Origin of the sequence: Bacillus sp. HMSC036E02, assembly GCF_001836235.1 — a bacterium.
Taxonomy (GTDB): Bacteria; Bacillota; Bacilli; order Bacillales; family Bacillaceae_G; genus Bacillus_A; species Bacillus_A cereus.
In genome coordinates this window covers 148,387-263,729 of sequence record NZ_KV827857.1, presented here as the reverse complement: position 1 = coordinate 263,729, position 115,343 = coordinate 148,387, and the positions used below count along the sequence as shown (strand labels likewise).

Sequence of the window (115,343 nt, the reverse complement as noted above, 5' to 3'; positions counted from 1 at the left end):
CATGTGCTTTTTCAATTAACCCTTTTTGATCACTTGCTCCTGTATAAGCTCCTTTTTTAATCCCAAATAATTGCCCGAGTAGTAACTGTGGATTATTTGCATAATCAGCACAGTTAAATACGATAAATGGTGCATCTTTTGGAAGCTGTTCAACTTCAATTGCATATTCGTGCATTAAAGAAGCAAACATAGACTTTCCGACCCCTGTTTCTCCCAGTAGTAAAGTATGCATACCGTTTGGAGGATAGAGAATAGAAGCTTTCGCTTTTTCAATTGCAATTTTAAGGCTCGTATTTTCAATTGCAAATGTATCTAATGAAGTTATGTCTTTTGAATGCGTTTCCAACGAAGTGTTCGTTTCTGTGTAAAAACGAACAGGTCGCGTATTTGTTTTTAATAAACGTTTATCTTTTACAAGTTTGTTTAAATCGCTACTTACATTGGCGCGATCTAGTTGCAGAAATGTAGCGAGTTCTGATGCGGTTACACCTTCTGTATAATTGCCTTTTTGTATTGCGTTAAAAATGAGATCTATTCGTTTCATTTCTATTCACCTCGAAACTTCATCACTATTTAAAATTTTACACAAAAATGGGAAGGGTGGGAAGAGAAAAATAAAACAGCTTTAGCACATAGGCACTAAAGCTGTTACAATCTTGTGTCTTTCCAAAAATTCACCTTGAGATGAGAAGAAGGATTATAGGGAAGAAGTTTGTATCCTTGTGACTGTAAATAATCAATTACTTTTGGCAGTATTTGTACGGTTACACTCGAATCATGCATTAAAATGACTTCGACTTGTTCATCACTTTGGTTACGTACTCTTTCGAGTATGGCAGAAGGATTGTCATAGCTTTTCCAGTCGTATGTATCGATCGTCCAATCCCACATTTTATACTGGGCCGATACAAGTGCGTCACGGTAATTCTTTTTTAAGTAAGGCATACTACCATATGGAACGCGAACGAGATGTGTATTTAATTTCGTAACTTGCTGGACAATGCTTTGTGTTTGCTCCATTTCTGCAATTAAAGTGGAAGGGTCACCAGTGTAAAGGCGTTTTACATCATGTGACATGCTGTGGAGCCCGATATAATGTCCTTCTTTAATTAAGCGTTGCATCGTTTTTGTGTAATGTGGCACTTTTCCGCCAATAACAAAGAAAGTTGCTTTTCCGTTCTTTTCTTTTAAGATGTTTAAAATTTGTGTAGTATATTTGTTTGGCCCGTCATCAAATGTTAAGTACGCAATTTTTTGTGTAGGAGAAGTTGTTTCAGTATTTGGATGATATTCAGCAGGAATAACAGTTGTTGCTTCAGTATTAGATGATACGTACATAGTAATCGTTAAAAATAAAATAATACATTGAAATACTCGCTTGATCATAACATTCACCCTCAGTTTGACAATCAAGATGTAAAAAAGAAAACTTGATACTTTTCTTATTATGTATATCTTTCTCCAATAGAGGAACTCTCAAACAATCTATATTTTGGAAATATAAAATGAGAATAAAAAATAGCATCCTCTTATAAGAAAGAGGATGCTATTTGAATATTTCATAATTGAAAAGGCTATACTACAATTAGTCTTCGCGTTTTTTCACTTTTTTATAAAAGGAAATGATTGGTTTGTAGCGTTCATGTACAAGCCCGATTATTTCAGCGATGATTTCTGTGAAGAAAATCAAAGCGAAAAGAAGAATAATGGATAACCATAACGTTGCACTAGTGAAAATAATGGCATTTACACTAAAGAAAATACCGAATGCGTATATAATTAGTACCGTTTTGCGATGAGAGAATCCCATTGCAAGTAAGCGGTGATGTAAATGCGATTTATCTGGTGCTGAAATAGGTTTTTTATTTACGATACGACGGATGATTGCAAATATCGTATCAAATATAGGTACACCTAAAATGATAATTGGAACGATAAAACTGAATAACGTTACACTTTTGTATAATCCAAGTAACGATATAACAGAAATACAGTATCCTAAAAATAGTGCTCCTGTATCTCCCATGAAAATTTTTGCTGGATGGAAGTTGTAGAACAAAAATCCAATTGTACTTGCTAATATAATTAATGCAAGTGGCAAGATAATAGCTGTTCCAGTACCCCATGGGCTAGTGAAGGCCATATATGCTAGCGTTGCAAGTACGATAGATGAAATCCCAGCAGATAATCCATCTAAGCCGTCAATTAAGTTGATTGCATTCGTAATACCTACAAGCCAAAATACTGTAATTGGATAAGCAAGCCATCCAAGTTCAGTATCCCCAAGGAATGGGATATATAATACTTGCACTAATAATCCACTTTTTACAATCATAATGGCAACTAACAGTTGTCCACCGAATTTTACTCTCGCAGATAACTCGTACATATCATCTAAAATTCCGATGATTACAATGATAATCGCACCTAGCGTTATCGATAACATTCTTTGTTCATATAAGCCGCCGACAACAAATCCTACAGCTACACCAATAAATATTGCCAACCCGCCAAGACGTGGCATAATCTTTTGGTGCACTTTACGTGCGTTTGGCTTATCTGTCGCTCCTATTTTAAAAGCTAATTTAATAACTAAAGGAGTAACGACGAGTACAGTGATGAAAGATGCCAAAATGGCATAAATCACTTGTGAGTCCATTAATACCCCACCCTTTATAGTCTAACGTAATTTTTTTTTGAAAATATATTTATCTGAAAATTATGATGTTTATTTACAGGCTCATAACATATGGTATCACAAAAAGATTAGAATTCAATCTTTTTTTCTTTTTACGGTTAATGGAAGCGGATAGAATATATGACAATTGTATATAGAATGTTGAATCATATAAGAAGGTTAATCGTACTGGGCTTTGGAATGTAACATTTCCTCTTTTTCTTCAATAGTGAATACTTTTATTTCAGTATTATAAGTGTTGCACGTAGAAATGAGTAAGTTTCGTGTTAAAATGTGGGAATTTATCACGCGTGACCTGGCAGCCTGATTCTCACTGATTAAGTTTTACTTTATAGTGCATTTAATTTTACAAAAACTTTAAAAAAAGTAAGGGAAGTAATTCATATAATGAAGAAGGAAAAGGGTTTTCTCATTTTTAATATGAAAGGGGGAAGCGCAGGGAGAGTTCTATATTTCATATCTTTTCTATTGTAAATTCCTGTGCGAAAAGGAAATGAAAATTACGATAGTAGGTACTGGATATGTTGGATTGATTACAGGAGTAGGATTGGCAAAATTAGGGCATTCAGTTACATGTTTTGATATAGATGATGAAAAAATTGAACGGATAAAACAAGGGGATTTACCTATTTATGAGGCCAGATTACATGAATTAATAAATTATGCATATGAGAATAATGCTTTAACTTTTACATCAAATAAAGAAGAGGCATTTGATGATGTAGAGTTTATATTTATTGCAGTTGGAACACCACCGTTATTAGATGGGACGGCAGATTTAACGTATATTCAGAGTGCTTGTAACGATATTGGATTATATGCGACGAACGATATTATTGTTGTTACGAAAAGTACAGTTCCAGTAGGCACAAATGATGTAATGAAGGGATGGATTGAGGAGAAGTTAAAAGAGAGGCATACAGTACATATCGTATCGAATCCAGAGTTTTTGCGTGAAGGTTCAGGTATTTATGATTTCTTTCATGGAGATCGTATTGTAATTGGAGCGGATAGTAAGGAAGTAGCAAGAAGAGTAGAGAGTTTGTATAGTGAATTATGTTTAGAAACGTATGTTACAGATATTAAAAGTGCGGAGATGATTAAATACGCGTCGAACGCCTTTTTAGCTACAAAGATTAGTTTCATTAATGAAATTTCAAATATATGTGAGAAGGTAGGCGCGAATGTATTGGATGTTGCCAAAGGGATGGGAATGGATAAGAGAATCGGTGCATCTTTTTTAAATGCGGGCATTGGCTACGGAGGGTCGTGTTTTCCGAAAGATACGAAAGCACTGGTACAAATTGCGGGAAATGTTGCTCATGATTTTCGTTTGTTAAAAGCAGTTATTGAAGTAAATAATAAGCAACAGCTGCTATTGATTGAAAAAGCGAAAAAAGTTATGAACATGAATAAAAAGCGAATTGCAGTTCTTGGCGCATCCTTTAAACCGAATACGGATGATATTAGAGAGGCATCATCTCTTATTATAATAGAAGCATTAATTAATATAGGTGCAGATATTGTTCTTTATGACCCAAAAGCAATTCAATATGTAAAGAATATATTTGGAGATGCTATACAATATAGTAGATGTATAGATGAATCGATTAGAGATGCGAGTGCGGTTTTTATCGTAACAGAATGGGGAGATATTCAAACTTATCCGTTAGAAAAGTACGTACAACTTATGAGGGAGCCTATTTTATTTGATGGGAGAAATTGTTATACTGATGAAGATGTTAAGAAACAAAAGATAGATTATTACTCGGTGGGAAGAAAAAGTATTTGTAATAGAAAAGTTTCTGTTATGCGTTAAAAAGGGATGTACTCATGCATATTTTTATATGTCATAATAGAAGCTGTAATTAGTGAAAGAAAAGAGGCAATCACATGACTGAACGTTTAAAAGTAATGACAATTTTCGGGACACGTCCAGAAGCAATTAAAATGGCACCTCTTGTATTAGAGTTGCAAAAACACCCAGAAAAAATTGAATCGATTGTGACTGTAACAGCACAACATCGCCAAATGTTAGATCAAGTATTAAGTATCTTTGGAATTACGCCAGATTTCGATTTAAATATTATGAAAGACCGCCAAACTTTAATTGATGTTACAACGCGTGGTTTAGAAGGTTTGGATAAAGTAATGAAAGAAGCGAAGCCGGATATTGTACTTGTACATGGTGATACAACAACAACATTTATTGCAAGTTTAGCTGCTTTTTATAATCAAATTCCAGTAGGGCATGTTGAGGCGGGCCTTCGTACGTGGGATAAGTATTCTCCATACCCAGAAGAGATGAATCGTCAATTAACAGGTGTAATGGCGGATCTCCATTTCTCACCGACAGCAAAATCAGCAACGAACTTACAGAAGGAAAATAAAGATGAGTCACGTATTTTCATCACAGGAAATACAGCGATTGACGCGCTACAAACGACTGTAAAAGAAACATATAGTCATCCTGTACTAGAGAAACTTGGGAATGATCGTCTTGTACTTATGACAGCTCACCGCCGTGAAAACTTAGGTGAACCGATGCGTAATATGTTCCGTGCAATTAAGCGTCTTGTTGACAAACATGAAGATGTACAAGTTGTGTACCCTGTTCATATGAACCCTGTTGTTCGTGAAATAGCAAATGAAATTTTAGGTGAACATAACCGTATTCATTTAATTGAGCCGCTAGATGTAATTGATTTCCACAATGTTGCAGCTCGTTCATACTTAATGTTAACGGATTCTGGTGGTGTACAAGAAGAAGCTCCATCACTTGGTGTACCAGTTCTTGTTCTTCGTGATACAACAGAGCGCCCTGAAGGTATTGAAGCAGGTACGCTGAAATTAGCAGGAACAGACGAAGAGACAATCTTTGGTCTTGCTGATGAGCTGTTATCAGATAAAGAAGCTCATGATAAGATGGCGAAAGCATCTAACCCTTACGGTGATGGTCGTGCATCAGAGCGTATTGTAGAAGCGATTTTACAGCACTTTAATAAGTAAATAAAAAAGGCCCAATCGGATAGATTGGGCCTTTTTGTTACGGCTGATTGCGCATAATCCACTCTGCATGAGCATTTGTAGAAGGTGGCGGATCAGTTGGTGTTTTATTTTGGTTTGTTGCCTTTTTTGTTTGTTCGTTAGAATTAGAACTTGAATTTGAATCAGGATTTGAGTTGTTTTTTGTAGTTGGGTTTTTTGCTTTTTCTCCTAATTCTTTTTCAATTTCGTTACGCACCGTTTCTACACTGATTGGATCTGGAAGGAAGTAATAAATACCGCCTATCTTTTTGTCTTCGCCTTCAAGCTTTAACGTTTGCATTGTAGAAGGATCAAATCCAGAAAGTTTATTGTAAAGAGCAAGTCCGTCTGAAATAGGAATGTCGGTTTTTATATATTTTCCAACGACAGCTGTTAAATCTTTAATTTTAAATACAGTAGAGGTGGAGTTTAGTTTATGAGCAACAGCGGCCAGTAATTGTCTTTGTCTAGCAGCTCGACCATAATCGCCATTTGGATCTTGCTTTCGCATACGGACGTAAGCAAGTGCTTCTTCACCGTTTAAGTTTTGCTGTCCTTGCTTAAATTGAATTTTTTTGTAGTAATCCACGTCAGAGCGCTCCCAGAAATCGAAGGGTACGTCAACGGTAACGCCGCCAACAGCATCAACGATACCTTTAAAGCCTTGGAAATCAATTTTAATATAATGGTCTACAGGAACTTTTAGAAAACCTTCTACAGTTTTGATTGCCATTTCCTCTCCACCGTAAGCATGGGCGGCATTAATTTTGTCTTCTTTTCCCTTTCCAACAATCGGAACGCGGCTATCACGAGGAATGCTCATAAGCGAAATCTTTTTAGTTTTCGGATTGACTGTTGCAAACATTAATGAGTCTGTACGACCATTTTGACCATCTGTCGCATAATCTTCTATACCCATAATGAGAATTGTAAAAGGTTCTTTTGTAATTTCTACATCTTCGTTTCTTAAATCCGATTTTTCACGAGTAAAACCACTATATATCCCCATAAGAGAAGAGTAAGAATTTAACACATAAACTCCTATACTGCCAAATAAAAATGCGAAAATAAGGAAGAAGAAAAGTTTCCTTCTTCGCTTCTTTTTTATTCTGCTATTTTGGAGATGATAATAACGTTCTTCCATATATAATCTCCTTAGTTCGTTAGTTCATTTGTAGGGAAGTAATTCACTACATTAATCTTTGAAGGGGATAAATGGGTTATGCTTAGATAACATCTTGTTCTAAGTACAACATATCTCCTTCTGTAATTGTACATTTCCCGTTTGTTAATTCAATCATCCAATCTGTAAATGCTTGTTTGCCATCTTCTTCTACATACGTATCAAATGTGACATTTTCTAGATAATGTATATCTTTAATGGCATATTTTGAATTGCGTAATTCATTTTCCACTTTGCCAAGTAATGTGTAATCAATCTCGGTTTGCATCACACGCATTAGTTTTCGCTGGACAACACCGACATGATTAATGCCTTCGCTTGTACACTTTCCATATGCACGAATTAATCCACCTGCGCCAAGTTTAATGCCACCAAAATAGCGTGTTACGACAACAACGGTATCTTTTAGTCCACGTTTTTTAAGTACCTCTAGCATTGGTACGCCAGCTGTACCGCTAGGCTCGCCGTCATCATTTGCTTTTTGAATATGATCTTGTTCGCCAATTAAATAAGCGGAACAATTATGTGTTGCATTCCAATGTTGTTTTTTTATTTTTTGTATAAATTCTTGAGCCTCTTCCTCAGTCGTTGCTCGGCTAATATAACAAATAAATCTTGATTTTTGAATGACGATTTCGTGTTCGCCGTAGTCTTTGATTGTAAAATATTGTAATAGCACTTGTGTACGCCCCTATCTATCAAAATGACTAGTACTTTCCATTTTAAAAGCGAGCCTTTTTATATTCAAACATTTTTTCTAAATATGCTGAAGTTTTTGGTGAGTATTTTATCTTTTTGTTGTAATTTGTCGAGATGGTAGGTATAATTCCAACCGGCATTTTCATGTATGGATGCACCATTTGTAGTTTTCGTGTAAAATTAGGAAATAAAACTTTTTATAAGGCAGGTACGAAAATGAAAATAGCTATTGTTACTGATAGTACGGCATATATACCGAAGCAAATTCGTGATGAACTCAATATATATATGATTCCATTAAACGTTGTGTTTGGAACAGAATCTTATCAAGAAGAAGCTGAAATTTCAGCAGATGATTTTTATGTGAAAGTACGTGAACAAGAGGAACTTCCAAAAACTTCTCAACCAGCAATCGGAAAGTTTGTTGAGCTATATGAAGAACTAGCTAAAGATTATGATGCAGTTATTAGTATTCACCTATCAAGTGGAATTAGTGGTACATATCAAACATCAACGACAGCTGGACAGATGGTAGAGGGTATTGATGTATACACGTATGACTCTGAAATTAGTTGTGAAGTACAAGGATTTTATGTGCGTGAAGGTGCAAAGTTAGCAAGTGAAGGAAAGAACCCGAAAGAGATTATCGCTCGTTTTGATGAAATGAAGAAAACGATGGACGCCTATTTTGTAGTTGATGATTTACATCATTTACAACGTGGTGGTCGATTAAATAGCGCGCAAGCTTTCATCGGCAGTCTGTTACAAGTGAAGCCAGTTTTATATTTTAGAGATAAAATCATTATTCCGTTTGAAAAGATTCGTACACGTAAAAAAGCATTAAAACGTATCATTGAAATTTTTGATGAGCAAGCAAGTAAAGGTGTACCTATGGAAGCAGTTATCATTCATGCGCAACGTGAAGAAGAAGCGAATGAATGGAAGAAAGAATTAGAAACAAAATATCCTCACGTCACAATTCGTACAGGTTATTTTGGAGCTGTAATTGGTACGCACTTAGGTGAAGGTGCATTAGGTCTTGGATGGTATACGAAGTAATAAAGATATAAAAGCTCTCTTTTTAAGAGGGTTTTTTTACGGGTATGTTACGTTTAGTTGACAAGTTAATATTTGGAAATGGTAAAATGTACGTAAAATAAAATAATGAGGAAAGTTTTATAACTTACTTTTTACAAGAAACTATATTATAATAGAAGAGAGGTGAAACATATGGAGCATAATTCTTGTTTATGTCCAAAGTTTGAGTCAGCTTTTACTCTGCTTAGTAAGAAGTGGACTGGCTTAATTATTAAATCTTTGCTTGAAGAGTCGAAACGTTTTAGAGAAATCGCAGATATTATCCCAAATATGAGCGATCGTATGTTGTCAGAGCGTTTAAAGGAATTGGAAAGCGAGGGCATTGTAGTTCGTAATGTCTATCCAGAAGTACCAGTTCGAATCGAGTATGGCTTAACTGACAAGGGAAAAGCGTTAGAAAGTGTTATGGATGAGGTCCAAAATTGGGCTGAGAAATGGATGAAGTAGCATTTCATCTGTATTCGTATATTTAATAAAACGTAAGGAATTCCTTACGTTTTTTCTTTGTTTATAGAAGTGAGAAAAGTATATAAATTTCTACACATACATACAAAAATATACGCATTTTGCGCTAGAGCTACATATAATATTACATTTGTTTTACAAAAACGTAACATTAGCAAAAAAAATCCCGAATTATGGTATAAATTTTATAGGTTATATACGGAAAAAGAAAAAAGAAAGCGGTGTAAAAAATAAAATGAAAAAGCTAAAAATGGCATCTTGTGCATTAGTTGCAGGATTAATGTTTTCTGGGCTAACACCAAATGTATTTGCAGAAGATAAAATTTCTGATGTGAAATCACAAATTAACACGCAAAATGACACTTTACATAAACAACAACAAGAACGTGATGAATTACAAAAACAAATGAATGACTTAAACAAAACAATTCAAGGTTTAGATAAATCTGTTCAAGAGAATGCTGCAAAGCTTGATGAAACAATGAAAAAAGTTGCTGATACTGAGCAATTAATTGAAAAGAAAAATAAAGATATTGCAGAATTACAAACAAAGATTGCAAAACGTGAAGAGTTATTAAGAAAGCGTTTAGTTGCACTTCAAGAACAACCAAATACGAACGTTGTAACAGAAGTTCTTGTAAACTCTAAAAACGTTGCAGATTTAGTTGATCGTTTAACTTCTGTTTCTAAAATTCTTGAGTCTGATGAAGATATCATGAAAACACAACAAGAAGACCAAGCTAGTGTAAAAAAAGATGTTGCAACGGTAAAAGAAAAACAAAAAGAATTAAAAGAAGCACAAGCTCAAATTGAAACTGCTAAGAAAGAACTTGACGCTGAAAAAGAGAAAAAAGCAACAGCGGTAAACGATTTAAGCGGTAAAATGGATACAGTTGTAACTTCAATGACAAGTACGGAAGGTCAATTGAAAGAGCTTGAGAAACAAGCATTACAATTACAACGTATTGCCGAAGAAGAAGCACAAGCAAAAGCTGCACAAGAAGCTGCTGCTCAAAAACAAGCAGAGCAAGCTGCTAAAGCTGCGCAAGCTCAACCAGCACAAGCACCTGCAGAGCAAGCTGCACCAGCAAACAATGGTGGACAAGCTCAAAAAGAAGAGCCTAAAAAAGAAGCACCTAAAAAGGAAGAGCCTAAGAAAGAAGAGCCTAAAAAAGAAGCACCTAAACAAGAAGAGAAAAAACCAGCTCCAAATGTGGGTGGCGTAATTGGTAAAGCGCAAAGCTACTTAGGTTTACCATATGTTTGGGGAAGTGCATCTCCATCAAACGGTGGTTTTGACTGTAGTGGATTCATTTCTTACATCTTTGGTGTAGGTCGTCAAGACGTTAGGGGTTACTGGAACTCAGTTTCTAAAGTAGATAGCCCACAACCAGGAGACTTAGTATTCTTCCAAGGTACTTATAAAGCAGGTCCATCTCACATCGGTATTTACGTTGGTAATGGCCAAATGATCCATGCTAGCGATAAAGGAATTGCGTACGGTGATATTAACAGTTCGTATAACAAAAAACATTTCTTAGGATACGGTCGATTCTAGGATTTATAAAAGAATAAAACATGTGTATAAAGTCGATAGCTTACTATTTTATAAGTAGGTTATCGGCTTTTTTAAGTTTTTACGAGATGATGAGAAAGGTTTATAGTAGTGCTGGAGGTGATTGTTGATGCTAGCGGGGAAACAGTTGCTATTAGAAGAACTTTCTTCAGATTTACAGAGGGAATTAAACGATTTGAAAAAGAAGGGAGAGATCGTATGTGTACAAGGTGTAAAAAAGAAGAATTCTAAATATATGTGCCAACGCTGCGGAAATGTAGATCGGCGGCTATTTGCGTCGTTTTTATGTAAAAGGTGCAGTAAAGTGTGCGCATATTGCCGGAAGTGTATAACGATGGGGAGGGTAAGTGAATGTGCTGTACTTGTTCGCGGGATTGCTGAAAGAAAGAGAGAAAAGAATTTAAACTTGTTACAGTGGAACGGTACGTTGTCTACTGGCCAGAATTTGGCGGCGCAAGGAGTTATAGAGGCTATTAGGCAAAAAGAATCATTTTTTATTTGGGCTGTATGCGGGGCTGGGAAAACAGAGATGTTGTTTTACGGAATTAACGAAGCGCTTCAAAAAGGAGAAAGAGTTTGTATCGCAACGCCGAGAACGGATGTTGTTCTGGAATTAGCACCAAGATTGCAAGAAGTATTTCCATATATAAAGGTAGCGGCTTTATATGGAGGGAGTGTGGATAAAGAAAAAGATGCAGTACTAGTCGTTGCGACTACGCATCAATTATTACGTTATTATAGGGCGTTTCATGTCATGGTTGTAGATGAGATAGATGCGTTTCCATATTGTGCAGATCAAATGTTACAGTACGCGGTAAAACAAGCGATGAAAGAAAAAGCGGCGCGTATTTATTTAACTGCGACTCCAGATGAAACGTGGAAGCGAAAACTTAAACAAGGTAAACAAAAAGGTGTTATTGTTTCTGGACGATATCATCGTCATCCTTTGCCAGTTCCTTTATTTTGTTGGTGCGGGAATTGGAAAAAAAACCTCATTCATAAAAGAATTCCTCGAGTTTTACTACAGTGGTTACAAACATACTTAAATAAAAAATTCCCTATTTTTTTATTCGTCCCCCATGTGCGATATATAGAAGAAATAAGCTTGTTGTTAAAACCATTAAACAATCGAATTGAAGGTGTACATGCAGAAGATCCAGGGAGAAAAGAAAAAGTAGCGGCTTTCAGAAAGGGAGAAATCCCATTATTAGTTACAACGACAATTTTAGAACGAGGCGTAACGGTGAAAAATTTGCAAGTCGCAGTTTTAGGGGCGGAAGAAGAAATATTTTCAGAAAGTGCGCTCGTACAAATTGCGGGTCGAGCAGGGCGGAGCTTTGAAGTGCCGTATGGAGAGGTCATTTATTTTCACTATGGTAAGACAGAGGCGATGGTGCGCGCGAAAAAACATATTCAAGGTATGAATAAAAATGCGAAAGAACAAGGATTGATCGATTAATGCATTGTTTACTTTGTGATGAGTGTTTTGTAGAAAAGATTAGTTGGTACACTTTTTTTGTAAAGTGTCATAGAAAATATATATGTGATAGATGTGAGCAGAAACTTTCCTATATTATAGGCGAAATTTGCATGGAGTGCGGGCGACCTTTAGAATTTGTTCCTGCCTCATTTCAAGAAGACGGTATTTGTATAGATTGTATAAGGTGGACGAAAGAGGAGAAGTATCGTTCTTTTAAAAACCGTTCGTTATATATGTATGATGATGAGATGAAAGAAATAGTAGCACAGTTTAAGTTTCGGGGGGATGCAGAGTTAGTGCACATTTTTTATCGTCCTTTTCGAAGTTTATTTCAAAAGTATTTTGCCAATGTTTCAACCGTTATCGCTGTTCCGCTTAGTAAGGAAAGGGAAATTGAACGTGGTTTTAATCAAGCTGAGTTATTAGCAACTTGTTTGCCTGTCAAAATTTCTTATCCATCATTAAGAAGAAGGGATACAGAAAAGCAAAGTAAGAAGACACGTAAAGAAAGGGTGTCAGGAAGCAATCCTTTTTATTTTCAGGGAGAAGAGATGTTTTCTGGGCAACATATTTTACTCGTTGATGACGTGTATACGACAGGGATTACAGTTAGGCAAATCGGAAGTTTGTTATATGAAAGAGGGGCAAGAGAAGTATCTAGTTTGACACTTTGTAGAAGTTAATATGGCAGTGTCGAAAGGGATAATAAAAAGGCGATAAGTCTTCTTTGACTTCATATGTTGTCATTCGTTATAGTCAAAATATGGGGCGAATGCCCTGATTTTTAGAGTGAAGGGAATGGAATGAACATGCAAGGAAGAGTGAAATGGTTCAATGCAGAAAAGGGATTTGGGTTTATTGAGCGTGAAGATGGTGACGATGTATTTGTCCATTTTTCTGCTATTCAACAAGATGGATATAAGTCATTAGAAGAAGGGCAACAAGTAGAGTTTGACATTGTAGATGGAGCACGTGGACCACAAGCAGCTAATGTTGTGAAACTGTAGGGTATATTGTTTTTGGAAGAGAAAGCTGCGTTTGTGGCAACGTTATATATATGTAGTAGAACCTCTTGTTTTTCGCAAGGGGTTTTTGTTATAGTGTAAGTTGTCAAAAAGTTGTTTCTTTTCTGTAACGAATTGTCCACAGTTATATTCGTTATTCACGATGTTAATAGGATAAAATAAAGATAGAAACGATGCATCTTTTCATTTCAACAAAAAACGATAAAAAAATCGCAATTCCACTAATTTTTTTAAAAAGTTAGAAGGAGTTTTTAAGCCAATGTCGAAATTATAATACATAGGCTTGAAAGGAGGAATTCATCTATGAAATTCAACATTCGTGGTGAAAATATTGAAGTAACTCCAGCATTAAAGGAATATGTAGAGAAAAAACTAAGTAAGTTAGAGCGTTATTTTGATACATTCCCAGAGATTAAAGTTAATTTAAAAGTATACTCTGACAAGCAACGTGTCGAGGTAACAATACCATTTACTGATTTATTACTTCGTGCAGAAGAAACTAATAGCGATATGTACGCTGCTATCGATTTAGTAGTTGATAAAATTGAGCGACAAATTCGTAAACATAAAACAAAAGTAAATCGTAAGTTACGTGAGAAAGGTTCTATGAAAACGAACTTTATCCTTCCAGAAGCAGTAGCTGTTTTGGATGAGGTAGAAGAAGATGAATTAGAACTTGTACGTACAAAACGATTCGATTTAAAACCGATGGACGTTGAAGAGGCAATCCTACAAATGGATATGCTAGGACATAATTTCTTCGTCTTCACAAATGCTGATACAAACGAAACTAATGTTGTATATGGCCGTAAAGATGGGAAATACGGTTTAATCGAAACTAAATAATAATTCGAAAGCGCAGCCGAAATGGCTGCGCTTTTTTTGTATTTTTCGCAGCAAGGTTAAAAAAGTTTTATAAGTAGCCGATTTCATTAAGAAGTGATTTTTAGGCGGTATTTCCTCAAAACAGCAGGAGAAAATTCGAAACTTAGAGAGGTGAGTTACTCTTTATTATTTGGAACAAGCATAGGAATGTAGCTACCTTTATAAGTAATTCTTTGCTAGGGATATAGTATTGTTTTTTAAAATTTAACGAAATGTTCGCAAGTGTAAAAGTAATATTAAATATTCTGAAATCCATTGAAGGTGTGTTGAGGTGTTGTTACCATAATATTGTATTATATTGATTTTGTTCCTTCAGTGGAAAAATACAATCAATATAATGCTACAAATTATCGGAGGTGCTTTTAGTGGGCATTAAGAAAAAAAGTCGTTTTATGTTTGGATCTGTTTTATCGTTAGGTATTTTAGCTAGTACTTTCGCTTTAACCGAACCGGCTAAGGCTAGTACAAGGGATGACCATGTGAATTTTACCTTTAGACTTTGGAGTCCATATGATTATACTAATGCACGTCCTAAAGAGACGCCTACCTCTATGTATATGCGTGTGAAGAGCAGTGAGAAGGGCGGAGGTTCTTTCAATGTTTGGACAGAAGCAGATAAAAATAAAAATGCAGAAGATAGAAAATGGGTAAATGTTTCAGGTAAGCATGAAGGAACAGTGATACCAGGTAGAACATATCTTTTTCAAAATTATGCATATGAAAACCATGGGAAAAATGTGCCTGTGAGATTTGGTGGTTATTCTAGAGAAAATAATGCTTATCCTACTGCTTGGAGTCCTGATAGTGTAAGACCTAGTGGACCTTACATTGAATATTGATTTAGAAATTATAAATTGAAATTATTTATTTTATAGTGCTAGAAAAAGTCGTATAGTTTCAAATCCGGATTATACGACTTTTCCTGCTATTTCATTTTTAAAATAGGAGGAGCTGTAATGAGGTTTATTTCAAAATATATTTTAGTTTGTTTTTTTATATTGAGTATTAGTTTCTTAGTTTCTTGTCAAAAGAAAGTAGATGAACCTATTGTACATATTGAAGATACTTTAACGGAAAAAGATAATTTGAAAAGTATTGAATTAAAAGGAATTAACAAAAATACTATTTTTGAACAAGTGTTTTTGGAAAGTGAAAATGGTGATGATTTCTTTCAAGGACAAATAGAAAAAAATGATAGTTTAATAGAGGATAAGCTTTCAAATAAAAAATTGAAATTAGGAGTTATACCAGAAAATTATTATGTTTTTTTGACGGGTGTTACGAATAAGAAAAAACCAACGTATCTCTTGGGACGGATTGAACAAACTGATGGAGAAGTAATTCAGTGGAAACAAGAAGTTAAGAGTGTAAAAAGAAAAGGCGCAAATGATGTTTATCAGTATGAAGTTGAGTTTCCTAAATTTGAAGGAGAGAGAGCAAATGTTTCTTTTCGTTACATTTGGTTAAATAAAGAAAAGAAATGTTATGGTGTTGCGGATCAATTGTTCATATTAAAAAAGATTTAAATTTAATGGTTTATGGAGGAGCTATAGATGAGTTACTTTTTAGGAAGGATTTTAAAAGGTAGGATGTTTTGGTTGTCTTTATTTATTATGTTAGTAATTGTTATTGCTCAATATATTGCTATGTTTGTGACAACTAAAGGATTTAACGATGCTGGGATTATAAAGGTATCCCCATATTTATCTAATATTTTATATTTTAATAGATTATCGTTTTATAGTGAGTTTTATTTACTTATATTTCCTATGCTTTCCGCAATGGCTGTAGCAGGGATTTATAGAATTGATAAAAATTATGGATTTATTTATCCTGTTATTTCTAAGATGGGAACATGTTATTATTTTAAGCTGCTTTATTTTATTAATTTTATTGTATCTTTTTTTATTATAAGTGTCCCTTTACTATTTAATTTTTATTTATATGTGATGACTTATCCAACAGTTGCTCCGCATCCAATATTAAATTATATGGCTTCTACTGTTTCGCCAACAGCTCAATTTCATATAGTTTATTATAAGTACCCTACTTTATATTTTCTAATGTATGTATTTTTAAATGGTTTATACGGTGCGGTTTTTTCGAGTTTAGCTTTATCAGTTTCGTTTTTTATAAAACGAGTTTATTTTATTTATTTAGTTCCATTTATTTTACATATTTTTTGGCTTGGTATTGGAAAAGGGATTCTCAATCCTAAAGATTATTTAATTAAAGATTTTGGCTTTTTTGAATTACAAATTTTTCTTAGTGTACTGTTATGTATTTGGTTTTGTTCTGTAGTTCTTTATTTACGGGGGAGTAGGAAGTATGTTCTTTTATAATGTTATGAAAGAAACTATAAGGATGAAATATGTTTGGTTAAGTATTCTTTTTGTACTTAATGTTAGTATCATTGGTTGCTTGTTCAATTATTTTGAACCCGGAATTGTAAAAGAGAAAATGAACGAATTGGAAGCTTTGTATAAGGTTATGTCGTTGTATAATTTGTCGACTATATTTATTCCTTTAACAATTGTTTTTTCTGTATATTCTATGTCGAACTTTTTTAGTATTTATGTTGTTTACAGAGTGAATAATGCATTGAAATTAGTTTCTATATATTATTAAAAATTATTCGTTTTTGTTTACTTTTTTGCTGGGAGTATGATTTTACAGTTGTTTTTGATGTCAACTATGATGGCTGTAACTAGTGTTGATGTAAATTATCCATTATTATTTTGCATTCAATTATTTGCGAGTGTTTTTATATGTATGATAAGTGCTTTATTGCAATTATTTTTACCTAGTTTACTTGTAATAATATGTATGATTACTGCTGTTTTATTAGATAGATTTATATTACATGGATTTTTATTTACAAATGCTTTTTATATAAATGTCTTTGAAGATGCTACTGGTTTATTTATACGCTTATTCGGCTGTTTTTTTATCTTTTTTATAAGTGTATGGATTTTATCTAAAAAAAGTTATATTTCTATGAATGATGAGACAGAGGTGGTCTAGTTTACATTATGATCTTATATTATTTGTTAAAAAGAGATTTATATGTAAGGTTTCGAGATTCCATCAAGATAATGGTTTTTTTATTCTTAATTTACGCTATTATTGCAATTGCCTTTTTATACAATCAGCCTCTTAGTAATGGTAAAGAATCTGTATTAGTAGATGTTACCTTTTATCGATTTTTTCATGGAGTAGATTTTGTGGATTTATCTTATTTTTATAAGGAGGGGCGATTTTCTATCCCTTTTTATTGGATATTCTTTCAAATCACTCCTTTGTTGCTTGTAGGGAATTTTGCTTTTTCAGATATTCAACAGGATGGTGTTTATTTATTTCCTCGTGTTAAGAAGAAGCATTTCCTGTGGTTAACGAAAATATTATCTTTGTTTTTTTATATAATTATTATTTGGATTGGTATGTATTTTATTTGGTTTAGCGCTTACTATTTGCTTTCTTTAGGCGAGTATAATTTTTTAAATTTATATAGTCAATTTCCTTATAAGATATTAGGTACTATGCTAATTCAAATAATTATAAGCTTTTTATTAGCTTTGATTTTTGAGTTTTTAACTTTTTATATACCGATAACTATTGTTTTTGTACTAATGTTGTTGTACCTATTTTTGTCTATTTTCTTTCATAGTATTTATTTTTTAGGCTCTTTTGTTATGCCAAATCGTTGGTATTTTGTTGATCACAGTTCAATTCAATTGACTTTAGGTAATAATCAATCTATTCAATATAATGATTTACTTTTAATAGGAGTAGTAATTGTTGTTGTAATGATTTTATTAGGTAGTTTTTGTTTTAAAAAACTAGATGTGATAGGTGAATAATTTATGGACAATTATATTAAATGTGAATGTATGACGAAAAGATTAAAAGGAAATATTGTGTTAGATAATATTAGTTTGTCAGTAAAAAAAGGCGAATTTTTAGTTTTGAAGGGGCATAATGGCTCTGGTAAAACGATGATTTTACGCGCTATATCAGGGTTAATGCGCTTGAATTCTGGAGTTGTTTATATAGATAATGAAATAATTGGAAAACAAAAGCAATTTCCTCATTCTATGGGAATATTGATTGAATATCCAAGTTTTATTCCAGGGTATACTGGTTTTCAGAATTTGAAATTTTTATCATCGATTAACAATAAAATCTCCGATGAGGAGATTTATAATATTATTCAAAGGGTTGGACTTGATAAAACAGATAAGAGAAAGTATAAAAGATACTCTTTAGGTATGAAACAACGTTTAGGGATAGCGCAAGCTTTAATGGAACAACCAAAATTACTGTTATTAGACGAGCCAACTAATGCTTTAGATAGTGATGGGATAAAAGATGTTTTAGATATTTTGAAAGTAGAAAAAGCCAAGGGAACGACTATTGTTGTAGCCAGTCATGATGTGCATGTTCTAGATAATGAAATGGTAGATCGTATTGTACATGTTAATAATGGAAAGTTGGTAGATTAAGAGTGACGAGAAAACATATCTTAATAAGTATTGGATTGTGTCTGTTGCTATGTATATTTGCTAGTTTATTAAGATTTAAAACATTAAATCTTAATAATGAATCTTATAAAGTGGTAAAAGATGAGTTTTTATCTAATAGAACTTTTGAAGATGGGCAAGGAGTTACGTTTCATGCACTCAATCCTCTTGATCCTACAAAAGTTTATGATCCCTATGAAGACCGTGAAGTAGTGACGTATGTTTTACCTTTAGATATTACAAATACAACAAATCGAGATATTAACTTGCTTAGTAATAAGTCTATTTCCGATACAATGTTTTATTCTAAAATAGGTGAGTTTTATAATTTAATCCCTTATTCAATGGAATTACCTAAAAAATATCAGTTTGATCCTGTAATACCTGCTGGTAAAACAGTACGAGGGTATATAGGGACAAATTATTTTATAGGAGATGATCCTTATAAAAATTATAAAAACTTTTCAAATGAATCAACTAAAGTGAAATTCATTTCTTGTATAAAGGATAAGAAAGGGAAATATCATGAATTAGAAATACCGATAAATTAATAAAATTTATGATTGATACAGCTATATTTTAATGGTGTTTGTAGATCTTGCAACATAACAATATCTTTTAAAGTCGGAGTTTTTTTGTAGGTGTAAGTATCTATGGATGCTGCACCTGCAAAGTTTCCGGCTTTTTGTAATTGTTGATTTAGATTTTATTAAGGAACTTCTGGTAGTCATATTCTTTAAAAGGAAACTTGAAAGAATATGACTTAGATTTAATACGAAATTTGTAACGTGAAATTGAAATAGCGAGACAGAGAAAAGGAACGTAACAAATGAAATAAAAACTTTTTTTGAATATAAGGCCCGACATCTTGCCGATTGTTGTCATAGTTATAAGACAAGTGTTACAATTATCATTAGGTATATACATTTTAGTTTTTTTAATTAGGAGAAAAATTGGCATAACATACATTTGATTTTTATAACGACTGATTGTAATAGAGAAAAAGAAAAACAATCGGAAGTTTTATTTTAATAAAAAGAGGAGCGTATTTCCTATGATCGGTATTTTAAAAAAGGTGTTTGATGTAAATCAACGCCAAATTAAACGTATGCAAAAGACAGTTGAGCAAATTGATGCATTAGAGTCATCTATTAAGCCACTAACTGATGAACAATTAAAAGGAAAGACGCTTGAATTTAAAGAACGTCTAACAAAAGGTGAAACAGTAGATGATCTACTACCTGAAGCTTTCGCGGTTGTTCGCGAAGCGGCAACTCGTGTTCTTGGAATGCGTCCATATGGCGTACAGTTAATGGGTGGTATTGCCTTACATGAAGGGAATATTTCTGAGATGAAAACGGGTGAAGGTAAAACGTTAACATCTACATTACCTGTATATTTAAATGCTTTAACAGGAAAAGGTGTTCATGTTGTTACAGTCAATGAATATTTAGCACAACGTGATGCGAGCGAAATGGGACAACTTCATGAGTTCCTTGGCTTAACGGTAGGAATTAACTTAAATAGTATGTCACGCGAAGAGAAACAAGAGGCTTATGCTGCTGATATTACGTATAGCACAAATAATGAGCTTGGATTCGATTACTTACGTGATAACATGGTTTTATATAAAGAGCAGTGCGTTCAACGTCCACTTCACTTTGCTATTATCGATGAAGTCGATTCTATTTTAGTCGATGAAGCACGTACGCCGCTTATTATTTCAGGACAAGCTCAAAAATCAACAGAGCTATACATGTTTGCAAATGCATTTGTTCGTACGTTAGAAAATGAAAAAGATTATTCATTTGATGTGAAAACGAAAAATGTAATGCTAACAGAAGATGGTATTACGAAAGCGGAGAAAGCTTTCCATATTGAAAACTTATTCGATTTAAAACATGTAGCACTTCTTCACCATATTAATCAGGGACTTCGTGCACACGTTGTTATGCACCGTGATACAGATTATGTTGTACAAGAAGGCGAAATCGTAATTGTAGACCAATTCACTGGTCGTCTTATGAAAGGTCGTCGCTATAGCGAAGGATTACACCAAGCGATTGAAGCAAAAGAAGGTGTAGAAATTCAAAATGAAAGCATGACGCTTGCAACAATTACATTCCAGAACTACTTCCGTATGTATGAAAAATTATCTGGTATGACTGGTACAGCGAAAACAGAGGAAGAGGAATTCCGTAACATTTACAATATGAACGTTATTGTAATTCCGACAAACAAACCGATTATTCGTGATGATCGTGCCGATTTAATCTTTAAATCAATGGAAGGTAAGTTCAATGCTGTTGTTGAGGATATTGTAAATCGTCATAAACAAGGGCAACCTGTTCTTGTAGGTACAGTTGCAATTGAAACTTCAGAGCTTATTTCAAAAATGTTAACGCGTAAAGGTGTACGTCATAACATCTTAAATGCGAAAAACCATGCTCGTGAAGCAGATATCATTGCAGAGGCTGGTATGAAAGGTGCTGTAACAATCGCGACGAACATGGCAGGTCGTGGTACAGATATTAAGCTTGGAGACGATGTGAAAAACGTTGGTTTAGCAGTTATCGGTACAGAGCGTCACGAAAGTCGTCGTATTGATAATCAGTTACGTGGTCGTGCTGGTCGTCAAGGGGACCCTGGTGTTACGCAGTTCTACTTATCGATGGAAGATGAATTAATGCGCCGATTTGGTTCAGATAATATGAAAGCAATGATGGACCGCCTTGGTATGGATGATTCTCAGCCGATTGAAAGTAAAATGGTTTCTCGTGCGGTAGAATCTGCACAAAAACGTGTTGAAGGAAATAACTATGATGCACGTAAGCAGTTACTGCAATATGATGATGTACTTCGTCAACAACGTGAAGTTATTTACAAACAGCGTCAAGAGGTAATGGAGTCTGACAACTTACGCGGCATTATTGAAGGTATGATGAAATCTACAGTAGAACGTGCTGTTGCCCTTCATACGCAAGAGGAAATTGAAGAAGATTGGAACATTAAAGGTCTTGTTGACTACTTAAATACAAACCTTCTTCAAGACGGAGATGTAAAAGAAGAAGAATTACGTCGCCTTGCTCCTGAGGAAATGAGCGAACCGATTATCGCGAAATTAATAGAGCGATACAATGAAAAAGAAAAGCTTATGCCAGAAGAGCAAATGCGTGAGTTTGAGAAGGTTGTTGTATTCCGCGTTGTAGATACGAAATGGACAGAGCATATTGATGCAATGGATCACCTTCGTGAAGGTATTCATTTACGTGCTTACGGTCAAATCGATCCACTTCGTGAGTACCAAATGGAAGGGTTCGCGATGTTCGAGTCAATGGTTGCTTCTATTGAAGAGGAAATTTCTCGTTACATTATGAAAGCTGAAATTGAACAAAACTTAGAACGTCAAGAAGTTGTTCAAGGTGAAGCTGTTCATCCTTCTAGCGATGGCGAAGAAGCAAAGAAAAAGCCAGTTGTAAAAGGTGACCAAGTGGGCCGCAACGATTTATGTAAATGTGGTAGCGGTAAAAAATATAAAAACTGCTGTGGTATCGTTCAGTAATATAGGACGGTAGCTTTGGCTGTTTTGCAAACTTTTATATCAAAAATGTATAATTAAGAAGGATTAAACTCTCTCCGTAATAAGTGGAGAGAGTTTCCCTTGTTTTCATACGAAAGTAACAGCAATTACATAGAGGTGAAGGAAATGGAATTAGTAGAAATTAGACAGGAATTAGAGAAAATGGCTAAGCGATTAGCGGCTTTTAGGGGGTCTCTTTGACCTCCCTACTAAGGAGAAACAAATTGCAGAATTAGAAGAAAAAATGATGGGCGCAGGATTTTGGGATGACCAACAAGGCGCACAAGCTGTAATTAATGAAGCGAATGCGTTAAAAGATATGGTTGGAAAGTTCCGTCAGTTAGATGAGACGTTTGAAAATTTAGAAATCACGCATGAGCTTTTAAAAGAAGAGTATGATGAAGATTTACATGAGGAATTAGAATCAGAAGTAAAAGGCTTAATTCAAGAAATGAATGAGTATGAGCTTCAGTTACTATTAAGTGATCCTTATGATAAAAATAATGCGATTTTAGAATTACATCCAGGTGCAGGTGGAACTGAGTCACAAGACTGGGGTTCTATGTTATTACGTATGTACACACGCTGGGCTGAAAAACGCGGATTCAAAGTAGAAACGGTTGATTATTTACCAGGTGATGAAGCTGGTATTAAGAGTGTAACTTTATTAATTAAAGGTCATAACGCTTACGGTTACTTAAAAGCAGAGAAAGGTGTACATCGTCTTGTACGTATTTCACCATTCGATTCTTCAGGGCGCCGTCATACATCGTTCGTATCTTGTGAAGTTGTACCAGAGTTCAATGATGAAGTTGAAATCGAAGTACGTACAGAAGATTTAAAAATTGATACGTACCGAGCAAGTGGAGCTGGTGGGCAGCACGTAAATACGACAGATTCAGCAGTTCGTATTACACATACACCGACAAATACGGTTGTAACATGTCAGTCGGAGCGTTCTCAAATTAAAAACCGTGAGCATGCGATGAAAATGTTAAAAGCGAAATTATATCAAAAGAAACTAGAAGAGCAACAAGCAGAATTAGATGAAATTCGCGGAGAGCAAAAAGAAATCGGATGGGGTAGCCAAATCCGTTCTTATGTATTCCACCCGTATTCTCTTGTAAAAGACCATCGTACAAATACGGAGGTTGGTAACGTACAAGCTGTTATGGATGGAGAGATTGATCCATTTATTGATGCTTACTTACGTTCTCGCATCTAATAAGCGAAAAAAAGCCAACGAAATTGTTGGCGCATGCTGAGGACAATAGAGGATATAAAGAATTTGATTTTATTTTTATAGATGAAGTAAAGAGGAAGAGAAGTTGGAAACGACAACTTCTCTTTTTGATGGGATTATATGTAGATTACAATGCTGTATATTGTTTTGTAAAAAGTAGAGAATAATAAAATAGAGCGGTAATAGGGTAAAGATTTATATAGAACTTTTCTAATTTTTCTTTTAAAAAGGATACTTTATAGAAGTTTTTTAAGTTGTTCACAGAATTGAAACAACTTATGAAAGCTTTATTTTATCAAGGTTCTCACTGTATTTTTGAGGAATATGAAATACACCTTAGTTTTTCTATATAAAGATAATGCTTATAATGAAAATGAGTGTGTTAGGAATAAAAAGAATATCAACAATGGGGAGCGATAGAAGTGAAAAAGAAATTGTTGGCTATTGCGCTAGGGACATCGGTTGTTTTTGCTTTAGGAGCATGCGGAAATAAAGAAGAGAGTAAGTCTTCGAAACAGTCTGCAAGCACAGACAGCGCAGAACAAATTTTCCAAAGAAGTTGTGCGGGATGTCACGCAACAGATTTATCAGGGGCAACTGGACCTGATTTAAGAAAAGTAGGCGGTAAGTACGACGCTGCAGATATTGAAGAGATTATTAAAAAAGGCCGTGGTTCAATGTCACCAGGACTTATTCAAGGTGAAGATGCGAAAAAAGTATCTGAATGGTTAGCTGAACATAAATAAAAAGGTGAAATGGGCGAGTTGATAATATAGTCAGCTCGTTTTCCTTTTTTCTGGTATGTAACATAACTGTAACAAAAATGTATCCAAATTGGAAACCGTTTGATGTTACAATGGGGTTTGTAGAATTTTGCTGAAATATATTACATAGAGTGGTATTGCTTATGAGAAAGCATAAGTAAACTACCTTCAACAAGGATGACTAAATGAAAATGAAGGATGTCTTTTATTTTCAGATGTACAGAAAAGTATTTCGAAAAAAATCATTAAGTATTGGGTGATAAATAATGATAAAAATGACGAATGTTTATAAGGAGTACCCGAATGGTATGAAAGCCATTGCTGGTCTTACAGTTAACATTAAACAAGGTGAATTCGTATACGTAGTTGGACCGAGTGGAGCCGGGAAATCTACATTTATTAAAATGATGTATCGTGAAGAGAAACCATCTACAGGATCTATTAATGTAAATGGACTTACTATCGAAACATTGGCAGAAAGAGACGTTCCGTATTTTCGCCGTCAATTAGGCGTAATTTTCCAAGATTTTAAATTGCTACCTAAATTAACGGTATATGAGAATGTTTCGTTTGCTTTAGAAGTAATTGAAGAAGAACCGGATGCAATTCGTGAGCGTGTAACAGAAGTGCTAGGTCTTGTAGGCCTTGAAGATCGTGCAGACGCACTTCCAAGTGAGCTTTCAGGTGGGGAGCAACAACGTGTGGCTATTGCAAGAGCAATTGTAAATAGACCAAAGGTTGTAATTGCCGATGAGCCAACAGGTAACTTAGATATTGAAACAGCTCTTGATATTATGAATATTTTTACTCGCATTAATGAGCGCGGCACAACGATCGTTATGGCGACGCATAATGCAGATATCGTAAATACAATCCGTCATCGTGTAATCGCGATTGAAGGCGGAAAAATTGTTCGAGATGAGATTGAGGGAGGATACGGATATGAAGGCTAAGACCCTTAGTCGACATTTGCGAGAAGGTGTAAAGAATCTATCACGTAACGGATGGATGACATTTGCTTCTGTTAGTGCAGTAACAGTTACATTATTACTTGTAGGTGTCTTTTTAACAGCGATTATGAATATGAACCATTTTGCGACGAAAGTAGAGCAAGATGTAGAGATTCGTGTACACATTGATCCAGCTGCAAAAGAAGCGGATCAAAAGAAATTAGAAGAAGATATGAGTAAGATTGCAAAAGTAGATTCTATTAAATATTCTTCTAAAGAAGAAGAGTTAAAACGTTTAATTAAAAGCTTAGGTGATAGTGGAAAAACGTTTGAGTTATTTGAACAAGATAACCCACTTAAAAACGTATTCGTTGTAAAAGCAAAAGAACCAACCGATACAGCGACAATCGCGAAGAAGGTTGAAAAAATGCAGTTTGTTAGTAATGTTCAGTACGGAAAAGGGCAAGTTGAACGATTATTTGATACTGTAAAAACTGGTCGTAACATTGGGATTGCGTTAATTGCTGGCCTTTTATTCACAGCGATGTTCTTAATCTCTAATACAATTAAAATTACAATTTATGCTCGTAGTACAGAAATTGAAATTATGAAACTTGTTGGTGCAACAAACTGGTTTATTCGTTGGCCATTCTTGCTAGAGGGATTATTCTTAGGAGTATTAGGATCAATTATTCCAATTGGCCTAATTCTAATTACGTATAATTCGTTGCAAGGTGTGTTTAATGAAAAACTTGGCGGAACAATTTTCGAGCTTCTACCATACAGTCCGTTCGTATTCCAATTAGCTGGTTTACTAGTGTTAATCGGTGCTTTAATCGGTATGTGGGGAAGTGTAATGTCAATTCGTCGCTTCTTAAAAGTATAAAAAGTTGCAAACATAATTCGTACAAGCTTATCATATAGTAGAAATAGGTAAAGGCATCACACACTGTGTGATGCCTTTTGCTACACCACCTGTGTGTTTTGGAAAGGGGAATTCCGCATTGAAACGTAGAGTTGCAATTATTGGAATGGTTGTTGCATTTTTAATTGGTGCTGGCGGAATGTTTGCAGGCATGTCTGTATTTGGGGTTAACCCATCAGAAGTAACGCAAACAATTTCGAGTGGGAATGCTAGCACTGCGCAAGGGAATTTGGCAAAAATTAATGAGGCGTATGCACTAATTGATTCACGTTATGTGGAAGACGTGAAAGATGAAAAGTTAGTTGAAGGTGCAATACAAGGTATGTTGTCTACGCTGAAGGACCCTTATTCCACGTATATGGATAAAGAAACAGCCAAACAGTTTAGTGAATCGCTTGATCCCGAATTAGAGGGGATTGGGGCTGAGGTGAACAAGACGGACGGTAAGCTTATTATCGTATCGCCAATTAAAGGTTCACCAGCAGAAAAGATAGGAATTAAACCGAATGACCAAATTTTATCTGTAGATGGAAACAGTGTGAAAGACTTATCACGTGAAGAAGCAGTATTAAAAATTCGTGGTAAAAAGGGAACGACTGTCGCAATTGAAATTAAACGTGCGGGAGTAACTGATCCGATCGTATTTAAAATTAAGCGTGAAAAGATTCCAATCTTTACAGTATTTAGTTCTGTGAAGCAAGAGAGTGGAAAAGATATCGGTTATATGCAAATCACTTCTTTTGCTGAAAATACAGCGAAAGAATTTAAGGATCAGTTAAAAGAGTTAGAGAAGAAAAATATAAAAGGCTTAGTTATTGACGTGCGTGGTAATCCTGGTGGCTATTTAAATAGTGTAGAAGATATACTAGGGGAAATTATGACGAATAAAAAGCCGATGCTACAAGTAGAGCAGCGAAATGGTGAGAAGAAGAAATTCTCTACGGAACTGAAAGAGAGAAAACCATATCCAATTTCAGTATTAATTGATAATGGAAGTGCTTCTGCTTCAGAGATTTTAGCGGGTGCGCTAAAAGAAGGAGAAGGATACGATTTAATTGGTGAAAAGACATTTGGTAAAGGTACTGTCCAGCAAGCTGTTCCATTTAAAGACGGCAGCAACATTAAATTAACGATGTTTAAATGGTTAACACCGGATGGGAACTGGATTCATAAAAAAGGAATCGCGCCAACAGTAGAAGTGAAGCAACCAAATTATTATCATGCGACACCAATTCAAATTGAAAAAACACTTTCATACAATTCAAATGATGTACAAGTAAAACATGCTCAAGAAATGCTTAAGAGCTTAGGGTATGTACCAGGTCGTGAAGATGGATACTTTAGTAAAGAGACAGAATCGGCTCTGAAAGCATTCCAAAATGCAAATGAGATGGAAGCGACAGGACAGCTTGATAAAAAGACAGCTGAAGCGATTCAAACTAAAATTATCGAAAAAATTCGTTCTGGAGAAAATGATCTACAATTACAGTCAGCATTAAAATTAATGGCAAAATAAGAAGAAATACAGGCAGTTTGCTGCCTGTATTTTTTTGTGTTAAACAAACGTTTGTTTAGTTATGATAATATAAAAAGAAAGAATGATATAAATGGTGGTGAATGAGTTCATGGAGGCGTGGATTTTTGAAATAATGCGGGCAGTTGGACGTTTTTTCTTACACCCTGCTGTCTATATATTTGTAATAAGTAGTATCTTCGTTGGATACTTACGTATGTTAAGAGAACGAAAAGATTTTTCTTTTAAAGTTTATGATATTTGGTTTGAACTGCGAACCTCTCTATTTGCAGGGATTGGATACGGATTAGTAGTATCTATTGTTACGATTGGGCTTGGACTTGTTGTTTCTAAAGCGAGCTTATGGGCCATTTTAATTTGGACGTTACTATTTGGATTAACGGCTATGTATCGATATTTATCGGCAGCTTATACATTTAGCATTGCGATTGTATGTGTTCTATTATCTTCTAAGCTACCAGTTTCCTTTTTACAGCTTCGAGAAGGTGAAGAGAGTACCATTGTATCCCTTGTTATTTTACTAGGCGTTATGCTTATTGTAGAAGGCTTATTGATTTCTAAAAACGCAGTAGGATATTCGACGCCGAGGATTAGGAAGGGGAAGCGTGGATTAAAGATTGGTTTACACGAATCAAAGCGTTTATGGATCGTTCCTATTTTTATTCTTGTACCGGGTGATGCGGTAACGCAGTTTATTTCATGGTGGCCTGTCGTTTCAATCGGTTCAAATACATATTCTCTATTCCTCGTTCCATTTTTAATTGGATTTATGAGAAAGATTAAAAGTTATGAGCCGACGGAAGCTTTATTATTTACAGGAAGACGTGTTTATGGATTAGCAGGATTTGTGCTCGTTTTAGGAATCGCAAGTTATTGGTGGCACGTACTTGCAATTATCGCGATGGGAGTCGCAATGCTTGGGCGTTTCACAATCTCGATGCAAGAGAAAATTGCCGATGAAACAAGACCAGCATATTTTGCTGCACGCAATGATGGGCTCGTTGTACTAGATACAATTCCAAATACAATTGGAGCAGAGCTAAAATTACTGCCTGGAGAAATTATTACGAAAGTAAATGGAGTCATTCCAAAAAGCGCCGAGGAATTTTATGATGCGCTTCAAACGAAGACGACAGGAGCATTTTGTAAATTAGAAGTATTAGATACAAATGGTGAGCTTCGTCTTGCACAAACTGCATTATATGCTGGTGGGCATCACGAATTAGGTATTGTATTCGTTGCGCAGGAGCACGAGTGGGATTCGGAAGCGATGTAATAGAAGGAAAGGTATCACCTTGTGGTGATACCTTTTTTTGTTTTTTGGGGGGAGGGGAGAGTAGTTAGTAAATGAAATTTATATCGGCGATTATCCGAATATATCAGCGCAACTTGAAATATATCGGCGATTTTGCAAATATATCAGCGCAACTCGAAATATATCGGCGATTATTCGAATATATCGACTTTCCAGCAAAAAACGACAACTATCGCAAAGCTTATTTTCAGTTTCATAGACGGATAACTTGAATAATTATTTGATAATGGTTATCATTTAGGGAGTCTTTTTAATTTTGGAAAATGGAGGTAAGATATGCTGCGTAAATTTTTCTCGTACTATAAACCGTATAAAGGTTTATTTATACTCGACTTTTCTTGTGCGGTTGTCGCAGGATTATTAGAACTCGGCTTCCCGCTTATCGTAAATCAATTTATTGATAAGTTATTGCCAGGGCAAAACTGGACGCTTATTTTATGGGCTTGTTTCGGTTTACTCGCAGTTTATATGTTAAATGCAGGCTTACAATATGTCGTTACATATTGGGGACATATGCTTGGTGTTAACATTGAAACAGATATGAGGCAGAAATTATTTGATCATATTCAAAAGCTATCATTCAGATTTTTTGATAATAATAAAACTGGTCATTTAATTTCACGCCTTACAAACGATTTAATGGAAATTGGGGAAATTGCTCACCATGGACCAGAAGATCTATTTATCGCCGTAATGACTTTAGTTGGGGCATTCTCATTTATGATGATGATCAACTGGAAGTTAGCGTTATTAACGTTCTTCGTCATTCCATTCCTATTATGGTTAGCACTTTACTTTAATAAAAAAATGACAGGTACATTTAGACGTTTATTCTCAGACGTTGCTGATTTTAATGCATGCATTGAGAACAATGTTGGGGGAATTCGTGTTGTACAAGCATTCGGAAATGAAAAGTTTGAGAAAGAGCAATTTGCTGTCAACAACGCTCGTTTCCGTACAACGAAATTAATGGCGTATAAAATTATGGCGTTAAATTCATCGATTAGTTATATGCTCATGCGGCTCGTAACGCTCTTCGTCTTAATATGCGGTACATGGTTTGTTCTGCAAGGAGAATTAACGTACGGTGGATTTATCGGATTCGTTCTATTAACGAATATTTTCTTCCGCCCAATTGAAAAAATTAACGCGGTAATCGAAAGCTATCCGAAGGGAATCGCCGGTTTTAAAAGATATGTAGAGCTTCTTGAAACAGAGCCTGACATTGTAGACTCTAAAGATGCAATGGAAGTTAAACATGTACATGGTGATATTCAATATAACAACATTACGTTCGGATATGAAAATAAAGAACCAATTTTAAATGACATTAGTTTGAAAATACATGCAGGTGAAACGGTTGCGTTCGTTGGACCATCAGGAGCTGGGAAAACGACGTTATGTAGCCTATTACCACGTTTTTATGAGCAATCATCTGGATCAATTCAAATTGATGGGATTGATACGAAAGATATGACATTATCTTCACTTCGTAAGCAAATTGGAATTGTGCAGCAAGACGTGTTCTTATTTTCAGGAACAATTCGTGAAAATATCGCTTACGGAAATTTAAAGGCATCAGAGCCTGAAATTTGGCAGGCAGTAAAACGTGCGCAGTTAGAAGATTTAATTTACTCACAGCCGGAAGGTTTAGATACTGTTATCGGTGAGCGCGGCGTGAAACTTTCAGGTGGACAAAAGCAGCGTCTAGCTATTGCTCGTATGTTCTTGAAAAACCCGCCAATTTTAATATTGGATGAAGCAACTTCTGCACTAGATACAGAGACAGAACTTGCGATTCAAAAATCGCTTGCTGAATTAGCTGTCGGTCGCACAACGCTAGTTATCGCTCACAGACTTGCAACGATTAAAAATGCAGATCGCATCGTCGTTGTAAATAAAGATGGCATTGCAGAACAAGGTTCACATAATGAATTAATTGAGCAAGGCGGAGGATACAGTAGGTTATACGAAGCTCAGTTTAGTTCGTAAATATAATTTGTACTGAATTAGTGCACCATAAGTAGGTAAAAATCTCATATGGGAGGCTATAAAGTATGATTGTAACAACAACGTCTACAATTCAAGGAAAAGAAATTATTGAGTATATCGATATCGTCAATGGAGAAGCGATTATGGGTGCGAATATCGTTCGTGACCTTTTCGCTTCTGTTCGTGACGTTGTCGGTGGTCGTGCTGGCGCTTATGAAAGTAAATTAAAAGAAGCACGCGACATCGCAATGGAAGAGATGAAAACTTTCGCAAGACAAAAAAATGCAAATGCAATTGTTGGTATCGACGTGGATTACGAAGTAGTTCGCGAAGGTATGTTAATGGTTGCGGTGAGCGGGACTGCTGTCCGCATATAAAGTAAAAAGCCGTGCTGATGCACGGCTTTTTACTTTGTATGTCGAAGTTTCAATATTTCTTGGGAAATGTGGAAGGCCCCGTCGATATATAGGGAAGACATTAGAGCGCTTCTTTACATTTTTGAATTTGAGTTAATAATTTTGCGTATTCTTGTTCGAGAGATGTGATGTCATCGTGATGATTTGGAATGGAAATCCGGCCGATGACTTCTGTTAATTTTGTTTGTAATCGTAACAATTCTTGCTCAGTAACGTTTACAGAATCTCCAGTGGTTCTTTTTGTGTATTGCTCGTAATTACCGTGGAAGATTCTTGGTTCACTCTCATCTACTTGTAGAATATGGTCTGCAACAGAGCGAATAAAGGCACGGTCATGGCTAATGAAAAGTATTGTGCCAGGATATTCTTGTAACATGGTTTCTAATTCTTCTTGCGTTGCTAAGTCTAAATAGTTTGTCGGTTCATCTAGCAGAAGCATATTATAGTTTCCTAAAAATACTTTTGCGAGTGCAACCTTCATTCGTTCACCCCCGCTTAGAACGTGCACAGGTTTATGAACATCCTCACGGCGGAATAGAAGTCGTGCAAGTATTGTTCGAACGAATGCTTCTGTATAGTTTGTTTCTTCTAGAACATTTTCTAAAATGGTTTTATCTGTTTTTAAAATAGATAATGTTTGTTCGAAGTATCCAATTTTACAACTTTTCGATAGTTGCATGCCACGCTCGTTTGTGAGAAGCATGTTGAACAAAGTGGTTTTGCCGCTTCCATTTGCCCCTAAAACGGCAAGCTTTGCACCAGGGGCAATAGTTCCATTCATATTTTTAAATAGTGTGCGATCGCCTATTTTCTTTGTTGCTTTATTGAATTGTACTGCCACCTTACTATGAATGGGGGTATGGTATTGCGCGTCAAATTGAGCTTGAGAAAGATCCTTTGGCTTTTCCTTCTTTTCTAGTTTTTCGAGACGTGTCTCTAATGCTTTCGCTGCTTTGCTAACCTGTTCTTGGCCGTGAGCCCCACTTAACCTATAAAGTCTAGATTCAGATGAACTGAACCGTGTTGGGATTTTTGTCATGTTAGAAGCACGTTGCTTTCTTTGTAGAATGGACTGTTCTAAACGATTTTTTTCTTGTACATATTGCTCATATTCTGCTTGTTTTTGTATTCGTTCACGTTCTTTTTGTTTTCGATAGTTTGAATAATTCCCTTTGTATTCTTGAATAGTACCGTCTTCAATTTCAATAATTTTGGTACATATATTATCTAGAAATTCACGATCATGCGATATTAAAACAAGTGCTCCTTTATAAGAAGAAAGTGCCTTTTCTAATTGCTCTGTACCGACCATATCTAAGTGGCTTGTTGGTTCATCAGCGAATAAAATGCCTGCATTTTGTTCGAGAGCATGGGCAATCTTTAGCCGCATTCGTTCACCGCCGCTCATTGCGTCGGTAACGTTTGAAATACTCCATTTTCCTTTTGCAAGAGAAGAAGCGGTTTCCGGTAGTTCTTCGCTAAGCTGAGGAATGATGCTGATAGAACTATGATGAGTTACTATGCCTCTGTCAGCTTCTATTTCTTTACTTAATATTTGTAATAACGTAGATTTACCAGCTCCGTTGACTCCGACAATTCCTATGCGATCCTGTGCTTGAATTTCCAGTGATGGTAATGTAAATAGTGTGCGATCACCAAAGCTCTTTTCAATATTACTTGCGAATAAAATAGTCATAAAAAAACCTCCCTAGTTTCACTAGAGAGGATAAACGTCGCCCTTGTATGTAAAAAATCGTACATAAATAAACGATTTTTTACATGATCGTTTCGAAAGAAAGTATCGACAAATGGACAGACTAATCCCCTGCTAGTTTTCATCATTTTTGTTCACTATTTGTGATGGATGAATTAAATAAGAGAATTAGAACTTCATTGGTCAAAGTACCTTCCTTTCATAATATTACTTTTATTGTATGCGCATACAAAAGGGTTTGTCAAACTTATTTCTGTTCGCTATTTTTGAATTTATTATTATACAATTGTGCTTTTGCCAGCGCCTCAGCATCGTTTTTAATTTCATCCAGTCCATTCGCATCCCCAATAACATAACCTTCAAATGAAGAGCCAACAAAATCAAAGATATATTGGAATTGAGCAATAAGCGGTAATGCTTTTAGCTTTGGGTTGTCCCCGCCAACGATGACAACGTACATTTTTTTGCCTTTCATTTTTTCTTTGAAATGAAGGGATGTATCGCGCAAGCTTTGTGACCAGCGATCAACAAAGTTTTTCATATGTCCACTCATTCCATACCAGTATAGCGGTGTAGCAAAGATAATTGTGTCGTGCTCTAGCATGCGGTTGGTTAACTGCTTATAGTCATCATTTACAGGTTGGAATCCTGCTGCATCATGACGTTGGTCTGTAATAGGATAGACGGTATGATCACGCAAATAAATTTGTTCTGTTTCAATGCCCTCTATCATCATATGTGTTAAAGCTTCTGTATTTCCGTTTTGTCTTGAACTGCCATGTATAACAAACATGTAATCATCCCTTTTCTTTTGCATGTTTTAGGAGTGAAACGTGTTTTTGCAAATTCGTTTGGATGTTGGAAAGCAATGAGATTTGCTTTGTTACTTCATTGAGTTTATCTTCGTAAAGCGTAAGGATACTGCTGCACGGATTGTCGTACAGGTGCGGTTCAATTTCAAGGCAGCGCAGCATCCTTGCCGTCTCTTCTAAATTTAAGCCAATTTGTAAGTACATTTGAATAAGCTCCACTTTTTCGATGGCACTTTCATCAAAATCACGGTAGCCATTTGCAAGGCGCTTAGAAGGGAGTAAGCCCTTTTCTTCGTAATGTCTTAGTGATCTTTCACTAACGCCAGTTTCTTTTGATAATTCTCCAATTCGCAATGTATTTCACTCCTTTTACATGTATTGTAAACCTTCACACTAATGTGAAGGTCAACTCTGTTTTTTTGCAAAAAAATCTACATGATTTAAGAACACTTGAATGGCTTTAGATGGAATGAAATATTTACCGCGCACGATGGAGAACGGACGGATTAGTTGTTCATTGGGAACTTCGACGTGGAATAGTTCTTTTGCCAGTAGCTCTTTCCGTACAGTCCAATCGGAAAGGATAGCGATGCCAAGCCCGGCAGCGACGGCTTCCTTTACGCTTTGTATACTACTGAATGTAAAGAATCGTTTCATTTTTAAATGGTGTTGATGAATAAAGCGGTCACTATAAGCGCGTGTACCAGAACCACTTTCTCTTAATACCCATACTTGATCTTGGAGTGTACTTTTATTTATTTCATTTGTGCGGAGTAATGGATGATTTGGCGGGACGACGAGCTTCATTTCATCTTGCATAAATGTTTCAACATCTACGTCGGCGTATACGACTTGTCCTTCCACTAGGCCGATATCAATTTGATTAGAGCGAAGGCTTTGCAAAACGTCTTCTGTATTTGAGATGAAAGTATGAACTTCGACGTGTGGATTTTCATTCGCATAGTTAGCCAGTATTTTTGGAAGTAAGTATTCGCCAATTGTAAAACTAGCACCAATGCGAAGTGTTCCTGTTACAACGTTATGTAGTTCATTAATTTCTTGTTTAGCATCTTCGTAAAGAGAGAGCATTTGCTTTGCATGTATATATAATATGTTTCCTGCTTCCGTAACTTGGACGTGCTTCGGGGAGCGTTGAATAAGTGTAGTGCCAAATTCGTTTTCTAAGTTGCGTATATGCATACTTACTCCAGGCTGTGAAAGGTTTAATAATTCTGCTGCACGGGAGAAGTGTTTCTGTTCAACGACAGTAACAAAAATTTTTAAAATGTCTACGTTCATATAATAGGCTCCTTTCTTTTTCTATCATCTTATCATAAGTATTTCTGATGATAGAGATTTGGTATTGGTATTAAACTTATTATAGAAACTCTCTTATAATGTAAGTAGAAAGAACATGCATGTTCCAATACGATTATTGGAGTGGTTCAAAATGGAACAAACACTTGTTATACAAAAGAAGAAGCGTTTTGGATTTTCGCAAGGGATTGGGATTACGCTATTAATCGCAATTGCCGCGAAATATTTAGCAGAGCTTCCATTTTTAAATATTATGGGACAATTAGTAATTGCTATTCTAATTGGGATGGTTTGGCGTGCGGCAATTGGAGTCCCTCAAGATGCGATTGCAGGGACGAACTTTGCGAGTAAGAAGTTGCTGCGCTTTGGAATCATCTTACTTGGAATGCGATTAAATCTTGTTGATATTGCGAAGGCAGGGCCGAAAGTATTGGTCATCGCAGCGGTTGTTATTACATTTACGATTTTCGTTGTATATGGACTAACGAAAGTATTTAAGGTAGAAAAGAAACTTGGGATTTTAACAGCATGTGGTACAGCAATTTGCGGGGCGGCAGCGGTCGTGGCAATTGCGCCGCAAGTGAAAGCAAAAGATGATGAAACGGCAGTTGGGGCTGCAATTATTGCTATTTTAGGTACGATATTTACGCTTATTTATACGTTATTATATCCAGTGCTTGGCCTATCTCCATACGGTTACGGTGTATTCTCAGGGGCCACGCTGCATGAAATTGCTCATGTTATCGCAGCTGCAGCGCCAGGAGGAAGTACAGCTGTAGACATCGCAGTTATCGTGAAGTTAACGCGCGTTGCAATGCTCGTACCAGTAGCAATTTTAATTGGATTATGGTTTGGAAAGAGTGAAGGAAGCAAGGAAAAAAGATCGTGGCGTGATCTTCCGATTCCGTGGTTCATTTTCGGATTTTTAGCGATGAGTGCAGTGCATTCGCTCGGGATTATTCCAGAAGTTGTTGCGGGATACATTGTTGTCATTGCTTATATGCTAATCGCAATGGCGATGGCAGGACTTGGTTTAAATGTAGAGTTTAAAACGTTCCGTAAGTTAGGAAGCAAAGCGTTCGTGGCGGGGCTGATTGGCTCGGTTTGTTTATCGGTTCTTGGATACGTTCTTGTATATGCGCTAGGATTTATGTAGTAGAGGAGAAAGCTGTTCCCGAAGGTATTTGGGGACAGCTTTTTCTTATGATTATAGTAGCGCTACGGATGTCGATATTTGTCGGTAAGTCGATATATTTAAAAAATCGCCGATATAAATGGAGTTGCGCTGATATATTTGGGAAATCGCCGATATAATTTAAGTTGCGCTGATATATTTAAAAAATCGCTGATATAAATTGAATTACTCTTGTACTTCGTTAGAGTAGATGTTTAATGAAATATTTTTCTAAAATTTGTAAAGATATCTTTACTTATAACTGGAAAATATTTATAATTTAAGTAAAGATATCTTTACTTTTGAAGGTGGAGCCTATGGGTGTGAAAAATAAAATAAAAGAGTTAAGAAAGCAAAATCATATAACGCAAGTTGAAATGGCAAAGGCGATGCAAGTGACGCGGCAGACGATAGTGGCGATTGAAAACCATCATTACAATCCGAGTCTAGAGTTATCTTTAAAAATCGCCAAGTATTTTGGAGTGAAGGTGGAGGAAATATTTACGCTGGAGTAAGGAGAAAGAAAATAAATGATAAGCTTGAGAGATTTCAATTAGAGTAAACGTTTAAATATATAAGGATTGGTTTTGATTTATTAATTAGTATCGCATCAACGAGCGTGTTAGCAACAAAGAATAATAGATAGAAAAAGGGGAACTGGGATGGGATTACCGGTATTATGTGTCGCTACGGCTATTTTTGCTTTGTTTTGGGGAATGCAGAACTTCTCTCGTAATCCAGTACCGAGTATTTGTATTATGCTTGGCACTGTAGGTTTATCATATTATTTATTAGTGTCAGCTCATTATCATAAAACAGCAACGAGTGTTGTCGTTGGAGCACTTATTTTATTTTGTGGGCGCGCTGTACAAAAAGGATTACTTCCGTAAAAGCTGTTTATACGAAGAGTATAAACAGCTTTTTGTATTTTTTTAACAAAACGCTTGAAAGTTACGTAACGTCATCTTTTATAATGAGAGGGAAGAGGTGATGGTAGTGATTTCAATACAAGAATTGACGAAAGAAACAGGGGTTACAGTACGTACACTACGTTATTATGATCAAATAGATTTATTAAAGCCGAGCGGAAAAACAGAGGGTGGACATCGGTTATATAGTGAAAATGACGTTATTCGTTTGCAACAAATTTTATTTTTGAAAGAAATGGGATTTTCATTAAAAGAAGCTGCGAATATGTTAGTAAAAGGTGAGCTGGATTTAAAAAATTCGCTTGAAAAACAACTTCGGTTTGTACAGGAAGAACAAAAGAAATTTAATCGAATGGAGCGTGTTTTACAAGCAGTTGTTTATTCGGTAGATGTAGAGGGAGAACTTGATTGGAAAGTTATGTTTGAACTTATTCAGCTTTCAAAACAGTCTTCTCGTATACGTGAAATATTTCAAAATGAAGTATTTTCAAAGGAAGAACAAAAATTGCTTCAGAATTTGCCAAATATGAGTGAGGAAGATCCGAATGTTTTAGAATGGGTAGATTTATTAAAGCAATTACGTACTTTTATGAAAGACGGTAAAGAAGTCGCAAGTGATGAAGTACAAGAGGCAACGAAGAAATTAATGCAGAAATGTTTAGAAATGGCTAATGGTGACGAAGCGTTTTTAGATAAGTTATGGGAAGTTAGAAAATCGAAGGAAGATTCACAGAAAATGAGCATGTATCCAATTGAAGAAGAACTTTTATTATATATGGATGAAGCTTTTCGTATATATGATGAAAAGGAGAAGGATAAATGAGTATACTTGCAGAATATCGTTGGTATTTTTTAATTGGGGCAGAAATTGTATTTTGGTTATCAGCTATCGGTTTCTTTTTACTCCGTTACGGATTCCATTTGAAGAAGGCAAGCTTTATTATGGGGATTGTACTACTCATAAATGAAGTATTTATTTTAACTTTAGGGGTAGTGGACTATTATCAAACAGGAAAGTTCTCTAACTTTCAAATCATTACGGTAATTATTTTATTGTATGCAGTTTTCTACGGGAAAAAGGATTTAAAGAAGCTTGATATATTTGTACAAAAATCAGTTGCGAAATGGCGTAATGAACCGGCGCCTATTATTGAAGAACAGGTAGAATTAACAGGTATGGCCTATGCAAAGCAGGAAATAAAAAATTGGGTATTACATCTTGTTTTATTCGTTGGTGTGCACATATTCTTTTTCTTCGCGTATGGATTTATTCCATTTGAACAATGGGGTAATTGGTTAGAATCGGGAATCGTTTTAAATAAAGCTGCAAGTCGCGTGAGTCAAGTGTGGGCGATTATATTTTTAGTTGATACAGCGATTTCATTTTCATATGTGATTTTTCCGAAGAAGGAGAAAGGAAAAGAAAAGCTACTTTCATAGTTGAAAGTAGCTTTTCTGGTATACAAATAATTTTTATAGGAGGGGATGACAATAGGAAAAAGAACCAGTTTTATAAGTCTATTTCTCTTTAGTTTAGTAGCATGTTCACCATCTAGCACTACAATTGATAAGAAGAATGATGTCATTGTAAAGGAAGCAGGAATTCTCAATCTAGATAAATTTGAAAAGTTCGTTTTGAATGTCGAGCAAAGGGAAGTTGATAAAATAAGAATTGTACAGTATACCCTTGAAGGGGACCCGATTTTTCAAACGTTAGAGTATAGTGGGAACGATATATTTTATGTGTCAGATAATAGAAAAGACAAATTTGCTGGGAAGGATAAAGGGTTATATAAAGATAGTTGTAAAAGTATTATTAAAGAGCAGCGCGAATCAGAAAGTACTTATCGGCTAATAGATTGTATGAATGAAGCTGGGCGCAATGGATATGACTTAGTATATGTACCTAAAAAATAGAACTAGTAGAGGAAGGAGGTATTTACTCCTTCCTTTTTTTATGTGTATATTGTCGAAAACTTTACCGAATATCTGTTCGTTTTTTTAGGTTTTTTATAGGTATTCGTGGTAAAATAATAATACAGATTTTTATGAGGAGGTCGGATTTTCTTGGAACGTCAATTTGAAATTGTCTCAGCGTATTCCCCGCAAGGTGATCAGCCGGTAGCTATAGAGAAGCTTGTAGAGGGAATTAATAGTGGAAAGAAAAAGCAAGTGTTGCTTGGAGCGACAGGAACGGGTAAGACATTTACGATTTCAAATGTCATTAAAGAAGTGCAAAAGCCAACACTTGTTATGGCTCATAATAAAACGTTAGCAGGGCAGTTGTATAGTGAGTTGAAAGACTTTTTCCCGAATAATGCAGTTGAATATTTTGTTAGTTACTACGATTATTATCAGCCAGAAGCGTATGTGCCGCAAACAGATACGTTTATTGAAAAAGATGCGCAGATTAATGATGAAATTGATAAATTGCGTCACTCGGCAACGTCTGCATTATTTGAACGGGACGATGTAATTATCGTTGCGAGTGTTTCGTGTATATATGGCTTAGGTTCTCCAGAAGAATACCGCGAGCTAGTTGTTTCGCTTCGAGTTGGTATGGAAAAAGACCGCAATCAATTGCTTCGTGAACTTGTTGATGTACAGTATGGACGTAATGATATTGATTTCAAGCGTGGTACATTCCGTGTACGCGGAGATGTAGTTGAAATCTTCCCGGCATCACTTGATGAGCATTGTATTCGAATTGAATTTTTCGGTGATGAAATCGATCGTATTCGTGAAGTAAATGCGTTAACAGGTGAAGTATTAGCAGAACGTGATCATGTAGCAATCTTCCCAGCATCTCACTTCGTTACACGTGAAGAGAAAATGAAGGTCGCTATTGAAAATATCGAAAAAGAATTAGAAGAGCGTTTAAAGGAGTTAAATGATAACGGTAAGTTGTTAGAAGCGCAGCGTATAGAGCAACGTACACGTTATGATTTAGAAATGATGCGCGAGATGGGCTTTTGTTCAGGTATTGAAAACTACTCCCGTCATTTAACACTTCGTCCAGCGGGGGCAACGCCGTATACGTTATTAGACTATTTCCCGAAAGATTTCTTAATCGTTATGGATGAGTCGCACGTATCAGTACCGCAAGTAAGAGCGATGTATAACGGTGACCAAGCACGTAAACAAGTGCTTGTGGATCATGGATTCCGTCTGCCATCGGCTCTAGATAATAGACCGCTTATGTTTGATGAGTTTGAAGAGAAAACAAATCAAGTTATTTATGTTTCAGCAACGCCAGGACCGTACGAGTTAGAGCAGTCACCAGAAGTAATAGAACAAATTATTCGTCCAACAGGACTTTTAGATCCGCCAATTGATATACGACCAATTGAAGGGCAAATTGACGATTTATTAGGAGAGATTCAAGATCGCATTGCAAAAAATGAACGTGTATTAATTACGACTTTAACGAAGAAAATGTCAGAGGATTTAACGGATTACTTAAAAGATGTAGGAATTAAAGTTAACTATCTTCACTCTGAAATTAAAACGTTAGAACGTATTGAAATTATCCGTGATCTTCGCCTCGGTAAATTTGATGTACTTGTCGGCATTAACTTATTACGAGAAGGATTAGATATTCCGGAAGTATCACTTGTAGCTATTTTAGATGCTGATAAGGAAGGGTTCTTGCGTTCAGAACGTTCATTAATTCAAACAATCGGTCGTGCCGCGCGTAATGAAAACGGCCGCGTTATTATGTATGCAGATCGTATAACGAAATCTATGGGAATTGCGATTGAAGAAACGAAGCGTCGTCGTAGTATACAAGAAGCTTACAATGAAGAGCATGGTATTACGCCGAAAACGATTCAAAAAGGCGTTCGTGATGTTATCCGTGCAACGACAGCTGCTGAAGAGACAGAAACATACGAAGCAACTCCTGCTAAGAAAATGACGAAAAAAGAGCGCGAAAAGACAATTGCGAAGATGGAAGCAGAGATGAAAGAAGCAGCAAAAGCGTTAGACTTCGAGCGTGCAGCTGAACTAAGAGATTTACTATTAGAATTAAAAGCGGAAGGGTGAAAAAAGTGAGTAAGAGCAAGGATTTTATCGTTGTAAAAGGTGCTAGAGCACATAACTTAAAAAATATTGATGTAACCATTCCGAGAAATCAGCTTGTCGTTGTAACGGGATTGTCTGGTTCGGGGAAATCATCATTAGCATTTGATACGATTTATGCAGAAGGGCAGCGCAGATACGTAGAATCATTATCTGCGTATGCGCGCCAGTTTTTAGGACAAATGGATAAGCCGGATGTGGACACGATTGAAGGATTGTCACCAGCGATTTCAATCGATCAAAAAACGACGAGTCGTAATCCACGTTCAACTGTCGGAACGGTAACGGAGATTTATGATTATTTACGTTTATTATTTGCGCGAATTGGTACGCCAATTTGTCCAAATCATGGGATTGAAATTACATCACAAACAGTAGAGCAGATGGTAGACCGTGTTCTTGAATATCCTGAACGTACGAAATTACAAGTGTTAGCTCCTATCGTGTCTGGGCGTAAAGGTGCACATGTGAAAGTACTTGAAGATATTAAGAAGCAAGGATATGTTCGTGTACGTGTTGATGGTGAAATGCTTGATGTATCTGAGGATATTACGTTAGATAAAAATAAGAAGCATTCCATTGAAGTTGTAATTGACCGTATTGTTGTAAAAGAAGGAATCGCAAGCCGTCTTGCTGATTCACTTGAAAGTGCATTAAAGCTTGGCGGAGGCCGAGTGTTAATTGATGTAATGGGAGAAGAGGAACTTCTATTTAGTGAACATCATGCTTGTCCGCATTGTGGTTTTTCAATCGGAGAATTAGAGCCGCGTATGTTCTCATTCAACAGTCCGTTCGGAGCATGTCCTTCTTGTGATGGACTTGGTTCAAAGCTAGAGGTAGATTTAGAGCTTGTTATCCCGAACTGGGATTTATCATTAAATGAACATGCAATTGCACCTTGGGAACCGACAAGCTCACAATATTACCCGCAGCTTTTACAATCTGTATGTAATCATTATGGCGTTGATATGGATGTGCCTGTGAAAAATATACCGAAAGATTTATTTGATAAAGTGTTATACGGAAGCGGTGAAGAGAAGGTTTATTTCCGCTATGTAAATGAATTTGGTCAAGTAAAGGAAAATGAGATTTTATTTGAAGGTGTTATTCCAAATATTGAACGTCGTTATCGTGAAACGAGCTCCGATTACATTCGTGAGCAAATGGAAAAATATATGGCAGAACAAGCTTGTCCGAAGTGTAAAGGTGGACGCTTAAAGCCTGAGAGTTTAGCTGTATTTGTTGGCAATAAAACGATTGCTGACGTAACGAAGTATTCAGTTCAAGAAGTACAAGAATTCTTCTCGAATGTAGAGCTAACGGAGAAGCAACAAAAAATAGCTCATTTAATTTTAAGAGAAATTCAGGAGCGCGTTGGGTTCTTAGTGAACGTTGGTTTAGATTATTTAACGTTAAGTCGTGCCGCAGGAACTTTATCAGGTGGTGAGGCGCAGCGTATTCGTTTAGCGACGCAAATTGGTTCTCGTCTAACTGGCGTACTTTATATTCTTGATGAACCTTCAATTGGTTTACACCAGCGTGATAACGATCGTCTTATTCGTACATTGCAAGAAATGCGCGATTTAGGTAATACGTTAATTGTTGTTGAACATGATGAAGATACGATGATGGCTGCTGACTATTTACTTGATATAGGGCCTGGTGCAGGTATTCACGGTGGACAAGTCGTATCAGCAGGTACACCGGCTGAAGTGATGCAAGATGATAATTCATTAACAGGGAAGTATTTAAGCGGTAAAGAGTTTATTCCTGTTCCACTTGAAAGACGTAAAGGTGACGGAAGGAAAGTGGAAATTGTCGGCGCAAAAGAGAATAACTTAAAGAATGCGAAGATGTCATTCCCGCTTGGTACGTTTGTAGCGGTAACAGGGGTATCTGGTTCTGGTAAAAGTACGATGATTAATGAAGTACTATATAAATCGCTAGCTCAAAAGTTATATAAAGCGAAAGCGAAGCCAGGTACTCATAAAGAGATTAAAGGTCTTGAACATTTAGATAAGGTAATTGATATTGATCAATCACCAATCGGTCGTACACCACGTTCTAATCCAGCGACGTATACAGGTGTATTCGATGATATTCGTGATGTGTTTGCACAAACGAATGAAGCGAAAGTGCGCGGATATCAAAAAGGACGTTTCAGCTTTAACGTAAAAGGTGGCCGTTGTGAAGCGTGCCGTGGTGATGGAATTATTAAAATCGAAATGCATTTCCTACCAGATGTGTATGTTCCGTGTGAAGTTTGTCACGGTAAACGATATAATCGTGAAACGTTAGAAGTGAAATATAAAGATAAGAATATTTCTGAAGTGTTAGGGATGACAATTGAAGATGGAGTAGAGTTCTTCGCTAATATCCCAAAAATTAAGCGTAAACTTCAAACGCTTGTAGACGTTGGGCTTGGTTATATGAAATTAGGGCAACCAGCTACGACGTTATCTGGTGGTGAAGCACAACGTGTAAAATTAGCTTCTGAATTACACCGTCGTTCTACAGGACGTACGTTATACATTTTAGATGAACCAACGACTGGTTTGCATGCGCATGATATTGCACGTCTTCTAGAAGTGTTGCAACGTCTTGTTGAGAGCGGTGAGACGGTACTTGTAATTGAACATAATTTAGATGTAATTAAAACGGCTGATTATATCGTTGACCTTGGACCAGAGGGTGGAGATAAAGGTGGACAAATCGTTGCTTCCGGAACGCCAGAGCAAGTAGTGAAAGAAGAGCGTTCATATACAGGTAAATATTTAAAAGAGATTTTAAATCGTGATAAAGCAAGAATGAAAGAGAAGATAAAAGAAGTAGAGTTATCTCAATAAGTGTATTACGAAAAACCGAGTGGAAATGGCACTCGGTTTTTCGTTCATAGGGGGAGAAAATGGAATTTGTAGATGTTTTAAGAAAGAAAAATATGAAGGTAAGAGAGTTTCAAAATTGGGGTGTATATTTTCGGAAGCGCTGGGAGGATAACTTTGCAAATCATTTAAGTGATGAAGAAAAAGAAGACATTTTTCTTTATGGAGATAAGTATGGATGTGGGTATCTTTGGCACATATTTAGTTATGAGAAAAAGAAGTGTTTAGAGGGTAAAGAAGCAAAGAACGCGTTTCATAATGAAGTGAAAAAGGATTGCTACATTTTCTACCAACACTGTGATGAGGTACTGTTAATAAAGGATGCGAGTTTGTTACATATGGATGATATATTGTGTGAGAGGGACGATATGTATAAGGGTGACATCTATATTGTAGATAAGGAGTTCACTTGGACTTTTGTAAAAACTCATGAACATAGATGGTGCGGCCCTTATTTTACTAAGAAATGTTAGTAGGTATACAAGCATGAAAGATAGAATAAGTTGATATAAGTGTTTGTATCATACTTGCGTTTATTATCTATTAGCGTATGATGAAATATATATGTTTAAAAGGATGTGTAACGAAATGAGATGGATTGTATCACTTCTTGTAAATAGCGTTGTGTTAATCGCTGTATCGGGGCTTTTAAAAGGGATTGCACCAGATGCATTTTACGTAGCAAATATACAAACTGCAATTATTGCGAGTATTATATTGGCGGTTTTAAATGTGTTCGTAAAGCCGTTTTTAATTTTAATTACGCTACCAATTACTGTTGTAACTTTCGGCTTCTTCTTAATTGTTATTAATGCGATTACGTTAAAAATAGCAGATTCATTATTAGGAGATGCTTTTAATATATCAGGATTTGGTGTAGCGATTGTTGCGGCAATTTGTATTTCAATTTTTAATATGATTATTGAGAAGGCAATTGTGGAACCTCTATATGAAAAAAAGAGAAAATGACAAAAAGAAAAACATTTCATTATTCGTATGAAATGTTTTTTTCTATTTATTAGAAACCGTATTTCTTGTTTCCAGAAAAAAATGGTACAATATCCGGTAGAATGGAATTTTACATCAAACGAGACTGAACCCGCAGCGGAGTGGAGGTTTATACATATGCCAAAAGTAAGGACAAAAGATTTAATTGAACAATTTCAATTGGAGTTAATAAGTGGTGAGGAAGGAATTCATCGTCCGATTGATACAAGTGATTTATCACGACCTGGAATTGAAATGGCAGGATTCTTTACATATTATCCAGCTGATCGCGTGCAGCTTCTTGGAAAAACGGAGCTCACGTTCTTTGATACGTTAACAACAGAGCAAAAACAAGAGAGAATGAAAGCGCTTTGTACCGAGGAGACGCCATGTATTATTATAACTCGTAATCAAGATGTACCAGATGAGTTATTACAAGCATCACGTGAATCAGGCATGCCTTTATTACGTTCTTCTCAAACGACAACGAGATTATCAAGTCGTTTAACTAATTATTTAGAAGGTAAGCTAGCACCAACAACTGCTGTTCATGGTGTATTAGTAGATATTTACGGTGTTGGTGTTTTAATTACAGGTCAAAGTGGTGTTGGTAAAAGTGAGACAGCTCTTGAACTTGTGAAGCGTGGTCACCGCCTTGTTGCGGATGATAGTGTAGAAATTCGCCAAGAAGATGAAGACACATTAGTAGGAAGCTCACCAGATTTAATTGAGCATTTATTAGAAATTCGTGGTCTAGGTATCATTAACGTTATGACGTTATTCGGTGCAGGGGCAGTGCGAAATTATAAGCGTATTACACTTGTTATTAATCTTGAAATTTGGGATCAAAAGAAAAACTATGATCGCTTAGGTCTTGATGAAGAGAAGATGAAAATTATTGATACAGAACTTACGAAGATTACACTTCCAGTTCGTCCTGGTCGAAACTTGGCTGTTATTATTGAAGTAGCAGCGATGAACTTCCGTTTAAAGCGTATGGGAGTTAATGCAGCACAGCAGTTCTCAGAACGATTAATGAGTGCGATTGAGTTAGGGAATCAGGAGTAAACATTGGAGAGGGAGGTCATACATATGCTGTTAGGTTCTGTACCGCAGCTTGACCGCGTAGCTGTCCAACTTGGGCCGTTTCCTGTTTATTGGTACGGGATTATTATCGGTACAGGGGTGCTATTAGGTCTTTGGCTAGCAACTCGCGAGGGAGAAAGGCTAGGTATTCCAAAAGATACATTTGTTGACCTTGTATTAATTGCAGTACCGATCGCTATTCTATTTGCGAGAATGTACTATGTTATTTTTGAATGGGAATATTACGCGCAAAACCCGAGTCAAATTATTAATATTCGTCAAGGTGGCTTGGCGATTCATGGTGGTTTAATCGGAGCGGTTATTACAGGGATTCTTTTTGCAAAGCGACGCGGGGTTTCATTCTGGAAGTTGGCGGATATTGCTGCACCAAGTATTTTATTAGGACAAGCAATTGGCCGATGGGGAAACTTTATGAACCAAGAGGCGCATGGTGATGAAGTAACGAGACAGTTTTTAGAAGGTCTTCATTTACCAGATTTCATTATTAATCAAATGTATATTGAGGGTGTGTACTATCATCCGACGTTTTTATATGAATCATTATGGAATTTTGCAGGTGTAATTTTACTACTTGCATTAAGAAAAGTGAATTTACGCCGCGGGGAATTATTCTTCACATATTTAATTTGGTATTCAGTAGGACGCTTCTTCGTAGAAGGCTTACGTACAGATAGTTTAATGCTAGGACCACTTCGTATTGCACAAGTAATGTCAATTGGACTTGTTGTTATTTCTATTATTTTCATTATTGTGAGACGAAAAATGGGGCAAGCTGATAAAAGATATTCGGAAAATTAGAGAAAAGTAGCATCTTATTATAAGATGCTGCTTCTTTCATATTCAGGAAGGCGAAAGGACTAAGGCAATGAGAATAAATACAGTGTTATTTGATTTAGATGGAACTTTAATTAATACAAACGAACTTATTATTTCTTCTTTTTTACATACTTTAAATACGTATTATCCAAATCAATATAAGCGTGAAGATGTGTTGCCATTTATCGGTCCATCTTTGCATGATACTTTCAGTAAGATTGATGAAAGTAAGGTTGAAGAGATGATTACAAGTTATCGCGAATTTAACCATGATCATCATGATGAATTAGTAGAAGAATATGAAACTGTATATGAAACAGTTCGAGAGTTGAAGAAGCAAGGTTATAAAGTTGGTATTGTTACAACGAAAGCGAGACAAACCGTTGAGATGGGATTACAGTTGTCAAAGCTTGATGAATTCTTTGATGTTGTCGTGACAATTGATGATGTAGAGCATGTGAAACCACATCCAGAGCCACTTCAAAAAGCGCTTGAATTATTAGATGCAAAACCAGAAGAGGCATTGATGGTTGGAGATAATCATCATGATATTGTCGGTGGTCAAAATGCGGGGACGAAAACAGCTGCGGTTTCATGGACGTTGAAAGGTAGAGCGTATTTAGAAGCTTACAAGCCGGACTTTATGCTAGATAAAATGAGTGATTTGTTACCGATTTTGTCTAATATGAAACGTTCATAAAGGTCCAAGTAAGTTAGTAGAGGAGCGAGCTAAGTGCGACGGACAACGCGCTATCCTGTTTCAGGAGAAAATTCATTATGGAATGTGTATAAAACAGTGTCTTTTTGGAAGGTGATGAAAAACTTTATTATTATCCAAATTGCGCGTTACACGCCATTTTTATCTGTGAAGAATTGGTTGTACCGTACTTTTTTACGGATGAAAGTAGGAAAGAAAACATCATTTGCGCTTATGGTAATGCCGGATATTATGTTCCCGGAAAAGATAACTGTGGGAGAGAATTCGATTATTGGCTATAATACAACGCTTTTAGCGCATGAATATTTAATTCGTGAATATCGACTTGGGGAAATCGTCATTGGAAATGAAGTGATGATTGGAGCGAATGCAACAATATTACCAGGTGTGAAAATTGGAGACGGTGCGACTGTCTCAGCTGGCACACTTGTTCATAGAGATGTACCGAGCGGTGCTTTCGTAGGTGGAAATCCAATGCGTATTATTTATACGAAAGAGCAAATGACCGCAAGAGAAGGTTCATGGTGAAAATGTAACATTTCTCCTCTTTTTTTATGAATAAAAAGGAAATAATTGAGTATAATATACTGTTTTGTTTTTTACGGAATCGTTTATACTTATAGATAGAAGAATGTGTGAACGAAGAAAACAAAAAACTGGAGGATATATGGGGAAAAATCAAAGGATATATAAGGAGAACGGACAAGTTATCTCTTTTAATCAATTAGCGGACTTCTTTTATAAAAAAGGGATGAGAGCTTACAAAGGACAAAAATTGCAAGATGCAATTAAATATTTTCGAAGAGCGGCACAAAGTGAGAAGGAGCCGTTTATTTTATGTCAATTAGCATCAGTATTATCTGAGGCTGGTGAATATCAAGAATCGAATCAAATCTTCTTAAAGTTAGTTAGATCTAATCCAGAACTTGAACAGTGCTATTATTTTATTGCAAATAATTATGCATATATGGGGTTATTTCAACAGGCGAAGAAATATGCAGATCGTTATTTAGAAGTTGCAAAAGAGAAGGAATTCGTAGAAGATACGTTAGAACTTCTTGAGATTATGGAAGAAGAAGCAATGGGTGCGGAAGAGATTGAAGATGAAGATGATTTAATTGTTATGCAGGAAGAAGCGAATCGCTATATTCGTAATGGACAATTGGAAGAAGCAATTGCTACATTAGAAATTGTTACGAAAGATTATCCGGAATTTTGGTCAGGTCATAATAATTTAGCCATTGCACATTTTCAATCTGGTAATGTAGACAAAGCACTGAAGTTAACAGAAATGATTTTAGAGAAAAATCCTGGCAATATACATGCGCTTTGTAATACGCTTATTTTTCTATATTCAATTGGAGAGCATAAACAAGTAGAGGCATTAGCGGGACAGCTAGTTTCGGTATATCCGATTTCATTTGAACATCGTTTGAAACTGGGAACTACACTCGCAACAATTGGTTATTTCGAGCATGCATATAAGTGGTTCAAACTATTAAAGCGTCAAGGATATGAGGGAGACGTTAGTTTTTATTATTGGTTTGCATATTCTGCGTATATGGTGAAAGACCAGCAACTAGCTGAAAAAATGTGGCAATATGTCGTGGAATTACATCCTGATAAAAAGGGAAAAGAACCGTGGAATGCGCTGAATTTAGCAGATGAAGGGCAAAATGTGTTATTTGAAGAATTACGAAAATCATTTCAGCAAAGTGCGACGCTAGAAGAACAAATGCTAGCTTTATATTTAATGAATGAATTGTCAACGCCGGAGAAGGTTGGATTCTTCTTTGATATAACGCAAGCGAAGAACGGTGTTCCCATCGTATCGCAACTTGCAAAGTACTTCTTTTTACTTAATAGTCATAAGAGTATTCCAGCTGATTTACAGCAATTTGAGCAGTGCGCGAGAATTGCGGATGCATTATACAATTATACGAAAAAAGATGATGAATTAATTGAAGAGTGTTTACACTTTTGGTTTTGTACGTTCATACGTTTATATACATCTGGAGACATATTTACAAATGTGTACGGCTGGTCAGCTGCGATTGAATACATTGTACGCGGCGAACAAGGAAATAAAATGACACAGTCGGAGCTTGGAGATGTATATAATGTATCTGTAGCGACTGTCCGAAAGTATGTGCAAGCTGTTAAGCGTACGCACACATAAGATAAGCAAATCATTGGGAAAAAAATGATGCTAACAGTATAATGAGGGTAACTTAATTGTGTAGGAATGGATAGGAGTGAATAGTGTGTCAGAAGAAAAAATTTATGATGTCGTTATTATTGGTGCAGGACCAGCTGGTATGACAGCTGCAGTATATACATCTCGTGCAAATTTAAGCACATTAATGCTTGAGCGTGGTATTCCAGGTGGCCAAATGGCAAACACGGAAGATGTAGAAAACTACCCAGGTTATGAGTCTATTTTAGGACCAGATTTATCAAATAAAATGTTTGAGCATGCGAAGAAATTTGGTGCTGAATATGCATACGGTGATGTGAAAGAAGTCATCGATGGTAAAGAATACAAAACAATTATTGCTGGTAAAAAAGAATATAAAGCACGTGCAATTATCGTTGCAAGCGGTGCAGAGTATAAAAAAATTGGTGTACCGGGTGAAACAGAACTTGGCGGCCGCGGTGTATCATATTGTGCAGTATGTGACGGAGCATTCTTTAAAGGAAAAGAGCTTATCGTAATTGGTGGCGGAGATTCTGCTGTTGAAGAGGGTGTGTTCTTAACACGCTTCGCATCAAAAGTAACGATCGTTCACCGTCGTGACACGCTTCGTGCACAGAAAATTTTACAAGACCGTGCTTTCCAAAACGAAAAAGTAGATTTCATTTGGAATCACACTATAAAAGAAATCAACGAAGCAAGTGGTAAAGTAGGAAGTGTAACACTTGTGGACGTAAATAGTGGAGAAGAGAAAGAAGTCAAAACTGACGGCGTATTCGTATACATCGGTATGTTACCTTTATCAAAACCATTTGTTGAACTAGGTATTACAAATGAAAATGGTTACCTTGAAACGAACGAGCGTATGGAAACGAAAATCCCTGGTATTTTCGCAGCTGGTGATGTTCGTGAAAAAATGCTTCGTCAAATTGTAACTGCAACAGGTGACGGTAGTATTGCAGCGCAAAGTGCACAACATTACGTAGAAGAATTATTAGAGGAATTAAAAACTGTATCAGAAAAATAAGGGATAATATACCTTTTGAGAAGAAAGCTACCGACAGGAGCTTTCTTCTTTTTTTGTGTGAAAATGTCAAAGTTTTGTCAAAAAATATAAGGATTATAAGCTTTCTTATTGATATACTGGACTTTACGGAAAAAATCACTATAAGAAATGAGGAATTTATTCAGTATGGAATGGCGTAATATATATCGTGGATTTTGTATGGGCGTTAGTGATTTAATTCCTGGTGTGAGCGGCGGTACAATCGCTGTTGTGTTAGGGATTTATGAACAATTGCTTGCGGCAATTAGTGGATTCTTTAGTCGTGAATGGAAAAAACATTTAGGATTTTTAATTCCCCTTGCAGCTGGTGTGGCAGCGGCATTTTTAACGTTAAGTCACGTTATTAAATATTTACTTGCAAATCATTATGAACCGACTCAATTTTTCTTCCTCGGTTTAATTATTAGTATATTACCGATGTTAATGAGGGAAGCTGATGCAAAGTCATCGTTTAAAGGTAAGCACATCGTTTTATTAATAGTTGCAGCAATTCTTGTTGCGATTACAGCTTTCTTTAAACCAGATAAGGCAGCAGATCCAATTACGACTTTAACAATTTTAAATGCAATTGGTTTATTTTTCGCAGGATGGATGGCTAGTATGGCCATGCTGCTTCCTGGGATTAGTGGATCGTTTATTTTATTAATTATTGGTGTGTATCCAACAGCAATTAACGCTTTAACTACACTTAATTTACCTTTAATCTTGGTTATCGGTGCTGGTGTTATGGTCGGATTTGTTGTAAGTAGTAAAGGCATTAGTTTTTTATTAGATCGTTATAAAAGTATGACATTTGCGGCAATTATTGGACTTGTAATCGGTTCGATTGTAATTGTATTCCCAGGGATTCCGACTGGTGGATTTTCAATTATAAGTTCAATCATTACCTTTATTTTAGGATTTGCGATTGTTACTTATTTCGGTAAGAAATAAGGGCTTTAATCCCCTTGGCGATAAAAATCGTTAAGGGGATTTTTCATGCTATTCATTAAAAGTATAAGCATTTACATTGCTTGTTATAGAAAGCTTTTTAAAATTGCTGAGTAGCATATGCTTAGCGAAAGAGGACTGGCTCCTTCGTTGTAGCAAACTGTTTTTGATAGTATAATGAAAGAAGTATGCAGTGAGGAATTTTACTGCAAGTAGCTGAGGTGAAGAAACATGCAAAGAGTGACAAACTGTGTGTTAATTAGAGATAATGAAGTACTCTTACTCCAAAAACCTCGCCGAAATTGGTGGGTTGCACCAGGCGGGAAAATGGAGCGTGGTGAGACTGTAAGAGATTCCGTTGTTCGCGAATATCGCGAAGAAACAGGTATTTATTTGAAAAATCCAGCGTTAAAGGGGGTCTTCACCTTTGTCATCCAAGAAGGTGATAAAGTTGTTTCTGAATGGATGATGTTCTCCTTTTTAGCGACAGATTTTGCAGGAGAAAACAAACTAGAGAGCGAAGAAGGCATCATTGGTTGGCATACATTTGATAAAATTGATGATTTAGCAATGGCGCCAGGAGATTATCACATTATTGATTATTTAATTAAAGGAAATGGCATAATCTACGGTACATTTGTATATACCCCAGATTTTGAGTTGCTTTCATATCGATTAGATCCGAGTTAAACCGTCAAGGAGAGGATACGATGACAGAGAATAATGATATAAAAATGGTAATTATTACAGGGATGTCTGGAGCTGGAAAAACAGTAGCTTTACAAAGTTTTGAAGATTTAGGATATTTTTGTGTAGATAATTTACCACCGATGTTATTGCCAAAGTTTATTGAGCTTATGGCGGATTCAAAAGGGAAAATGAATAAAGTGGCACTTGGTATTGATTTACGTGGCCGCGAGTTTTTCGAACATTTATGGGGAGCACTTGATGATTTATCAGAACGTACATGGATTATTCCTCATATTTTATTTTTAGATGCGAAAGATAGTACGCTTGTAACTCGTTATAAAGAAACGAGACGTTCGCATCCACTTGCACCAACTGGTTTGCCATTAAAGGGAATCGAAGCAGAGCGCAATTTATTAACAGATATGAAGGCACGAGCGAATATTGTGCTTGATACATCGGATTTAAAACCAAAAGAATTACGTGAAAAAATTGTTCACTTGTTCTCAACAGAAACTGAGCAAGCATTTCGTGTAAATGTTATGTCATTTGGATTTAAGTACGGTATTCCAATTGATGCAGATTTAGTATTTGATGTTCGTTTTTTACCAAATCCATATTACATTCCACACATGAAGCCATTAACAGGACTAGATGAAGAAGTTTCTTCGTATGTACTGAAATTTAATGAGACACATAAGTTTTTAGAGAAGTTGACGGATCTGATTACTTTCATGCTGCCTCATTATAAAAGAGAAGGCAAAAGTCAACTTGTAATTGCAATTGGATGTACAGGTGGACAGCATCGTTCTGTTACGCTTACAGAATACCTTGGGAAACATTTGAAACCAGAGTATAGTGTTCATGTATCTCATCGTGATGTGGAGAAGAGAAAGGGCCATTAAGGGATGAAAAAAGAGAGAAAGCCTAAAATTGTCATCATGGGAGGCGGAACTGGACTCTCTGTTTTATTAAGAGGATTAAAGCAATATCCTGTTGATATTACAGCAGTTGTTACAATCGCTGATGATGGTGGTAGTTCGGGTAGATTACGTGATGAGCTAGAAATTCCACCTCCAGGTGACATCCGTAACGTACTTGTTGCGTTATCGGATGTAGAGCCACTGGTGGAAGCTTTATTTCAGCACCGTTTCACAACAGGAGACGGACTGAAAGGTCATGCGTTAGGAAATCTATTATTGGCAGGTATGACCTCGATTACAGGAGACTTTTTCCATGCAATTACGGAAACAAGTAAAGTATTAAATGTCAGAGGACGTGTATTACCAGCAGCGAATCAAAGTGCGGTACTTCATGCGGAACTTGAAGATGGAGAAATTGTAACAGGTGAATCAAAGATTCCTTATTACGGAAAGAAGATTAATCGCGTCTTTTTGACTCCAGAAGATGTAGAGCCATTGCATGAAACGTTGGCTGAGATTAAACGAGCTGATTTACTTGTTTTCGGCCCAGGAAGTTTGTATACGAGTATATTACCCAATTTAGTTGTTAACAAAATTGGAGACGCTGTTCTTGCTGCAAAGGCGAAGAAGGTATATGTATGTAACGTTATGACACAAGCGGGTGAAACGATGGGATATACTGCTTTTGATCATGTGCAGGCGTTACACGATCATTTAGGGCAACCATTTATCAATACTGCAATTGTAAATAACCGTGAGATTCCTTGTGAATTACGTAAGTTATATGATGAAGAAATGTCTACACCAGTTGTAGTGGATGAAGAACGTTTTGTTGAAAATAATATTGATGTTATTCAAGAGGGATTAGCGAAGTATGATGATCATGTTGTAAGGCATGATACGTTAAAGTTAGCTTCGATTTTATATTCATTGTTATAAATATGCGTTGCCTCGTTTGAGGTAGCGCTCCTCATTCATATAGGACAAGAATTTTGTTCCGCAATAATCGTATAAGGAGGTGTTGACTGTGTCATTTGCATCAGAAACAAAGAAAGAGTTGACGAATCTTGAGATGAAGGAATGCTGTGAGAAAGCAGAATTATCAGCGCTACTTCGAATGAACGGGTCGCTTTCTTTTTCAAACCGTCGTCTATCTATCGATATTCAAACGGAAAATGCGGCAATTGCAAGAAGGATTTATACGCTTTTGAAAAAAGGATATGACGTGACGGTAGAATTACTTGTTCGTAAAAAAATGCGATTGAAGAAAAATAATGTATATATTGTGCGGCTTGTTGAGAAGTCTCGCGAAATATTAGCTGATCTTCATATCGTTCGAGATGACTTTTCATTTATTCGAAATATATCACAAGAACTGATTGAGAAGAAATGTTGTAAACGATCGTATTTACGCGGAGCATTTTTAGCAGGTGGTTCAGTAAATAACCCAGAAACATCATCTTATCATTTAGAAATCTTTTCGTTATATAAGGAACATAATGATGCTATATGTGAACTGATGAACGGATTTGATTTAAATAGTAAGACGCTGGAGAGAAGAAAAGGGTACATTACGTATTTGAAAGAAGCAGAAAAAATTACAGAGTTTTTAAATATTATAGGTGCTCATAATGCACTTTTAAGATTTGAAGATATTCGAATCGTACGTGATATGCGTAATTCTGTAAATCGTTTAGTGAACTGCGAAACAGCTAATTTAAATAAAACAATTGGTGCAGCACTAAGGCAGATTGAAAATATTCGTTACATTGATGAGACAGTTGGTCTTGATATATTGCCGGATAAACTACAAGAGATTGCACAATTACGAAGAGATTATCAAGATGTAACATTGAAAGAGTTAGGTGAGATGGTATCCGGGGGGAAGATTAGTAAGTCGGGTATTAATCATCGTTTGCGTAAAATCGATGAAATTGCAGAGAAATTACGCGCGGGGGAAACGGTAGCAAAAAAATAAGAGGTTAAAGGGGAAATGGAGCTGTGGTTCAAAAAAGAGTTCAGGTTTCATTAAAAAACGGTTTACAAGCACGTCCGGCTGCGTTGTTTGTACAAGAGGCAAATCGCTTTCATGCAGATATCTTCATCGAGAAAGATGGAAAGACAGTAAATGCAAAGAGCATAATGGGGATTATGAGCTTAGCAATTGGAACTGGAAGCATGATAACAATTACAACAGAAGGTTCAGATGCAGAAGAGGCTTTAGAAGCATTAGCTGCATATGTACAATAAAAAGCTATCGCGTATATGCGATAGCTTTTTTGTTTTGTTGTCTGTGCGAATTAGCGGGGAGGGGTATTTAAGGAGAATGTGCTTGTCGAGGATTGTCGGTAAGTCGATAAGTGGTGTCGAAACGTCGATATATTAAAATAATCGCCGATATAATCGGAGTTACGGTCGATATATTTGAAAAATCGCTGATATATTTAGGTGAATACCAGGGTGGGTATCCAGACGGGAGTGCATGATAATAAAAAAGCGCCCTGTAATAGGGCGCTTTTTTATGTATCTAGCTTCAGCGGCTAGAATCTCCGGTTGTTTCGCCCCTTCATTCGAGGCAAAAAGCGCCTCGGAATCAGGTGCTCCATCGCCCTTTGATTCTAAACGAGCCGCTTTCGCTTTTAAGTATTAACGATTTGTAAAGATTTTATCGATTAAACCGTATTCTAAAGCTTTTTCTGCTGTCATGAAGTTGTCGCGGTCTGTGTCGCGTTGTAGTACTTCAAGTGGTTGACCAGTGCGGTCAGCAAGAATTTGGTTTAGTTTTTCACGTAAGAATAGGATACGTTTTGCAGCGATTTCGATTTCAGTTGCTTGACCTTGTGCTCCACCAAGTGGTTGGTGAATCATTACTTCACTGTTTGGAAGTGCATAACGTTTTCCTTTTTCACCTGCTGCAAGTAAGAATGCACCCATAGATGCTGCCATACCGATACAGATTGTTGATACTTGTGGTTTAATAAACTGCATTGTATCATAGATTGCCATACCCGCTGTGATAGAACCACCAGGGCTGTTGATGTAGATGTGAATATCTTTTTCTGGATCTTGAGATTCCAAGAATAAAAGCTGGGAAACGATTGAGTTAGCTACGTTGTCATCAATTGCACTACCAAGCATAATGATGCGGTCTTTTAATAGTCGAGAGTAAATATCGTAAGCGCGTTCTCCACGATTTGTTTGTTCAATTACTGTAGGAATTAAATTCATCTGTTATTTCCTCCTTATAAAGCTTTCTTAGTCTTATAATACAATTATGGTCAATAAAGGTCAAACGAAACCACTTTAAATCAAAAAAATATGTAGTTGTACCATGAAATATTCGCTATGTTTTCGAAATTCCCTGCTTATGTATCTTCAACATCATAACCGAATTACATAAATTTAAACGTTATGAAAACTGGAGAAAAAAAGAAAAGAACGCCTTTTAACTGAAGCGTTCTTTCGATAATTAGTCTTTTAAAAGATAGGTTACTTTATTTAAAATCTTTTCGATTTGTTTCGCATTTTTACTATACATTTCACTTGCTGATTTCGACTTTGTTTCTAAGGAAAATAGTTCAAGATCAGCATGACATTTTTTTAAAGATGCTAATAATAAAGGTTTGTTTTGAGGAGAAGGCATTTGGAGTTTGTCATTGTAAATGTCGATAGTAAGTTGTCCGTATGAATCCACTTGACCGAGGAAGACATTTTCAATAACAACACCGAGTTTTTCTAATTCTGAATGTAGCCAAGCGCGGTTATGTCCGCTTGCTGAAAGAGGTTCATCTAGTACATTTCCATCCATAATAACAGTTTGTGGTTCTTTCTCGTTTGGTACTTTTAAACCGATGTCTTTTGCTGTAAGTGGCTGGGAATCTTTCTTTAATAATACATTTAATTCTCCGCTCGGTTCTAAGACAGCAAATTCGACTTCAGCTACGCTGAACGCACTTTTTCCACGGAGAAGTTCCAGTAATTCGTCACTCGTATATTTTTCTTTCTTTAAGTTATCTTCGAGTATCTTTCCGTCTTTTATTAATACGGTAGATTTCCCTTCAAAGAAGTCCCGAGCTGTTTTGTTCTTTAAAGAGAGGATTCCTGTTAAAAAAGGTACCACAGCGAAAATGAGTATCGCAAAGACGCCGTGAAAAAATTTTGAATCGAGCCCTGTAGATACTTGGGCAGCGATGTCACCAATCGTCATTCCGGCTATGTATTCAAAAAAGGAAAGCTGAGAGATTTGTCTTTTGCCTAACCATTTCGTAATAGCGAATAAAATAATTAATATGAATACAGAGCGAAGAATGACAAGTGTCCATTCCGGCAGGTGAGACATAGTCGTTTCCTCCAGTCTACTTAAAACCCTTTATATTGAGGTTCTTCACGTTCTAATACTGAAATTCTATCCTTTAAATCAGCGATGACGCTGTCCATTTCTAACATACATTCATGAAATACGCGTTTTGATTCTTCGTCTTGTGAATTTAATGAAAGGGAGCTTAAACTTGCTTGAGCGCCCCTTACACTAGCAAGGCAAGTTTTTACGCTAGCGATAACAGTCATATAAACACCTCTTATCCTTTCGGTTTGAATAACAATGCTCCAATGAAGCCGAAAATAATAGCCGCTGATACACCGGCGCTCGTTACTTTAAACATGCCGGTAATAACGCCAACGATGCCATGTTTTGCAGCTTCTTCCATTGCGCCATGAACGAGGGCATTACCAAAGCTTGTAATAGGTACAGTTGCCCCGGCTCCAGCGAAATCAATTAATGGCTCATACAAATTAAATCCATCTAATATAGCTCCAGCAACAACGAGTGTTGCCATTGTATGAGCAGGTGTTAGTTTGCCGACATCAAACATAAGTTGGCCGATTACACATATAAGTCCGCCAATGACGAAAGCCCAGAAAAAAATCATTGCGTTGCACCTCCAAATTCAATCGAAACGGCGTGAGCGATACACGGAATCGTTTCTTCTTGTTGGAATGTAAGTGGAGATAGTAAAGCACCTGTCGCAACGACAAGTATTTTTTTGAACTCTCCTCTTTTCATTCGGTTTAATAAATGACCGTATACGACTGTTGCGGAACATCCAGGTCCGCTAGCACCAGCTATGACAGGTTGTCCTTCTCTATAAATGATAATTCCGCAATCTTGAAATTGTTCGCTCGTTACTTTCGTTCCGTGTTTATGTAGTAAGTCATAAGCAATTTCGCGTCCTACATGTCCGAGATCGCCTGTTACAATTAAATCGTAGTAAGAGGCATCAATTTGACGTTCACGTAAATGGGCTTCAATTGTATCAACTGCAGCTGGAGCCATTGCGCCTCCCATATTAAACGGATCCGTTAATCCCATATCAACCACTCGGCCGATTGTTGCAGAGGTTACTCTTGGACCGTGTCCAGTATCGCTTAAAATAGCGGCTCCTGCTCCGGTTACTGTCCACTGTGCAGTAGGCGGCTTTTGTCCACCGTATTCGGTAGGGTAGCGGAACTGTTTTTCTACAGCTGTATTATGGCTTGAAGCTCCAGTTAATAAATATTTTGCACCTTTTGCATTTACGATACTTGCCCCAAGTGCTAAACCTTCCATAGAAGTAGAGCAAGCCCCGAATAATCCGAGATAAGGAGTCCCAAGTGTGCGGCAAGCAAAGCTTGTTGGAGTAATTTGATTAATTAAATCTCCTGCGAGTACGAATTGAATATCATCTTTACGAAGCTCTGCTTTTTCAGTAGCGCGACTACAAGCTTCTTCGAATAAAATCTTATGTGCTTTTTCATAGGAATCTTGTCCGAGCCATAAATCTTCATGAAGGATATCGAAGTCTTCTGGGATGTTCCCCTTTGCTTCAAATGGTCCACCGACAACCCCTGTTGAGATAATGACTGGTTTGTTTTCAAATACCCACGTTCGGTGTCCTTGTAACATTTATAGCCCTCCCCATTGAACGAGAATAGTTTTAATAAGTGCGATGACGAAAGCGGAAAATACACCAAATAAAATAACAGAACCAGCTAGTTTAAACATATTGCCGCCAACGCCAAGGACAAATCCTTCCGTTCGATGCTCAATACATGCGGCAATAACAGAGTTACCAAATCCAGTAACAGGTACAGCTGTACCAGCACCGGCAAACTGTCCAAAACGATCGTATATACCAAATCCAGTTAGTAACATAGAGATGAAAATGAGAGTTGCGACTGTTGGATTGCCTGCTGAGCGTTCAGTGAAATCAAAATATGTGATGTAAAAAGTAGAAATGAGTTGTCCGATGAAGCAAATAAAACCACCGACGAAAAAGGCTTTTATACAATTTTTTAAGACAGGTCGTTTTGGTTCGCGTTCTTGTTCGAATTTTTTATACTCCTGTTGTACAGGGGTTAAGTTTTTATCTTTACTAGACATTGCAATCCTTCCTTTTCTTTTAAAAAGCGTTAAGTGTTAGACTCCATTTTTTTACCAATGAATTTTAATTGTTTATTAATTTCATCTTTAGATACTTCTTTTTCCTTAATTTTTCTTTCGAGTTTTTCGAGTAACATAAAGATTTTTTTATCTGTACTGACACGAACATCGAAAGTAGGGTGCTCATCACTTAGTTGCTTTTGAAGTTTGCTGCGCAACGGCTTTAATCCAAACCTTTCGTGATGCTCAGGTGTAACTGCTATGTAGAGATCTAAATTTGAATTCACTGCTGTGCTTTTTATAATTTCATCCATAGCGAGAGCTCTTTTCTTCGCTCCTTGTGATATAGATTGATTAAAGGATTCCGTACTCGTCTTTGTTAACTTTGGACCTTTTTCTTTCTCCGTTCGTTTTGCTTCTTCTTTCACTTTTTTATCTAAAGGACTATTATCACATCCGGTAAAAGAGCTAAATAGAAGTGCAAATAATGCGGTTATGAGGCCGAGTTTTCGCATAATTATCATTCCATTTCTATTGCAATATGTAATGTGATAGAAAAAGGATGACTGCATATCATCCTTTTTCTATTTCACAGCAAGATTGGTTCGTTATTGCTGTGAGTATTGTGGTTCTTCTTGTTGGACTTCTTCAACACGTGGGTTTAAAGAATCGATAATCGTTTGTGTTTGCTGCGCAGCTGTTTGGAAAAGTTGCTTAGCTTGTTGGTTATCCGTATCAAGAGCGAATCCCTCTAAGCTAGCTTGGGCACTTTTTAATCCAGAAACAGTCTGCTTTAATTTTGTAATTACAGTCATTGAATGAAGCCCCCTTTGGAATATCAATTCAAAGATTATAATTTGTGAGTTGGGGAGAATTTATGATTGGAAAATTTAGGGGTGGAATGGATTTTATATGCTCTTAGCTAAGATGCATAAGGTATTACGGGGATATTTTTATTGATTTAGATGGATTTTATTGCTATTATTATGAGAAGAAAATGAAGTGTTTTCTATAATCATGCGCCCATAGCTCAGTCGGATAGAGCGGTGGTTTCCGGTACCACGTCTGCCGGGGGTTCGAATCCCTCTGGGCGCGTCAAAAAGTCCTAACTTACGTTTTGTAGGTTAGGACTTTTTTATTTACCTCTTGTTATATCTAATAATAAGATTTACTATTAGTACTTGATAATAATTTTTAACTTTATTATTTTCTTTCAATATTATTCAAATTTCGGTTGTAAGTTGTAAATCTCATTAATACATATAAATTAATAATATTTTGGAATGGGTGTCTGCGTGAGGATTCTCCTTTTACCAAACTTATTGTACAATAGAAACAAGGGGGAGATTAGTTTGAAGGCAAGTCTTTTACAAGAACAAAGCTTACGTTTGGCAATGACACAAGAGTTAAGGCAAGCGATTACAATGCTCCAGTATAATGTACAAGAATTATCGGAGTTTTTGTATGAGCAATCGTTAGAGAATCCCCTTATTGAGTTAGGTGGTTTTGAGAGGGAGAAGAAAAAGAGCTCTAACAACAGTAAAAGTACCAGCAAACAAGTCGAGAATCAGATGGAGATCTACAGTGTGGATTCTACAACGATTCAGCAACATTTATTAAATCAAATACAGTATTATAAAATAGATGAAGAAGAGCGAAAAGTAGCTTCTTTCATTATTATGAACATGGATGGAAATGGATATTTACAAGAAACGAATGAAGAGTTAGCAGAGCTCCTTTCTGCACATATTCATGTAGTCGACCGTTCTGTAGAGCTTGTCCAATCACTGGAGCCAGCAGGGGTAGGGGCGCGTAATATTCAGGAATGTTTAACCTTACAATTGAAGCGCTTACAAAGGCGTAATGGATTAGCAGAAGAGGTTGTAGAAGATCATTTCGCTTATTTCGTGAAGAAAGATTGGCGAAAGCTCGTTCAAGTGTTGAAATGTAGTAATGAGGAATTACAGAGTGCGGTAAATTGTATAACGTCATTACAACCAAAACCAGGTCTTGCGTTTTCTTCAGATAAACCACTTTACATTGTACCTGATATGGCGGTGAAAAAAGATGGCGATCGCCTCGTTTTACAAATGAATGAGAGAAATATGCCGAGAATTGAAATTCATTCTGAATATAGTGCGCTTCTTAATAATAGTGAAAGTGAAGTAGCATCTTACGTATCAGAAAAGTATCAGCATGTGCAGTGGATTATGCGCAGTTTGAAGCAGAGAAAACAGACATTGCTGCAAGTAATGACTATTATTATGGAAAAACAACGTGATTTCTTCTGGAAAGGTCCAGAGTATTTAAGACCTCTCGCTTTAAAAGAGGTAGCGGAAGAGTTAAGTGTGCATGAATCGACAATTAGTCGTGCGACGCGAAATAAATATGTGCAAACACCACACGGTTTATTTGAGATGAAATCGTTCTTTAGCAATGCCGTTTCGACGACTGAAGATGAAGCAGTTTCTACAAAACGTGTAAAACAATTTATTCAAACGCTAATTGGGGCAGAGGATAAGAAAAAGCCACTTTCAGATCAAAAGATTTCAAAATTATTAGAAGAAGAGCATGAAATTGTTATTTCTCGAAGAACAGTGGCGAAGTATAGAGAACAAATGCATATCCCAGCTTCGTCATTACGAAAAACGATCGGATAGGTGAAGAAGATGAAAGTTGTACTGTATACTAAAAAAGATTGTGGCCTTTGCGTGAAGGCAAAACAAGTTTTACAGGAAGTACAATGTGAATATTCTTTTCAAATCGAGGAAATAGATATATATGAAGATAATGACCTTTTAGAAAAATATCACTTAATGATTCCGGTTGTAGAAATGGACGGAAAACAAGTAGAATATGGTAACATTCACAAAGGTGTCATAATAAACTATATAAAGAATGCAGTTAAGAGTTGAATAAGTTTCTATCTCCTGTTACAATAATACACGTAGCAGGGATTATTTTTTTAACCTATGTGGGACACAAAATGTCACTACGGGACGTAAAGTGACCACGAGGGAAAATGAACCGATGTAGTGAGGAGAAAAGATATGCGCTCATGGATTCAGAACACAAAAAAATTATTACCTGATCTGCTACCTGTTATGCAAACGAGAATGCAAATTCTTCAATACATTAGGCTCATGCAGCCGATTGGAAGAAGAAACTTATCAGCAAGTCTCGGTATGACAGAACGAGTATTGCGAAGTGAAGTTCAAGTTTTGAAAGAACAAAACTTAGTTCACGTCGCTTCTTCTGGAATGACTTTGACAGAAGAAGGAACAGCTTTAGTTCTTGCTTTGGAAGACTTTATGAAAGAAATTTCCGGGTTAAAGGTTTTAGAAAAGCAACTTAAGGAAACATTAGACTTGGATGAAGTTTTCGTTGTCCCTGGTGATAGTGATGAATCACCTTGGGTCAAACTGGAGATGGGCCGTGCTTGTGTGACTTGTATAAAAGACCGTCTGACAGCGAATAATATCGTTGCTGTGGCTGGAGGAACTACGCTAGCTGCTGCTGCGGACATGATGCAACTTGATTGCAAAGATTTACATATGCTGTTTGTCCCAGCACGTGGTGGAATTGGAGAAGGTGTTGAATTAGAAGCCAATACCATTTGTGCCAAGATGGCGCAAAATACGATGAGTAATTATCGCTTATTGTATGTTCCAGACCATGTTAGTAGCGAAGCATATGCGTCTATTGTGACAGAGCCTTCCGTGAAAGAAGTTCTTGAGTTGATTCGATCTTCCAATATCGTCATTCATGGAATAGGTGATGCGTTAACAATGGCACGTCGCAGAAGTACTTCAGAAGCAGATTGGTTAAAGATTCAGGCAAGCGAAGCAGTTGGCGAAGCTTTCGGTTACTACTTTAATGAAGAAGGAAATGTTGTTCATAAAGTAAGAACAGTTGGTATGCAACTAGAGGACTTACAAAATGTATCTCATGTTGTTGCAGTCGCTGGAGGTTCTTCAAAGGCAAAAGCAATACAGGCTGTAATTAAACAAGGGCACACTTCAATTCTAATTACAGATGAAGGTGCAGCAAAACAGTTAACAAAGGGTTTTACCCTTTAATATAATCCCCCAAGGAGGAAATTCAAATGACTAAAATTGGTATTAATGGATTTGGACGTATCGGACGTAACGTATTCCGCGCAGCTCTTAACAACTCTGAGGTAGAAGTAGTAGCAATCAACGACTTAACAGATGCTAAAACATTAGCTCACCTTTTAAAATATGACACAGTTCACGGAACTTTAAATGCAGAAGTATCTGCTAACGAAAACAGCATCGTTGTTAACGGTAAAGAAATTAAAGTTATCGCTGAGCGTGACCCAGCTCAATTACCATGGAGCGACTACGGAGTAGAAGTAGTAGTAGAATCTACTGGCCGTTTCACTAAAAAATCAGATGCTGAGAAACACTTAGGTGGATCAGTTAAGAAAGTTATCATCTCAGCTCCAGCTTCTGATGAAGATATCACTGTAGTTATGGGTGTTAACCACGAACAATACGATGCAGCTAACCACAACGTAGTATCTAACGCTTCTTGTACTACAAACTGTCTAGCTCCATTCGCTAAAGTATTAAACGAAAAATTCGGCGTAAAACGCGGAATGATGACAACAATTCACTCTTACACTAACGACCAACAAATCTTAGACTTACCACACAAAGATTTACGTCGTGCTCGTGCAGCAGCTGAAAACATGATCCCAACATCTACTGGTGCAGCTAAAGCTGTAGCATTAGTATTACCAGAACTTAAAGGTAAATTAAACGGTGGCGCTGTACGTGTTCCAACTGCTAACGTTTCTCTAGTTGACTTAGTTGTTGAACTTGACAAAGAAGTAACAGTTGAAGAAGTAAATGCAGCATTCAAAGCAGCAGCTGAAGGCGAATTAAAAGGTATCCTTGGATACAGCGAAGAGCCATTAGTATCTATCGACTATAACGGATGTACAGCTTCTTCTACAATCGATGCATTATCTACAATGGTAATGGAAGGTAACATGGTTAAAGTACTTTCTTGGTACGATAACGAAACTGGTTACTCTAACCGCGTAGTAGACCTAGCAGCTTACATGACTTCAAAAGGTCTTTAATTCTTAATTATATAAGTTATCAATGACAAAACGAGGGAGAGGGTTTGTTCCCTCTCTCTCTTCTTTCGTTTTAAAAGCAAATGTGTTAAGCTTTTGAGTGGGTTTTGTCAATCCTAACTAGTAGTCGGAGGGAAATCCAATGAACAAAAAATCAATTCGTGACGTAGATTTAAAAGGTAAGCGTGTATTTTGCCGCGTTGATTTCAACGTACCTATGAAAGAAGGCAAAATTACAGATGAAACTCGTATCCGTGCAGCTCTTCCTACAATTCAATATTTAGTAGAGCAAGGTGCGAAAGTTATTTTAGCAAGTCACTTAGGCCGTCCAAAAGGTCAAGTAGTAGAAGAAATGCGTTTAACTCCAGTAGCAGCACGTTTAGGCGAGCTTCTTGGTAAAGACGTTAAAAAAGCGGACGAAGCATTCGGACCAGTTGCACAAGAAATGGTTGCAGCAATGAACGAAGGCGACGTATTAGTTCTTGAAAACGTACGTTTCTATGCGGGCGAAGAAAAGAACGATGCAGAACTTGCGAAAGAATTTGCAGCACTTGCTGACATCTTCGTAAACGATGCATTCGGTGCAGCTCACCGTGCTCACGCTTCTACAGCAGGTATCGCAGACTACCTACCAGCAGTATCTGGTCTATTAATGGAAAAAGAGTTAGATGTACTTGGTAAAGCACTTTCTAACCCAGAACGTCCATTTACAGCTATCATCGGTGGTGCGAAAGTAAAAGATAAAATCGGTGTAATTCGTCATCTATTAGACAAAGTAGATAACTTAATCATCGGTGGTGGACTTGCTTACACATTCGTTAAAGCTTTAGGTCATGAAATTGGTCTATCTCTATGTGAAGACGACAAGATCGAACTAGCTAAAGAATTTATGCAACTTGCAAAAGAAAAAGGCGTAAACTTCTACATGCCAGTTGATGTTGTAATCACTGAGGAATTCTCTGAAACTGCAACAACTAAAATCGTTGGTATCGACTCTATCCCTTCTAACTGGGAAGGCGTGGACATCGGTCCTAAAACACGTGAAATTTATGCAGATGTAATTAAAAATTCTAAGCTTGTTGTATGGAATGGACCAATGGGTGTATTCGAAATGACTCCATTCGCAGAAGGTACAAAAGCAGTAGGACAAGCATTAGCAGATGCAGAAGATACATACTCTGTTATCGGCGGTGGTGACTCTGCAGCAGCTGTTGAAAAATTCGGTATGGCTGATAAAATGAGCCACATTTCTACTGGCGGCGGTGCGTCATTAGAATTCATGGAAGGTAAAGAGCTTCCAGGTGTAGTTTGTCTTAACGACAAATAAGTAGCAGCCAAAGAAAAAGGACGGTGCAAAGCATGCGTAAACCAATTATCGCAGGTAACTGGAAAATGAATAAAACTCTATCTGAAGCAGTTAGCTTCGTAGAGGAAGTTAAAGGTCAAATCCCAGCAGCTTCAGCTGTTGATGCAGTAGTTTGCTCTCCAGCTCTATTCTTAGAGCGCCTTGTAGCAGCAACTGAAGGAACTGACTTACAAGTAGGTGCACAAAACATGCACTTCGAAAAAAATGGTGCATTCACTGGCGAAATTAGCCCAGTAGCACTTAGCGACTTAAAAGTTGGCTATGTAGTACTTGGCCACTCTGAGCGTCGTGAAATGTTTGCTGAAACAGATGAGTCAGTAAACAAAAAGACTATCGCAGCATTTGAACATGGTTTAACACCAATCGTATGTTGTGGTGAGACTTTAGAAGAGCGCGAAAGCGGAAAAACATTTGATCTAGTAGCAGGTCAAGTGACAAAAGCACTTGCAGGTTTAACAGAAGAGCAAGTTAAAGCAACTGTTATCGCTTATGAGCCAATCTGGGCTATCGGTACAGGTAAATCTTCTTCTTCTGCAGATGCAAACGAAGTATGTGCGCACATCCGTAAAGTTGTTGCAGAAGCTGTTTCTCCAGAAGCTGCAGAAGCTGTTCGTATCCAATACGGCGGTAGCGTAAAACCAGAAAACATTAAAGAGTATATGGCACAATCTGACATCGACGGCGCTTTAGTTGGCGGTGCTAGCTTAGAGCCTGCTTCGTTCTTAGGTCTTCTGGGGGCGGTAAAATGAGAAAGCCAACAGCTTTAATCATTCTTGACGGTTTCGGACTTCGTGAAGAAACTTACGGGAATGCTGTAGCACAAGCTAAGAAACCTAATTTTGATGGCTACTGGAACAAATTCCCTCACACAACGCTTACAGCTTGTGGTGAGGCGGTAGGTCTTCCAGAAGGTCAAATGGGTAACTCTGAGGTTGGTCACTTAAATATCGGTGCTGGCCGCGTAGTATATCAAAGCTTAACACGCGTTAACGTTGCAATTCGTGAAGGTGAGTTCGATAAGAACGAAACTTTCCAAAATGCAATTAAAAGTGTAAAAGAAAAAGGTACTGCACTTCATTTATTCGGTTTACTTTCTGACGGTGGTGTGCACAGTCACATGAACCATATGTTTGCTCTTCTTCGCCTAGCAGCAAAAGAAGGCGTGGAGAAAGTTTATATCCATGCCTTCTTAGACGGCCGCGATGTTGGACCACAAACAGCAAAAGGTTATATCGATGCAACGAATGAAGTAATTAAAGAAACAGGAGTAGGACAATTCGCGACTATCTCTGGTCGTTATTACTCTATGGACCGTGACAAGCGTTGGGATCGCGTAGAAAAATGTTACAGTGCTATGGTGAATGGTGAAGGCCCTACTTATAAATCAGCAGAAGAGTGTGTAGAAGACTCTTATGCGAACGGTATCTATGATGAATTCGTATTGCCGTCTGTAATTGTTAACGAAGATAACACGCCAGTTGCAACAATCAATGATGATGATGCAGTTATCTTCTATAACTTCCGTCCAGACCGTGCAATTCAAATTGCTCGTGTATTTACAAACGAAGACTTCCGTGAGTTCGATCGTGGTGAAAAAGTACCTCACATTCCAGAATTCGTATGTATGACACACTTCAGTGAAACTGTAGATGGTTACGTGGCATTCAAGCCAATGAACCTTGATAACACTTTAGGTGAAGTTGTTGCGCAAGCGGGATTAAAGCAACTTCGCATCGCGGAAACTGAAAAGTATCCGCACGTTACATTCTTCTTTAGCGGTGGTCGTGAGGCTGAATTCCCAGGAGAAGAGCGTATCTTAATTAACTCACCGAAGGTTGCAACGTATGACTTGAAACCTGAAATGAGCATTTACGAAGTAACGGACGCTTTAGTAAATGAAATCGAAAATGATAAACATGATGTTATCATTCTTAACTTTGCGAACTGTGATATGGTTGGCCATTCTGGGATGATGGAACCAACAATTAAAGCAGTAGAAGCAACTGACGAATGTTTAGGAAAAGTTGTAGAAGCGATTCTTGCAAAAGATGGTGTAGCACTTATTACTGCTGACCATGGTAATGCTGATCAGGAGTTAACTGCTGATGGCGGTCCTATGACAGCTCATACAACTAACCCGGTTCCTTTCATCGTTACAAAAAATGATGTAGAGCTTCGTGAAGGTGGTATTTTAGGAGATATCGCTCCAACAATGCTTACACTTTTAAATGTGGAACAACCGAAAGAAATGACAGGTAAAACAATTATTAAATAATTTGCTTATATAAAAAGGAGAGAATTTATTATGTCAACAATTATTGATGTTTATGCTCGCGAAGTCCTTGACTCTCGTGGTAACCCAACTGTAGAAGTAGAAGTTTACACAGAAAGCGGCGCTTTCGGACGCGCTATCGTACCAAGTGGTGCATCTACTGGTGAGCACGAAGCAGTAGAATTACGTGACGGTGACAAATCTCGTTACCTTGGTAAAGGTGTTGTTAACGCAGTAAACAACGTTAACGAAATTATCGCTCCAGAAATCGCTGGTTTCGATGTAACTGACCAAGCTGGTATCGACCGTGCTATGATCGAATTAGATGGCACTCCAAACAAAGGTAAACTAGGCGCTAACGCTATCCTTGGTGTATCTATGGCAGTAGCTCACGCAGCAGCTGACTTCGTAGGTCTTCCATTATACCGTTACCTTGGTGGATTCAATGCAAAACAATTACCAACTCCAATGATGAACATCATCAACGGTGGTTCTCACGCTGATAACAACGTTGACTTCCAAGAGTTCATGATCTTACCAGTTGGTGCTCCAACATTCAAAGAATCAATCCGTATGGGTGCTGAAGTATTCCATGCACTTAAAGCTGTATTACATGACAAAGGTCTTAACACTGCAGTAGGTGACGAAGGTGGATTCGCTCCAAACCTTGGTTCTAACCGTGAAGCTTTAGAAGTAATCATCGAAGCTATCGAAAAAGCTGGTTACAAAGCTGGCGAGAACGTATTCTTAGGAATGGACGTTGCTTCTTCTGAGTTCTACAACAAAGAAACTGGTAAATATGACCTTGCAGGCGAAGGCCGTACTGGCTTAACTTCTGCAGAAATGGTTGATTTCTATGAAGAGCTTTGCAAAGACTTCCCAATCATCTCTATCGAAGATGGTTTAGACGAAAACGACTGGGATGGTCACAAATTATTAACTGAGCGTATCGGTGATAAAGTACAATTAGTTGGTGACGATTTATTCGTAACTAACACTCAAAAACTTGCTGAAGGTATCGAAAAAGGTATCTCTAACTCAATCTTAATTAAAGTTAACCAAATCGGTACTTTAACTGAGACTTTCGAAGCTATCGAAATGGCTAAACGTGCTGGTTACACAGCAGTTGTATCTCACCGTTCTGGTGAAACTGAAGATGCTACAATCGCTGACATCGCAGTTGCAACTAACGCTGGCCAAATCAAAACTGGTTCTATGAGCCGTACTGACCGTATTGCTAAGTACAACCAATTATTACGCATCGAAGACGAACTAGGCGAAATCGCTGTTTACGATGGTATCAAATCTTTCTATAACATCAAACGATAATTGTAGAAAATAAACGACAGACCGTGAGAAATCATGGTCTGTTTTTTTATGCTAAAATTGTTCACCCGTCATAAGTGACATGAAATGTTTGAAGAAGCGGTTATAGTCAAAATCAATTGCGATTTGATGAACCGGCCAATCAATAAATGGCTTCTGGTTCACTAAAGAGCGAAATTCCCCTATGGTTGCTCCTTGTGCAGAGGATTCTGTCATGACAACAATAGGTGATTTATGATACGTGAACATAGAGTTATCAAATAAAGCGAGTATTGGCATTGTGTCATGGAAAGGGCTGCCTTTTAAATGTGGTAGGGCGTCTTTATAATATCCGTAGTAATAATGATCGAATAAAGGTTTGAGAAGTGGGGCTTTTCCTTTTGCTTCAATATACTCTGCCATTTCTGGTGTAATGACGGAATATTGGGTAACGTTTAATGGGTATATGTACATGTTAGCTGTAGATTGAAGGACTATATTAGCAGCAGTAGGATCGCCATAAAAGTTTGCTTCGGAAATAGGGGTAACATTACCAGGATGTAAAAAGGCACCGCCCATTACGTAGTAAGATTTAACTTGCTTCATTAACTGTTTACATACGATGAATAAAATTGCTAGGGAGGTAAGTCTTCCTAAACTTACAATGATTAATTCATCTTTATACTGTTCAATAAGAGGAATGACTTCAAAAAAATTCTCCATTTCTCCGTTAGTCACATTCACCTTTGGAATAATTGGACCGAGCCCCTGTTTCCCATGTACATCCGTAAAAAACGCAGGTGGGGCACCTGTAAGGGGACGTTCTGAACCACCGAATATCTTGATATTTCTATTCTTTGTTTCGTTATTAAAAAAATGAGCATTTTCTACGGCCATTTTTTTTGGAACATTGCCGTAATCAGCAACGATACCGACGATTTCTATTTCATCGATAAAGAATGCTAAGAGGAGAGCCATCGTATCATCAATCCCAGGATCACAAAAAATGAGAACTTTTTTGGGCATATGTTCACCACCTATCTTGTTTATCCGGTACAAATCCGCTTGGTGAGGGATAATAATTAATGGGGATGAGGAAAACCTCAATGATTAAAGTTTCACTTTATATATATGTAAGTTTAAGGATAAAAAGATTATTTTATTGAAATAATAGTCTTTTAAATTCAGAAAATAAAAACTTTTTATATTAGGTCAAGGTTTTTGACGTAATTTTCGTTTAGAAATGCAGTCATATCAAGGTTGTAAGCGTATAACATAGGCTGTTTTTGCTGTCAAGTTGATAAATTGCAGCTTTTTACAATTTATACTATGATAAAGATATTAACAGAAGATCGTATAAACATGAGGGATGATGAACATGAAATTTACAAAGATTCTTGTCCAAATTGCTGCTCTTTACGTGTTTTATATGGTTGGAACTTGGGTGCAAGAAATGTTAAATATTCCGATTCCAGGAAGTTTGATTGGAATGTTCCTCTTACTTGTTTTACTTAGCCTAAAAGTTCTTCCAGTGAAATGGTTCGATTTAGGAGCAGAAACACTCGTTGCTATTATGCCGTTTTTATTAATTCCGCCAACGCTTGGCCTAATGAATTACGGTGCTTTTTTTATGAGTAAAGGAATTTCTCTTTTCATTACAGTTGTAGCGAGTACATTTTTAATTATTATTGTCGCAGGACATACAGGACAATATCTTGCGAATAGGAAGGAAAGAGAGTCGCGATGAGCCAAATATTAATCGGAATCGGTTGGGTTCTTTTTACGGTGCTATTATATCAATTATCTAAAAAAATCTATAAATTATTTCCAACACCATTCACCATTCCAATGCTTGTAGCAACTGGATTAATGGCTTTCCTATTTATCGTGCTTGATATACCATATCAACATTATATGGAAAGTGGTGGTGGCTGGATTGCAAAGCTACTTGGACCCGGTGTTGTAGCATTTGCAATTCCTCTTTATAAACAACGTCATGTTCTGCAAAAATATGTTGTACCGATTGCTGGCGGGGTATTAGTAGGTACAACAGTTGCAATCGCTAGTGATTTTGCGATTGCTTCACTTATGGGAACGGATAAAAGCTTAATCTTATCGTCATTACCAAAATCGGTGACAATGCCAGTTGCGATGAGTGTTTCTGAACAAGTCGGTGGTGTACCTTCCTTAACAGCAGCTTTCGTTGTTATCGCAGGTATTACTGGAACGATTACAGGACCCCTTTTATTAAAATGGAGCCGTGTTACAAACTCAGTTGGTAAAGGTATCGGATTTGGATGTGCTTCTCATATTATGGGCGTGATGAGAGCGATGAAAAATAACGAGCATGAAGGTGTTATTGGATCGGTAACAATGACATTAACAGCAATTTTGACATGTTTACTTGGACCGTTATTTGCGATGATGTTTATGTAATAGAAGAAAAGCGAGAGCGCCTCTATAGCTCTCGCTTTTCTATAGAATTTATGCTACAGTTACAATAACTGAATCTTTGTAGGAGGTACGCCAAGTGCATACGTTATTATCAGTTTTACTTATTATTGTATCGATTTTAATGATTGTTATGGTACTTATGCAATCTAGTAATAGCTCAGGCCTTTCAGGTGCAATTTCAGGCGGTGCGGAGCAATTATTTGGTAAGCAAAAGGCACGTGGAATTGAAGCGGTATTAAACCGTATTACAATTGTTTTAGCTGTATTGTTCTTTGTATTAACAATTGGTGTTACGTACTTCAATTTATAGAATTGAAAGAAGAAGCGTTAGTGAATGGTACTAATGGTTCTTCTTTTTTTGTTTTGCTATTTGAAAGATGTTTCTAATTAGATTATAGAAATACAAATATGGTACACTAGATATAGAAAGAATACGACTAGATTACAGAAGAGAAAGAGGAGAAATACATGATGAAATTAGCATCTCCGAAACCATTTACATTTGAGGGTGGAGACCGCGCTGTTTTATTACTACATGGATTCACAGGGAACTCAGCTGATGTACGTATGTTAGGGCGTTTCTTAGAAAAGAAAGGCTATACTTGTCATGCGCCAATTTATAAAGGGCACGGTGTACCACCAGAAGAGCTTGTTCATACAGGGCCTACAGATTGGTGGCAAGATGTAACGGAGGCATATCAGCTTTTAAAAGATAAAGGTTTTGAGAAAATTGCTGTTGTTGGATTGTCACTCGGCGGCGTATTTTCTTTAAAATTAGGTTATACAGTACCGGTTTTAGGTGTAGTACCAATGTGTGCACCGATGTATATTAAGAGCGAAGAAACGATGTACCAAGGTATATTGGCATATGCCCGCGAATATAAAAAACGTGAGCAAAAATCACCTGAACAAATTGAACAAGAAATGTTGGAATTCCAAAAGACACCGATGAATACATTAAAAGCATTACAACAATTAATTGCTGACGTACGTAACAATGTGGATATGATTTATGCGCCAACATTTGTTGTACAAGCACGTCATGACGAAATGATTAATACAGATAGTGCTAACATTATTTATAACGGTGTAGAATCTACGTTAAAAGACATTAAATGGTATGAAGACTCTACGCATGTCATTACACTTGATAAACAACGTGACGAGCTACATGAGGATGTATATAACTTCTTGGAGCAACTAGATTGGTAAGATCTAGTTGCCTCTTTTTTTCATAAGGAATTTTTTGTGAAAACTGTAAAAATCATAAGGGGAGTATTGAAGTTTCACTTTATACATCCCCTATCTTTCGGATACACTAAATAATATAAGGTTTTAAAGGAGGTATTTTTGCTTGGAAGAAATCATACAAGAACATATTGATAAGTTGTTATTATTTATGAGAGAAGAAGCGTATAAACCGCTAACGATACAAGAGTTAGAAGAGGCATTTGGAATTGAAGGTTCTGAGGGTTTTAAAGATTTTGTAAAGGCACTTGTAACGATGGAAGAGAAGGGACTTGTTATTCGTACACGTAGCAACCGTTACGGTCTTCCTGAAAAGATGAATTTAATACGCGGTAAATTAATTGGACATGCACGTGGTTTTGCATTCGTTGTACCAGACGAGAAGAAAACAGGAGACGATGATCTTTTCATCCCGCCTACAGAATTAAACGGTGCACTTCATGGCGATACAGTATTAGCACGCCTTAGTTCTCAATCGAGCGGTTCGCGTCAAGAAGGTTCAATTGTACGCATTTTAGAGCGTGGAACGAAAGAACTAGTTGGTACATATACAGAATCGAAAAACTTTGGATTCGTTATACCTGACAATAAGCGCTGGACGAGTGATATCTTTATCTTGAAAAGCGCATCGATGGGTGCTGTAGAAGGTCATAAAGTAGTTGTGAAAATTACGAGCTATCCAGAGAATCGTTTAAGTGCAGAAGGTGAAGTTATTCAAATTCTAGGTCATAAAAATGATCCAGGAGTAGATATTTTATCTGTCATTCATAAACATCATTTACCTTTAGCATTCCCTGAGGAAGTGATGGAGCATGCAAACAGTGTACCAGAAACGATTTCAGAAGAAGATTTAAAAGATCGCCGCGACCTGCGCGATCAAATGATCGTAACGATTGATGGTGCAGATGCGAAAGACTTAGATGATGCTGTTACAGTAACGAAGCTTGAGAACGGTAACTACAAGCTAGGCGTTCACATTGCGGATGTAAGTCATTACGTTCAAGAAGGCTCTCCAATTGATGTTGAAGCAGCGGAAAGAGCGACGAGTGTATATCTTGTTGACCGTGTAATCCCGATGATTCCGCATCGTCTATCTAACGGTATTTGTTCATTAAATCCGAAAGTAGACCGTCTGACGTTATCTTGTGAAATGGAAATCAACAATTTAGGTGATGTTGTTAAACACGAGATTTTCCAAAGTGTGATTAAAACGACAGAGCGTATGACGTATGCTGACGTAAGAAGCATTTTAGAAGATGAGGACGAAGAGTTAATTAAGCGTTATGAGCCGCTCGTACCGATGTTTAAAGAGATGGGGCAATTGGCACAAATTTTACGTGAAAAACGTATGCGCCGTGGTGCAATTGACTTTGACTTTAAAGAAGCGAAAGTATTAGTGGATGAAGAAGGAAAACCGACTGATGTTGTTATGCGTGATCGTTCTGTTTCAGAGAAGTTAATTGAAGAATTTATGCTTGTTGCGAATGAAACAGTAGCAGAGCACTTCCACTGGATGAACGTACCGTTTATGTACCGTGTCCATGAAGATCCGAAAGAAGATAAGCTTGAGCGTTTCTTCGAGTTTGTAACGAACTTCGGATATGCGGTAAAAGGACGTGCGAATGAAGTGCACCCTCGTGCGCTGCAACAAATTCTTGAAATGGTTCAAGGACAGCCAGAAGAAGTAGTTATTTCAACAGTTATGCTTCGTTCTATGAAGCAAGCTCGTTACGATGCGGATAGTTTAGGACATTTCGGTTTATCAACTGAGTTCTACACACATTTCACATCACCAATTCGTCGTTACCCAGATACAATCGTTCATAGATTAATTCGTGAATACATTATTAATGGTAAAGTCGACAACGAAACGCAAGCAAAATGGCGTGAAAAATTACCTGAGATTGCAGAGCACTCTTCTAATATGGAACGCCGTGCTGTTGAAGCAGAGCGTGAAACAGATGAGATGAAAAAAGCAGAGTATATGGTTGATAAGATCGGTGAAGAGTATGACGGTATGATTAGCTCTGTAACAAACTTCGGTTTATTCGTAGAGCTTCCAAATACAATTGAAGGTCTTGTACACGTTAGCTACTTAACGGATGATTACTACCGTTATGACGAGCAACATTTCGCTATGATCGGAGAACGTACAGGAAACGTATTCCGCATCGGTGACGAAATTACAATTCGCGTTATTAACGTAAACAAAGACGAGCGTGCAATCGACTTTGAAATCGTTGGCATGAAAGGCACACCTCGCCGTAAGTTCAAAGATCGTCCAGTCGTTATCGAGCAGCCAAGAACAGGCAGAAAGAAACGCGGTGGACGTAGCGAGCGCAGTAATGAGCGCGGCGGTGAACGTGGCACAGGTAGAAAATTTGACCGTGGTGGTAAAGGAAAAGGAAGAGGATCTGCATCCGCATCCGCTTCTGCTAGCCAGCCAGGAAAAAAAGATGGTAACGGTAAGAAGAAAAAAGCATTCTTCGAAAACGTACCAGGATTCAAGAAGAAAAAGAAAAAGCGTAAGTAAGAAAAGAGTGGCTTCGCTTTGATGAAAAGCGGGGCCTTTTCTTTTTTCTTCGTGGCTTAAGAGCGAGCCACTTTCGCTTTTTGTTGGAATCCAGCTACAGTGGCTAGAATGTTCGGCGGCTTCGCTTCTTCCCCAGAGGCAAAGAGCGCCTCAAGGTCAGAAGCTCCATCCACCTCACATTCTGAGCGAGCCACTTTCGCTTTTAATGGAATCCAGCTACAGTGGCTAGAATCTGTTGGCCATTTCACTCCCTCGGCCGAAGCAAAAAGCGCTTCTCTGTCGGGAGTTCCAATGTCCAAAGATTCTGAGTGAGCCACTTTCGCTTTTTATTAACATTTGTTACAATAGTAAAAATAGAGGAGGGACGTTATATGCCAAAGGGTACAGGTAAGGTTATTGCACAGAATAAAAAAGCATTTCATGATTATTTCATCGAAGAAACATACGAAGCAGGGCTTGTCCTTCAAGGAACGGAAATTAAGTCGATTCGCGCTGGACGCGTAAACTTGAAAGATGCGTTTGCACGTGTACATAATGGTGAAGTATGGGTTCATAATATGCACATTAATACGTACGAACAAGGGAATCGTTTCAACCATGATCCACTTCGTACGAGAAAATTACTTCTGCATAAAAAAGAAATTGATAAACTAGCGGGCGCTGCGAAAGAAACAGGTTACGCATTAGTTCCACTTAGAATTTATTTAAAAAATGGATTTGCAAAGATGGCACTTGGTTTAGCAAAAGGTAAGAAGCAATACGATAAACGTCACGATTTAAAAGAGAAAGAAGCTAAACGTGAAATTGCACGCGCGTTCCGTGATCGCCAAAAGATGTAATACAGATATTTACATTTGTAAAATGGAGCGCGTATGTTATAATAACTTATGTAAGGTTGTTGCACATTGAAAAACAGCTCTTAGTAGCTATCACGATATTTTCTTCGTATGCTCCATTTTTATCATGGGGACGTTACGGATTCGACAGGGATAGTTCGAGCTTAGGTTGCGAGTCGAGGGGATCGGCCTCGTTAAAACGTCAAAGCCTATAATTGGCAAACAAAACAATCTTTCTTTAGCTGCTTAATTGCACTAAAGGTTCCTCCCTCCATCGTCCATGTGGTAGGGTAAGGGACTCAAACTAAGTGGACTACGCCGGAGTTCGCCGTCTGAGGACAAAGGAAGAGAATAACCAGACTAGCAACTTGGAAGCCTGTCGATAGGCCGAAGAGTTCGCGAAATGCTAATATATCGACTACACTCGTAGAAGCTTAAGTGCCGATATTTTTGGACGTGGGTTCGACTCCCACCGTCTCCACCAATACATATTTGGTGGTTTTTTATTTTGTATAATATGAACCATAATTTTGCCAGGTTGGTGAGGTTATGGTTCTTTTTGTTTGTGGTTTTATAGAATGCTGAAGTCGATGGAACGGTATCCCTGAAAGAGAGAATAAAAAATGGTTATTGATGATAAGCGGGTAGATACTATAGCAGATTGTAAACGCTCAATTGTTAAGTAGTTATTATTTTTTTACTTTATTCGAATCTTCATATGTTTTGTGTTTTTATCCATACCTATTGTAAGATTATATAGAGTTCTCCTAATAAACTGTTTTAATGGATTATTTAGGGGTTTTAAATTTATAAATCTTAAATTATTTTTTCGGGATAATTTTTTTATCTAAATAATTTATATTGAAGTAGAGGTGAACCATCGGTGAAGCAGGTGTTGGTGATTAAAAATGAACGGTCTTCAGCAAAGAAAATCGTAAGCGGTCTAACGCAAGAAGGCTATTTCATTTTAAAACTTCACAATGAAAACGAAGGTTTAAATATAATATATGAACAAGATTGGGATATTATCATATTGGATTGGGATTCATTAAGTATATCAGGACCAGAAATTTGCAGACAAATACGACTTGTTAAAACGACACCGATCATTATTGTGACCGACAATATTTCTAGCAAGGATTGCGTAGCAGGGTTACAAGCAGGAGCGGATGATTATATTAGAAAACCATTTGTGAAGGAAGAATTAGTAGCGAGAGTTCAAGCTATTTTAAGAAGAAGTGACTATAACCAGCAAAATGAGACAAACTTTTTTCAGTTTAAAGATCTCTTTGTTGATGCATCTAGCAATCTTGTGAAAAAAGGTGGCAAAAATCTCTCGCTTACGAAGCGCGAGTACGATTTACTTGTATTTTTAATTAAGAATAAAAATACGATATTAAGCCGTGAAATGCTTTTGAATCAAGTTTGGGGATATGACGTAGTAGTAAATCCGAATGTAGTAGACTTATATATTGGGTATGTAAGAAAAAAGCTAAAGTGCGAGAAGAAAGATAGATATATTCAAACGATACATGGCAGAGGCTATTCAATGGTTGAATGATAAAAATAAGATAATAAAGTAGTTTCTGTGAAATATTAGCTATTACTGCGCGTATTTTGTAAGGGAAGGTCTCTGTCCCGTATTTGTTGAGAAAGTATTTAATGAAGGTTAATCAACAGTCCTGACCGCACATATTACTTTTTATGCTTGATTTTATGAATTCATACGATTCACAAGATTTTCACAGAATTAATGACTATACTAATTAACAGGATGTTCAAATGAAAATGATTATCAATAGCGATTCAATTGAATAAAAGTTACCTTCTAATTCAATCTATGGATGTCATCATTTTCGAAATAAATCACACTATAAGGAGTATACATATGAAAAAATCTATGCTTTTAAAATTAGTGAGTATTCTAGCAATTTTCACTTTAATGTTAGTGGCTTGCTCAGATTCAAGTAAAGAAACTTCGAAGGCTAATAATAAAGATAATGGTAGTGATAAGCCAAAAACGGTTGAAATCACTGATGCTCATGGAACTGTTAAAGTACCTGTAAACCCAAAGAATGTAGTTGCTTTGGATAACAGAACTTTTGAAACTTTATCTGATTGGGGAATTAAATTAGCGGCTGCTCCAAAGGATATCATGCCTGCTGATTCAGCATATAAAAAGGATGAAAAAGTTCAAAATATTGGGAATCACCGTGAACCAAATCTAGAAATTATTGCAGCGGCAAACCCTGATCTTGTAATCGTTGGTCAAAGATTTGCTGATCATTATGAAGAAATCAAAAAATTAGTGCCAAATGCAGCTGTTATTGATCTTAATTTTGATGTTTCTGAGAAGGCTACTAAGCCTGGAGAAAACTTAGTAAAAGGACTTAAAGATTCTACAACTACTTTAGGTAAAATCTTTGCTAAAGATAAAGAAGCTAAACAATTAGTAGCTGATTTCGATAAATCTATTGAAAAGGCAAAATCTGCTTATAACGGAAAAGATAAAGTTATGAGTGTTATCGTTACTGGTGGAAATATTGGCTTTGCTGCGCCGCACTCTGGTCGCGTTTGGGGACCTATGTATGACATTTTCGGTTGGACTCCAGCATTAGAAGTTTCGAATTCTACTGCAGGTCATAAAGGTGATGACGTTTCTGTTGAAGCTATTGCACAAACAAATCCTGATTGGCTTTTCGTATTAGATCGTGATGCTGCAACATCTGATGCAGCTAAGTCAACACCTGCTAAGGATGTTATTTCTAAATCACCTGCTCTTCAAAACACAACTGCTGTTTCTAAAAAACAAGTTATTTATGCACCAGAAGATACTTACACAAATGAATCAATTCAAACTTATATAGAGTTATTTGGAAATATGGCAAAAACTTTAGCTAAGTAGTGTAAAGGGGTACGAAACAGTGTCAAAAAATATGATTTCTAGGGTTGAGAATATTTCTCAACCCCAGTTTTATAATCAAAATAAAATATGGACAAAACCTTTTATAATAGCAGTTATAGTTGTTATAATTTTAGGGATTATATCACTGTTTACTGGAGTTTATGATATACGTGGACAAGAGGACGGAATGGAGATGTTTTTCATCACTCGTGTTCCAAGAACGTTTGCATTAATGCTTACTGGAGCTGCGATGGCGATGGCAGGGCTCGTCATGCAACTTATTACACAGAATCGCTTTGTTGAACCTACTACAACGGGGACTATTGAATGGTCAGGCTTAGGCCTGCTTTTTGTGTATTTATTATTTCCTGCCCCGACTTTAGTTCAAAGAATGACTGGTGCAATCATTTTTTCTTTTATAGGAACTATGATTTTCTTTCTATTTTTAAGAAGAGTTAAGCTTCGTTCGTCTTTAATTGTTCCGATTATTGGATTGATGCTTGGAGCAGTAATTTCTGCAGTGTCTACTTTTTTAGGACTCCTTTTTCAAAAGACGCAAAGTATTGAAACTTGGTTTGTAGGTTCATTTGCTAACATTCAGGTGGGAAGATATGAATATTTATGGCTGATTGTTATCATTACTTTTCTTATTTTTATGTATGCTAATAGATTGACTTTAGCTGGACTAGGAGAAGATGTCGCAACAAGTCTTGGAGTTAATTACAATAGAATTGTTCTTTTTGGGACTGCTCTTATCTCTGTTGCAGTTGGAATTGTTGCAGCTGTTATTGGACACTTACCTTTCTTAGGATTAATTGTGCCAAATATCGTTTCAATGTTTAGAGGTGATGATCTTAGGAGTAATTTACCTTGGGTTTGTGTGATCGGAATGGGATCAATAACTGCCTGTGACATCATTTCTCGAACAATTATACAGCCTTTTGAATTACCTGTTTCTTTAATACTTGCAACAGTGGGAGCAGTCGTGTTTATTACTATTTTATTGAGAAAAAGAAAACCAAGGAGGCTACGATGATCACATTAGAATATAGAAAAAAAGAAAATGTCGAGATCGATTCTAGCCTTCATAATGAAAGTAGATCAGCTAGCGCTTTTCGGTCTAAGAAGGAAGCAAGACGTTATTGGATTTTACTGATAACATTGATTGCTTTAGGTCTTCTTTCTTCATATGGACTTTTAGTTTATAACAATCCAGTTCCGATAGATTCACCTTCTTTTATCCCAGTCGTTAAGAGAAGGATAGTAGCTATTGTTGCAATGATTATTGCTGCGGTTTGCCATAGCTTGTCGACAGTTGCTTTCCAATCTATTACGAATAATAAAATTATTACTCCTTCACTTTTAGGTTTCGAATCACTTTATTCAGCAATTCAAACGAGTACAGTATTCTTCTTTGGTGCTAGTGCGTTAATAAATTTTAATGGAATTGGATCATTTTTATTCCAAGTTGTTGTTATGGTCTTCATGAGTTTAATACTTTATGGATGGTTACTTTCCGGTAAATACGGGAATTTACAACTTATGCTTTTAGTTGGAATTATTATTGGTACCGGGCTAAATTCTGTGTCAACTTTCATGAGAAAACTACTTGCGCCTTCAGAATTTGATATTTTACAAGCAAGATTATTTGGTTCTGTTAATCATGCAGATCCTGCATATTTTCCTATTGTAATTCCTATGATCATAATTGTAGCGGTATTAATTTTTGCTCATTCTAAGAATTTGAATGTTTTGTCACTAGGAAAAGATGTTGCTACTTCTTTTGGAGTTAAATATCAACCTAGTGTAATTTATACGCTTGTATTAGTAGCTATTTTGATGTCTATTTCAACAGCTCTAATTGGGCCACTTACTTTCTACGGCTTTTTAGTAGCAACTTTGAGTTATCAGGCAGCGGCAACTTATGATCATAGATATATTTTTCCGATGGCTTTTGCTATAGGATTTTTAATAATGACGAGCGCATACTTTTTAATGTATCATGTATTCCATGCTCAAGGTGTAGTTTCAGTTATTATTGAATTATTTGGTGGAATTATATTCTTAACTATAGTTTTAAGGAAGAGGGCTTTATGATAAAAATTGATAATGTTAAAAAGTTCTATACTGATAAGGTAAAAATAGGACCTTTGGATATTGAAATACCAAAAGCAGGCTTTACTTCTTTAATTGGACCAAATGGCGCTGGAAAGTCCACGACACTTTTGATGATTGGCAGACTTTTAGATATGGATGAAGGCCAAATTCAGGTAGCAAATATGGATGTTTCTGAATCCAAATCAAAAGACTTAGCAAAAGTTTTGACTATATTGCGACAAGAAAATCATTTTGTAACTAGGCTTACAGTTAGACAATTAGTTGGATTTGGGCGCTTTCCTTATTCAAAGGGAAGATTGACTAAAGAAGATGAGGTTATCATTTCTAAATATATCGATTTCTTAGATTTAACTAGTTTAGAGAATAGATATTTAGATGAGCTTTCTGGTGGTCAAAGACAAAGGGCATATGTAGCGATGGTATTGTGCCAAGAGACGGAATATGTACTTTTGGACGAACCTCTGAACAACCTTGATGTTGCTCGTTCTGTTCAAATGATGGAGCATTTAAGACGTGCAGCTAATGAATTTGGAAGAACAATTTTGACTGTCATGCATGACATAAATTTTGCAGCTAAATACTCGGATAAAATTTGTGCTATGAAAGATGGACAAATTGCTGCTTTTGGAACAGTAGAAGAGGTTATGGACTCAACACTTTTGACAGATATTTTTGAAACAAAAATAGAAATTATTAATGGTCCTTATGGGCCAATCGCAGTTTATTAGTTATAAAATGTAAAAAAATACCGTAGCTTGCGTAGATTATGCAAGCTACTCTAGTTGAAGTTGCTGTCTGTATTTTATAGGCAGCAGCTTTTTTATGTGACTACTCATAAAATGCAAAAGAATGCTTCACCTTTTCAAGTATGTACTAAACGAAAAAAATATCCCTGTATAACTTTTTAAAAGAATTCAGCTTGTTTTTTGATATGTAATATTGCATATCAGAGTGTATTGATAAAAGTGTAAGGGGTCACTATAATGAGGGCATAAAGATAAATCACATTTTCGTAGCAATAAAAAGGAGGAAATAATATGGAAATCGCAATGGCAGTTTTAAAATTTGTAGGTGGCGTAATCCCGTTAATTCAAGAACTTTTAAAAGCATTTATGTAAGTTTATTAGTTAGCTATCATTTATCAATCATTATCATATTTTACTAAAAAAAGAACGGGGTGATTTTTCTGAATATTAAGAAAAACACTAAAAGAAGAAAGTTCCTTGCATGTTTATTAGTTAGTCTATGCACTATTAATTATTCATCTATTTCCTTCGCAGAAACACAAGCAAGTAATGCAACTGATGTAACCAAAAATGCTAGTGGCATTAATACTGGTATAGCAAATCTTAAATATAATAATCAAGAGGTTTTAGCTGTAAATGGTGATAAAGTAGAAAGTTTTGTTCCGAAAGAAAGTATCAATTCAAATGGTAAATTCGTAGTAGTGGAACGTGAGAAAAAATCACTTACAACGTCACCGGTCGATATTTCAATTATTGATTCTGTAGTGAATCGCACGTATCCAGGAGCTGTACAACTTGCGAATAAAGCTTTTGCAGACAATCAACCGAGTTTATTAGTGGCTAAGAGAAAGCCTTTGAATATTAGTATAGACTTACCGGGCATGAGAAAAGAAAATACAATCACTGTCCAAAATCCGACATATGGTAATGTAGCTGGAGCAGTAGACGATTTAGTATCTACTTGGAATGAAAAGTATTCTACAACACATACGTTACCTGCAAGAATGCAGTATACGGAATCTATGGTTTATAGTAAATCACAAATCGCAAGTGCTCTTAATGTTAACGCTAAATATCTTGATAATAGTCTAAACATTGATTTTAATGCGGTTGCAAATGGAGAGAAAAAAGTGATGGTTGCCGCATATAAGCAAATATTTTATACGGTAAGTGCTGAACTACCTAACAATCCATCCGACCTTTTTGATAATAGCGTTACTTTTGACGAGTTAACTCGAAAAGGCGTAAGTAATTCGGCTCCACCTGTTATGGTTTCAAATGTAGCTTATGGTAGAACGATTTATGTAAAATTAGAAACAACATCTAAGAGCAAAGATGTACAAGCTGCTTTTAAAGCCTTACTTAAGAATAACAGCGTTGAAACAAGTGGACAGTATAAAGATATTTTTGAAGAAAGTACCTTTACTGCTGTAGTATTAGGCGGAGATGCGAAAGAGCATAACAAGGTTGTTACTAAAGATTTCAATGAAATCCGAAATATCATTAAAGATAATGCTGAATTAAGTCTTAAAAATCCAGCATACCCAATTTCATATACAAGCACTTTCTTAAAAGATAATGCAACTGCTGCTGTTCATAACAATACAGATTATATTGAGACGACAACTACAGAATATTCAAGTGCTAAAATGACACTTGATCATTACGGTGCTTACGTTGCTCAATTTGATGTATCTTGGGATGAATTCACATTTGACCAAAAGGGTAACGAAGTATTAACACATAAAACATGGGATGGTAGCGGAAAAGACAAAACGGCTCATTACTCTACAGTTATCCCTCTTCCACCGAACTCAAAAAATATAAAAATTGTAGCAAGAGAATGTACAGGTCTTGCATGGGAATGGTGGAGAACAATTATTAATGAACAAAATGTTCCATTAACAAATGAAATAAAAGTTTCAATTGGAGGAACAACATTATACCCAACAGCTAGTATTAGTCATTAAGTATAAAACAAGCGCCCTATAAGTAGGGCGCTTTTTACTTGGTCACAAATTTTATTTTGTATCGGTATGTTTTTAAGTTTTGTAAATCATCAACTATAAGGTGGGAATATTGTGCAGACGAAAAGCTACATGTTTTTCGTCTTTTCGTTCTCTTGCTTAATAAGAAAGATCCTGTAACTCAGTACAGGATCTTTAATCAAACGTTTTTAAAAGCTAAATTGTGGTTTCATATCACCTTTATAAGGTTCATGTTCAACAAATATAGTTATATCCTTACCAGCTTGGTCTTTACCAGTTCTTTTATACGTAAATTTATTTTTATTTAGTTCAGTAAGTTCAAGAGCAGCACCGTATTTATTATTTCCAATTGAAACATGGGCTCTTATTTTATTTTCGTGTACAACATCGAAGTAGCCATAATCACCGCGGCTTTGACCTGTTTCGCTATTGAAGAACTCATATTTATTAGATTTGTCATCAAATTTTGCTAGACTTATAAAATTCGAATTAAACTGTGTTACATCGTTACCAGTTTCGTCTAATACCTTTGTTCCGTGCCAAAGGGTACCGCCTAAAATTTTATCTCCATCAACGTTTTTAACAATATCTCCTGTAGTCGTGTTCAGCTGCTTGTCCGGATCAGTGAAAGAAAGTTCTTTTTCTTTATATGGAACATGTTCAACGAAAACTTCTACATCTTTACCGTTAGCGTCTTTCCCCATTCGTTTATAAGTAAATACATTTTTATTTAGTTTTGTCATGTCAACGACAGCTTGATACTTCATTGATTCTGAAATTAATATTCTTTTTTTTCCATCATTTGTGATAAAGAAAGTTCCTTTATCGCCACGACTTGCACCTGTTTTAGCATCAAAAAATTCATATCTGCCTGACTTCGCATCATATTTTGCAAGACCGATGAAGTTTGCATTCTCTTTTGTTAAGTCATTCTTATCTTTGTCATACACTCGTGTACCTTGCCAATTTGTCTCGCTAAGAATATTAGCCATTTTTTGCCCTTTAGTTAATTTATTTTCCTTTTTTGTTTCTTTAGCAACTTGTTCTTGCTTTTGTTTCCCATGATTTTCTTCAGCTTTAGTACCAGCACACCCTGTTAATGCTAATGTGAATCCGAGCAGTATGGATGATAGTGTTTTTGTTTTTTTGTTCATGTTTTATCGTCTCCTTATTTTATGATTTCAAGTAGTACGGTTAGCGATTATAGTAGCAGTGCGTCATATATAAACTTAATTGCTACGTTTCTTATGTTAATCCCCGACTATAAACTGCCTCTAAATAAAACATTAAAAAAAGATAAACTAATTCCTAAATTTTTTTCATACTTATAAAAAGGTTTTTTACATGGGGGGAATGTAAATTTCTTATTTTGAAACTGGCGTAATCACATTGGGGTATACACATTATGCTTACATTGCGATTTTAGATGTGATGTTATACTGTGTATAAGATTTTATGTGTGTATGTTGTGTCGGTTTTTGTCGGTAAGTCGATATATTTCGAAAATCGCTGATATATTTGGAGTTGCGCCGATATATTTCGAAAATCGCCGATATATTTGGAGTTGCGCTGATATATTTGAAAAATCGCTGATATATTTTGGAGGGGGATAAAAATGATTGTGAAAGAGCGGAAAATGCCCGTATATTTGCTGCAATTAGAAGCTTTACTTAGAAGATTGCCTGCTCATCATCCAAAAAGAAATGTGGTGGTTGAAAGTCTAGCGAAATTTATGGCTGGCTATAAAGGAGAGCAGGCGATTGAGTATCCACTTAGTTTTTTACCCGAAACAGAATACAGTATTTTACATGATATTAGGTTATTTGATCAAAAACATTATTTCCAAATTGATACCCTCATAGTTTCATCTTATTTTCTTCTTTTTCTTGAAATAAAAAATATTATTGGTACATTAATTTTTGATACAAAGTTCAATCAACTTATTCGAATAGTAGATGGTAATACGGAAGAAGGATTCCCAGATCCGCTTTTACAACTGAAACGGCAAGAGATGCAACTGAGAAAATGGCTGAATCTACATGATTTACATAATATTCCGATTGAAGCCCTCGTTGTAATTAGTTCCCCTCGTACAATTATTAAAACTTCAGATGAAATACTGTCTAGTAAAATTATCCACAGTGCAAATTTACCTAATAGAATAAAACAGATTAAAAATCAATATAAAGAAAAAGTGATTGATAATATAAATGGACTTATAGGCCAGATTATGAATGAGCACATTCCGCAACGTCAAAATGTTCTTGCGCAATATAAAATTAAAAAAGAGGAATTGCTAAAGGGTGTACAGTGTGAGGAATGTTTTACAATGGCAATGTTAAAAGAAAGACAGGGATGGCGTTGTTCAAATTGCAATAGTATGTCTAAACATGCTCATTTACGTGCTGTACAAGATTACACACTTCTGTTTAGTGTGATAACTACTAATAGCGAATTGAGGGAATTTCTTAATATGGAATCTAGTTCTGCGGTTAAAAGACTCCTCCAAACAATGAACATCACCTTCACTGGCAATAACAAAGGACGAATATATGATTTAACTTCTTTCCAATCGTAATTTTGCTATAATAAATAAGTACTTATACGAAGGGGAGTCTAAAGAGAGTATGAAGTCATTTAATATCGATCATGTTATAGCTAGTGTTTTGCAATGGATATTAAATATAGCCTTAATTATATTATCCATTGTGTTATCAATTTTCTTAGTGAATGAGACAATTACGTTCGTGCAGTATATTTTTTCGGCAAAAGAGTATACGTCTTATAAATTGGTTGAAAGTATCATCGTCTATTTCTTATACTTCGAGTTCATTGCATTAATTATTAAGTATTTTAAATCGAACTATCATTTCCCGTTACGCTATTTTATTTATATCGGAATTACGGCCTTAATTCGATTAATTATTGTGTCTCATGAGGAACCGATGGAGACGTTATTATACGCAGGAGCAATTCTTGTTTTAGTTATTGCTTTATACATATCAAATATGAGAGATTTGAGAAAAGAGTAGTAGTGCAGACATAAGTCAGCACTACTTTTTTACATCTTGACCTTCAAGTTGCTTGAAAGTTTACAATGAAATTAGGGCGTTTGAAATCGAAAAAAATTGAGAAATTAAGTGAAGAGGTTTCTTTTACTTGGAGGTTATAGGAATGAATCAGGAATTGAAGTTACGTCCATTAGAACGAGAAGATTTAAAGTTTGTACACGAACTGAATAATAATGCGCATATTATGTCGTATTGGTTTGAAGAGCCGTATGAGGCATTTGTGGAGCTGCAAGACTTATATGATAAACATATACATGATCAAAGCGAACGCCGATTTATCGTTGAGAAAGACAATGAAATGGTTGGATTAGTTGAGTTAGTAGAAATCGATTATATTCACCGTAGAACAGAATTCCAAATCATTATTGATCCGAATTATCAAGGATATGGTTATGCAGTGGATGCGACGCGTTTAGCAATGGATTACGCTTTTTCCGTACTAAATATGCATAAGATTTATTTAGTTGTGGATAAGGAAAATGAAAAGGCAGTACATGTTTATAAAAAAGTTGGGTTTATGGTAGAAGGTGAGCTTATCGATGAGTTTTTCGTTGATGGTAACTATCATAATGCAATAAGAATGTGTATGTTTCAGAAGCAATATTTTGAAAACAAGTAGTTGAAAGATTCGGAAGTAATGTTGACGCTTCGTAAAACCGTATGCTAAAATCCTTTTTAAGTATTAAGGAAGGTGCATAATATGCTTTATATAAAATTTGTAAAACTCATTAGAAAACTTTGCTCCGCACAAATGTATACGGTGAAGCGTTGTACGGAGCTTAATCAAGGGGCATAAATCCCCTATATTCATCGGCTGAATAACTTTTCTAAAAAAGTATAGTTTATCTATGCTTATTTCGTTATGGTTTTTCAGCTGGTGTATAAAATAGATTAAGGGGCCATAGACAATGCTTTGTCTATGGCCCTTTGTGTATATTATTCCGATGAGTCTTTACCGTAAATTGGAGTAGTATAGGAAAAACCACGAAGCAGAGGGCTAGTGTCGAATGACGCTATCTCTCTGCTTTTTTTAATTTCAGGAAAAGAGGAATAAAAATGAGTTTACTTAAAGTGGAAAGTTTATCACATAGTTTTATAGATAAAGTATTATACGAAAATGCTTCTTTTGATTTGCATAAAGGGGAGCATATGGGAATTGTTGGGCAGAATGGTGCAGGAAAAAGCACATTAATGAAAATATTGGTGGGGGAAATTATTCCTGATAAGGGAGACATAAAGTGGCAACCTAATATTCAAATTGGACATCTTGATCAATACGCAGAAATTGATGAGGGTTATACCATTTCACAATATTTAAAGAGAGCCTTTTATGATTTGTATACAATGGAAAAGAGAATGAACAAGTTATATGAAGAAAGTGCGATGACTGGAGATGAAAATCAACTATTGAAAGCGGCAGAAATTCAAGAACTGCTCGAGGCCCGTGATTTTTATTCAGTAGATAGTATTACGAATAAGGTGGCAGCCGGTTTAGGTATTGATGTGATTGGGATGGATCGTGTGATTGGTGAATTAAGCGGAGGGCAGCGTGCAAAGGTAATTTTAGCGAAGCTCTTATTAGAAGAGCCTAATATTTTATTGCTAGATGAACCGACGAATTTTCTCGATAAGGAGCATGTGGAGTGGCTTGCTAATTATTTAATGAATTTTGAAGGAGCGTTTATTGTCGTATCACATGATTTTGATTTTCTGGAAAAGGTAACTTCTTGCATATGTGATGTAGAGTTCGGAACAGTTAAGAAGTATTACGGCAAATACTCAGATTTTGTAAGACAAAAGGAGCATTTGCGAAAAGATTATATTCGCCAATATTATGCACAGCAAAAGAAAATTGAAAAAACGGAAGAGTATATTCGTAGAAATATTGCTGGGGTGAATTCAAAAATAGCGCAAGGTCGTAGAAAACAATTACAGCGTATGGAAAGAATTGCGCCACCAAGTTTTACTCATAAACCGTCTATTCATTTTCAGGAACTTCCCATTTCAGTTCAGACAGTTCTTGAAGTAAATAATCTTGAAGTTGGTTACGACTTCGCTCTCTTACCAAAGTTGAATTTTTCAGTAATGGGTGGGCAAAAACTTGTCATTACAGGTTTCAATGGAGTAGGGAAATCTACTTTATTAAAAACAATCGTTGGAAATATTGCTAGTATTTCTGGAGAGTTTCACTTTTCAGAGCAAATAAAGATTGGATATTATGAGCAAGATTTAAATTGGAGCAATGATTCTTTAACGCCGCTTCAAATTATTTCAGAACAGTTTCCTAAACTGAATATGAAGGAAATACGCCATCATTTAGCTGCGTGTGGAGTGGAGGATACGCACGTTTCGCAAGAAATTCGTACGTTAAGTGGTGGTGAACAATCGAAGGTGAAACTGTGTGGATTATTACTATCACCTTGTAACTTCTTAATTTTAGATGAGCCGACAAATCATTTGGATGCAGAAGCGAAGGAAGCTTTGCAAAAGGCGTTAATTAAGTTTAAGGGCAGCATTATACTCGTATCTCACGAAGCAAGTTTTTATCTTGATTGGGCAGATAGCATCTTTCATATAGAGACGGGATTAGTTAAGGGGGTGTGAAACATATGAGTGAAAACAATTGGAAAACGAAAATTATATTATTTTTGACCGCTCAAACTATTTCGTTGTTCGGTTCCTCTCTCGTGCAATACGCGATTATATGGTATATCACCCTTACAACATCATCAGGAGTGATGTTGACTATTTCAACTGTTTGCGGTTTTCTACCACAAATTGCGATATCTTTGTTTGCAGGTGTTTGGATTGATCGTTATGATCGTAAAAAGATGATTATGTTATCGGATGGAATTATAGCGATTGCGACGTTAGTTTTAGCAATTTTATTTTTAACAGGATATAAAAGTATTTGGTTACTTTTTATTGTGTTACTCATTCGTTCAGCTGGAACAGGAGTACAAACGCCAGCTGTGAATGCATTAATTCCGCAAATCGTTCCGAAAGAGTATCTTATGAAAGTAAATGGAATAAATAGCAGTATTACATCTTTAATTATGTTTCTTTCTCCAGCAGCAAGTGCTGCGATTCTTTCTATTGCCAGCATTGAAACAACATTTTTTATTGATGTTATTACAGCTATGATTGGAATTAGTATTATGTTTGTCATTCATGTGGAAGGACATGTGAATGTAAAAAGTAAGCAAAAATCTAATCTACAAGGAATTAAAGAAGGGTTCACTTATTTAAAAGAAAATGTATTTATTAAAAGGCTAATCGTTTTATTAATTATCGTCATGATTTTAATAAGTCCAGCTGCTTTTTTAACACCTTTAATGGTAACTCGTTCTTTCGGGGCCGAAATGTGGAGACTTACTGCTAGTGAGATGACCTTTAGTGCGGGTGCGGCAGCTGGTGGCGTATTGATTGCAGCGTGGGGTGGTTTTCGTAATCGTATGCATACAACAGCGCTAGCTTGTGCATTATATGGACTGCTTATGATTGGACTCGGAATAGCACCGATATTTATTATGTATTTAGTCTTTAATTTTTTAATTGGTATAACAATGCCGTGCTTCAATACACCAGTTACTGTGTTATTGCAGGAGAAAGTAGAACCATCAATGCACGGACGGATGTTTAGCCTTGTACAAATTGCGAATTCATGCGCGCTTCCTTTAGGAATGATAATATTTGGTCCGTTGTCGGATATGTTTAGTGTAGAGATTTTGTTAATTTATGCTGGGATATTCGTGCTATTTTGCGCAATGTATATTGTATTAAGCAAGAGGTTTGAAGTGTAAATATTTATAATTTAGAAGGTTTGCGAAGTGATTTAAGATGCTTTGCAAACCTTTTTGTTGTTTGTTTAGTTAATAATTTTTTATTGTTTAACAATAAATAATTATTGAATGTTAATTCTTTTTTAGATAATATGATGGTAAGAATCTAAGGGGAATTACATAAGTAGAGGAGAATGTGAAATGAAAAATAAATACGTAGTAGCTATTTCTTTCATGATTTTAGCGATTATTTCTTTAACGATACATGCTTCAAACAGTAAAGTAGGAGCGGATGGATTTCTTGAAGAACCTTTCTTTTTCCTAGTACCGATAAGTTATATATTGTTCCTTAGTGGTATTGGTATATTGCTATTTGGATTTATTACTTCAAAGCTGAAAAAGGGCAATAGATAGGGACAAAACACTCACTATGAAATAGAAACATACCATATGGAAGAAAAAGAATAAGTGAGATGAATCATGATGAATCATTATTTTTATAATGGTAGACAAGTAGGGGCAGCTATTACGCTGGCTGGGGCACAAGGGACAATTCATGCTGTGAATCAAACTATTCAAATGCAGCAACAAGCATATTTTGCACAAATGATGCAAAGTCAGTATATGCCCTATTCACAACTTCCGATGCAAATTGTACATTACGATGTACATCCAGCTGGTTTATTTTCCATTCCATATGGCGGGACATATTTCTTATGAAAGAAAGCGACTCAATAGAGTCGCTTTTTTTATATTCCGCCTAGCTTCATTCCAAGGAAGGCGAAGAGGATACCAATTATGTAAGTAGCACTTAAATATAAAAGGAAGATGTATAGCTTTTTACGATTGAGAAGCTGAACAGATTCTAATTTAAGCGTAGAAAATGTAGTGAATGCGCCCATAAATCCAGTACCTAATAATAGTTGCCAGCCTGTAGTAACTCCGTTGCCGATTATATATCCAAGTAAAAATGCCCCTGTTATATTAATAAGGAATGTAGCAATTGGAAATTGTGTTTTATTTCTTTTCTTAAACCAATTGCTAATTGCAAATCGTGTAATCGCACCGAAAAATCCTCCTGTTGCGACTAATAAAGCTTCTATCATGAGTAATCACCTTCCGTAAGAGATTTCTTAATTAAGAAATCTCCAAGTGTATAGCCAAGGCCAGACATAATGAGGCCACCAAGTATGCTACATGATACATATAAGAAGGCTATGCTCCACTCAGAATGATTGATCAATTGCACAGTTTCTACACTAAATGTTGAAAAAGTCGTAAAGGAACCGATGAATCCAGTTCCGATGCCTGTGATAACCTCTGAAGGTAAGATGTTTAGCCGAACGATATAAGTAGTTAGCCACGCTAAGAAAAAGCAACCGATTAAGTTAATGAGTAATGTTGCCAATGGAAATGAATGATGCCAAAATGTGTTGATATTAAGACCTAAATAATAACGAGAAAGAGCTCCTAATATACCAGCAATGCCGACGATAATATAAATCAATTTTCTCACCTCTTTAAATAGCTTGCTCAAAAAAATAGACTCCTACCAGTATCCATACTGGTAGGAGTCATTAGCTAAGCAGCGTTTATGGCGAACTCCATCGCCTATGATTATTACATATAGTGTACTAAATATACCGTTTAATTTCCAGTGAGGAGGAGGGTGTAACTTTTCTTTTTTTGATGTCTGAACGCTTTTTAAGTAATTAAAATGGGATCGATTACTTATCAACTAAATATAGTGATATACGGTTTTAATTATGATAAAATGTTTCTTATGTGTGTCGTTTTGTTTTATTTGACTGAAAATAAAGAAAAATAAATTTGCGTGAAAAGGAGTCATTTATTTGAAGAAATTTTTAAAAATCGTATTTACATGTGTTTTAGTAGTAGCGGGCATTGTAGGAGGATTTCTAGCTTATATGACACTTACTAAAGAACAGCCTGCTGATGTTATAAGCTTGAAGGTAGAGAATAATAAGGAGCGCGTATTAGCGACTGGAAATGAGTTTAAAGTTACAACATTTAATATTGGATATGCTGGGTTAGATAAGGATCAAGATTTCTTTATGGATGGTGGAAAGGGATCTGGTTCAAGTAGTAAAGAGCAAACGGAAACTAATTTAAAGAATATGCTTTCGTTTTTACAAAATGAGAATAGTGATTTTGCACTATTACAAGAAGTTGATATAAAGTCACTTCGTTCATTTGATGTAAATGAACATGAATTTTTGAAAAAAGGATTACCTGATTATGTTTCGTCATTTGGCAAGAACTACGATACGAAATGGGTTCCAGTGCCAATAACAAATCCAATGGGATATGCGGAGGCTGGATTAAGTACGTTTTCTAAATACACTGTTCAAGAAGCGAAGAGGTTCCAGCTGCCTGGAATGGAGCCTTGGCCAAAGCGTTTGTTTGATTTAGATCGAGCAATTGTGGAATATAAAATTCCTGTTAATAATGGAAAACATGTTAGACTCGTAAATTTACATTTGTCTGCTTATGATGAAGGCGGGAAAATTAGAAAACAGCAAGTAGAGTATTTAAAAGAATATATGAACAAGCATTATGAAAATGGTGATTACGTAATAATGGGTGGAGATTGGAATCAATTGGTTTCGAACGCTCAATTAAGTGATCCGAAGTTCGTGAAAGAGCGTCCTGAGTGGTTAGTAGAGTTACCGAAGGACTTTACAGACGGTGGCTTTAAGTGGGCTGTAGATCCGTCTGTTATGACTGTAAGAGATGATGTAAAGAAATATGTAGAAGGTGAAAATTTCGTCACTATTATTGATGGCTTTATCGTTTCACCGAATGTAGAGATTGTAAATGTACAAGGGAAAGATTTAAAGTTTGAAAATAGCGATCATAACCCAGTAAGTGCGGTATTTAAACTGAAGTAATTGATATGTATAAGTAGAAGGTGGGGCTTCATATGGAGTGGTTAAAGAGGACTTGTTTTTCTAACCTTGAGAAAGAATCACAGAAAAATCATTTATTACTGTTTATAACGATTTGTAGTTTCTTCCTTGGGATAATCGCGATTGGGTATTATGGATATATTTTTACAGAGAGAGCAATAGCATTTTGGATTTGTGGTATTTCTGTCGTTGCATTTGGAACGCTTTTTACTTTTATAAAAAGTATGGAATCAGTGTATAAATATATCATGACATTTATGTTGCTTACAATGTCTTACATTATGGTACAAGCTTTTAATGAAAGCCCGGCTGTATTTCAAATGGTCTATTTTACATTAGCTGTTTCACTTATTTACTTAAGTGAGCGCCTCATTTTAATTCTTGGCGGGATAGCTGTTGTGATCACATTTATCCTTTGTAGCTATTGGCCGGAGCAATTTTTTGCTTATACAGCCTCGTCTGAAGCTGCTAATTTCGCAAGTTTGTTAGCGATTGTAACAATCGCTATGTGGGGCGTCACGAAAATCGGTTCTAATCTGCTCCTTCGTTTAAGTGATGAGAAGCAAGAAGTAATGAGAAAAGCTCAGGAGTTAGAAGAGACGCAAAGACTTATTGAAGAAACAGTTGTGAAACTAGATAGTAATTTCAATCATTTAAGACAAAATATGAACACGTCGATGGAATCGATGAGTGAAATTAATTTTGCCTTTGAAGAGGTGGCAGTTGGTACACAATCACAATCAGAGATGATGTATCGTTCGGTAGAAGTATTGAATGATATGGAGGGAAATATTGAAAAAATCATCTCTCAAGTAAGAACTGCATCGGCTCATGTGGATGAAAGCTTAGAAATTTCAAAAGGTAGTGTACATACTCTAAGAAATTTTGAAACTAACATGAGAAGTTTAAATGATGTTGTTTCACAGTCTGGAATTATATTTAGAGATTTAATGATGCAATCGAAACAAATTAATGAAATTGTAGATGTAATAACGAATATTTCAAGTCAGACGAGTTTGCTAGCTTTAAATGCAAATATTGAAGCTGCGAGGGCAGGCGAGCATGGAAAAGGTTTTGCTATTGTAGCGAGTGAAGTGTTAAAGCTTGCTGAAGAATCAAATCGTTCTGCGGGAAGAATTCAAGGGATTTTGAAGGAGTTTAGTAATCAAGCAAGTAAGGTAGAAGTGCAAGTAGAGAAGTCAGAAAGAGTACAAGAAGAATGTAACGAGATGTTAGCAAGCGTTTTAACAAATGTAACTGATTTAGGGAAGTTTATTGATGCGATTAATGAAGTAATGCGAGAGGTTGTTGTTCATCAAGAAAGTTTCCAAGTTAAAACGACGAATATTGTAAAGGATGTTACGCATGCTTCTAACGTAATTCAGCAAACTTCTACAGCTACAGAAGAAGTGCTAGCGAGTGTGGAAGAAGAAAAACATCGAAATGATACGTCAGTGAAGACGTTACAAACTGTTAGCGAGCAAGTGAAGTTGTTAGAAGATATTTTAGAAAAGTAATATTGCTTAGAAAGAGCACGAGTGATGTGCTCTTTTTTCATTGAAACGAATACTTGATAGGAATTTAATTGCTTTTCTGCGCGTTTTCTGCCAAGCTTAAGGAGATAAAGTGAGACTAGTACATACTGATTATTAGCCCTCACCAATCAAGCTATCCGCAAATAGCGGAATAAAATACTTCAAAGAAAGAATTATATAGGTGACGCATATGATCGAAGTTAAGACTTCTGAACTTAGTGATGGAGAATTTAATAGAGGTGTATTTGCAACTCGTGATATTAAAAAGGGTGAGTTGATACACGCAGCACCAGTTATCTCTTATCCAAATGAACAGCATGAACATATTGAGAAAACGTTACTTGCTGATTACGCATTTGAGTATGGAATCAATCATACGGCAATCCTTTTAGGATATGGTATGTTATTTAATCATTCATATACACCGAATGCAACGTATGACATCGTTTTTGAGAATCATACATTTAACTTCTATGCTTATAAAGATATAAAAGCAGGAGAAGAAATTTTAATCAATTATAATGGTGAAGTTGATAACGATGAGCTGTTATGGTTTGATAAAGAAAAAGAAGAGAACGAAAAGTAATATAAAGAGTATAGAAAGAGCACATTCTGTGGGATGTGCTCTTTTTTATTGATGTAAATAAAGTAAAAAGTACAAAAAAATACCACTTTCTTTTTATATGGTATAGTAAGATACTGAGGGATAGTGTTTTGAAAAAGTCACATATTTTACAAATTGTTGTCTTTCTGATGACATGTCAAGTTTAGTAGTCCATTTGGGTTGCTTTATTATGCAATATATATTTTAATATGATTGGCACCTCTTATAAATTAAGAGGTTTATAGGTGTCTCGAATTGATTTTGGGTACACTGTATCCACCACTTTAGGTTCTTTCATGTACGTGGGGATATTATGGGCCCGTATAACGGGATAAAATGAATATAGAAATAGAGGAATCGTAAAATGAATATGCAAGAGGTTTATAAATATTTAAGTACGGTATTGCCTGAAGGACATGTTAAACAAGATGAAATGTTAAAGAATCATACGCATATTAAAGTTGGCGGAAAAGCAGATGTTTTTGTTGCGCCTACAAATTATGATGAAATTCAAGAAGTTATTAAATATGCGAACGAATATAATATTCCAGTTACGTTTTTAGGAAATGGATCGAATGTCATTATTAAAGATGGTGGAATTCGCGGGATTACAGTAAGTTTAATTCATATTACAGGTGTTACTGTAACAGGAACGACGATTGTAGCACAGTGTGGTGCAGCAATTATTGACGTATCACGTATTGCTTTAGACCATAACTTAACGGGTCTTGAGTTTGCTTGTGGTATTCCAGGTTCAGTTGGCGGAGCATTATATATGAATGCTGGTGCATACGGCGGTGAAATTTCGTTTGTATTAACAGAAGCTGTCGTAATGACAGGTGATGGAGAGCTACGTACTTTGACGAAAGAAGCATTTGAATTTGGATATCGTAAGAGTGTATTTGCGAACAACCATTACATTATTCTTGAAGCGAGATTTGAACTTGAAGAAGGTGTACATGAAGAAATTAAAGCCAAAATGGATGATTTAACGTTTAAACGTGAGTCAAAACAGCCTCTAGAATATCCTTCATGTGGTAGCGTATTTAAGCGCCCACCAAATAACTTTGCTGGTAAGTTAATTCAAGACTCAGGACTACAAGGTAAGCGAATTGGTGGAGTAGAAGTTTCTTTAAAACACGCTGGATTTATGGTGAATGTTGATAACGGAACAGCACAAGATTACATCGATTTAATTCACTTCGTACAAAAGACAGTTGAAGAGAAATTTGGCGTGAAGTTGGAGCGAGAAGTAAGGATTATTGGAGAAGATAAAGAATAACGAAATACGTATGAAGATATGAATTATTTTAAAATAACATTTGGGTATTGTTGACAATTTGTTTTCAATTCAATATAATGGCTAATAATTTAACAAATAACATACGTTGAAAGAGCCCAGTAGCAGTTTGTCACTGTTAACGAGAGAGCTAGGGGTTGCTGGAACCTAGCACAAACAAACTTGCGAATTACACTCTGGAGTATCTTAGGTAATGCTAAGCGGACTAGCAATCGATATTATTGCTAAGAGTGGTATGAGTAGCTATGCTATTTATGCAAACTGGGTGGTAACACGGTGAATAATCGTCCCTATGTCTATCGTAGACATAGGGGCTTTTTTGTTTTTAAAAAATAAAGGGGATGACAAAAGATGAATATTATTGATGAATTAGAATGGCGCGGCGCCGTTAATCAGCAGACTGACGAAGAAGGCTTACGTAAGCTAGTAGAAGAGAAAAAGATTTCACTATATTGCGGAGTTGATCCAACTGGTGATAGTATGCATATCGGACATTTGATTCCGTTTATGATGATGAAGAGATTCCAATTAGCTGGCCATCATCCTGTTATTTTAATTGGCGGGGCAACAGGAACAATTGGTGATCCGAGTGGACGACAATCAGAGCGTCAGCTTCAAACGTTAGAAGTGGTTCAGCATAATGTAGATGCGTTAACAGCACAAATGAAAAAGCTATTTGATTTTGGTGGAAATAGCGAAGTGAAGATGGTAAATAACTATGATTGGACACATGAAATAAATATTATTAAGTTTTTACGTGATTACGGGAAAAACTTTAGCATCAATAGCATGTTAGCGAAGGATATTGTAGCAAGCCGTTTAGATACAGGTATTTCTTTCACAGAATTCACGTACCAAATTTTGCAAGCGATGGACTTCCATCATTTATACACGAAAGAGGATGTTCAGCTGCAAATTGGTGGTAGTGACCAATGGGGAAATATTACGAGTGGTTTAGATTTAATTCGTAAGTTAGAAGGTCATGAGGCGAAAGTATTCGGATTAACGATTCCGTTATTATTAAAATCGGACGGTACGAAGTTTGGTAAATCAGCGGGTGGTGCGGTTTGGCTTGATCCTGAAAAAACGACACCGTTTGAATTTTACCAGTTCTGGGTAAATACAGATGACCGTGATGTAATTAAATACTTGAAATACTTTACGTTCTTAACGAAAGAGCGTATTGATGAATTAGCAGCGAAGGTAGAAACAGAGCCTCATAAACGTGAAGCGCAAAAAGTGTTAGCGGAAGAAATGACGAAATTTGTTCATGGAGAAGAGGCGTTCCTGCAAGCTGAGAAAATTACAGCAGCGTTATTTAGCGGAGATATTAAATCGTTAACAGCTGATGAAATTGAACAAGGCTTTAAAGAAATGCCAACATTCCAGTCTTCAAAAGAGACGAAAAACATCGTAGAGTGGCTAGTCGATTTAGGGATTGAACCATCTAGACGACAAGCACGCGAGGACATTAATAATGGTGCGATTTCTATGAATGGTGAGAAAGTAACAGATGTGGGTACAGATGTTACTGTAGAAAATTCATTTGATGGAAGATTTATTATTATTCGTAAAGGGAAGAAGAACTACAGTCTTGTGAAATTAGGATAATAAGTAAGGCTGGAAAATATATCGGCGATTTTTCGAATATATCGACCGTAACTCAAATTATATCGGCGATTTTCGAAATATATCAGCGCAAATCCGAATATATCAGGGATTTTCCCAATATATCGATTTACCGACAAAAAGCGACAATAAGAGCTGTTCCGAACGGGACAGCTTTTATTATAAAAAGTCAGTATATTTAGATAAATTTAAAGGGTATATAATTTTTTTGACGAATAAATAAATTAGAGAAAATTACGGATAAAAAATAGCCCGAACCATGCAGGGCATGATTCGGGCTTATATTCAGATTAGTAAGCTAAGCTGAATAGACCTTTAATGTGTGATAAGTAACGAACGTTACTTGCTTCTTTCATTAATGATGCTGGTAAGCCTTTAAGTGGAGTATTGCTTGCTCCAATTGTAGCAACCGCATCTTTACGTCCTAGACTAGCAAGTGTTCCAGAGTTTACAGGTGCGAACTCTTCTAATGCTTTGCCTTCTAGTGCTGCGTATAAGTTGTATCCAATTAACTCACCCATTTGCCAAGCGATTTGTGCAGTTGGTGGGTATGGACGTCCGTCTGGAGCGAAGACAACAGCGCTGTCTCCAGCAACGAATACGTCTTTGTGAGAAGTAGATTGTAGGTATGCATCAACTGTTGCACGTCCACGGTTAACTTCAAGACCTGATTCACCGATTAATGGGTTACCTTGTACGCCGCCTGTCCAAACGAATGTGTTAGCAACAAGTTTTTGACCGTCTTTTAAGTCGATTTCATTGCCAGCAACGTTTGTTACAGGAAGACCAGTTAAGAATGTAACACCGCGTGCTTCTAGGCTAGTAGTTGCACGTTCGATTAAGTGGTCTGGTAATACTGGAAGGATTTTTGGACCTGCTTCAACAAGAAGAAGTTTCACTTCTTTTGGATTTACGCCGTGGCTTTTTGCAAGTTTAGGCATAATGTCAGCAAGCTCACCAACTAGCTCAACGCCAGTTAATCCGCCACCACCGATTACGATTGTAGCATCAGCTTCGTTTTTCGTTTTCGCGTATTCACGAATGCGGTCTTCAACGTGTTTGTAGATTTTGTTTGCATCAGCAGCAGATTTTAATACCATGCTGTTTTCTTCTAGTCCTGGAATACCGAAGTAAGCAGTTTTACTTCCTAAAGCAACTACAAGTGCATCGTAAGATAAAGTAGTGCCACCAGCTAGTTTGATTTCTTTGCTATCAACTGAGAATGACTCAACTGTTGCGATTTTAAGATCGATGTCTTTCCCTTTGAAAAGCTTTGTAAGTGGCATTGCAACTGCTTGCTCAGACACGTTACCAGCTGCAAGGCGGTGTAGTTCAGTGATGATTTGGTGTGTTGGGTATTGGTTAATCACTGTAACTTGTGCTTCTGATTTGCTGTAATATTTACGTACGTTTAAAGCGGCAAGAAGACCGCCATAACCAGCGCCTAAGATGACAATTTGTTTTGACATAGTATGATATCCCCCGTCTTTACTAATTGTTGTTATAAGTTAAATTATTTATTGTTACGTTCTGCACTAATTTGAAGATATGCGTTCACAAAGCGGAACATTTTTTGTGCTTGTGGATCTTTTAGTAATTTTAACAGACCGAATAGGCCGATAACTTCGTTGCTTTCTTCAGCACGATCTTTCGCTTCGATTGCAGTTGCAGCCATGCTTTTCACTGTATCTTTTACAGGTTCTACAAGCTCTGTAATTGCACCAACAGTGTCGCTTTTTAATACTTCATCAGTAGCAACAGTTTGAGCGAAGTCATAAGACTTAGTTAAAATGTTAACAAGCTCAGTTAATTTTGGAAGCTGTTCTACTAGTGTTGTTAATGATTCTTGTACCTCAGGTTTTAACAACTGATCAAGTACATCAAGTTGTCCTTGGCTAGCAGAAATTTGTACAGTTTCTTGTTCTGGCTTTGTTTGAGTCATAGTTTCTGGCATCTCCAATTCTCCTTTACGATAGCAATACTCTTATTTTTTATAAGTAAGATAGTAAACGTTTACGAAACTTTATACAAAGTTTCACAAAACACAATAAAATGCCTTTAAATTTATGACAGCAAGTAAGCTGCAAACATAAATCTAAAACCATAACGTCTTACTTATTATTTATGAACTGTCCGATACATGGCTTGTCCGCATAATGGAAAAGCTCCGTTACCGGAAAGTGTATATAATATATATCCTATATTATATACTATATACACCTATGTTAACATAAAAATGATTCCTAATTATTTGATATTGAGTGTATAACGTAGTGCTGACAAGGTATGAAAGCGTATAAAATATTTTGTTCCAGTTAGAAATGTATATACATATAAAGAAAAAAAGGAAAAAATGAACAAATTCATGTTCGTTTTTTCCTTTTTCCTATTATTCACCTTCTACAATTAGCATCGATGTGTTACCGCTTTTTTCAAGATGGCATTCGCCCCAAGTACAAAGAGAATCAAGAATGGACTCTAAAGACCAACCGTATTCTGTAAGTGAATATTCTACTTTTGGTGGTACTTGATTGTATACCTTTCTTTGAATAACCCCATCGTCTTCTAATTCACGTAATTGCTGAGTTAACATTTTTTGTGTAATCCCAGGCATTAAACGTTTTAGTTCACTCGTTCTTTTTGTGCCTTTCGTTAGATGACAAAGGATAACAACCTTCCATTTTCCACCGATAACCTCTAAAGTCGCTTCAACGGGAATATTATATTTCTTCATATAAAAATCTCCTTTGATGAATGTAGATTTAAGTTCTCCAACAAAAGAAGCTAAATAATTAAATGTTACTAAAAAGTGCCTATAGCACTTTAAAGTACGTACTTTTTATCATGTTGAATATGTTCCATAATAGCATACGTAAGAGGGAAATGAGTAGTACGGTACTAAAAAGTGCCTATGTTACTTTTAGGTACCTATCGTACTTTTAAGTGCGTTCTTCAAAAAAAGAGTAAAGCCATTCATAATAGCATATATCAACAGTAAAGTTATTTTTGTAGAAGATAAAAAGGCCTTTTTATCATACTATTATGATTGGATTTCTCGCATTAAGGAGGAGTTCAATTGAATTCATATACAGTATCTTCTTCGGTTATGCAGACGAATCGGAGAAGTATGTTTGCTTTATTAGCACTAGCAATTAGTGCGTTTGGAATTGGTACAACTGAATTTATTAGTGTCGGCTTATTACCATCTATCTCAGAGGATTTACATGTTTCTGTTACAACAGCGGGGTTAACTGTTTCTTTATATGCATTAGGAGTAGCGTTTGGTGCTCCAGTATTAACGTCATTAACAGCTAGTATGTCGCGAAAGACGTTATTAATGTGGATTATGATTATTTTCATTATTGGTAATGGAATTGCGGCGGTAGCAACAAGTTTTACTGTGTTACTTATTGCGAGGGTTGTATCTGCATTTGCGCATGGTGTTTTTATGTCAATTGGATCTACAATTGCGGCTGCGCTTGTACCTGAGAATAAACGTGCAAGTGCAATAGCATTTATGTTTACTGGTTTAACTGTTGCGACTATTACAGGTGTACCAATTGGAACATTTATCGGTCAACAATTTGGCTGGAGGGCCTCGTTTATTGTTATTGTGGCCATTGGAATCGTTGCTTTAATCGCCAATAGTATGCTAATTCCTTCTAATTTAAAAAAAGGTACGTCTGTATCATTTCGCGATCAATTTAAGCTGATTACGAATGGAAGACTGTTACTTGTATTTATTATTACTGCATTAGGATACGGGGGAACGTTCGTAACATTTACGTATTTATCTCCGTTATTACAAGAAGTAACAGGATTTAAAGCAAGTACCGTTACAATTATTTTGTTAGTATACGGAATTGCAATTGCGATTGGGAATATGGTCGGGGGAAAATTATCAAATCATAATCCGATTCGAGCGTTATTTTACATGTTCTTTATTCAAGCGATTGTATTATTTGTTTTAACATTTACAGCGCCATTTAAAGTCGCTGGATTCATCACAATTATTTTCATGGGACTATTCGCATTTATGAATGTTCCAGGGCTACAAGTGTATGTTGTTATATTAGCTGAGAGGTTTATACCTAGCGCTGTTGATGTAGCATCGGCGATTAACATTGCAGCATTTAACGCAGGAATTGCTCTTGGTGCTTACTTGGGCGGTATTGTAACGAACTCGTTAGGATTAATTCATACGGCTTGGGTAGGTGGAATTATGGTAGTAGGTGCTGTTGTTTTAACTGCGTGGAGTATGACATTAGAAAAAAGAGATCAAGTAAAATAAAAGGAGAGAAAATAAAATGAAAAACTTACAAAGTAAAACAGTATTAAATAATGGTGTAGAAATGCCTTGGTTCGGTTTAGGTGTATTTAAAGTAGAGGATGGACCAGAACTTGTAGAAGCAGTGAAATCGGCAATTAAAGCAGGATACCGCAGCATTGATACAGCTGCAATTTACGGAAATGAAAAAGCTTTAGGTGAAGGAATTCGCGCAGGTATAAAAGAAGCAGGCATTTCTCGTGAAGATTTATTCATTACTTCAAAAGTGTGGAATTCGGATCAAGGATATGAAACGACACTTGCTGCATATGAAGAAAGCTTAAAAAAATTAGAGCTGGATTATTTAGATTTATACCTTGTTCATTGGCCTGTAGAAGGGAAATACAAAGATACGTGGAGAGCGTTAGAAACACTTTATAAAGAAAAACGCGTACGTGCAATTGGGGTAAGTAATTTCCAAATTCATCACTTACAAGATGTAATGAAAGATGCAGAAATTAAACCAATGATTAACCAAGTAGAATACCACCCTCGTTTAACACAAAAAGAATTACAAGCTTTCTGTAAAGAACAAGGTATTCAAATGGAAGCATGGTCACCACTTATGCAAGGTCAATTATTAGATAATGAAACATTACAAGAAATTGCTGAGAAACACGGTAAAACAACAGCGCAAGTTATTTTACGTTGGGATCTTCAAAATGGAGTAATCACTATTCCAAAATCAACGAAAGAACACCGCATTATTGCAAATGCCGATATATTTAATTTCGAATTAACGAAAGAAGATATGGAAAAAATAGATGCGTTAAATCAAAATCACCGCGTTGGTCCAGATCCTGATAACTTCGATTTCTAAGATTAAAGTAAGAAAGAAGAGTGCGTAAAAGCACTCTTTTTTTGTGCATAAAAATAGTTTCTAAATAAATACTACTTAGTATTAAGTTTGTGATAAGGGGCTGTAAACATGAATATAAAGCAATCGTTCAAGATTTTAGCTATGTTTTTAAGTGTTTTATTTGTGTTATTCCCGCTTCAAAAAGCATTTGCAGAAGTTATGGACCATACAAAGTATGAAATGAATTGGAGTTATAGTAAGTCAAAGAAGAAACCAATTCGAACAGAGCTTATTAAAACCGCAGATGGCAAAATTGCTTTTTGCTTAAATGTAGATTTGAAATCTCCAAGCGGTCAAGATTTACCGGAAATGGGGAAAGTGGATATTAACGTATACCGTGTACTATTGAATGGATATCCACAAAAGAGTCCACAAGAATTAGGTGTTTCTGATTGGAGAGAAGCACATTACGCAACGCAGCTTGCAGTGTGGAATGCGTTAAAACAAATCGATATTAATGATTTAGATTTCCGAAATAAAAATGTAGAGAAAGTAACGAAAGACATCGTTGCAAAAGCAAGCGCTAGTGAAGAGTTACAAGAAATTACGATGAGTGTAACTCCTACAGAAGAACAAGAAGCAGTATTAAAAAATGATTTCTTTGAAACAGGTTTATATACAGTAGAAACAAATGCAAAAAGCGGAACGTATAAAGTGCAAGCAACAGGTGCACCAGCGGGCGTGAAATTTGCAAATGAAAAAGGCGAAACAAAAACAGAATTTAATGTAGGAGAAAAGTTCCGCATTTTAATTCCGAAACAAACACCAGCTGGTGGATTTAGCTTTAAAGTATCAGGAAATTTAACGAAATTACAAGGGATTGCGCATAAAGGTACACCGACTATTCAAAATGCAGTAGTATTACTTGAGCGTAGTGAAGAAAAAACAAGTCCAGAGTTAGCGGTAAGTTGGAAAAAGGCTGAGGCTCCAAATAAACCAAATAAGCCATATACTCCAAATGAACCGCATAAACCGAATCAAAAAAGATAATAAAAAAGCATTGGCGTATGCCAATGCTTTTTGTATGTGAGGATAAAAGTTATATTGAAAAAAATAAAATGGATAGAAATAGTGTTTTTAAAGGTTAAATTATATTTAAAAATAATATAAATATAATAAAATCCTGACGTTACGATTAATAGATTAAATTCACAAAATTGTAATATTATTCTTGGAGGGAGGCTATTAAATGAAGGTAAAAGCGTGTAAAATTCATTTGGAAAAACTACCTATAGATGGTCATATATGAAGAAAATGTAAGTTTTTATTGCTATTTTTATTTTTAGATGTATAGATGACAATACTGAAAAATATCTTTTACTATTCTCTTTTTTATGTAGCAAGAGAACTCATCACAAATAGAGAGAAGTGAGGAGGGCATATTACATAAAAATTTTACAATGTAAGAAAGCGAATGCATGGAGAGAAATGCGGTAGTAATATATACAGGTGCGCGAGGTGTTAGTCCATTCATCAAATGTTTTTATATAAATAATAGGATTACTTATTAGATGAATATATAGGGTAGTTTATCTAAATAAAGGAACAGGGGACACAGATTATGTCGAAGAAAAAGACGAGTAGGGTATTAGTAGCTGGAATATGTATATCTACATTATTATCGCCAGTAGCTTTCGAAGCATCGAACGGGTATGCGGCGCCTTTGGAAGAAAATAAAGGTGGGAAATTAGAAGAGGTAAAAGAGAATAAGTTTGAGCAGAGAGTATTTCAGTTGCCGGGGAAAGGTAGCGTAGAAGAAGAAAATAATCGTTTAAGAGTTACTTGGAAACTTTCCGCTAATGAACCGACTGGAATTTATGCGGAGCCAAATGAAGAGATTACAATTGACATAAAAGGAACGCAGTCTATCCAAGCTTTTATTGGAACGAGATCTTATGATGAAAAGGACCCAGAGGAGTTTGATTTAAAACCAGGGAAAAATGTTATTTCATCTTCAAGAGGCGGTATTTTATATTTTTATAATATGAATAACGAAGGAGAAGTAACAGCTTCCGTTACAAATGGTGGTAGTCACTTTCCTTTATTTATTTTAGGTAAGCATACAAAAAAAGATTGGGATGAAATGTTAAAAAAATATAAGGATCCTTATGCAGTTGAATTAAAAGGTGAGAGAAGCTTAATTACTACTACTTACGATTCTGTGCAGAAATATATGAAGAATACGGATCCAACAGATTTAATGAAATTGCATGATAAGATTATCCGTTTAGAAAACGCAGTGGCAGGATTATCTGAGGACAGTGTTGGGGTTGCAAAATCTCCAACTCATTATGTTCAGTTTGTTGAAAAACGGAAGCCTGCTAAAGGGGACTTTATGTTTGCAAAACATTATCATACAGGATATATTCCAACTGCAATGAATAGAGTTTTAGATATAGAGGTACTTGAGAAGGATGGATGGGGACCGTGGCATGAAGTTGGTCATTTACATCAGCAAGAACCGTGGAAGTGGTCTAAAGTAAGGGAAGTAACAGTAAATATTTACTCATTAGCTGTTCAAAAGGCGTTAGGGAATCAATTAGAAATGGATGAGCACTATAAAAACTCATTTGAGTATTTAGAGAAGCCTAAAGCAGAAAGATTCATTGATGACATTAATCCTCTTACAATGTTTTGGCAATTAAATGTAGTGTATGGAGAACATTTTTATCCTAGGTTACATCAAGTTTATCGTTTGTTACCTCAGAGTGAAATGCCTCATTCTGATGAAGAGAAAAAGCAGCTATTTATTTATATGACATCGCAAGTGGCAGGGCAAAATTTAATTCCTTTCTTTGAGGAATGGGGATTAACACCAAATGATGATATTAGAGAGAAAATAGAAAAATCAAAGTTACCTAAATTAGAAAAGGAAATCTGGAAAGCTACAGATAGTAATGATATTCGTGAGAAGCAAGTTGAACCGTATAAGGTTCCATATGGTGAACCTGCTAATGAAGTACAAAATCTTTTAGTTGGTACAGATTCTGACGAGAATGAAGCAAGTAAACTTGTTCGAAATTTAGGTGAGAATGTAAAAGTAACAGGAAAGATTGTATGGCCTAAACTAGAGAATGGTAAACAGGAAGTGTTAGTAGAAATTGGGGATGAGAAAGGAAATAAAAATTCAATTCCTGTCCAAGTTAACGGATTTTATGATGACAGTATAGTTTTTCAAGGACTTTCAGATGATGTAATGTCGACAGTGACACTTCACCACAATAAGAAGAAATTAAATGTAAACTTTACTAATAATGAAATACATTACCGTTTTGAAAAAGAAGAATATATGGGCTTAACGCTATATGACCGAAATGGGATTGAAAAGAAACGTGTATTTGCAGAAGGACAAGAAACGGGAAAAAGATTTGCGATGGAACTAAATGAATTGGATTTTGAATATGGTGATGTAGTAAAAGTATTCCATGCAGAACCGGATCGTCTGAAGTGGTACCAAAATAATACACTTGTAGATCAAGGGAAGGCTAAAAATAAAAAAGAGAAATTATTCCAAATCACTGAGCAAGGGTTCGAATTAAAAGATAGTTTACAAGAAGTGACGGCGAAACCGCAAAAAGTAGTAGTCGGAATGGATGTAGACAAACTAGATCCGAAAGAATTTGTACAAGTAAAAGATGGAGAAGTGGTTGGTTTTGCAGAAAAACCAAATACATCAAAAATCGGAGAACAAAAAATAAAAGTAGAAACGAAAGATCGATTTGGAAATAAGAAAGTGACAGAAGTTCCTCTAACAGTAACATATGGAGATAGCCTACTTGTATATGGGCTAAGCTATAGAGATGGTGACTTAAAATCAATTGTAACTTTGCATCATGATACGAAAAAACTGAGTGCGACAGATACAAAGAACCTAATTCATGATTACTTTAAAGATGAAAAGTATTTTGAATTCACATTGTACGATAAAGAAGGAAGAGTGAAGAAAAATATAGCAGTAAAAGGTTTAGAGAATACGCAAGAATTTGCTAAGGAAGTAAATGGAATTGCATTTGAGTATGGAGATGTAGTGAAAGTATATCATGCGGAATCTTCTCGTTTACATTGGTATCAAAAAGATGTATATGTGGGCGAAGGAAAAAGTAAAGAGATAAAGGAATTAGTCTTCAAAATAACTGAAAATGGATTTGAAAGATTAGACGGTGAGCAAACAGTAAAAGCAAATCCGCAGCAAGTAGTAATCGGAACAAATAGCGAAACGCTAGACGTGAAGAACTTTGTTGAAGTACAGGGTGGAGAAGTAGTAGGTTTTGTAGGGAAAATAGATATGACAAAAATTGGTCAGCAAACAGTGAAAGTAGAAACGAAAGATCGTTTTGGAAATAAGAAAGTGACGGAAGTTCCTGTAGAAGTGACATATGGGGATAGTCTAGTCTATCAAGGTGTGTCCGATGTTACACGTTCAATTATTACGTTAAACCACGCTGAAAAGAAATTACATGCAACATTTACAAATGATGAGATTCATTATCGCTTTGTAAATGAACAGTATATAGGCCTTACGATTTATGATCAAAATGGAAATGAGAAAAAGCATGTAACCGCAGAAGGACAAGAAACTTCGCAGAATTTTGCAGAACAAGTAAATGGTATGGCGTTCGAGTATGGTGACGTATTGAAAGTGTATCATGCCGAGTCAGATCGTTTAAGTTGGTATAAAAAGAGTGAGTTCGTTGGAAAAGGAGATAAGAAAAAGTTTAAAGAAATTTCCTTTAAGGTTACTCCAAATGGTTTAGAACAAGTGTAACAATAAAAAAATCTCGTAAAACATTATGTTTTACGAGATTTTTTTATTATTCAGCTTCAGAAACTACTGTGAAGCGTTCGTTTACATGTTTTGGGTTTTCAATTTCATCAAGTGCTGCAACTGCGAAGTCTTCGTAACTTACGTAGCTATCACCTTTTGCGTTCACAAGAAGGTTGTCTTTACCAGCTTTATAAGAACCAGTACGTTTTCCTAATGCGAATAGTGCAGAAGGGCTGATGAATGTCCAAGTGATGTCATTTGTTTGTTGTAAGATTTCTAAGTTTTTACCTTGGTTTTGAGCTGTTGCAAGATATTCTTTCGGGAAACCTGGTGTCTCAAATACACGTGTTGTTTTCTCTTCGTCTACAAACAAGCTTCCAGCGCCACCAACTACAAGTAATTTTGTGTTAGGTGCACCTTTCATCGCTTCAATTAGTACGTTTCCTGCATCTACGTGAAGGTGTTCTTGTCCTGCTGGAGCACCGAATGCATTTACAACTACATCGAATGCTTGCAAGTCGTTAGATGTAAGAGAGAATACATCTTTCTCTAAAACTTTTACATTGTCTTCCTTAATTTTTGCAGCGTTTCTTACGATTGCAGTTACTTCATGTCCGCGATCTAATGCTTCTTTTAAAATACGACTTCCTGCTTTACCATTTGCTCCGATGATTCCGATTTTCATAATAAATCCCTCCAAAGTGTTTTGTTAAAGTGTATATCTGAAAGTAAATGAATGTGTTGTAATAAGGTTTGTTACAACCTGATGTAATCATTATAGTTACAGGTAGACGCTTTTGTCAATGGGGTAGTTTGTAGATTTATTTTTTGTTTTAGTATGCACAGTTAGAGGGAGGGTAGTCAGTCATAAAGATATTGTTACTGTGAACCTGGCTAATATTTGGAAATTGCAAATTGTCGAAAAATGTTGATTTTTGAATGTTTTTTAAATATAATTCGTTTTATGGAGAAAAGGAGGGGTTAATTGTATGAATATTTTGGAACAATTCGTTTCGTCAACGAATACAATTCTTTGGTCATATATTCTTATTGCAATGTTAATTGGTTTAGGTCTTTATTTTTCTATTAAATTGAAATTCGTACAAATTACTCATTTAGGGGAAATGATTCGTTTAATGAGTGATGGGTTAACTGGAAAGACGCGTAAAAAAGGCAGTGTATCTTCTTTCCAAGCATTTTGTATGAGTTCTGCAGCTCGTATTGGTATAGGTAACTTAGCTGGTGTAGCGTTAGCTATTTCTATGGGAGGACCTGGAGCAGTATTTTGGATGTGGGTTATTGCGATTATCGGGGCTTCTTCAAGTTTCGTCGAAAGTACGCTTGCACAAATTTATAAAATAAAAGATGGCAGTGGATTCCGTGGTGGTCCTGCTTATTATATGGAAAAAGGTTTAAATAAACGTTGGATGGGGATTTGGTTCTCTATTCTGATTACAATTAGTTACGGTTTAATTTTCAACTCAGTACAAGCAAATACAGTTACATTAGCGTTTAAAAATGCATTTGGTATTGAGCGTTACGTTGTTGGGATTGTATTAGCAGTATTAGTTGCGGTTATTATTTTTGGTGGTGTAAAAAGTATTGCGCGTATGTCGGAAATGATTGTTCCGCCAATGGCAATTCTTTATATTGCAGTAGCGATTTTCGTTGTTATTAAAAACTTCTATTTACTACCAGATGTGTTTACAGAAATCTTTAAAGGTGCATTCGGTTTAGATTCAGCTGTAGGCGGTGGTATCGGTGCTGCGATGAAATATGGTATTCAGCGCGGGTTATTTGCGAACGAAGCAGGTATGGGTAGTGCGCCGAACGCGGCAGCAACAGCTGATGTAACGCATCCAGCCAAACAAGGTTTTATTCAAACAATCGGCGTTTTAGTAGATACATTCTTAGTATGTACATCAACAGCATTTATCGTACTATGTTCTGGTGCATATAAAGCAACGAACTTAGAAGGTATTGAATTAACACAAAATGCATTAAGCTCACAAATTGGCCCATGGGCGAGCAGTTTCTTAGCGATTATTATTTTCTTATTCGCTTTCAGTTCACTTCTAGGAAACTACTACTATGGTGAAACAAATATTGAATTTATTAAGCAAAGTAAAACGTGGTTAACAATTTACCGTGTTGCGGTAGTTGGAATGGTATTATTCGGTTCTGTTGCGACGCTTCAAGTTGTATGGAATATGGCAGACTTATTTATGGGTCTAATGGTAATAACGAACTTAATTGCGATTACACTTCTTGGCCGATTTGCGTACGCGGCATTAACAGACTATGTAAGGCAAAAGAAACAAGGGAAAGATCCAGTCTTCAGTGCAGATTCTATTCCTGGTTTAACGAATACAGAGTGCTGGGATAAGCCAGTGGTAACAGATAAAGAAAAAGCAGTGTAATTGAAAAGGCGAGCATCGAGGTAAATTTGATGCTCGCCTTTTTTGTTGTAGTAAATGATGAAAAGGGTGAGGGGTAATTATTAATATAACTTTTTTGTTTGTTCCTCTCGTTATTTGTGGGGAACGTACTGTTTTAAAAGTATGGCTGGTCGAAGAGGATAAGAGATTGAGTATTGGATAAATGCATGTAATAGCTATATTTTTATGAAAAAAAACACGTATGTTAAGATAGTTAACGTATTCATGTCATAAAACCTAACATAAAGTTCTTGATTACTAAAAGTTTTTAGAATATAATTTTCTTATTGTTAGGAAGAGGGGGCAATGCAAATATGGATTTTTTAGCTAGGGTAATTGGGGATGTAAATAATATCCTTTGGTCATATGTCATTATTGCGATGTTAATTGGGTTAGGGCTCTATTTTTCATTTCGTGTGAAATTTGTCCAAGTTCGTTACTTCGGTGAAATGATTCGATTACTTGGGGATGGAGCAAGCTCGAAAACGAGGAAAGCACAAAAAGAGAAGAGCGGCGTATCATCATTCCAAGCATTTTGTATGAGTACAGCTTCTCGTGTAGGTACTGGTAACTTAGCTGGTGTAGCTATCGCAATTTCAGCGGGTGGTCCAGGAGCAGTATTTTGGATGTGGTTAATCGCGGTAATTGGGGGTGCTTCTGCATTTGTAGAGAGCACATTAGCGCAAATTTATAAAGTGAAAGATGGGAATGCATTCCGTGGGGGCCCAGCGTATTATATGGAAAAGGGTTTAAAGAAACGCTGGTTAGGTGTTGTGTTCTCTGTTCTAATAACAGTAAGTTTCGGATTAATTTTTAATGCTGTACAGTCTAATACTGTAGCGGCTGCCTTTGATGGGGCATTCAAAACAGATAGTAGGTTAGTAGGTCTTGTTATGGCTGGTTTACTTGCAGTTATTATTTTCGGCGGAGTAAAACGAATTGCTCGCGCGGTTGAAATGATTGTTCCAGTAATGGCAATTATTTATGTAGCAGTGGCATTATTCGTTGTTGTAACAAACATTACGGCAATTCCGTATGTATTTAAAGAGATTTTCTTACATGCTTTCGGAATTAAAGAAGTAGTAGGTGGGGGACTAGGAGCCGCGATTTTACTAGGGGTAAAACGCGGATTATTCTCAAATGAAGCAGGTATGGGTAGTGCGCCGAACGCAGCAGCGACTGCGAACGTAACGCACCCAGTTAAACAAGGTTTCATTCAAACTTTAGGGGTATTTACAGATACATTATTAATTTGTAGTTGTACAGCATTTATTATTCTTTTATCAGATGTGCATAATGCAGCTGATTTAAATGGAATTCAATTAACGCAGCAGGCGTTAAGTCAACATATCGGTCCATGGGCTTCTATATTTGTAGCAGTTGCAATCTTCTTGTTTGCATTTAGTTCATTAGTAGGTAACTACTACTATGGTGAAACAAATATTGAATTCTTAAATGGAAGTAAAGTGCTATTAACAGCGTACCGCATTGCTGTACTTGGTATGGTTATGTTAGGATCTGTAGCGACAATTCAAATCGTTTGGGATGTAGCAGATTTATTCATGGGTATTATGGCTGTTATTAACTTAGTGGCGATTGTATTCCTCTCTAAGTATGCTTTTGCGGCATTATCAGATTACGTAAAGCAAAAGAAACAAGGGAAAGATCCGGTATTCTATGCGGATTCTATTCCAGGTTTGAAAAATACAGAGTGCTGGGATAAGTCAGCAGTAGCTGATAAAGAAAAAGCAGTATAATGAGGTGAGCATCAAGTGAAACTTGATGCTCATTTTTTGTTTTATCCAGTTGTTTATAGATGGTAAAAGACGAACATTTATGAGCATTTCATAATTAAATATAATTTTTTAAAGAAAAGTGCGGATATGAGTTGTGATTTATGTTAGAATGGAAAATGCCTTTGAAACAAGAGTTTTCATGACATTTCCTATCCAATCGAAGGTTACGGAGGAGAAATGGAAAGTTCGGATTATTTCTTGTTTTGAATGGTCAGACGTTCAACGTTAATGAAGAGTTAAATGGAGGATTTTATTAATGAAGTTTGTTATGTTCCTTGTAGGATTACTCGTTGTATTTGTACTCGGTTTTCTTATAAGTGCCGATCGAAAGAAGATTAAGTATAAACCAATCGCAATTATGCTTATTATTCAGCTAGCATTATCTTATTTCTTATTAAATACGCAAGTTGGTTATATTTTAGTAAAAGGAATTTCAGATGGATTTGGCGCACTTCTTGGATATGCGGAAGCTGGAATCGTTTTCGTATTTGGTGGTCTTGTTAATAAAGGAGAGGTTTCATTCTTCTTAACAGCGCTATTACCAATCGTATTCTTTGCGGTTTTAATCGGAATTCTGCAACACTTTAAAATTTTACCGATATTTATTCGTGCTATTGGTACGTTGTTAAGTAAAGTAAATGGTCTAGGAAAACTAGAATCATATAATGCAGTAGCAGCTGCCATTGTTGGACAAGCAGAAGTATTTATTACAGTAAAAGATCAATTAAGTAAAATCCCAAAACATCGTTTATATACATTATGTGCATCTTCTATGTCGACAGTGTCGATGTCAATCGTTGGTTCTTATATGAAAATGATCGAACCGAAATATGTAGTAACAGCACTTGTATTAAATTTATTTAGTGGTTTCATTATCATTCATATTATTAACCCGTACGATATTACAGAAGAAGAAGATACACTGAAATTAGAAAATAAGAAAAAACAATCATTCTTTGAAATGCTAAGCGAGTACATTATGCTTGGTTTCACGATTGCGATTACAGTAGCAGCTATGTTACTTGGTTTCGTAGCATTAATTACAGCAATTAATAGCTTGTTTGATTCAATGTTCGGTATTACATTCCAAGCTATTTTAGGATATATTTTCTCACCATTAGCATTCGTAATGGGTATCCCGCAAGCTGAGATGGTAACAGCGGGACAAATTATGGCAACAAAATTAGTATCAAACGAGTTTGTTGCGATGCTTGATCTTGGAAAAGTAGCTGGTGATTTATCGGCTCGTACAGTTGGTATCCTTTCTGTATTCCTTGTATCATTTGCGAACTTCTCATCT

Annotated in this window: 111 protein-coding genes, 1 tRNA gene, 1 other RNA gene, 1 pseudogene, 1 riboswitch and 1 other annotated feature (1 of these 116 running past the window's edge); of the genes and pseudogenes, 88 read left to right on the top strand and 26 right to left on the bottom strand. The window is 36.3% G+C overall.

What is annotated here, in order from left to right; all coding sequences use genetic code 11:
• The 3 genes from HMPREF2590_RS22520 to HMPREF2590_RS22510 form a co-directional block, all read right to left on the bottom strand.
• Positions 1-544: the 5' end (the start) of a sigma-54-dependent transcriptional regulator gene (locus HMPREF2590_RS22520; RefSeq protein WP_000820974.1), read on the bottom strand. It extends 2,132 nt beyond the left edge of the window; only the first 544 of its 2,676 coding nucleotides appear in the window; the start codon lies at positions 542-544; its stop codon lies beyond the left edge, outside the window.
• A 104-nt stretch (positions 545-648) separates the two neighbouring features.
• Positions 649-1,386: a polysaccharide deacetylase family protein gene (locus HMPREF2590_RS22515; protein WP_000597152.1), complete on the bottom strand. Its 738-nt coding sequence runs from the start codon at positions 1,384-1,386 to the stop codon at positions 649-651.
• Positions 1,387-1,585: 199 nt separating this feature from the next.
• Positions 1,586-2,659, bottom strand: a complete 1,074-nt coding sequence (locus tag HMPREF2590_RS22510) for a glycosyltransferase family 4 protein (protein ID WP_000378319.1) — start codon at positions 2,657-2,659, stop codon at positions 1,586-1,588.
• Positions 2,660-3,191: 532 nt separating this feature from the next.
• Here HMPREF2590_RS22510 and HMPREF2590_RS22505 point away from each other — a divergent pair.
• Positions 3,192-4,517, top strand: coding sequence for a UDP-glucose dehydrogenase family protein (locus HMPREF2590_RS22505; RefSeq protein WP_000704915.1), 1,326 nt, complete (start codon positions 3,192-3,194; stop codon positions 4,515-4,517).
• A 74-nt stretch (positions 4,518-4,591) separates the two neighbouring features.
• Positions 4,592-5,707, top strand: a complete 1,116-nt coding sequence (gene wecB / locus HMPREF2590_RS22500; RefSeq protein ID WP_000140145.1) for a non-hydrolyzing UDP-N-acetylglucosamine 2-epimerase — start codon at positions 4,592-4,594, stop codon at positions 5,705-5,707.
• A 37-nt stretch (positions 5,708-5,744) separates the two neighbouring features.
• Here wecB and HMPREF2590_RS22495 read toward each other — a convergent pair whose 3' ends face one another.
• Positions 5,745-6,869 (bottom strand): LCP family protein, encoded by a 1,125-nt coding sequence (locus tag HMPREF2590_RS22495; protein ID WP_000392784.1) that lies wholly within the window; start codon positions 6,867-6,869, stop codon positions 5,745-5,747.
• Between the two features lie 82 nt (positions 6,870-6,951).
• Positions 6,952-7,587, bottom strand: a complete 636-nt coding sequence (locus HMPREF2590_RS22490) for a YigZ family protein (RefSeq protein WP_000926665.1) — start codon at positions 7,585-7,587, stop codon at positions 6,952-6,954.
• 236 nt (positions 7,588-7,823) lie between these two features.
• Between HMPREF2590_RS22490 and HMPREF2590_RS22485 the strand changes: the two genes are divergently transcribed.
• From HMPREF2590_RS22485 to HMPREF2590_RS22370, 23 genes and pseudogenes are all read left to right on the top strand, one after another.
• Positions 7,824-8,666 carry a DegV family protein gene (locus HMPREF2590_RS22485; protein ID WP_002097936.1) on the top strand — a complete coding sequence of 281 codons (843 nt, stop codon included), beginning with the start codon at positions 7,824-7,826 and terminating at the stop codon, positions 8,664-8,666.
• A gap of 171 nt (positions 8,667-8,837) precedes the next feature.
• On the top strand, positions 8,838-9,152 hold the full coding sequence (locus HMPREF2590_RS22480) for a winged helix-turn-helix transcriptional regulator (RefSeq protein WP_000400857.1): 315 nt from the start codon (positions 8,838-8,840) through the stop codon (positions 9,150-9,152).
• Positions 9,153-9,300: 148 nt separating this feature from the next.
• Positions 9,301-10,728: a C40 family peptidase gene (locus HMPREF2590_RS22475; protein ID WP_000499468.1), complete on the top strand. Its 1,428-nt coding sequence runs from the start codon at positions 9,301-9,303 to the stop codon at positions 10,726-10,728.
• A gap of 127 nt (positions 10,729-10,855) precedes the next feature.
• Positions 10,856-12,205, top strand: coding sequence for an ATP-dependent helicase ComFA (comFA, locus tag HMPREF2590_RS22470; RefSeq protein WP_000879425.1), 1,350 nt, complete (start codon positions 10,856-10,858; stop codon positions 12,203-12,205).
• Entirely contained in the window at positions 12,205-12,909 is a 705-nt protein-coding gene (locus HMPREF2590_RS22465; RefSeq protein ID WP_002097937.1) for a ComF family protein, read from the top strand. The genes comFA and HMPREF2590_RS22465 overlap by 1 nt, the downstream gene beginning before the upstream one ends.
• Positions 12,910-13,035: 126 nt before the next feature.
• Entirely contained in the window at positions 13,036-13,233 is a 198-nt protein-coding gene (gene cspC, locus HMPREF2590_RS22460) for a cold shock protein CspC (RefSeq protein ID WP_001990088.1), read from the top strand.
• 321 nt (positions 13,234-13,554) lie between these two features.
• A complete protein-coding gene (hpf, locus tag HMPREF2590_RS22455) occupies positions 13,555-14,097 on the top strand; it encodes a ribosome hibernation-promoting factor, HPF/YfiA family (protein ID WP_000671186.1) in 543 nt (180 codons plus the stop codon).
• Positions 14,098-14,501: 404 nt separating this feature from the next.
• Positions 14,502-14,975: a hypothetical protein gene (locus HMPREF2590_RS22450; RefSeq protein WP_000511548.1), complete on the top strand. Its 474-nt coding sequence runs from the start codon at positions 14,502-14,504 to the stop codon at positions 14,973-14,975.
• Between the two features lie 117 nt (positions 14,976-15,092).
• Entirely contained in the window at positions 15,093-15,662 is a 570-nt protein-coding gene (locus HMPREF2590_RS22445) for a hypothetical protein (protein WP_001211057.1), read from the top strand.
• 27 nt (positions 15,663-15,689) lie between these two features.
• Positions 15,690-16,478, top strand: a complete 789-nt coding sequence (locus HMPREF2590_RS22440) for a hypothetical protein (RefSeq protein WP_000120045.1) — start codon at positions 15,690-15,692, stop codon at positions 16,476-16,478.
• A pseudogene (locus HMPREF2590_RS22435) lies at positions 16,465-17,160 on the top strand (hypothetical protein). The gene HMPREF2590_RS22440 and the pseudogene HMPREF2590_RS22435 overlap by 14 nt, the downstream one beginning before the upstream one ends.
• A gap of 71 nt (positions 17,161-17,231) precedes the next feature.
• A complete protein-coding gene (locus tag HMPREF2590_RS22430) occupies positions 17,232-17,996 on the top strand; it encodes a hypothetical protein (RefSeq protein WP_070861537.1) in 765 nt (254 codons plus the stop codon).
• Positions 17,997-17,999: 3 nt separating this feature from the next.
• The gene (locus HMPREF2590_RS22425) at positions 18,000-18,638 is read left to right on the top strand and encodes an ATP-binding cassette domain-containing protein (RefSeq protein WP_070861531.1); all 639 of its coding nucleotides are present in this window, start codon (positions 18,000-18,002) and stop codon (positions 18,636-18,638) included.
• A 41-nt stretch (positions 18,639-18,679) separates the two neighbouring features.
• Complete coding sequence (locus HMPREF2590_RS22420) at positions 18,680-19,207, top strand: hypothetical protein (RefSeq protein WP_033668381.1); 528 nt, start codon at positions 18,680-18,682, stop codon at positions 19,205-19,207.
• Between the two features lie 503 nt (positions 19,208-19,710).
• A complete protein-coding gene (secA, locus tag HMPREF2590_RS22415; protein WP_000579388.1) occupies positions 19,711-22,218 on the top strand; it encodes a preprotein translocase subunit SecA in 2,508 nt (835 codons plus the stop codon).
• 144 nt (positions 22,219-22,362) lie between these two features.
• Positions 22,363-23,461, top strand: a protein-coding gene (gene prfB / locus HMPREF2590_RS22410) for a peptide chain release factor 2 (protein WP_096001716.1) whose coding sequence is annotated in 2 segments (ribosomal slippage) — positions 22,363-22,434 and positions 22,436-23,461 — 1,098 coding nt in all. Because the reading frame shifts where the segments join, the coding sequence is not laid out codon by codon here.
• Between the two features lie 440 nt (positions 23,462-23,901).
• A complete protein-coding gene (gene cccB / locus HMPREF2590_RS22400; protein WP_000727971.1) occupies positions 23,902-24,225 on the top strand; it encodes a cytochrome c551 in 324 nt (107 codons plus the stop codon).
• Positions 24,226-24,509: 284 nt separating this feature from the next.
• The gene (gene ftsE / locus HMPREF2590_RS22395; protein WP_000594321.1) at positions 24,510-25,196 is read left to right on the top strand and encodes a cell division ATP-binding protein FtsE; all 687 of its coding nucleotides are present in this window, start codon (positions 24,510-24,512) and stop codon (positions 25,194-25,196) included.
• Positions 25,186-26,079 carry a permease-like cell division protein FtsX gene (gene ftsX, locus HMPREF2590_RS22390; protein ID WP_000645027.1) on the top strand — a complete coding sequence of 298 codons (894 nt, stop codon included), beginning with the start codon at positions 25,186-25,188 and terminating at the stop codon, positions 26,077-26,079. The genes ftsE and ftsX overlap by 11 nt, the downstream gene beginning before the upstream one ends.
• 118 nt (positions 26,080-26,197) lie before the next feature.
• On the top strand, positions 26,198-27,634 hold the full coding sequence (locus HMPREF2590_RS22385) for a S41 family peptidase (RefSeq protein ID WP_000830313.1): 1,437 nt from the start codon (positions 26,198-26,200) through the stop codon (positions 27,632-27,634).
• A gap of 109 nt (positions 27,635-27,743) precedes the next feature.
• Positions 27,744-28,928 carry a PDZ domain-containing protein gene (locus tag HMPREF2590_RS22380; RefSeq protein ID WP_050822171.1) on the top strand — a complete coding sequence of 395 codons (1,185 nt, stop codon included), beginning with the start codon at positions 27,744-27,746 and terminating at the stop codon, positions 28,926-28,928.
• A 315-nt stretch (positions 28,929-29,243) separates the two neighbouring features.
• The gene (locus HMPREF2590_RS22375) at positions 29,244-30,959 is read left to right on the top strand and encodes an ABC transporter ATP-binding protein (RefSeq protein WP_000944624.1); all 1,716 of its coding nucleotides are present in this window, start codon (positions 29,244-29,246) and stop codon (positions 30,957-30,959) included.
• Between the two features lie 65 nt (positions 30,960-31,024).
• Positions 31,025-31,336 carry a heavy metal-binding domain-containing protein gene (locus HMPREF2590_RS22370; protein ID WP_000637523.1) on the top strand — a complete coding sequence of 104 codons (312 nt, stop codon included), beginning with the start codon at positions 31,025-31,027 and terminating at the stop codon, positions 31,334-31,336.
• A gap of 100 nt (positions 31,337-31,436) precedes the next feature.
• Here HMPREF2590_RS22370 and abc-f read toward each other — a convergent pair whose 3' ends face one another.
• The 4 genes from abc-f to HMPREF2590_RS22350 all read right to left on the bottom strand — a co-directional run bounded on the left by abc-f (position 31,437) and on the right by HMPREF2590_RS22350 (position 35,200).
• On the bottom strand, positions 31,437-33,071 hold the full coding sequence (gene abc-f / locus HMPREF2590_RS22365; RefSeq protein ID WP_000153777.1) for a ribosomal protection-like ABC-F family protein: 1,635 nt from the start codon (positions 33,069-33,071) through the stop codon (positions 31,437-31,439).
• A gap of 265 nt (positions 33,072-33,336) precedes the next feature.
• On the bottom strand, positions 33,337-33,882 hold the full coding sequence (locus HMPREF2590_RS22360; RefSeq protein ID WP_000497627.1) for a flavodoxin family protein: 546 nt from the start codon (positions 33,880-33,882) through the stop codon (positions 33,337-33,339).
• 4 nt (positions 33,883-33,886) lie between these two features.
• Positions 33,887-34,255 carry a MerR family transcriptional regulator gene (locus HMPREF2590_RS22355; RefSeq protein ID WP_001219199.1) on the bottom strand — a complete coding sequence of 123 codons (369 nt, stop codon included), beginning with the start codon at positions 34,253-34,255 and terminating at the stop codon, positions 33,887-33,889.
• Positions 34,256-34,306: 51 nt separating this feature from the next.
• On the bottom strand, positions 34,307-35,200 hold the full coding sequence (locus tag HMPREF2590_RS22350; protein ID WP_001099989.1) for a LysR family transcriptional regulator: 894 nt from the start codon (positions 35,198-35,200) through the stop codon (positions 34,307-34,309).
• A 151-nt stretch (positions 35,201-35,351) separates the two neighbouring features.
• On the opposite strand from HMPREF2590_RS22350, the gene HMPREF2590_RS22345 reads away from it, so the two are divergent.
• The 22 genes from HMPREF2590_RS22345 to HMPREF2590_RS22240 all read left to right on the top strand — a co-directional run bounded on the left by HMPREF2590_RS22345 (position 35,352) and on the right by HMPREF2590_RS22240 (position 55,961).
• The gene (locus HMPREF2590_RS22345) at positions 35,352-36,374 is read left to right on the top strand and encodes a YeiH family protein (RefSeq protein ID WP_000438439.1); all 1,023 of its coding nucleotides are present in this window, start codon (positions 35,352-35,354) and stop codon (positions 36,372-36,374) included.
• A gap of 335 nt (positions 36,375-36,709) precedes the next feature.
• Positions 36,710-36,907: a helix-turn-helix transcriptional regulator gene (locus tag HMPREF2590_RS22340; protein ID WP_000538364.1), complete on the top strand. Its 198-nt coding sequence runs from the start codon at positions 36,710-36,712 to the stop codon at positions 36,905-36,907.
• Between the two features lie 147 nt (positions 36,908-37,054).
• Entirely contained in the window at positions 37,055-37,282 is a 228-nt protein-coding gene (locus HMPREF2590_RS22335; protein WP_000524125.1) for a hypothetical protein, read from the top strand.
• A gap of 100 nt (positions 37,283-37,382) precedes the next feature.
• The gene (locus HMPREF2590_RS22330; protein ID WP_030029308.1) at positions 37,383-38,144 is read left to right on the top strand and encodes a MerR family transcriptional regulator; all 762 of its coding nucleotides are present in this window, start codon (positions 37,383-37,385) and stop codon (positions 38,142-38,144) included.
• A complete protein-coding gene (locus HMPREF2590_RS22325; protein WP_050822170.1) occupies positions 38,141-38,761 on the top strand; it encodes a hypothetical protein in 621 nt (206 codons plus the stop codon). Before HMPREF2590_RS22330 ends, HMPREF2590_RS22325 begins: the two co-directional genes overlap by 4 nt.
• Positions 38,762-38,806: 45 nt before the next feature.
• Positions 38,807-39,238 carry a DUF4362 domain-containing protein gene (locus HMPREF2590_RS22320; RefSeq protein WP_000151999.1) on the top strand — a complete coding sequence of 144 codons (432 nt, stop codon included), beginning with the start codon at positions 38,807-38,809 and terminating at the stop codon, positions 39,236-39,238.
• Between the two features lie 150 nt (positions 39,239-39,388).
• Entirely contained in the window at positions 39,389-41,365 is a 1,977-nt protein-coding gene (gene uvrB / locus HMPREF2590_RS22315) for an excinuclease ABC subunit B (protein ID WP_000441054.1), read from the top strand.
• Positions 41,366-41,370: 5 nt separating this feature from the next.
• Positions 41,371-44,247, top strand: coding sequence for an excinuclease ABC subunit UvrA (gene uvrA / locus HMPREF2590_RS22310; RefSeq protein ID WP_000045583.1), 2,877 nt, complete (start codon positions 41,371-41,373; stop codon positions 44,245-44,247).
• A 59-nt stretch (positions 44,248-44,306) separates the two neighbouring features.
• Positions 44,307-44,756: a DUF4275 family protein gene (locus HMPREF2590_RS22305; RefSeq protein WP_000397422.1), complete on the top strand. Its 450-nt coding sequence runs from the start codon at positions 44,307-44,309 to the stop codon at positions 44,754-44,756.
• A gap of 115 nt (positions 44,757-44,871) precedes the next feature.
• On the top strand, positions 44,872-45,252 hold the full coding sequence (locus HMPREF2590_RS22300) for a phage holin family protein (protein WP_001267308.1): 381 nt from the start codon (positions 44,872-44,874) through the stop codon (positions 45,250-45,252).
• A gap of 156 nt (positions 45,253-45,408) precedes the next feature.
• On the top strand, positions 45,409-46,338 hold the full coding sequence (gene hprK / locus HMPREF2590_RS22295; RefSeq protein ID WP_001127251.1) for an HPr(Ser) kinase/phosphatase: 930 nt from the start codon (positions 45,409-45,411) through the stop codon (positions 46,336-46,338).
• A gap of 24 nt (positions 46,339-46,362) precedes the next feature.
• Positions 46,363-47,175 carry a prolipoprotein diacylglyceryl transferase gene (gene lgt / locus HMPREF2590_RS22290; protein WP_000924240.1) on the top strand — a complete coding sequence of 271 codons (813 nt, stop codon included), beginning with the start codon at positions 46,363-46,365 and terminating at the stop codon, positions 47,173-47,175.
• A 67-nt stretch (positions 47,176-47,242) separates the two neighbouring features.
• Positions 47,243-47,893 (top strand): pyrophosphatase PpaX, encoded by a 651-nt coding sequence (ppaX, locus tag HMPREF2590_RS22285; protein WP_050822169.1) that lies wholly within the window; start codon positions 47,243-47,245, stop codon positions 47,891-47,893.
• Between the two features lie 33 nt (positions 47,894-47,926).
• Positions 47,927-48,439, top strand: coding sequence for an acyltransferase (locus tag HMPREF2590_RS22280; protein ID WP_003313390.1), 513 nt, complete (start codon positions 47,927-47,929; stop codon positions 48,437-48,439).
• 139 nt (positions 48,440-48,578) lie between these two features.
• Positions 48,579-50,090, top strand: a complete 1,512-nt coding sequence (locus tag HMPREF2590_RS22275; RefSeq protein ID WP_000517720.1) for a tetratricopeptide repeat protein — start codon at positions 48,579-48,581, stop codon at positions 50,088-50,090.
• Between the two features lie 85 nt (positions 50,091-50,175).
• Positions 50,176-51,132: a thioredoxin-disulfide reductase gene (gene trxB, locus HMPREF2590_RS22270; protein ID WP_001288078.1), complete on the top strand. Its 957-nt coding sequence runs from the start codon at positions 50,176-50,178 to the stop codon at positions 51,130-51,132.
• A 165-nt stretch (positions 51,133-51,297) separates the two neighbouring features.
• Positions 51,298-52,104, top strand: coding sequence for a DUF368 domain-containing protein (locus HMPREF2590_RS22265; protein ID WP_000455193.1), 807 nt, complete (start codon positions 51,298-51,300; stop codon positions 52,102-52,104).
• 228 nt (positions 52,105-52,332) lie between these two features.
• Positions 52,333-52,791 (top strand): NUDIX hydrolase, encoded by a 459-nt coding sequence (locus HMPREF2590_RS22260; protein WP_001190080.1) that lies wholly within the window; start codon positions 52,333-52,335, stop codon positions 52,789-52,791.
• 20 nt (positions 52,792-52,811) lie between these two features.
• A complete protein-coding gene (gene rapZ, locus HMPREF2590_RS22255) occupies positions 52,812-53,693 on the top strand; it encodes an RNase adapter RapZ (RefSeq protein WP_000138459.1) in 882 nt (293 codons plus the stop codon).
• Positions 53,694-53,696: 3 nt separating this feature from the next.
• Positions 53,697-54,650: a gluconeogenesis factor YvcK family protein gene (locus tag HMPREF2590_RS22250; protein ID WP_000712186.1), complete on the top strand. Its 954-nt coding sequence runs from the start codon at positions 53,697-53,699 to the stop codon at positions 54,648-54,650.
• Positions 54,651-54,738: 88 nt separating this feature from the next.
• On the top strand, positions 54,739-55,689 hold the full coding sequence (gene whiA, locus HMPREF2590_RS22245; protein ID WP_000006560.1) for a DNA-binding protein WhiA: 951 nt from the start codon (positions 54,739-54,741) through the stop codon (positions 55,687-55,689).
• A gap of 23 nt (positions 55,690-55,712) precedes the next feature.
• Complete coding sequence (locus HMPREF2590_RS22240; protein ID WP_000250307.1) at positions 55,713-55,961, top strand: HPr family phosphocarrier protein; 249 nt, start codon at positions 55,713-55,715, stop codon at positions 55,959-55,961.
• A 396-nt stretch (positions 55,962-56,357) separates the two neighbouring features.
• Here the strand turns inward: HMPREF2590_RS22240 and clpP are convergent, their stop codons facing one another.
• The 8 genes from clpP to HMPREF2590_RS22195 form a co-directional block, all read right to left on the bottom strand.
• On the bottom strand, positions 56,358-56,939 hold the full coding sequence (clpP, locus tag HMPREF2590_RS22230) for an ATP-dependent Clp endopeptidase proteolytic subunit ClpP (RefSeq protein WP_001049162.1): 582 nt from the start codon (positions 56,937-56,939) through the stop codon (positions 56,358-56,360).
• A 241-nt stretch (positions 56,940-57,180) separates the two neighbouring features.
• Positions 57,181-58,050, bottom strand: a complete 870-nt coding sequence (locus HMPREF2590_RS22225) for a DUF421 domain-containing protein (protein WP_000018924.1) — start codon at positions 58,048-58,050, stop codon at positions 57,181-57,183.
• Positions 58,051-58,070: 20 nt separating this feature from the next.
• Entirely contained in the window at positions 58,071-58,277 is a 207-nt protein-coding gene (locus HMPREF2590_RS22220) for a DUF1657 domain-containing protein (protein WP_000215909.1), read from the bottom strand.
• A gap of 11 nt (positions 58,278-58,288) precedes the next feature.
• Positions 58,289-58,639 (bottom strand): stage V sporulation protein AE, encoded by a 351-nt coding sequence (spoVAE, locus tag HMPREF2590_RS22215; RefSeq protein ID WP_000575919.1) that lies wholly within the window; start codon positions 58,637-58,639, stop codon positions 58,289-58,291.
• Complete coding sequence (gene spoVAD / locus HMPREF2590_RS22210) at positions 58,636-59,652, bottom strand: stage V sporulation protein AD (RefSeq protein ID WP_000938972.1); 1,017 nt, start codon at positions 59,650-59,652, stop codon at positions 58,636-58,638. The genes spoVAE and spoVAD overlap by 4 nt, the downstream gene beginning before the upstream one ends.
• Positions 59,653-60,129, bottom strand: a complete 477-nt coding sequence (gene spoVAC / locus HMPREF2590_RS22205; protein WP_000095399.1) for a stage V sporulation protein AC — start codon at positions 60,127-60,129, stop codon at positions 59,653-59,655.
• A gap of 29 nt (positions 60,130-60,158) precedes the next feature.
• Positions 60,159-60,644 (bottom strand): YhcN/YlaJ family sporulation lipoprotein, encoded by a 486-nt coding sequence (locus HMPREF2590_RS22200; protein ID WP_001228546.1) that lies wholly within the window; start codon positions 60,642-60,644, stop codon positions 60,159-60,161.
• 93 nt (positions 60,645-60,737) lie between these two features.
• Entirely contained in the window at positions 60,738-60,944 is a 207-nt protein-coding gene (locus tag HMPREF2590_RS22195; RefSeq protein WP_000216166.1) for a DUF1657 domain-containing protein, read from the bottom strand.
• 204 nt (positions 60,945-61,148) lie between these two features.
• Here HMPREF2590_RS22195 and HMPREF2590_RS22190 point away from each other — a divergent pair.
• From HMPREF2590_RS22190 to eno, 9 genes are all read left to right on the top strand, one after another.
• Positions 61,149-61,224 (top strand) — tRNA-Arg (locus HMPREF2590_RS22190).
• A gap of 257 nt (positions 61,225-61,481) precedes the next feature.
• Entirely contained in the window at positions 61,482-62,789 is a 1,308-nt protein-coding gene (rpoN, locus tag HMPREF2590_RS22185) for an RNA polymerase factor sigma-54 (protein WP_000647955.1), read from the top strand.
• Positions 62,790-62,798: 9 nt separating this feature from the next.
• Positions 62,799-63,044: a glutaredoxin family protein gene (locus HMPREF2590_RS22180; RefSeq protein WP_000869730.1), complete on the top strand. Its 246-nt coding sequence runs from the start codon at positions 62,799-62,801 to the stop codon at positions 63,042-63,044.
• 135 nt (positions 63,045-63,179) lie between these two features.
• A complete protein-coding gene (cggR, locus tag HMPREF2590_RS22175) occupies positions 63,180-64,208 on the top strand; it encodes a gapA transcriptional regulator CggR (RefSeq protein WP_001258185.1) in 1,029 nt (342 codons plus the stop codon).
• A 26-nt stretch (positions 64,209-64,234) separates the two neighbouring features.
• Positions 64,235-65,239: a type I glyceraldehyde-3-phosphate dehydrogenase gene (gene gap, locus HMPREF2590_RS22170; RefSeq protein WP_000161236.1), complete on the top strand. Its 1,005-nt coding sequence runs from the start codon at positions 64,235-64,237 to the stop codon at positions 65,237-65,239.
• 139 nt (positions 65,240-65,378) lie between these two features.
• A complete protein-coding gene (locus HMPREF2590_RS22165; protein ID WP_001036350.1) occupies positions 65,379-66,563 on the top strand; it encodes a phosphoglycerate kinase in 1,185 nt (394 codons plus the stop codon).
• 32 nt (positions 66,564-66,595) lie between these two features.
• A complete protein-coding gene (tpiA, locus tag HMPREF2590_RS22160) occupies positions 66,596-67,351 on the top strand; it encodes a triose-phosphate isomerase (RefSeq protein ID WP_001231038.1) in 756 nt (251 codons plus the stop codon).
• Entirely contained in the window at positions 67,348-68,877 is a 1,530-nt protein-coding gene (gpmI, locus tag HMPREF2590_RS22155) for a 2,3-bisphosphoglycerate-independent phosphoglycerate mutase (RefSeq protein ID WP_001231158.1), read from the top strand. The genes tpiA and gpmI overlap by 4 nt, the downstream gene beginning before the upstream one ends.
• Positions 68,878-68,907: 30 nt before the next feature.
• Positions 68,908-70,203 (top strand): phosphopyruvate hydratase, encoded by a 1,296-nt coding sequence (gene eno, locus HMPREF2590_RS22150; protein WP_000103951.1) that lies wholly within the window; start codon positions 68,908-68,910, stop codon positions 70,201-70,203.
• 51 nt (positions 70,204-70,254) lie between these two features.
• Here the strand turns inward: eno and HMPREF2590_RS22145 are convergent, their stop codons facing one another.
• Complete coding sequence (locus HMPREF2590_RS22145; RefSeq protein WP_001125054.1) at positions 70,255-71,205, bottom strand: nucleoside hydrolase; 951 nt, start codon at positions 71,203-71,205, stop codon at positions 70,255-70,257.
• A 352-nt stretch (positions 71,206-71,557) separates the two neighbouring features.
• Here HMPREF2590_RS22145 and HMPREF2590_RS22140 point away from each other — a divergent pair, with 352 nt between their 5' ends.
• The 5 genes from HMPREF2590_RS22140 (at position 71,558) to rnr (ending at position 76,414) form a co-directional block, all read left to right on the top strand.
• Entirely contained in the window at positions 71,558-71,926 is a 369-nt protein-coding gene (locus tag HMPREF2590_RS22140; RefSeq protein ID WP_000673222.1) for a CidA/LrgA family holin-like protein, read from the top strand.
• Positions 71,923-72,615 (top strand): LrgB family protein, encoded by a 693-nt coding sequence (locus tag HMPREF2590_RS22135; protein ID WP_000078304.1) that lies wholly within the window; start codon positions 71,923-71,925, stop codon positions 72,613-72,615. Before HMPREF2590_RS22140 ends, HMPREF2590_RS22135 begins: the two co-directional genes overlap by 4 nt.
• A gap of 94 nt (positions 72,616-72,709) precedes the next feature.
• On the top strand, positions 72,710-72,943 hold the full coding sequence (secG, locus tag HMPREF2590_RS22130) for a preprotein translocase subunit SecG (RefSeq protein ID WP_000557264.1): 234 nt from the start codon (positions 72,710-72,712) through the stop codon (positions 72,941-72,943).
• Positions 72,944-73,104: 161 nt separating this feature from the next.
• A complete protein-coding gene (estA, locus tag HMPREF2590_RS22125) occupies positions 73,105-73,845 on the top strand; it encodes a carboxylesterase (RefSeq protein WP_000761986.1) in 741 nt (246 codons plus the stop codon).
• 142 nt (positions 73,846-73,987) lie between these two features.
• Entirely contained in the window at positions 73,988-76,414 is a 2,427-nt protein-coding gene (gene rnr / locus HMPREF2590_RS22120) for a ribonuclease R (RefSeq protein WP_000391077.1), read from the top strand.
• A gap of 56 nt (positions 76,415-76,470) precedes the next feature.
• Here rnr and HMPREF2590_RS30080 read toward each other — a convergent pair whose 3' ends face one another.
• Complete coding sequence (locus HMPREF2590_RS30080) at positions 76,471-76,713, bottom strand: hypothetical protein (protein ID WP_000351122.1); 243 nt, start codon at positions 76,711-76,713, stop codon at positions 76,471-76,473.
• A 72-nt stretch (positions 76,714-76,785) separates the two neighbouring features.
• Between HMPREF2590_RS30080 and smpB the strand changes: the two genes are divergently transcribed.
• The 8 genes from smpB (at position 76,786) to alo (ending at position 84,989) form a co-directional block, all read left to right on the top strand.
• Positions 76,786-77,253, top strand: a complete 468-nt coding sequence (gene smpB, locus HMPREF2590_RS22110) for an SsrA-binding protein (RefSeq protein ID WP_001123919.1) — start codon at positions 76,786-76,788, stop codon at positions 77,251-77,253.
• A 126-nt stretch (positions 77,254-77,379) separates the two neighbouring features.
• Positions 77,380-77,734: a transfer-messenger RNA gene (gene ssrA / locus HMPREF2590_RS22105) on the top strand.
• 399 nt (positions 77,735-78,133) lie between these two features.
• Positions 78,134-78,811, top strand: coding sequence for a response regulator transcription factor (locus HMPREF2590_RS22100; protein ID WP_000815819.1), 678 nt, complete (start codon positions 78,134-78,136; stop codon positions 78,809-78,811).
• A 327-nt stretch (positions 78,812-79,138) separates the two neighbouring features.
• Complete coding sequence (locus HMPREF2590_RS22095) at positions 79,139-80,155, top strand: siderophore ABC transporter substrate-binding protein (protein WP_000749435.1); 1,017 nt, start codon at positions 79,139-79,141, stop codon at positions 80,153-80,155.
• Positions 80,156-80,174: 19 nt separating this feature from the next.
• Positions 80,175-81,191, top strand: coding sequence for an ABC transporter permease (locus tag HMPREF2590_RS22090; protein WP_000042071.1), 1,017 nt, complete (start codon positions 80,175-80,177; stop codon positions 81,189-81,191).
• Entirely contained in the window at positions 81,188-82,252 is a 1,065-nt protein-coding gene (locus HMPREF2590_RS22085; protein ID WP_000631244.1) for an iron chelate uptake ABC transporter family permease subunit, read from the top strand. Before HMPREF2590_RS22090 ends, HMPREF2590_RS22085 begins: the two co-directional genes overlap by 4 nt.
• Positions 82,249-83,001 carry an iron ABC transporter ATP-binding protein gene (locus tag HMPREF2590_RS22080; RefSeq protein WP_000590071.1) on the top strand — a complete coding sequence of 251 codons (753 nt, stop codon included), beginning with the start codon at positions 82,249-82,251 and terminating at the stop codon, positions 82,999-83,001. Before HMPREF2590_RS22085 ends, HMPREF2590_RS22080 begins: the two co-directional genes overlap by 4 nt.
• 449 nt (positions 83,002-83,450) lie before the next feature.
• On the top strand, positions 83,451-84,989 hold the full coding sequence (gene alo / locus HMPREF2590_RS22070; RefSeq protein ID WP_000576732.1) for an anthrolysin O/cereolysin O family cholesterol-dependent cytolysin Alo: 1,539 nt from the start codon (positions 83,451-83,453) through the stop codon (positions 84,987-84,989).
• A 206-nt stretch (positions 84,990-85,195) separates the two neighbouring features.
• On the opposite strand, the gene HMPREF2590_RS22065 is transcribed toward alo, so the two are convergent.
• On the bottom strand, positions 85,196-86,161 hold the full coding sequence (locus HMPREF2590_RS22065; RefSeq protein WP_001036739.1) for a DUF4822 domain-containing protein: 966 nt from the start codon (positions 86,159-86,161) through the stop codon (positions 85,196-85,198).
• A gap of 461 nt (positions 86,162-86,622) precedes the next feature.
• Here HMPREF2590_RS22065 and HMPREF2590_RS22060 point away from each other — a divergent pair, with 461 nt between their 5' ends.
• The 7 genes from HMPREF2590_RS22060 (at position 86,623) to HMPREF2590_RS22030 (ending at position 92,580) form a co-directional block, all read left to right on the top strand.
• Positions 86,623-87,585: a nuclease-related domain-containing protein gene (locus tag HMPREF2590_RS22060; RefSeq protein WP_000635744.1), complete on the top strand. Its 963-nt coding sequence runs from the start codon at positions 86,623-86,625 to the stop codon at positions 87,583-87,585.
• Positions 87,586-87,634: 49 nt separating this feature from the next.
• Positions 87,635-88,039 carry a phosphate-starvation-inducible protein PsiE gene (gene psiE, locus HMPREF2590_RS22055; RefSeq protein ID WP_000834708.1) on the top strand — a complete coding sequence of 135 codons (405 nt, stop codon included), beginning with the start codon at positions 87,635-87,637 and terminating at the stop codon, positions 88,037-88,039.
• A 142-nt stretch (positions 88,040-88,181) separates the two neighbouring features.
• On the top strand, positions 88,182-88,697 hold the full coding sequence (gene speG, locus HMPREF2590_RS22050) for a spermidine N1-acetyltransferase (protein ID WP_001071092.1): 516 nt from the start codon (positions 88,182-88,184) through the stop codon (positions 88,695-88,697).
• A gap of 437 nt (positions 88,698-89,134) precedes the next feature.
• Complete coding sequence (locus tag HMPREF2590_RS22045) at positions 89,135-90,682, top strand: ABC-F family ATP-binding cassette domain-containing protein (protein WP_050822167.1); 1,548 nt, start codon at positions 89,135-89,137, stop codon at positions 90,680-90,682.
• A gap of 5 nt (positions 90,683-90,687) precedes the next feature.
• Positions 90,688-91,881: an MFS transporter gene (locus HMPREF2590_RS22040; RefSeq protein WP_050822166.1), complete on the top strand. Its 1,194-nt coding sequence runs from the start codon at positions 90,688-90,690 to the stop codon at positions 91,879-91,881.
• Between the two features lie 180 nt (positions 91,882-92,061).
• On the top strand, positions 92,062-92,274 hold the full coding sequence (locus tag HMPREF2590_RS22035; protein WP_000792610.1) for a DUF3955 domain-containing protein: 213 nt from the start codon (positions 92,062-92,064) through the stop codon (positions 92,272-92,274).
• Between the two features lie 66 nt (positions 92,275-92,340).
• Complete coding sequence (locus HMPREF2590_RS22030; protein ID WP_000980957.1) at positions 92,341-92,580, top strand: DUF3947 family protein; 240 nt, start codon at positions 92,341-92,343, stop codon at positions 92,578-92,580.
• A 29-nt stretch (positions 92,581-92,609) separates the two neighbouring features.
• Here the strand turns inward: HMPREF2590_RS22030 and crcB (HMPREF2590_RS22025) are convergent, their stop codons facing one another.
• Both crcB (HMPREF2590_RS22025) and crcB (HMPREF2590_RS22020) read right to left on the bottom strand, forming a co-directional pair.
• Positions 92,610-92,966, bottom strand: coding sequence for a fluoride efflux transporter CrcB (gene crcB, locus HMPREF2590_RS22025; RefSeq protein WP_000568585.1), 357 nt, complete (start codon positions 92,964-92,966; stop codon positions 92,610-92,612).
• The gene (gene crcB / locus HMPREF2590_RS22020) at positions 92,963-93,367 is read right to left on the bottom strand and encodes a fluoride efflux transporter CrcB (protein ID WP_033795540.1); all 405 of its coding nucleotides are present in this window, start codon (positions 93,365-93,367) and stop codon (positions 92,963-92,965) included. Before crcB (HMPREF2590_RS22020) ends, crcB (HMPREF2590_RS22025) begins: the two co-directional genes overlap by 4 nt.
• Positions 93,368-93,421: 54 nt before the next feature.
• Positions 93,422-93,481, bottom strand: a riboswitch (Fluoride riboswitch).
• A 232-nt stretch (positions 93,482-93,713) separates the two neighbouring features.
• Between crcB (HMPREF2590_RS22020) and HMPREF2590_RS22015 the strand changes: the two genes are divergently transcribed.
• The 5 genes from HMPREF2590_RS22015 to tyrS all read left to right on the top strand — a co-directional run bounded on the left by HMPREF2590_RS22015 (position 93,714) and on the right by tyrS (position 99,840).
• Complete coding sequence (locus HMPREF2590_RS22015; RefSeq protein ID WP_000714051.1) at positions 93,714-94,772, top strand: endonuclease/exonuclease/phosphatase family protein; 1,059 nt, start codon at positions 93,714-93,716, stop codon at positions 94,770-94,772.
• Between the two features lie 32 nt (positions 94,773-94,804).
• Entirely contained in the window at positions 94,805-96,307 is a 1,503-nt protein-coding gene (locus HMPREF2590_RS22010; RefSeq protein ID WP_000455085.1) for a DUF4077 domain-containing protein, read from the top strand.
• A gap of 208 nt (positions 96,308-96,515) precedes the next feature.
• Positions 96,516-96,911: an SET domain-containing protein gene (locus HMPREF2590_RS22005; RefSeq protein WP_000573649.1), complete on the top strand. Its 396-nt coding sequence runs from the start codon at positions 96,516-96,518 to the stop codon at positions 96,909-96,911.
• A gap of 382 nt (positions 96,912-97,293) precedes the next feature.
• The gene (murB, locus tag HMPREF2590_RS22000) at positions 97,294-98,211 is read left to right on the top strand and encodes a UDP-N-acetylmuramate dehydrogenase (RefSeq protein WP_001057102.1); all 918 of its coding nucleotides are present in this window, start codon (positions 97,294-97,296) and stop codon (positions 98,209-98,211) included.
• A 97-nt stretch (positions 98,212-98,308) separates the two neighbouring features.
• Positions 98,309-98,524: a binding site (T-box leader), on the top strand.
• A gap of 56 nt (positions 98,525-98,580) precedes the next feature.
• Positions 98,581-99,840, top strand: coding sequence for a tyrosine--tRNA ligase (tyrS, locus tag HMPREF2590_RS21995; RefSeq protein WP_003313350.1), 1,260 nt, complete (start codon positions 98,581-98,583; stop codon positions 99,838-99,840).
• Between the two features lie 308 nt (positions 99,841-100,148).
• Here the strand turns inward: tyrS and HMPREF2590_RS21990 are convergent, their stop codons facing one another.
• From HMPREF2590_RS21990 to HMPREF2590_RS21980, 3 genes are all read right to left on the bottom strand, one after another.
• Positions 100,149-101,327: an NAD(P)/FAD-dependent oxidoreductase gene (locus HMPREF2590_RS21990; RefSeq protein WP_000043203.1), complete on the bottom strand. Its 1,179-nt coding sequence runs from the start codon at positions 101,325-101,327 to the stop codon at positions 100,149-100,151.
• 44 nt (positions 101,328-101,371) lie between these two features.
• Positions 101,372-101,812 carry a DUF1641 domain-containing protein gene (locus tag HMPREF2590_RS21985; protein WP_001115311.1) on the bottom strand — a complete coding sequence of 147 codons (441 nt, stop codon included), beginning with the start codon at positions 101,810-101,812 and terminating at the stop codon, positions 101,372-101,374.
• Positions 101,813-102,247: 435 nt separating this feature from the next.
• Positions 102,248-102,592, bottom strand: a complete 345-nt coding sequence (locus HMPREF2590_RS21980) for a winged helix-turn-helix transcriptional regulator (protein WP_000760475.1) — start codon at positions 102,590-102,592, stop codon at positions 102,248-102,250.
• Between the two features lie 372 nt (positions 102,593-102,964).
• Here HMPREF2590_RS21980 and HMPREF2590_RS21975 point away from each other — a divergent pair, with 372 nt between their 5' ends.
• The 4 genes from HMPREF2590_RS21975 (at position 102,965) to HMPREF2590_RS21960 (ending at position 109,809) form a co-directional block, all read left to right on the top strand.
• Positions 102,965-104,149, top strand: coding sequence for an MFS transporter (locus HMPREF2590_RS21975; RefSeq protein WP_168409556.1), 1,185 nt, complete (start codon positions 102,965-102,967; stop codon positions 104,147-104,149).
• A 16-nt stretch (positions 104,150-104,165) separates the two neighbouring features.
• The gene (locus HMPREF2590_RS21970; RefSeq protein WP_070861529.1) at positions 104,166-105,005 is read left to right on the top strand and encodes an aldo/keto reductase; all 840 of its coding nucleotides are present in this window, start codon (positions 104,166-104,168) and stop codon (positions 105,003-105,005) included.
• 108 nt (positions 105,006-105,113) lie between these two features.
• Positions 105,114-106,034 carry a thioester domain-containing protein gene (locus HMPREF2590_RS21965; protein WP_001022514.1) on the top strand — a complete coding sequence of 307 codons (921 nt, stop codon included), beginning with the start codon at positions 105,114-105,116 and terminating at the stop codon, positions 106,032-106,034.
• 571 nt (positions 106,035-106,605) lie between these two features.
• A complete protein-coding gene (locus tag HMPREF2590_RS21960) occupies positions 106,606-109,809 on the top strand; it encodes a putative mucin/carbohydrate-binding domain-containing protein (protein WP_000038393.1) in 3,204 nt (1,067 codons plus the stop codon).
• Between the two features lie 46 nt (positions 109,810-109,855).
• On the opposite strand, the gene HMPREF2590_RS21955 is transcribed toward HMPREF2590_RS21960, so the two are convergent.
• A complete protein-coding gene (locus HMPREF2590_RS21955; RefSeq protein ID WP_000689874.1) occupies positions 109,856-110,494 on the bottom strand; it encodes an NAD(P)-dependent oxidoreductase in 639 nt (212 codons plus the stop codon).
• A 304-nt stretch (positions 110,495-110,798) separates the two neighbouring features.
• On the opposite strand from HMPREF2590_RS21955, the gene HMPREF2590_RS21950 reads away from it, so the two are divergent.
• From HMPREF2590_RS21950 to HMPREF2590_RS21940, 3 genes are all read left to right on the top strand, one after another.
• Positions 110,799-112,229 carry an alanine/glycine:cation symporter family protein gene (locus tag HMPREF2590_RS21950; protein WP_001022940.1) on the top strand — a complete coding sequence of 477 codons (1,431 nt, stop codon included), beginning with the start codon at positions 110,799-110,801 and terminating at the stop codon, positions 112,227-112,229.
• A gap of 332 nt (positions 112,230-112,561) precedes the next feature.
• The gene (locus HMPREF2590_RS21945; RefSeq protein ID WP_000346412.1) at positions 112,562-114,004 is read left to right on the top strand and encodes an alanine/glycine:cation symporter family protein; all 1,443 of its coding nucleotides are present in this window, start codon (positions 112,562-112,564) and stop codon (positions 114,002-114,004) included.
• 295 nt (positions 114,005-114,299) lie between these two features.
• Positions 114,300-115,343, top strand: a 1,044-nt coding sequence (locus HMPREF2590_RS21940) for a NupC/NupG family nucleoside CNT transporter (protein WP_070861528.1), incomplete at its 3' end; no start/stop codon positions are given.

Bases quoted from the DNA above. Each gene is read 5' to 3' on its own strand.
- cspC (WP_001990088.1), top strand. From the start codon at position 13,036: ATGCAAGGAAGAGTGAAATGGTTCAATGCAGAAAAGGGATTTGGGTTT.
- tpiA (WP_001231038.1), top strand. From the start codon at position 66,596: ATGCGTAAACCAATTATCGCAGGTAACTGGAAAATGAATAAAACTCTA.
- HMPREF2590_RS22250 (WP_000712186.1), top strand. From the start codon at position 53,697: ATGAAAAAAGAGAGAAAGCCTAAAATTGTCATCATGGGAGGCGGAACT.
- lgt (WP_000924240.1), top strand. From the start codon at position 46,363: ATGCTGTTAGGTTCTGTACCGCAGCTTGACCGCGTAGCTGTCCAACTT.
- HMPREF2590_RS22265 (WP_000455193.1), top strand. From the start codon at position 51,298: ATGGAATGGCGTAATATATATCGTGGATTTTGTATGGGCGTTAGTGAT.
- HMPREF2590_RS22350 (WP_001099989.1), bottom strand. From the start codon at position 35,200: ATGAACGTAGACATTTTAAAAATTTTTGTTACTGTCGTTGAACAGAAA.
- clpP (WP_001049162.1), bottom strand. From the start codon at position 56,939: ATGAATTTAATTCCTACAGTAATTGAACAAACAAATCGTGGAGAACGC.
- HMPREF2590_RS22260 (WP_001190080.1), top strand. From the start codon at position 52,333: ATGCAAAGAGTGACAAACTGTGTGTTAATTAGAGATAATGAAGTACTC.
- eno (WP_000103951.1), top strand. From the start codon at position 68,908: ATGTCAACAATTATTGATGTTTATGCTCGCGAAGTCCTTGACTCTCGT.
- spoVAD (WP_000938972.1), bottom strand. From the start codon at position 59,652: ATGTTACAAGGACACCGAACGTGGGTATTTGAAAACAAACCAGTCATT.
- HMPREF2590_RS22195 (WP_000216166.1), bottom strand. From the start codon at position 60,944: ATGACTGTAATTACAAAATTAAAGCAGACTGTTTCTGGATTAAAAAGT.
- HMPREF2590_RS22360 (WP_000497627.1), bottom strand. From the start codon at position 33,882: ATGTTTGTTATACATGGCAGTTCAAGACAAAACGGAAATACAGAAGCT.
- HMPREF2590_RS22465 (WP_002097937.1), top strand. From the start codon at position 12,205: ATGCATTGTTTACTTTGTGATGAGTGTTTTGTAGAAAAGATTAGTTGG.
- HMPREF2590_RS21965 (WP_001022514.1), top strand. From the start codon at position 105,114: ATGAATATAAAGCAATCGTTCAAGATTTTAGCTATGTTTTTAAGTGTT.
- HMPREF2590_RS22430 (WP_070861537.1), top strand. From the start codon at position 17,232: ATGGTTTTTTTATTCTTAATTTACGCTATTATTGCAATTGCCTTTTTA.
- HMPREF2590_RS22445 (WP_001211057.1), top strand. From the start codon at position 15,093: ATGAGGTTTATTTCAAAATATATTTTAGTTTGTTTTTTTATATTGAGT.
- psiE (WP_000834708.1), top strand. From the start codon at position 87,635: ATGAAGTCATTTAATATCGATCATGTTATAGCTAGTGTTTTGCAATGG.
- HMPREF2590_RS22225 (WP_000018924.1), bottom strand. From the start codon at position 58,050: ATGTCTCACCTGCCGGAATGGACACTTGTCATTCTTCGCTCTGTATTC.
- HMPREF2590_RS22085 (WP_000631244.1), top strand. From the start codon at position 81,188: ATGATCACATTAGAATATAGAAAAAAAGAAAATGTCGAGATCGATTCT.
- HMPREF2590_RS22335 (WP_000524125.1), top strand. From the start codon at position 37,055: ATGGGATTACCGGTATTATGTGTCGCTACGGCTATTTTTGCTTTGTTT.
- HMPREF2590_RS22200 (WP_001228546.1), bottom strand. From the start codon at position 60,644: ATGCGAAAACTCGGCCTCATAACCGCATTATTTGCACTTCTATTTAGC.
- estA (WP_000761986.1), top strand. From the start codon at position 73,105: ATGAAATTAGCATCTCCGAAACCATTTACATTTGAGGGTGGAGACCGC.
- gpmI (WP_001231158.1), top strand. From the start codon at position 67,348: ATGAGAAAGCCAACAGCTTTAATCATTCTTGACGGTTTCGGACTTCGT.
- spoVAE (WP_000575919.1), bottom strand. From the start codon at position 58,639: ATGATTTTTTTCTGGGCTTTCGTCATTGGCGGACTTATATGTGTAATC.
- wecB (WP_000140145.1), top strand. From the start codon at position 4,592: ATGACTGAACGTTTAAAAGTAATGACAATTTTCGGGACACGTCCAGAA.
- HMPREF2590_RS22325 (WP_050822170.1), top strand. From the start codon at position 38,141: ATGAGTATACTTGCAGAATATCGTTGGTATTTTTTAATTGGGGCAGAA.
- HMPREF2590_RS21975 (WP_168409556.1), top strand. From the start codon at position 102,965: ATGCAGACGAATCGGAGAAGTATGTTTGCTTTATTAGCACTAGCAATT.
- smpB (WP_001123919.1), top strand. From the start codon at position 76,786: ATGCCAAAGGGTACAGGTAAGGTTATTGCACAGAATAAAAAAGCATTT.
- HMPREF2590_RS22135 (WP_000078304.1), top strand. From the start codon at position 71,923: ATGAGCCAAATATTAATCGGAATCGGTTGGGTTCTTTTTACGGTGCTA.
- HMPREF2590_RS22035 (WP_000792610.1), top strand. From the start codon at position 92,062: ATGAAAAATAAATACGTAGTAGCTATTTCTTTCATGATTTTAGCGATT.
- HMPREF2590_RS22045 (WP_050822167.1), top strand. From the start codon at position 89,135: ATGAGTTTACTTAAAGTGGAAAGTTTATCACATAGTTTTATAGATAAA.
- spoVAC (WP_000095399.1), bottom strand. From the start codon at position 60,129: ATGTCTAGTAAAGATAAAAACTTAACCCCTGTACAACAGGAGTATAAA.
- speG (WP_001071092.1), top strand. From the start codon at position 88,182: ATGAATCAGGAATTGAAGTTACGTCCATTAGAACGAGAAGATTTAAAG.
- HMPREF2590_RS21980 (WP_000760475.1), bottom strand. From the start codon at position 102,592: ATGAAGAAATATAATATTCCCGTTGAAGCGACTTTAGAGGTTATCGGT.
- secA (WP_000579388.1), top strand. From the start codon at position 19,711: ATGATCGGTATTTTAAAAAAGGTGTTTGATGTAAATCAACGCCAAATT.
- HMPREF2590_RS22030 (WP_000980957.1), top strand. From the start codon at position 92,341: ATGATGAATCATTATTTTTATAATGGTAGACAAGTAGGGGCAGCTATT.
- HMPREF2590_RS21955 (WP_000689874.1), bottom strand. From the start codon at position 110,494: ATGAAAATCGGAATCATCGGAGCAAATGGTAAAGCAGGAAGTCGTATT.
- HMPREF2590_RS22320 (WP_000151999.1), top strand. From the start codon at position 38,807: ATGACAATAGGAAAAAGAACCAGTTTTATAAGTCTATTTCTCTTTAGT.
- HMPREF2590_RS21945 (WP_000346412.1), top strand. From the start codon at position 112,562: ATGGATTTTTTAGCTAGGGTAATTGGGGATGTAAATAATATCCTTTGG.
- HMPREF2590_RS22145 (WP_001125054.1), bottom strand. From the start codon at position 71,205: ATGCCCAAAAAAGTTCTCATTTTTTGTGATCCTGGGATTGATGATACG.
- HMPREF2590_RS21960 (WP_000038393.1), top strand. From the start codon at position 106,606: ATGTCGAAGAAAAAGACGAGTAGGGTATTAGTAGCTGGAATATGTATA.
- ftsX (WP_000645027.1), top strand. From the start codon at position 25,186: ATGAAGGCTAAGACCCTTAGTCGACATTTGCGAGAAGGTGTAAAGAAT.
- HMPREF2590_RS22140 (WP_000673222.1), top strand. From the start codon at position 71,558: ATGAAATTTACAAAGATTCTTGTCCAAATTGCTGCTCTTTACGTGTTT.
- HMPREF2590_RS22380 (WP_050822171.1), top strand. From the start codon at position 27,744: ATGGAGGCGTGGATTTTTGAAATAATGCGGGCAGTTGGACGTTTTTTC.
- HMPREF2590_RS22305 (WP_000397422.1), top strand. From the start codon at position 44,307: ATGGAATTTGTAGATGTTTTAAGAAAGAAAAATATGAAGGTAAGAGAG.
- HMPREF2590_RS22005 (WP_000573649.1), top strand. From the start codon at position 96,516: ATGATCGAAGTTAAGACTTCTGAACTTAGTGATGGAGAATTTAATAGA.
- HMPREF2590_RS22065 (WP_001036739.1), bottom strand. From the start codon at position 86,161: ATGAACAAAAAAACAAAAACACTATCATCCATACTGCTCGGATTCACA.
- HMPREF2590_RS21970 (WP_070861529.1), top strand. From the start codon at position 104,166: ATGAAAAACTTACAAAGTAAAACAGTATTAAATAATGGTGTAGAAATG.
- HMPREF2590_RS22345 (WP_000438439.1), top strand. From the start codon at position 35,352: ATGGAACAAACACTTGTTATACAAAAGAAGAAGCGTTTTGGATTTTCG.
- HMPREF2590_RS22510 (WP_000378319.1), bottom strand. From the start codon at position 2,659: ATGGACTCACAAGTGATTTATGCCATTTTGGCATCTTTCATCACTGTA.
- HMPREF2590_RS22375 (WP_000944624.1), top strand. From the start codon at position 29,244: ATGCTGCGTAAATTTTTCTCGTACTATAAACCGTATAAAGGTTTATTT.
- HMPREF2590_RS22480 (WP_000400857.1), top strand. From the start codon at position 8,838: ATGGAGCATAATTCTTGTTTATGTCCAAAGTTTGAGTCAGCTTTTACT.
- tyrS (WP_003313350.1), top strand. From the start codon at position 98,581: ATGAATATTATTGATGAATTAGAATGGCGCGGCGCCGTTAATCAGCAG.
- HMPREF2590_RS22060 (WP_000635744.1), top strand. From the start codon at position 86,623: ATGATTGTGAAAGAGCGGAAAATGCCCGTATATTTGCTGCAATTAGAA.
- ppaX (WP_050822169.1), top strand. From the start codon at position 47,243: ATGAGAATAAATACAGTGTTATTTGATTTAGATGGAACTTTAATTAAT.
- HMPREF2590_RS22505 (WP_000704915.1), top strand. From the start codon at position 3,192: ATGAAAATTACGATAGTAGGTACTGGATATGTTGGATTGATTACAGGA.
- HMPREF2590_RS22095 (WP_000749435.1), top strand. From the start codon at position 79,139: ATGAAAAAATCTATGCTTTTAAAATTAGTGAGTATTCTAGCAATTTTC.
- cggR (WP_001258185.1), top strand. From the start codon at position 63,180: ATGCGCTCATGGATTCAGAACACAAAAAAATTATTACCTGATCTGCTA.
- crcB (WP_000568585.1), bottom strand. From the start codon at position 92,966: ATGATAGAAGCTTTATTAGTCGCAACAGGAGGATTTTTCGGTGCGATT.
- HMPREF2590_RS22180 (WP_000869730.1), top strand. From the start codon at position 62,799: ATGAAAGTTGTACTGTATACTAAAAAAGATTGTGGCCTTTGCGTGAAG.
- HMPREF2590_RS22485 (WP_002097936.1), top strand. From the start codon at position 7,824: ATGAAAATAGCTATTGTTACTGATAGTACGGCATATATACCGAAGCAA.
- comFA (WP_000879425.1), top strand. From the start codon at position 10,856: ATGCTAGCGGGGAAACAGTTGCTATTAGAAGAACTTTCTTCAGATTTA.
- HMPREF2590_RS21950 (WP_001022940.1), top strand. From the start codon at position 110,799: ATGAATATTTTGGAACAATTCGTTTCGTCAACGAATACAATTCTTTGG.
- HMPREF2590_RS22220 (WP_000215909.1), bottom strand. From the start codon at position 58,277: ATGACTGTTATCGCTAGCGTAAAAACTTGCCTTGCTAGTGTAAGGGGC.
- HMPREF2590_RS22515 (WP_000597152.1), bottom strand. From the start codon at position 1,386: ATGATCAAGCGAGTATTTCAATGTATTATTTTATTTTTAACGATTACT.
- HMPREF2590_RS21985 (WP_001115311.1), bottom strand. From the start codon at position 101,812: ATGCCAGAAACTATGACTCAAACAAAGCCAGAACAAGAAACTGTACAA.
- ftsE (WP_000594321.1), top strand. From the start codon at position 24,510: ATGATAAAAATGACGAATGTTTATAAGGAGTACCCGAATGGTATGAAA.
- HMPREF2590_RS22330 (WP_030029308.1), top strand. From the start codon at position 37,383: ATGGTAGTGATTTCAATACAAGAATTGACGAAAGAAACAGGGGTTACA.
- HMPREF2590_RS21990 (WP_000043203.1), bottom strand. From the start codon at position 101,327: ATGTCAAAACAAATTGTCATCTTAGGCGCTGGTTATGGCGGTCTTCTT.
- HMPREF2590_RS22425 (WP_070861531.1), top strand. From the start codon at position 18,000: ATGGACAATTATATTAAATGTGAATGTATGACGAAAAGATTAAAAGGA.
- HMPREF2590_RS22300 (WP_001267308.1), top strand. From the start codon at position 44,872: ATGAGATGGATTGTATCACTTCTTGTAAATAGCGTTGTGTTAATCGCT.
- HMPREF2590_RS22340 (WP_000538364.1), top strand. From the start codon at position 36,710: ATGGGTGTGAAAAATAAAATAAAAGAGTTAAGAAAGCAAAATCATATA.
- HMPREF2590_RS22370 (WP_000637523.1), top strand. From the start codon at position 31,025: ATGATTGTAACAACAACGTCTACAATTCAAGGAAAAGAAATTATTGAG.
- HMPREF2590_RS22080 (WP_000590071.1), top strand. From the start codon at position 82,249: ATGATAAAAATTGATAATGTTAAAAAGTTCTATACTGATAAGGTAAAA.
- HMPREF2590_RS22010 (WP_000455085.1), top strand. From the start codon at position 94,805: ATGGAGTGGTTAAAGAGGACTTGTTTTTCTAACCTTGAGAAAGAATCA.
- HMPREF2590_RS22165 (WP_001036350.1), top strand. From the start codon at position 65,379: ATGAACAAAAAATCAATTCGTGACGTAGATTTAAAAGGTAAGCGTGTA.
- hprK (WP_001127251.1), top strand. From the start codon at position 45,409: ATGCCAAAAGTAAGGACAAAAGATTTAATTGAACAATTTCAATTGGAG.
- HMPREF2590_RS22275 (WP_000517720.1), top strand. From the start codon at position 48,579: ATGGGGAAAAATCAAAGGATATATAAGGAGAACGGACAAGTTATCTCT.
- abc-f (WP_000153777.1), bottom strand. From the start codon at position 33,071: ATGACTATTTTATTCGCAAGTAATATTGAAAAGAGCTTTGGTGATCGC.
- rapZ (WP_000138459.1), top strand. From the start codon at position 52,812: ATGACAGAGAATAATGATATAAAAATGGTAATTATTACAGGGATGTCT.
- gap (WP_000161236.1), top strand. From the start codon at position 64,235: ATGACTAAAATTGGTATTAATGGATTTGGACGTATCGGACGTAACGTA.
- murB (WP_001057102.1), top strand. From the start codon at position 97,294: ATGAATATGCAAGAGGTTTATAAATATTTAAGTACGGTATTGCCTGAA.
- HMPREF2590_RS22440 (WP_000120045.1), top strand. From the start codon at position 15,690: ATGAGTTACTTTTTAGGAAGGATTTTAAAAGGTAGGATGTTTTGGTTG.
- HMPREF2590_RS22495 (WP_000392784.1), bottom strand. From the start codon at position 6,869: ATGGAAGAACGTTATTATCATCTCCAAAATAGCAGAATAAAAAAGAAG.
- HMPREF2590_RS22040 (WP_050822166.1), top strand. From the start codon at position 90,688: ATGAGTGAAAACAATTGGAAAACGAAAATTATATTATTTTTGACCGCT.
- hpf (WP_000671186.1), top strand. From the start codon at position 13,555: ATGAAATTCAACATTCGTGGTGAAAATATTGAAGTAACTCCAGCATTA.